Here is a 112468-nt window from a genome sequence, read left to right as displayed (position 1 = left end):
ACCATCGTAGGAGCTGGCGACGCCGGACGCCTCGGTCTCCTCCACGAAGCTCGGGACCAGCGGCTCCTCCGCTTGGGCGGCGGTCGCCAGCAGGCTCGCGATCAGGGCCAGCCGGTTCATGGGCGCGTCCTCAGCGCCACGGCATAGGCACCCACGCACCGCCCCTGCGCGAGCCCCTGCTCGATGGCCGATCGGAAGTGAATGCCCCCGTAGAGCCGCGACATCGCCGCCTCCTCGGCCGCCGCCTCGAAGCTCGGGAAGCTCCGCGCCGGCAGGCCATCGTCCTCGTGCGAGGCATCGGTGAAGGCGAAGTCCTCTCCGAACATCGCGGTCAGCACCACCGCCGCCGCCGCCGACTGCGTGCTGTGGCCTGAGGGGTATTCGGGAAAGGGCGGCGTGATGAGCAGGGGCTCGAAGGTCGGGTCGAGCTGCGCCTTGATGACCGTCACCGGCCGGACGTAGTTGTAGACGAACTTCTCGTGCCAGCAGCCGATGAAGGCGTCGGCCATGGCGACCGAGAGCCTGGCCAGCACCTCCACCCGCCGCTCCGCGTCCGCATCCTGCGCGTCGAGCACCTGCTCGGCGATGGCGATCCAGTGGCCGGGCGGCGTCGAGGTCAGCATCGGGTCATCCGACCAGAACCGCGCGATGGCGCGCTGCTCGTCCGTGAGGCCGCGCCGGGCGTCCAGCACCTCCTCGGCCTCGGCCATGAAGGCGGAGCCGGGCTCCGTGCTGTAGGCGGGCGGCGGGGGCAGGGGACAGGCGGCCCCGTCCGGCATGGCGAAGGTCCGATTGCCGCCCCACCGAGGCAGGAGCGGAAGCTGCTGCTGCACGATCCGGCTGGTCGGCACCCAGAGCCCGTCCCCCTTGGGCAGGTCCCAGGCGAGCGGGAAGCCCATGTTCTCCACCACCGCCCCCCCGTCGCCCTCGGCCCAGGCGAGGACATGACGCGCGACCGCCTCCCCCTGAGCCCGGCTGCGCTCCTCGACCTCCGGTGGCACTCCGTCCGCGACCCCGTCCGCCAGCCGCTCGGCCATGCGGGTCAGCGCCCTCTGCCCGGTCGGTCCGGTGTGGGAGTAGAGATCGGCCATCGCCGTCGAAAGCGCCGCCTGCAGCACCACGCCCTCGTCGTAGGTCGCGCCAGCCTCGCGCGGCGGGAGCGGCTCGAGGCCGTCGAGCTGCCCCGCCAGGGAAACGAGGTCCCCGGACCCTCCCGCGACCGCCTCGTAGGCCGCGACATAGAGATAGGCGAAGGCCCGGCTCGCAACGGGCGGCGAGGTCGTCGGAGTGTGCCGCGTCAGCTCCAGGGCGAGCCGGGTATCGAGCTGGAGCACCTCCTCCGGCGAAGGCCGCGCCTCGGCCGCCGACGCCAGCGCCAGTGCCGCCGCGACGGCGGCCACGCCCCTCATGAACCCCATGAACCCGTTCCTCCCCGGCGCCAATTAAGCCGTGCGGGCGCGTGCGGGGCAAGAGACCTGCGGCTCTGGCCGGGCGCGCGGGACTCCTCTATCCCTGTCCCCGAATCCCGGGAGGCTCGCCATGGACGACACGCCCCACCGCATCGCCTGCCTGGGCGAGGCCATGGTCGAGCTCTCCGGCCTCGACCCTCGGGCAGGGACGCTGGCCTTCGGCGTGGCGGGCGACACGCTCAACACCGCGATCTACCTCAGGCGGGCGCTGGGGCAGGGCGCGCGGGTGGCCTACCTCACGGCGCTGGGCGACGACGCCTTCTCGGACCGCATGATCTCGGCCATGGAGGAGGAGGGTCTCGATACCTCGGCCGTCGCCCGCCTGCCGGGCCGCCTCCCCGGCCTTTACGCGATCAACGTGGACGACCGGGGCGAGCGCACCTTCTCCTACTGGCGCAGCGAATCCGCCGCCCGGTCCATGCTCGGGGAAGGTGGGCTCGACCCCGAATCGCTCGGCGGCTTCGACGTCCTGTTCCTGTCCGGGATCACCCTCGCCATCCTGCCGCCCGAGGCACGGATGAAGCTCATCGGCCAGTGCTCCTGGCTCAAGGCCATGGGCAGGACCATCGCCTTCGACACGAACTACCGCCCCCGCCTCTGGGACAGCGAGGACAGCGCCCGCGCGACCTTCTCGATGATGTGGGACGCGACCACCATCGCGCTCCCCTCGCGCGACGACGAGGCCCGGCTCCACCCCGGCGAATCCGTTCCCGACCTCTTCGAGCGCCTCGCGCGCAAGGGCGTCCGCGAGATCGCCCTCAAGGACGGGTCCGCGGGCCCGCACCTCTGGGCCGAGGGACGGGCGCTCCTCAAGGGCGCCTATCCTCCCGCCGCGAAGGTCGTGGACACCACGGCGGCGGGGGATGGCTTCAACGCGGGCTACCTCGCGGCCCGCCTGCGGGGAGCCCCGGTCGAAGAGGCCGCCCAGGCGGGGCACGCCCTCGCCAGCCGGATCATCGGCGTGCGCGGCGCGATCCTGCCTCGCGGCTGACGACCAGGGCCGCCGACAGGGACGGGGTGGGGCGGCGCGCGGCTGCGAAGCTTGATCCGGAACAACGCTCCGATCCGCTGCGTCGGCGATGATGACCTCCGACTCAGCCCGGAGGTCCCGCATGAGGAAGAGCATCGCCATCCCCGTCGCCGCCGTGGCCCTTACCGGGGCCGCGCTCGCCGCCCTGGCCCTTCGCCCCGGCGGCAACCTCTCCGCCGAGTTCGAGAGGCGCCTCGCCGGACTGGTCCCCGGTCCGGTCGGCGCGCCGCTGACCGAGGCCGACCTGGGGCATCTGCCCGAGCCGGTGCGACGCTACCTGCGCCGCGCGGGCGCCCTGGGGAAGCCGCCTGTCTCCTCGGTCCACACCATGTTCGAGGCCACCCTCTACGGCGCTCCCGGGGCACCGGGCATGACCGGCCCCGCCCATCAGATCGACGTGGTGGACCCGCCTCGCCGTCTCTTCTTCATGACCACGCGGATGCACGGCCTCCCCGTCGCGGTGTTCCACGACTACCGGCCCGAGGAGGCCACCATGCGCGCCCGTGCCGCGCGGCTCATCGACATGGTGGACGTGTCCGGCCCGGACCTCGCGCGGACCGAGACCGTGACCCTGCTCAACGACCTCTGCGTCTTCGCCCCTTCGGCCCTGGTCCGGCCGGAGTTCGGCTGGACGCCGATCGACGCGACCCATGCCGGCGTGACCTTTGCCGCCGGGCCGCACGTCGTCTCGGCGACGCTGGTCTTCGACGCGGAGGGCGACCTCGTCGACTTCGTCTCCGACGACCGGGGCGAGCTCCAGCCCGACGGCGGCCTCAGGGTCCAGCGCTGGACCACGCCGCTCTCGGACTACCGGGAGTTCGACGGCCGTCGAGTGGCCACGCGAGGAGAGGCGATCTGGCATCGGACCGAGGGAGCCTTCACCTACGGCCGCTTCGATGTCCGCAAGGTGACGTTCGACTGACGGGATCAGGATCGCGGCCCCCGGCCGGTGCGTCGCCAGGAACGTCCCGGAGCCGGCCTCGACAGCTTCCTTGCGGAGCGCCTCGACGCCCCGACGTGGATGGCTCGCCTCTCGCGTCAGGCGGCTGGCCACCGCGCCATCTCAGGTTCGGAACACCCGGTAGATCGCCGGGATGACCAGCACGGTCAGCAGCGTCGAGGAGGCGAGGCCGAAGAGGAGCGAGAGGGCGAGCCCCTGGAAGATCGGGTCGGTCAGGATCACGGCGGCGCCGATCATCGCCGCGAGCGCCGTCAGCAGGATCGGCTTGAAGCGGATCGACCCGGCCTCGATCAGGATTTCGGTCAGGGGGCGCTCGACCGTCCTCGCGCAGGGGGGGCGCGGGGATCTCGTGGGGTGGCGGGGCGACGATGGCCATGTCGGGCTCGTCATCCTCGGGGGCGCCGCGGGCGGGAACCTCGCGCGGGGCGTGGCGGACGAAGTCCACCAGCAGGATCGAGTTGCGCACGATGATCCCGGCGAGGGCGATGAAGCCGATCATCGAGGTCGCGGTGAAGGGCGCGTGGAAGAGCCAGTGGCCGCCCAGGATGCCGATGAAGGTGAGAGGGATCGGCGTCAGGATCACCAGCGGCAGCTTGAAGGAGCCGAACTGGGCGACCACGAGGATGTAGATGCCGAGCAGCGCCACCCCGAAGGCCGCGCCCATGTCGCGGAAGGTGACCCATGTCACCTCCCATTCGCCATCCCAGAGGAGGGTCGGGCGGGACTCGTCCTCGGGCTGGCCGTGGAGGGCGATCTCGGGCTTGGGCAGGCCGGTCCAGTCCTGGGCGTCGAGGGCGTCCCGCACGGCCAGCATCCCGTAGAGCGGGGCCTCGAAGGCGCCGGCGAGCTCGGCGGTGACCATCTCGGCGTTGCGGCCGTTGTGGCGGAAGATGGGGAAGCTCGCCGTCTCCTCCCGCGTGCGGATCACGTCGCCGAGTTCGACCACGCCCCGGTCGCCGGGCAGGACGTTGGCGGGGATGGGGGTGGTCAGTGCGGTCTCGTCGAGGACCTTTTCGCCCCGGGGCCGCTCGATCACGATGGGGATGGCCGCGCGGCCGCCGCCCCGGTGCGAGTAGCCGACCGTCGAGGCGCCGTTGAGGATGGAGAGGGTGTCGAGCACGTCCTTCTCCTCGACGTGGAAGAATTCGAGGTCGTCGGTGGAGATGGTCGTGCGCAGGCGTGGGGCGGGGGTGCCGAAGGAGTCGTCCACGTCCACGACGAAGGGGACGGAGCGGACGGCCTCCTCGACGCGGCTCGCGACGGCGCGGCGGGTGTCGGCGTCGGGGCCGTAGATCTCGGCGAGCAGCGTGGCCATGACCGGGGGGCCCGGCGGCGGCTCCACGACCTTGAGCGAGGTGCCGGGCGGCACCGTCAGGGCGGCGAGGCGGCTCCGCAGGTCGAGGGCGATCTCGTGGCTCGGGCGGTCGCGCTCGCCCTTGGGCTTCAAGTTGAGCTGCACGTCGCCGAGCTGCGGCTCGGCGCGGAGGTAGGAGTGGCGGACGAGGCCGTTGAAGTTGAAGGGCGCGGCGGTGCCGGCGTGGGTCTGGACGGAGACGACCTCGGGCATCCCGAACGCCACGCGCGCGACCTCCTGCGCCGCTGCGTCGGTGGCCTCGACCGAGGCGCCCTCGGGGAGGTCGATCATCACGGCGAGCTCGGACTTGTTGTCGAAGGGCAGGAGCTTGACCGTCACGTCCTTGGTCCAGAACAGCGCGAGGGAGCCGACCGTCAGCGCGATGACGCCGAGGAGGAAGGCCCAGCTCGCCGCCTTGGAGGACAGGATCGGGCGGGCGACGGCGGCGTAGGCGCGGCCCAGGGCGCCGCCCGCGTGATGGGGGCTGTGGGCGTGGACGGGGGCGTTGCCCGCGACCTTCAGCATCAGCCAGGGCGTGACGATCACCGCGACGAAGAAGGAGAAGATCATCGCTGCCGAGGCGTTGGCGGGGATCGGGCTCATGTAGGGACCCATCATGCCGGAGACGAAGAGCATCGGCAGGAGCGCCGCGACGACGGTGAGGGTGGCGACGATGGTCGGGTTGCCGACCTCGGCCACGGCGTCCACCGCGGCGTCGCGGCGGGATCGGCCGTCGCCCATGGCCCAGTGGCGGGCGATGTTCTCGATGACGACGATGGCGTCGTCCACGAGGATGCCGATGGAGAAGATCAGCGCGAAGAGGGACACCCGGTTCAGCGTGTAGCCCATGACGTTCGCGGCGAAGAGGGTGAGAAGGATCGTCACCGGGATGACGACCGCGACCACCAGCGCCTCGCGCCGCCCGATGGCGAGCCAGACGAGCGCGATGATCGAGAGCGTCGCGAGGCCGAGGTGGAAGAGGAGCTCGTTCGCCTTCTCGTTCGCGGTCTCGCCGTAGTCGCGGGTGACCTCGACCTCGATGCCCTCGGGGATCAGCGAGCCCTTGAGGCTGTCGACGCGCGCCAGCACCTCCTCGGCGACCGTGACGGCGTTGGAGCCCGCGCGCTTGGCGACGGCGAGCGTCACGGCGGGGACGCGGACCGGCTGGCCGTCCTCGCCCCGCGTCACGGTGGAGGCATAGAGGTCGGCGTTGTCGGTGGCGAAGGCGACGTCGGCCACGTCGCGGACATAGACGGGACGGCCATCGCGGGAGGTCAGGAGCAGGTTGCCGATATCGGCGGGCGTCCGCAGCGTCTCGCCCGCGACGACCTCGATCTGCTGCCCGCCCTCGCGGACGAGGCCGGTGGGGAGCGCAGTGTTGGCCGCCGTCACCTTGCCGGCGAGCTGCTGGAGGGTGACGCCGTAGAGCGCGAGCCGTTCCGGGTCGGGGGCCACGCGGATCGCGTCGCCGGTCTCGCCGACGAGGTAGGTGAGGCCCACGTCCTCGACCTTGGCGACCTCGGCCCGCAGCTCGCGGGCGACGCGGGACAGGTCGGCGGGGGTGACGTGGTCGGCCTCGGCGGGAGTGGGAGAGAGGGTGAGGGCGACGATAGCCACGTCGTCGATGCCGCGCCCGACGATCCGGGGCTCGGGGATGCCGACGGGGATGCGGTCCATGTTGGCACGCACCTTGTCGTGGACGCGCAGCACGGCAGCGTCCGAGGAGGTGCCCACGAGGAAGCGCGCCGTGACCATGACCCGGTCGTCGCGGGTCTGGGAATAGACGTGCTCGACCCCGTCGATGCCCTTGACGATGGTCTCCAGCGGCTCGGTCACGAGCTTCACCGCGTCCTCGGCCCGGAGTCCTGGGGCGGAGACGAGGATGTCCACCATGGGGACCGAGATCTGCGGCTCCTCCTCGCGCGGGAGGGTCATCAGCGCGACGAGGCCCATGGCGAGGGCGGCGAGGAGGAACAGCGGGGTGAGCGCGGAGCCGATGAAGCTCCGCGTCAGGTGGCCTGCAAGCCCGAGCTTCATGGCGTGACCACCTCCTCCCCCGCGGCGAGGCCCGTCAGGACCTCGACCCGGTCGCCGTCGCGCTCGCCCAGCACCACGGTGCGCTGGACCTCGCCCTCGGGGCCCGTCACGGTGACGAAGTCGAGCCCCGACCGGGTGGCGACCGCCTCGGCCGGGATCATCAGCGCCTCGCGCGAGCCCACAGGGACGCGGACGAGGAGGCGGGCGTCAACGAAGTCGGTGGGCAGGCCGTCCACCTCCACGTCGGCCACCACGCGGCCGTTCTCGACCTGCGGGTAGACCTTGGCGAGGCGGCCCTCGACCGAGCCCGGCCCGGTCTCGACCGCCAGCGTCGCGCCTTCCCGAAGGAGCGCGGCGTGGCGCTCGGGGATGGCGAGGCGCAGGAAGAAGCCGCCGCCGCCGAGGGTCGCGACGGTCTCGCCCGCCAGGACCACGGCGCCGCGCGTGACGGGCACGCCCAGGACCCGGCCGTCGAGAGGGGCCAGGACCTCGCCCTCGGCGTCCTGCTCCATGGCGAGCTGCCGCTGCGCCTCGGTGGAGGCGATCTGGTTGCGGGCGACGTCGGCCTGGGTGCGGAGCTGGTCGAGCCGCTGCGTGGTGGCGACGCCCTGGTCGACCAGGGTCTCGCCGCGCGCGAGCTCGGCCTCGGCGTTGTCGAGCTGGGCCTGCAGCGCCTTGAGCTGGGCGTCCAGCGCCGAGATCTGGAAGCCGATCTTGTCGTCGCGGACCACCGCGATGCGCTGCCCTGCCGTGACGGCGTCGCTCTCGGAGACCAGCAGCTCCACGAGGACGCCGCCGAGTCCGGCGCGCGGGCGGGGACGGTGTCGCGGGCCTCGACGCGCCCGTAGACGGCCTTCCACTCGGGCAGGGTCTCGGGCGCGAGGACGAGGGAGTCGGCCCAGGCGGAGGTCGCCGTCGCGGCCGACAGGAGGAAGGCGGGAATGAGGCGCATCGCCGGCCCCCGGGCTCAGGAGGCGCAGCCGGGCTTGACCCCGAGCGCCTTGAAGGCCGACCGGGCCGGGCAGAAGCCGGTGAAGGCCGACTGGACCATGTTCAGCCCGACGAAGACCGTGAGCCAGACGAAGGCCGGATGGACGAAGGCGGTCAGCAGGACCGACAGGAGCACCATGGCTCCGGCGAAGGCGAGGACGCTGAGGTCGAGGGTCATGAGATTCTCCAGTTGCGCAATGCAAGGATCGAAGCCCGTTGCCCTTTGCGGGCGAGGTGGCGTCGACAGGGGCCGCCGGGGGGAATCTGCATCCGTATCGGCCAGTCAGGAGGCAGCCGTCGGAACCTATCGCGACACGGGCAGACCCTGCGCCTTCCAGGCCGAAAGGCCGCCGGCCATGTGGGTATCGTGCCCCAGCCCCAACGACCGGCACAGCGCGACGGCCTGCGCGGAACGACGACCGGCGAGACAGTGGAACACGACAGGCGTCTGCTCGGGAAGCGACGCAGCCGTCGCGTGCAGCCGCGACAATGGATGGTGGAGGGCGCCCGGAATGCGCTCGCGAGCCCATTCCTCGTCCTCGCGCACGTCCACCAAGGTGATCGCGCCGTGCGCAAGGAGGTCACGAACTTCGTTCGGGGTCATGGTCCTGATGACAGCCATGGATCGAAAGCCCAGTACGGAAGTAGTCTCCTTAAATACGTATCCTATAACTATCTAATATATAGTCCTGCCGCGCTTCGCAAGACCTTTCCCCGAGGAATTCAGCCATCGAGCCCGACTGCAGCGCCATCGCGCGAAGCATCATCCCGGTCGAGCACGGTGGGCCGCAGGTCCGCTCGGCCGAGCCCGTGGCCATGCTTGCCTGCAAGGTCCGCTCAAGCCAGGGCACGACGGCCGATGGCACGTGCAAGGACGACCGGCACATCCGCGCCCCCATCCGAGGCGAGCCGAAACCCCAGGCGAAGGCCCGCTGGGGTTCCGCAACCGGATCATGCGCGCAGGAGAGGTCCTGCGCCGTTCGTGGGAGAACCGGGCGGCACCCCCGAGTGTCGTAACCTATCCGGTCTAGCCAATGAGGTGGCGGGGGCCGTTCGGGTCGACGAACATCACGAGCGACGCCCCACCCCCGGCGCCCCCGGCCCGAAGCCCGCGCGGCCGACCGGACCCAAGACCTGCATCCTGCGCCGAGAGTCCAGCTCAGCGGCAGTAGATGTCGTAGAGGACGGAGATGAGCCGCCGTGCCTCCTCCGAGGCCAAGCGGTAGTAGATGGTCTGTCCGTCACGACGCGTCGCCACGAGTCCGAGGTCCCGCAGCCGGGCCAGGTGCTGGGACAGCGCGGACTGCCCGAGACCCACGGCTTCGGCCAGGGCCCCGACGGACATCTCGTTGTCCATGAGGCGGCAGAGCGCCATCAGCCGCTTGGTCTGCCCGAGCGCGGCCAGCAGCCGCGCCGCCTGATCCGCCTTGCCTTCGAGGACCTCGATCTCGGACGCATGGTCGCGACAGAGAGTCGGCATCGCCGGGTCGGTCACGCGTTCCGTCATGGCCTGTGATCCTTTGCAGCCTCGCCGACCCTGTGCCGGCCTCTCGACCTGGGATGCCGTCTCGCTCTCCGCAGTTGGGCCGTCCGGTCACCCCGGAGCACGTCCGACGGCCGCGCGACCGTCGGACCCGCCGGCGCATGGGCCACGAATCCCGAGCCTTGTTGAATGGTCATGCTCCACTCCTGGCGCAAGGGTCCACGATCATCGTCAGGCCAGCAGGGTAGACGCGCGAGAAGCCGGCCAGGACTGGCGTCGCTGCAACCACCAGAAGGCTCCAGCCCCAACCCCCGGCCGCGGAAAGCGCGGCAAGGGCGAATGCGCGCGTCCCGACAATCCCAAGCTCCGACTGGCCAGCCCGCATCCTGCACGACGCTCCTTCGGGTGAAACGCATCCAACTTCGCAGACGTATGTTAGACAATGCTGAAATGCAACGGCGGGTGAGGAACCTGTCCGCGTCGAGCAGGGACCGTCGAGCAGATCGGCGCATCGCCAGCGAGAGGACGTCGGCCGATCCTCGCATCGAGGTTCCTGCGGCCACCGCCTCGCCAGCCTTGGCAAGCCCGAGATCAAGTCCACGGCGCGACACTCGCGAGGCCTCGGGCAGGTCCTGCCTCAAGGCGGGTCCGCAACCTGGCCGCCCGTCCATCCAGAGCGAACTGACGAACACCACCCACGGGCCGCCATGCTCGACGAGATCGAGCAGCGGCTCGCCTCGCCCGGACCACGGCCTGCGCAGCCGATCGGCGAGGCCGTCCTTCGGCGACCCCCCGGCCAGGGACGCCACACGGTCATGGACAGCCAGTCCGCCGCCTGCAAAGAACGTTGCGAACTGCCGACAGCGGCGTGGAGGACGTCTCGATGCCTGACGAAGCCTACGCTGCGCCTCGCAGCTACGAGGAGCTCATCCGGGTCATCCACGACCGCTACGAGGGGATGAGCAAGGCCTACCAGAAGATCGCGCTCTACCTGACGCAGAATCCGAACGACGTCGGCGTCCTGCCGGTCGGCGCCATCGCCGAGCGCTGCGGGATCCATGCGTCCAATCTGGTCCGCTTCGCGCAGGCGCTTGGATTCTCAGGCTTCAAGGAGCTCCAGCAGCTCTTCCGCGTGCGGCTGACCACCGCGGCTCCAGGCTTCGATGCACGCGTGCGCGCCCTCGAATCCGAGCTCGGCGGGCGCGAGGATCGGAGCGAGCTCGGCTTCCTGCGCGACCTGGTCGTGCGGGACATCTCCTCGCTCCAGGACCTCGTCGCCGACATCTCCGCCGAGCAGATCGCACGGGCCGTCACGCTGATGGAGCAGGCGGACACGATCTACCTCCTGGGTCAGCTCCGCTCGGTGCCCGTCGTGGAGCTCTTGCGCTACGTCCTGACCATGCTCGGCAAGCGGACCGTGCTCCTCGACCCCGGCGGAGGGCTTGCGACCCACATGGCGCGCGCGGCGTGCCCCTCGGACCTGCTCCTCGCCGTGTCCTTCCGCTTCTACGCGACTGAGGTGGTGAACGTGGCCGAGGAGGCGGCGGCGCGCGGAGTGCCCATCGTGGCGATCTCCGACAGCACGCTCTCGCCGCTCGCCAAAGGGGCGAGCGTCCTCTTCGCGGTGCCCGAGCACGAATACACCTTCTCGCGCTCGCTGGCCGCGCCCATGTGCCTCGCGCAGGCCCTCGCGGTCGCGCTGGCGGCGCGGCTGCAAGGCGAGGGGAGCCCGCGCATTCCCATCGTCACGACCGCCTGAGGAGGGGGGGAGCCGCGCGCTCCCCCGGCCCGGTCAGCCCGGGAGCGTCATCGGCTCGTCCGGCACGGGCATCCCTCCCGCCACCGCGCCCCAGACCGACTGGTCGAAGTTGACGATCGCCCCGGTCATCAGCCCCGCGTCGTCGGAGACGAGGAAGTTGATCGCCCGCGCCGCCTCCTCCGGGTCCACGAGTCGACCGAAGGGCAGCTTGGCCGCCGCCTTCGCCTCCCAGTCGGGATCGCCGCCCTCGGCCTGCAGGAGCCGCTCGTTGTCCGAGGCCATCCAGCCGACGTTGAGCTGGTTGACGCGGATGCGGTTCGCCATGACCGAGAAGGCGGTGTTGGCGGTCAGGGTCGTCAACGCCCCCTTGGAGGCGCAGTAGGGATTGATGAAGGGCTGCCCGGCCAGCGCCGAGATCGAGCCCACGTTGCAGATGGCGCCCTCCACGCCGTCGCGGATCATCAGCCGGATCGCCTCCTGCATCAGGAAGAACGGCCCGCGCACGTTGGTGGCGAACATCCGGTCAAAGAGCTCCGGCGAGGTGTCGAGGATCGTCCCTCGCTCGGTCGAGGCGCCGGCGTTCACCAGCACGTCGAGCCGCCCGAAGAGCCGGTCCACCTCGGCCACCGCCGAACGACAATCCTCGACCCGGGCGAAGTCCGCCTGGACGAACTGCACGGTCGTTCCGCTGGCCTCGGCGATGGAGCGAGCCGTGGCTTCGCCCTTCTCGGCGTTGCGCCCGGTGATGACCACGCCGGCCGCGCCGGCCTGCGAGAGGCGCCGCGCGACTGCCGCCCCGAGTCCCTGCGTCGCCCCGGTGACCAGGCAGACCTTGCCGTCCATGCGGTTCATTGGGCCACCTCGTAGCCGTCGGCGCTCCTGACGCGCATCCGCTCCCGCTGTCCGATCCGTGCCATCTCGGCCGGCGGGACCTTGTTCGGATCCTTCCCCGCCTCAGGGTTCCCGTCGGGCAGGAGGTCCGGGAACCACCCCCCGCGGACCCGAATGCCGCGGTGGTCGAGGTTGGGCCTCGGCGCCTTCCTGTCCATCGGAAGCCGGTGCCCGGTCTCCATCCCGGTGAATTCCGCCTCCGGGGCCTGCCGCAGGCACTCCTCCAGCGACACGTCGTCCGACAGATCCGCGAGGTCGTGGTTCCACGACGAGATGGGGGCGATGCCGAGCCTGGCCTTCATGCTTTCTTAACCTTTCCTTGCGATGGTGGACCTGCCGGTCAGGTCGGGGCAGCCACCCCGACACGGTCGTCGCGGCGTGGCTGCCTCCGGCTTGGGCCAACCGGGCGGCGTCAGACGCCGACCCGCTGCTTCCTGCGGATGGCGTCCTGCGCGGCGCGGGCCTCCTGCACGGCCGGGCGCTCGGACACCTCGGGGACGCCGACGTCCCAGTCGGCGTCGCCGGGCACCCAGGCATAGGCGTCCGTGCGGATCGAGAGGACCGTCGTCCGGTCGGTGCCCCTGGCCCAGCCGAGCGCCGCCTGCAGGTCGGCGAGGCCCTCGCAGTGCCGCGACTCCGCGCCCATCGCGCGGGCATGGGCCGCGAAGTCCACCGGGAAAGGCTCGACCGCCGTGCGGCAGTCCTTCAGCAGGTTGTTGAATCCCGGCACGCCCTTGAACTGCTGGAGCCGGTTGATGACCGCAAACCCGCCGTTGTCGCAGACGACGATCACGAGCTTATGCCCCGACAGCACGGTCGAGTAGATGTCCGAGTTCATCATCATGTAGGTGCCGTCGCCGATCATCACGATCGGCATCCCGTCGCCCTGCTTGGCGAGCGCGTGGCCCCATCCCGCCGCGATCTCGTAGCCCATCGTGGAGAAGCCGAACTCGAGGTCGAAGGTGTTCGGGTCCTTGACCCGCCAGCCCTTCATAACCTCGCCCGGGATGCCGCCTGCCGCCGTCACCACGGTGTCGCGGGGCGAGGCCCAGCGGTTCACGATCGCGACCACCTGCGCATAGGTCGGCCGCTCGGCGTTGGTCGGCGCCTGATGCCTGTCGAGGAGCGCGTTCCATTCGGCGAAGAGCGACTTGGCCCGCTCCATGTGGGTCGCCGGCGCCGCCCAGTCGCCCAGGGCCGCGTCCAGCTCCTGCACCGTCTCCAGCGCGTCGCCCACCACGGGCAGCGTCGAGTGCTTCATCGCATCCCAGCGCGCGGCGTTGATGCCGATGAACCGCGCCTCGGGCCGGAACGCCGTCCACGACCCCGTGGTGAAGTCCATGAGCCGCGTCCCCACGGCCACTACCACGTCCGCCTCGGCCGCGAGCGCGTTGGCCGAGGTCGAGCCGACGATCCCGATGGGCCCGGCATGGGCCGGGTGGTCATGCGTCAGCGTGCCCTTCCCAGCGATGGTCTCGACCACGGGGATGCCGCGCCGCGCCGCGAACTCCGCCACTGCCTCGCTCGCGCCCGAGTAGCGCACGCCGCCGCCGGCGATGAGGAGGGGCGCCTTCGCCCCCTTCAGCACCTCCACCCCGCGGACCACCGCTCGGCGGTCCGGCCGGGGGCGCGGGATCTCCCACAGGCGCGTCGCGAAGAACTCGGCCGGGTAATCATAGGCTTTCTCCTGCGTGTCCTGGCAGAGGCCGAGGAACGCCGGCCCGCAGTCCGCCGGGTCGAGCATCGTCGCCACCGCCTGCGGCAGGGAGCCGATGATCTGCTCGGGGAGCGCGATGCGATCCCAGTAGCGCGTCACCGCCCGGAACGCGTCGTTCACGGTGGCGGTCGGGTTCCCGTAATGCTCCACCTGCTGCATCACCGGGTCGGGCACGCGGCTGGCGAAGCTGTCCCCGGACAGGAGCAGCACCGGCAGCCGGTTCGCATGGGCCGCCGCCGCTGCCGTCACCATGTTGGTCGCCCCCGGCCCGATGGAGGAGGTCGCGACCATCAGTTGCCGCCGCCGCTGCGCCTTGGCGAAGCCCATCGCCGCAAGAGCCATGGACTGCTCGTTCTGCCCGCGCCAGGTTGGCAGCCGGTCCTGCACGCCCTCCAGCGCCTCCGAGAGGCAGGTGACGTTCCCATGCCCGAAGATGGCGAACACGCCCGCGAACAGAGGCACGCGCCGTCCGTCGACCTCGGTCTCCTGCGCGCAGAGCCAGCGCACCAGCGCCTGCGCCATGGTCAGGCGAACCGTCCGTCCCGTCATCGTGTCCCTCCCAGGTCGAATGCCGGACACAGTATGGAATGCCCATTGACAAGGCAATATATGTCGCAAAACTTGTTGCGCAGCAGGGGAGGGAGCCCGAATGTACCACTCGCTTGGTCTGTTCATCAACGGTGCCTGGTGCGGCGCCTCGGATGGCGGCGCGGCCCCGGTCCTTTCGCCGGTCACGGAGGTTGCCCTGGGCCAGGTGCCCGTCGCGACCCCATCCGATACGGCGACGGCCCTTGACGCGGCCCAGCATGGCCTCGCCGAGTGGCGCCGGATCGGCAACTTCGGCCGTGCCGATGCGCTCCACAGGATCGCCGACGCGATGATCCGCCGCCGCGACGACGCGGCGCGCATGATCTCCTCCGAGACCGGCAAGCCCCTCGCCCAGGCGGAGAGGGAGTGGGGCCTCTCCATCGACCAGTTCCGCTGGTACGCCGAGGAGGCCCGCCGCATCACCGGCCGCCTCGTCGAAAGCCGCGTCCCCGGCGGCCGCTTCGAGGTGACGCGCGAGCCCGTGGGCATCTGCGCCGCCTTCACCGCCTGGAACTTCCCGGCCGCGCTGGTGGCCCGCAAGGTCGCGCCCGCCCTTGCCGCCGGCTGCTCCATCATTGTCCGCCCCTCGTCGCAGACCCCCGGGACGGCGATGCTGATCGTGGACTGCTGCCGGGCCGGGGACCTGCCCGCCGGCGTGGTCCAGCTCCTCAGCGGCCCGACGGAGGCGACCTACGCGCCGCTCATGGCCGACAAGCGGGTCCGCAAGGTCTCGCTCACCGGCTCGACCCGCGTGGGACAGCAGATGATCCGCGACGCCGCCGCGACCGTGAAGAAGGTCTCCATGGAGCTTGGCGGCAACGCGCCGCTGATCGTCTACGACGACGCCGACCTGGAGCTCGCGCTGAACCTGTCGGTGCCGACCAAGTTCGCCAACGCCGGGCAGGTCTGCGTGACTCCAGACCGCTTCTTCGTCCACGAGCGGCTGCACGACGCCTTCGTCGAGGGCTTAATGGCCCGCGCCTCGGCCCTCAAGGTGGGCGACGGGCTCGACTCCGCGACGCAGATGGGCCCGCTCATCTCGCGCAAGCGGCTCGAGGAGATCGAGGGCATCGTCGCCGACGCGGTCAAGCTGGGCGCGACGCTCGCCTCGGGTGGCAAGCGGGCGGCGGGCTTCAACAAAGGCCACTTCTACGAACCCACGGTGCTGACCGAGGTGACCGACGACATGCGCGTCTTCGCCGAGGAGAACTTCGGCCCCATCGCCGCGATCACGCGCTTCGCCGAGGAGGACGAGGTGCTCCACCGCGCCAACGCCTCGGACATGGGCCTCTCGGCCTACGCCTTCACCCGCGACCCGGGGCGGGCGCGCCGGACGGTCGCCGCGCTCAAGGCCGGCATGGTGGGGATCAACAGCTTCGCCATGGCCGCCTCCGAGGCGCCGTTCGGGGGTCGAACTTCTCGGGCATGGGTCGCGAGGGCGGCCCCGAGGGCCTCGACGCCTATCTCGACACCAAGCTCGCGCAGGTGGTGTTCTGATGCTCCCGAACCACGTTCGCGACCTCTGGGCCCAAGGCAGGCCCGTCCTCAACGGCTGGCTCTCGATCGGCAACCCCTTCACGGCCGAGATCATGGCCGCCCAGGGCTACGACAGCGTCACCATCGACGTTCAGCACGGCGCGCTCGACTATGGCGACGTCCTGCCGATGCTCCAGGCCCTGCGCGCGTCAGGAGTGGTGCCGATGACCCGGGCGCCCTGGTGCGAGCCCGGCATCGTCATGAAGCTCCTCGACGCGGGTGCCATGGGGATCATCTGCCCCATGATCAACACCGCCGAGGACGCCGCGCGCTTCGCGAGCACCCTGCGCTACCCCCCGCGCGGCCAGCGCAGCTTCGGCCCCACCCGCGTCGGCGTGGCCCACGGCCTCGCTGCCTACTCCAAGCAGGCCAACGACGTCATTCTCGGCTTCGCGATGATCGAGACAGCCGAGGCCATGCGGAACCTCGACGCCATCGCCGCCACGCCCGGCCTCGACGGCCTCTACATCGGCCCCTCCGACCTGACACTTGGGCTGAGCGACGGCCGCCTGAGCCCAGGCTTCGACCGCGAGGAGCCCGAGATGATCGAGGCGATCCAGCGCATCCTGGCCGCCGCGCACCGCCACGGCATCAGGGCCTGCCTCCACTGCGGCACGCCCGACTACGCCGCGCGGGCGGTCGAATGGGGCTTCGACCTCGTGACCGTCTCGGGCGACTCGCGCCTCCTCGCGGCGGCGGCCGGCGCCTCGGTGGCGCGCTTCCGGGACCTGACGAGCGGGGCAGGGACCGGCGCGACGAGAGATGGGGCCTCGGCCACCGCCAGGGGAGGCTACTGATGCCGCATCTGCTGATCGCCGGGAAGCTGCACCCCGCCGGCCTAGACCTCCTGGCCTCCGCTCCCGGCGTGACCTTCGACTACGTCGAGGAGGTCTCCGAGCCGTCCTACGCCCCGCTGATCGCCAAGGCCGATGGCCTCGTGCTCCGGACCCAACCTCTCTCCTCCGCCACGGTGGCGCGCGCCCCGCGCCTCCGGGTCGTCTCCCGTCATGGCGTGGGCTACGATGCCGTGGACCTCGCCGCCCTCGATGCCCGGGGGATCGCGCTGGCCATCGTGGGCGACGTCAACTCCGTCTCGGTGGCCGAGCACGCCATGATGATGCTCCTGGCCTGTGCGAAGCGCGCCCGCCTCGCAGACCGGGCAGCGCGCGAGCCCAGCCTTTGGAACTGGCGCAACCGGCTGGAGGCCACCGAACTCTCCGGCCGCCGCCTCCTGATCCTGGGCTATGGCCGCATCGGCCGGCACCTCGCGCGCATGGCCCGGGGCTTCGCCATGCGGGTGCGGGCCTTCGATCCGTTCCTGGCGGCGCAGGGCTGGCCCGACGACGGGACCGAACCCGTCGCGACCCTCTCCGAAGGCCTCGCCTGGGCCGATGCGGTGTCGGTCCACGTGCCCAAGGCCGAGCGCCCGCTGGTCGGCGCGGCCGAGCTCGCCCTGCTCCGGCCCGGTGCCATCCTCATCAACACGGCCCGTGGCGGCGTCGTGGACGAAGCGGCGCTGGCCGAGGCTCTTGCCTCCGGCCGGGTCGGCGCCGCCGGGCTCGACGTGCTCGACGCCGAGCCCCCACCCGAGCGCCATCCTCTCTTCGCCTTCGAGCAGGTGATCCTGTCCCCCCACATCGCCGGGCTGACCGCCGACGCCGCCGAGCGCATGGCCGTGGCGTCCGTGCAGAACGCCCTCGATTACCTCGACGGCCGCCTCGACCCGCGCCTTCTCGTCAACAAGGACGCTCTCGCGTGTCATGCACTCCCCACCGCGTCGGGCTGATCGGCTCGGGCTCCATGGGCCAGGCCCACGCCCGCGGCTGAGGCGCGGCCCCGAAGGCCTTCGGCTTGTCCTTCGATGTGCGCCACAGCTTCCTCTGGCCGAGTCTGTCGCGTCGGCCCGCGCGGTTGGCATCGCCGCCGTCGATCTTCGCAACGACTTCCCCGGGCAGAAGTTCATGGCTGGGTCGCCGGCGCAGGAGATTCGAGACCGACCGGACGCTGCGGGCCCGGAGACCGCATCGATCAACGCCCTCTCGGTCGCGGAATGCGAAGCGAGGATCGCAGCCGCCATGGGCGGTGGCGCCTTCCTCGTGCCCGCCTACAGGCTCGACCACGAGCCCGGCTGGGGCGGCATCATCGAGGTCGAGCAGGGCTTCCGCTTGGAGACCGCACGCAAGGTCCCCGTAATGGACAAGGTCGTCCATGGACCCAAGGCAGCGTCTTGTGGAAGGTCGGCACCCTCCGTCTCCGGCGCCGATCCTTGGCCACGCGAGCCGCTGATGCTCACACAGCCGGTCCCCTTGCCACCGTCGGGCTCGACGCTCGCGGCGGAGGACCTGATCGCGGGCGGCAACGGCAAGGGACTCCGGAACCCGAGACACGGCAGGCCGTGGATCGCTCCGACACTCCCGGGACGAGTTCCGCCGGCGAGCCATCGGAAGGCTCACCGGCTCGGGAGAAGGACAGCCGCGCTCCGTCAGATCAGAACGCGCGGGATCTCCTCGTCCCAGTTCCGCGTCCAGACCCGCGTCCCGTTCTCGTGCACCGCCATCTCGCCCCCGATCCTGAACGTTTCCGCGCTGGAAATCATCCGCGTCGTGGTCTCGATTCGGATGCGCCAGCCTTCACGACCCATGTCGTAGGCCTGCGTCAGGACATAGCAGGCCGAGAGCGGGTCGTCCGGGCGCACCGTGAGCTCGCGCCGGAGGCTGTGCGAGAGCGTGGTGTCGATCTCGTCGAAGCGCAGGACGCCCTCGCCGAAGAGCCCACCCTCGCCCTCCGTGACGTAGGTGCATTCGCCGGTGAGGTGGTCGATGCGCGACCATCGGGCGACGCGGCCGGGATCGACCTGCGTCGTGGGCGCGTCGGTCCCGTGCAGGGCCGGCGCGAACGGCTCGATGGCATCCCCGCCCTCGCGGCAGGGCAGGCGCAGCACGCATCCCGCCGTGTCGAGCGTCAGCGTCGCGGCCGAGGGCGCGGGCCAGACGAGGGGCCAGTAGCTCGTCGCGACCGAGAGGCGGACCCGGTGACCCGGCGCGAAGCGGTGGCCGCAGGCGTTCAGCGTGATCCGGACCGTCTCGGCCTGCCCCGGCACCAGGGGCTCGGGCGAGGCATGGCCGTTGCGGTGCGTCAGGTTCAGCACCTGGTAGCTGACGCGCAGGACCTCGCCCGAGGGCAGCACGTCGCAGAGTCGCACGGCCACCTGCGCGACCGGCGCGTCGGACTCGAGCAGAAGCTCCAGCTCGGGCGCGCCGAGGATCTCCAGGGGAACCTCCAGCGGCGCGGTCTCGAAGACCAGCGCGCCGCCGTCGTCGAGGCGCTGGTCGGTCGGCATCTCGCCGGGGCAGCCGGTCGCCATCCACTCGCCCGCCGCCATGCCGTGCCAGAGCGGCGACCGGATCGTCCGCGCACCCGGCGCGGGGTCGGCCTCCGGGCTCAGGACACTGGCGGCGGTGAGGTGAAGCTCCCGGAGCGAGATCCGGGGACTCGGCCAGTCGGGCTCGCCGACCCAGCGCCCGGGCTGGTGGAGGCGGCTGCCGTCCGGGACCACGGCGTCGTTGACATAGGCGCGCAGCATCGGCTCCTCCATCACGCCGGTGTCGAGGCCCTTGAGCCAGTGGTCCCACCAGCGCAACGCCTCCTGCAGGAAGCCGATCGCCGGGCCGGGCACGCCGTCCTGCGGGTAGATGTGCCCCCAGGGGCCGATGATCCCGCGCCGGGGCACCTGGAGGTTCGCCAGCAGGCGCGGCACGGCGTTGGTGTAGGTGTCGGCCCAGCCGCCCACGGCGAGGACCGGGCACCGGATCGCCGACCAGTCCTCCTGCACCGAGCCATGACGCCAGTAGTCGTCGTAGCTCTGGTGCGAGGCCCAGGTCGCGGGGAAGAACGGCAGGGCGTCCAGCCGATCGAGCCATGCCTCGCGCCAGCCCTCGCCGGCGACGGCGGGATCCTGGGGGCGCGCCTGGTAGGCCAGCATGATGCTGCCCCACCAGAGGTTGTCGTTGAGCAGGCACCCACCCATGAAGTGGATGTCGTCGCGGAAGCGGTCGTCGGTGGAATAGACGGTGATGATGGCCTTGAGCGCCGGCGGTCGGCGGGCCGCGACCTGGAGGCTGTTGAAGCCGCCCCAGCTCTTGCCCATCATGCCCACGGACCCCGAGCACCAGGGCTGGGCCGCGATCCAGGCGATCACGTCGAGCGCGTCCTCCTGCTCCTGCGCGAGGTACTCGTCGGCCATCAGTCCCTCGGATTCCCCGCTGCCGCGCATGTCCACGCGGATCGCGGCGTAGCCGTTGGCGGCGAAGAAGCCGTGCATGGGTTCGTCGCGCCCGCGCGTCCCGTCGCGCTTGCGGTAGGGGATGTATTCGAGCACCGCCGGCGCCGGTCGGCCCGCCAGCCCCTCGGGCAGCCAGAGCCGGGCGCTGAGCCGGCAGCCGTCCCGCATCGGGATCCAGACATGCTCGATGACGTCGGGCTGCATGAAGAGTCCTTCCGTAGGCAGGTTCCGTTGGGGTGCGGTTAGCGGACGCGCCGCGCGAGCACGCCGTCGAGCCAGTCGCGGCGAAGCTCGGGGACCGAGTCGAGGAGCGTCCGGGTGTAGGCGGCCCGGGGCGTCTCGAAGAGGGTGGCGGTCGGTCCCTCCTCGACGATCCGGCCCTTCTGCATCACGACGGTTCGGTCGGCCAGGCGGCGCACCACCGACAGGTCGTGCGTGATGAAGAGGTAGGTCATGCCGAGCTCGTCCTGCAGCCGCCGCAGGAGGCGCAGGATGTCCTCGGCGATCAGCGGGTCCAGGGCCGAGGTCACCTCGTCGCAGATCAGGAGGTCGGGCTCGGCCGCCAGCGCCCGAGCGATGCAGACGCGCTGATTCTGCCCGCCCGAGAGCGCGCCCGGCAGGCGGTCCGCGAAGTCCCCGGGCAGGCCGATCAGCGCGAGGAGCCGGGCCACCTCCTCCCGCCGCGCCGCCCCGCGCAGGCCGCGGTAGAAGGCGAGGGGGCGACCGATGGCCTCTCCGACCGTCTGGCGCGGGTTCAGCGCCACGTCGGGAAGCTGGTAGATCATCTGGATCGACTTGAGGCCGGCGAGGTCGCGGTCGCGGTAGCTGCCGGGCAGTGGCCTTCCCCGGAAATCCACCACGCCGCGCGCGGGCGGCAGCAGGCCCGCGACTAAACGGGCGAGGGTGGACTTGCCCGAGCCGGACTCGCCCACCACGGCCAGCGTCTCGCCACGCCGCACCGACAGCGACACGTCCTGCAGCACCAGCGAGCCGCCGTAGCCCGCATCCACGTTCCGCAAATCGAGCACCGTCTCGCCGGCGTCGTGCCGAACGCCGGCGGCGGGGGCGAGGGACTCGCGCCGCTCGGCCACCAGCCGGCGGGTGTAGTCCTCGCGCGGGGACTCGAGCACCTCGGCGGTGGTGCCGCTCTCGACCTCGCGGCCATGGCGCAGCACCATCAGCCGGTCGGCGAGTTGCGCCACCACGGCGAGGTCGTGGGTGATGTATAGCGCGCTCGTGCCGTAGCGGCGGATCGTGTCGCGCAGGAGGGCCAGGACCTCGACCTGGGTGGTCACGTCGAGCGCCGTGGTCGGCTCGTCGAGCACGAGCACGTCGGGCTTGCCGGACATCGCCATGGCCATCATCGCCCGCTGGAGCTGCCCGCCCGAGACCTGGTGCGGGTAGCGCCGGCCGAAACCTTCCGGGTCGGGAAGCTGCAGCGCGCGAAACAGCTCGACCATCCAGTCCCGCGCCTCCGCCGCGGACATGAGCCCGTGCTGGAGCGGCGTCTCGAGGATCTGCCGGTCGAGGCGCATGGCGGGGTCGAAGGCCGCCGCCGCGCTCTGGGCGACATAGGCGATCCGCGCACCGCGCATCGCCTCGCGCACGGGGCGGGAGCTCGCGGTCAGCTCGGTCCCGGCAAGCTCGATCCGGCCCCCGGCGATGCGGCAGCCGCCCCGGCCGTAGCCCATGGCGGCGAGGCCGATCGTGGACTTGCCCGCCCCGGACTCGCCGATCAGGCCCAGGATCTCGCCGCGCGGCAGGTCGAGCGAGATGCCGTCCACCAGCACCGCGCCGTTCGGCGCCACGACCCGGAGGTCCCGGATCGCGAGCACGGAGTCGCGCGGGGCGCTCATCGGTTCTCTCCCTGCACGGTCGTCCGCCCGGCCAGGAGCCAGTCCACCACGAGGTTGACTCCGATGGTCAGGAGCGCGATCGCCGCCGCCGGGAAGAGCGGCGCGTAGAGGCCGTAGAGGATGCCCTGCTGGTTGTCCCGCACCATGCCGCCCCAGTCCGCGAAGGGCGGCTGCACGCCGAGGCCGAGGTAGGACAGGCCCGCGACGAAGAGGAAGGTGAAGCAGAAGCGCAGGCCGAACTCGGCGACCAGGGGCGGCATGGCGTTGGGCAGGATCTCGCGCCCGATCATCCAGCCGAGCCCCTCGCCCCGCAGCCGCGCGACCTCGGCGTATTCCATGGCGTTGATCCCCTGCGCCACGATGCGCGACAGGCGGAACACGCGGGTCGAGTCCAGAAGCCCGATGGTCACGATCAGGACCGGAAGGCTCGACCCGAGCGCCTGGAGCACGACGAGCGCCGAGATCAGGACCGGCACGCTCATCACCGTGTCTACGACGCGGGAGAGGACAGTGTCCACCGCGCGGCCCCGGATCGCGGCCAGGATGCCGAGCGGCACGCCGAGCGAGAAGGACAGCGCCACCGCCGCCAGCGAAACGCCGATGGACATCCGCGCGCCGTAGAGCAGCCGCGAGAGCATGTCGCGCCCGTTCTGATCGAGGCCGAGGAGATGCCCGGCCGAGGGCGGGTCGAAGGGCGCTCCCACGGTCTCCTCCTGCCCGAAGGGGGCAAGCTCGGGCCCGAGCAGGAACATCAGGAGGTTGAGCGCGATCAGCGCCATGCCGATCCAGGCCGTCGGGGGGACGGAGCGCAGCGCGCGCGGGGCCATGGCTCAGGCCTCCTTGGCGCGCGGGTGGCGCAGGCGGGGGTTCAGGGCGATGGCCGCGATGTCGGCCGTCATGTTGAGCAGCACGTAGACCGCCGCGAAGACCATGGCGGCCCCCTGCACCATCGGCAGGTCGCGCTTGGACACCGCGTCCACCATGAAGCGGCCGAGCCCGTTGTAGTTGAAGACCGCCTCGACCAGCACGACGCCCGTGATGAGGTAGGCGATGTTGAAGGCCACGACGTTGACGATGGGCGCGGCCGCGTTCGGCACCGCGTGGCGCAGCACCACCCGGCCGTTCCGCAGCCCCTTGAGATAGGCCATCTCGATGAAGGGCTGGTCCATGACGCCCAGCACCGCCGTCCGCGTCATCCGCATGATCTGGGCCACCGTGACCAGCGTCAGCACGATCATCGGCAGCGTCGTGGCTTGGAGCCAGGCGAGGAAGCCCATCCCCTCGTAGGTGTTGGCGAGGCTCGGCAGCAGCCCGGTCCGCACCGACAGCAGCAGGATCAGCAGGAGCCCCAGGAAGTACTCGGGCAGCGACACCGTCGCCAGCGCGATGACGTTCGCGCCCCGGTCGAAGAGCGAGCCCCGCCGCACGGCCGAGAGGATGCCCAGCGTCACCGCCAGCGGCACCGCGACGACGGCCGCATAGGCCGCGAGCGCCATGGTGTTGCCGAAACGAGGCCAGAGCAGCTCGGCCACCGGCGTGCGGTTGGCCAGCGACTCCCCGAGGTCGCCGTGCAGGAACCCCAGCAGCCATGCGACATAGCGCTGGAGCGCGGGCGCGTTCAGCCCGAGCTCCTCGCGCAGCGCCGCCAGCGATTCCGGGGTGGCGTTCTGGCCGAGGATCGCGGCGGCCACGTCGCCCGGCAGGAGCTCCGTCCCGGCGAAAACCAGGACGGAGACCAGCCAGAGCGTCAGCAGCCCCCAGGCGAGCCGCCCGAGGATCAGCCGCGACATCAGCCTTCGAGCCAGATCTTCTCGGCCATGCGGGCGCCCATGAGGTTGAACATGGGATGCGGCGTGACGCCCTTCACCTGCGTCGAGACCCCGTCGAGGTAGTCCCCGAACATCGGGATCATGGCGCCGCCCTCGTCGTGGAGGATCTCCTGCAGGCGCCAGTAGATCTCCTTCCGGCGCTCGTCGTCCAGCAGCGCGCGCGCCTCCACGAGCAGCCGGTCGAACTCCTCGTTCTTCCAGTGCGTGTCGTTCTGGGCCGAGGTGGATTGGTAGGCGATGGTCAGCATCTGATCGGCCGTCGGTCGTCCGCCCCAGTAGGACATGCAGAACGGCACCTTCATCCAGACGTTGTCCCAGTAGCCGTCGGCAGGCTCGCGCTTGAGCTCCACGTCGATGCCGGCCGGGGCGGCGGCGGTGCGGAAGATCGCCGCCGCGTCCACCGCGCCGGGGAAGGCCGCGTCCGAGGTGGAGAGCGTCACGCTCAGGTTCTCCATCCCGGCCTGCTTGAGGTAGAACTTCGCCTTCTCGGGGTCGTAGACCCGTTGCGGAAGCTCGCTGTTGTAGAAGCGGTCGGTGCTCGGGATCGGGTGGTCGTTGCCGAGCCGGCCGTTGCCCAGCAGCGCCGTCTGGAGGAGCTGCTCTCGGTCGACGGCGTGCTTGATGGCGAGGCGCACGTTGTTGTCGGTGAAGGGCGCCTGCGTGCAGTCCATCAGGAAGGTGAAGTGCTGCCCCCCGGCCGAGCGCACGATCTGCAGGTTCGGGTTGCGGCCCAGAAGGTCCACCGTCTTGAAGTCGAGGCTGTTGATCGCCTGGACCTGCCCCGACATCAGAGCATTGGTCCGCGCCGCGATGTCGTTGATGACGATGACCTCGACCGCGTCCACGTTGGCGCAGCGGGCTTCAGTAGGATTCGTTGCGACGAAGCGCGCGCGGACGCCGGGCTCCATGCTCTCGACCTTGAAGGGGCCGGTGCCGATCGGGTTGGACCAGTCCTCGAAGCCCTCGGGCACGACGAGGAAGTGGTAGTCGGACAGCACATAGGGCAGGTCGGCGTTGCCGCTTTCCAGCGTGATGCGGATCTCGCTGTCCGAGACCTTGGCCACGTCCTTGAAGGCCGCCGCGACGGAGCGGGCGGCCGATCCGGTGTCGCCGCGATGGAGGTTCAGCGAGTAGATGATGTCGTCGGCGGTCAGCGTCTTGCCGTCGTGGAAGGTGACGCCCTGGCGCACCTTGAAGGTCCACTCGGCGGCGCCCTCGGCGGCCTCCCAGCTCTCGAACAGCTCGGGCTGCGCGCGGTTGTCGGAGTCGATCTCCACGAGGCCGTTCATCACCATGTAGGCCTGGTTGACCGGCACCCAGTCGTTGAGCTTGCGGATGTCGAAGTCGTCGGTCGTCGAGCCGCCGCCGATGCCCATCACGAAGACGCCGCCCTTGCGCGGCGTCTCCTGCGCGAGGGCCGGCCGACCCAGGAGACCGGTCAGGCCCAGGGCCGAGGCGCCGGCGATCAGGCTCCGACGATCGAGAACGAGACCCTTATGAAACGTCATTTCCTCCCCCTTCCTCTCCGGGCCGCGACCCGGGCCGACGGGACCGAGCTGCCGGCAACGGCCGTCCGGACCCATGTTCGCCATGAGTTCCTTCCCTCTCGAAGCCGTAACTTTTCATAACGAGGGCCAGCAAATGACTTTTCGTCATGACCTCATGACGCTTTCGCCATCCGCAGGGGGGTGTCACGGCCGATTGCTCGCCAGCATCCAGTCGGCCACGCGGCGGGCGAGCTGGCGCATATGCCGCTCCGGCGGCCGCAGGAGAAAGTAGCCGCCGCGGCCCGTCAGGACATGGGGATGCGCCGGGACGAGGCGACCCGAGTCGAGGTCGTCGCGCACGAGCCAGGTCCAACCCATGGCGACGCCCAGCCCCGCCCGCGCCGACCGGACCGCCATGTCGTAGTCGTTGAGCTTCCAGCGCCGGGCCGCCTCGGGCAGGTGGAGCCCGGCTTCCGACAGCCAGTTCCCCCAGTCGGTCCACTCCTTGAAGGTCTCCTCGATGGCGAAGATCACGGGGCGCGCCTGCTCGGCCAGCGGCGGCAGGGAAGGGGCCATCACCGGCACCATCTCCTCGCGACCGAGCTGGCCGAGGACCTGCTCCGGCGGCGGGTTGAGCAGGAACGCGATGGCGAGGTCGTATTCGTCGCTGCGCATGTGGGTAAAGTTGTCGTCGACGAGGAGCTTCAGCTCCAGGTCCGGGAACTCCGCGCTCAGGCCGCCGAGGCGCGGCACCAGCCACAGCTCCCCCACCGCACGCGAGCAGGCGACCGTGAGCCGCCCCTGGACCCGCCGGCCGAGCGAGCGCTCGCCCAGGTTCGCCAGCACGTCGAGCGCCCGCCCGACCTCCTGCGCGTAGTCCTCGCCGGTGCGCGTCAGCGTCACCCCGGAGGCGAGCCGCTCGAAGAGCTCCGCGCCGACCTCGTCCTCGAGCCGCTTGATCCGTCGGCTCACCCCGCTCTGCGTCAGGCCGAGGACGGCGGCCGCATCCGAGAAGCTGCCGCAGCGCGCGACCGTCTGGAAGGCGATCAGCGTGTTGAGGGGTGGGATCTGGTCGAGTTCCAACGGCGGCTCTCTCCGATGCGGCGTTCCGCTCCCGAGGCTACCGCCTCTTGCGCCGGAGTTCACGGGGCCAACGCCGCCGACGGATAGGGGGCGAGACGGCGTGGACCTGCCCCCGCTTCTCGGAGCGTCGTCCCTCCGGCACCGACCTCAGGAAAGGTGGGACGAGCGAGCCCGATCCGTCGACGCCCGGAGCGGCGGGCGAAGTCGCGGTGCCGGGTGACGCCTCGGCCCGCGACGCAGGATCACGGCGCCGTTCCCATGTCTTGATTTGGTTCCGTCAGGGCCTAATATCGAGGCATGATCACGTCGTTCGAACATAGGACCCCTCGCCGGGAACAGCCGGTCGAAGGATAGCCGCCCTAAGCTGGCCTCATTGCGCCCGGCCAGCTTAGGGGAACCGTGATCGTATCCGAACAGCTCTGACATACTATCGACCCGGTCCTGTCCGCTTGGATCGGATGCGACGGCGCTTGGCATTCCGTTCGCCCGTTCCGCGAAGGTCGCCGACCGGAGGGATCGGGCACGTCCCGGGGCTGCCGATGATCCGTCCTTCGCGTCCTGCCGGCACGCGGCTGACCCCTGGCGCGGCCTGATCCCCGAGGACCGGCCCGGCCAGGGTCGGATCATCCGCGCTTCGCCCACGGGGCACGAACCTCCTCTTTTCCCTTGGAGACCACCGATGATCAGCGGCCATCCGATCACCCTCACGCCTCGCACCTTTGCTCTCCTCGAAGGCCTGCGCCAGCAGCTCGATCCCGGCCAGGACATCCTGCGCGTCATGCTCTCCCGCAAGCTCGAGGCGGCGACGATCGTCTTCGCGCCCGAGATCGATCCGCAGGTGGCGACCCTGAACAGCCGGGTGCGCTTCCGCATCGGCGCCGGATCGGCCGACGAGCGGGTCCTGGTCTGGGGGGCCGACGGCAAGCTCCGCGACGCGACGCTTCCCATCAGCGTGCCGCGCGGCCTGGCGCTGCTGGGGATGCAGGCAGGTCGGAGTGCGGCCATCCCGACGGTCGGTGGCGAGGTCGAGCACGTGGTGCTGGAAGCGGTCCTCGACCAGCCCGAGGCGGCTCGGTCGGCCGGGGCGACGGCACCGATCGTCCAACCCGCATCGAGGGCCTCCGGCGCCGTGGTGACCTCGCTCAGCACCGCCCGGATGCGGCGTGGAGCCATCTTGGACCGAACTGCGTGTGGCGATGATCCCGGCCCCAGCGCCGCCTGACCCCGCACCACCCGGACGGGGGGCGAGCACCATCCGCCGCCACCCGGTCCAGCACGAAAGGAGGACCTTGAACATGTTGCATCGACTGAGGGGAATGGGCATCGCCAGGCGCGAGGCGCTCCTGCCGGCGACGCTCCGGCTTCTGGAGCGCATCCTCGAGGCCCGAACCTACGGCGAGCTCAAGGGCATCGGCGGCGAGGTCCTCGACGGCACCGCGAGCTATGGCGCGTGGCCCGAGAGCAATCTCCCCTTCACGCGCTTCCGGATCGACGAGGCCGATCCCGTCCTCCTGACCTTGGCAGGCATGGAGGCCCCGGGCTTCGAAGTCCTTCGGGGATGTTGCGGCGGCTTCCAGTTCCACTGGAGGAACGACCTGGCGCGGGCCTTCGAGACGGAGATGCCGGTCCTGGGCCGGTTCACGGCGCGACTCCCTCGGGAGCAGACCGTCATGGTCGAGCACTTTGTCCTGCCCATGCTCGTGCGCCATCGGGTGCGCAAGCTCTGGGGTTGGATCCTGCTCGGCCCGGAGGAGGATGCGGCGGCCGACATGGCCTGCCTCCGCCAGGCCTTCACCTTCCAGCGGGCGGAGGACCCGTGCCCGACCCCGACATCCTCCCCCGGCGGCCAGGGGAGGCCCCAGCGCGGGCCGGCAGTGCTGGCATTAGCCACAAGGCGGATCCGGCCCTTCGATCCCGACGAAAGGAGACAGCGACATGCCAGGTAGGCCCGCCGCAATCGAAGCGTATCCACCCCGCCGCCCACACGCGGCCCGACCCCGAGAGGAGACCCCACATGGCGCTCGACGCCCCTAGAACTCCACAAGCCCAGCATCGCGATCCACCCAGGCGGACTACGACAGGCTGCTCCATCTGGGCGTGGCCTCGGCGGGTCCCGAGGCCGAGGCCGCCAACGAGCTGCTCACGGAACTCGTCCGCGCCGAGGTCCTGCCCGAGGACCAGGTCCCGTCCGGCCTCGTGCGCATGGGCTCCACCCTGAGCTTCAGGACCGAGGCGGGGCAGGTGCGGCGGGTGACGCTGGTCTTTCCCCAGGACGCCGACATCGCCCAGGGCAAGGTGTCGGTCCTGACCCCGATCGGAGCGGCCCTCGTCGGCCTCTCCGTCGGACAGTCCATCCCTTGGACGGGCCGCGACGGGCGAGTCCACCGGCTCACGGTCGAGAGTGTCGGCGAGCCCGAAACCAGGCCGGCGGATCGCGGGAGCGCAGCGTCGCAGCCGCGATGACGACGGGGCGCACAGGTTCCGGGGCCCCCTGAGCCGAGGCCCGGGTCGTCCGATCGTTGGCGAGGGCACCACGCGCCTCGCCAGCAGTTCCGTCATCGAGCGTCTGCCAAGATGGCGCAGCGGTGCCCCGGCGACCGCATGGTCGAGCAGGACGAGCGCTCCCTCGCCCAAAATGCTTCTGGCTGGGGCGCGCGGAGTCCCCGTTCGTCCGCCTTGTGCACCGAGATGTGCAGCGGGCCGGGCACGGGAAGCCTCGGCTCCGACTCCGAATGGAGGGAATCCTGCTGATTCAGCAGCTTCTAGGGATTTTGGCTCCGGCGGTAGGGATCGAACCTACGACCAATTGATTAACAGTCAACTGCTCTACCGCTGAGCTACGCCGGAACACGCGGGCCCTATAGCAACCGTGTTTTCCGCCGTCCAGAGGGGAACGGCATCAGACCCGACGGAAGGCGGCGACCCTGGACAAGGCGCCCACCGGCGCCACGACCCCCCGGCGCGACAGGTCGATCAGATGCGCGAGCACGTTGCGCTCCGCCGCCCTCAGCAGACCGACCGCGAGTCCGGCATAAAGCCGCGCCGCGATCTCGCCGACCGTCGCGGGACCGATTCCCAGGGCCTCGACGATCTCCTTCTCCCGCTGGCGCCGGTGCTCGCGCAGGGCGCGCAGACGCTCTGGCCCGTGCTCGACCATGGCGCCGTGTCCCGGCAGGAGCATCCGCGGCCCGAGCCCTATCAGCCTGTCCAGCGAATCGACGTAGTCCCCCATGTCGCCCTCCGGCGGAGACACCAGGCTCGTCGCGAATCCCATGGCATGGTCCCCGGTGAAGAGCCGCCGCCCGTCGTCCAGGCAAAGGTGATTCCCCATGTGCCCCGGCGTGTGCCAGGCGCGCAGCCGCCAGCCGTGGCCGCCGACCTCCTCGCCGTCCCTCAGCAGCCGGTCCGGTCGAAAGCCCCAGTCCACCCCCCGGCCACCGCCGACCGCCTCCGGCACCGGCCGCCAGCCCGCACGCGCGTCGCCGAAGGCCAGCACCGGCGCGCCGGTTCGGACGGAAAGGGCAGGGGCCAGCGCCGAATGGTCCAGATGCGCATGGGTCACGAGGATCGCCACGACCGGACGTCCGTCCAGCGCGGCCAGCACCGCCTCCAGATGACCCGCATCGTCCGGCCCCGGGTCGATCACGGCGACCTCGCTCGTCCCTAGGAGCCAGGTGTTCGTCCCTTCCGCCGTGAGAGGCGAGGGATTCGGCGCGACCACCCGTCCCAGGTCCGGCTCGACGATCTCCACGGCGCACCTCCTCCCGTCCCGACCTAGCGCGCAAGGCTTCCCCGCAAGTCCCGCTCCGGCTAGGTTTCGGCCCATGATCCGCGAATGGCTCCACGACCGAATGCCCCGCTCCTTGGTCGCGCGGGCGGCGCTGATCCTCCTCCTTCCGGTCGTCACTCTCCAGCTCGTCGTCGGCGTCAGCTTCGTCCAACGCTACTACGAGGACGTGACGCGGCAGATGACCCGGTCCCTCCTTCTCGAGCTGCGCTTCGTGCACGAGGCCGCCTCCGCCGCCCCCGACCCCGGCTCGGCCCTGGCCTTCGCGACCGCCGCCGCCGCGCCGCTGGAACTCGACGTCACGCTCCCCGCGCAGGCGCCGCCCGGCGACTCCATCGACCGCTGGGACCTCGCCGGCCGCGCCATGGCCGATACGCTGAGACAGGGCCTGCCGCAGCTCGAAGCTGTCGACCTGAGCGTCTCCAACCGCGTGACGATCTGGCTCGCCACCCCCCAGGGCGACATGGAGGTCGAGTTCTCCCGCCGCCGCGTCGCCGCCCAGAACCCGCACCAGCTCCTCGTCCTGACGGTCGTCCTCGGAGTCCTCATGACCGCGGTCGCCGGCCTCTTCCTGCGCAACCAGCTCCGCCCCATCTTGCGGCTCGCCAAGGCCGCCACCGCCTACGGACGCGGCCGCATCGTGCCCTTCCGCCCCTCCGGCGCCACCGAGGTCCGCGCCGCCGGCACCGCCTTCCTCGACATGCGCCACCGGATCGAGAGGCAGAGCCAGGCCCGGACCGCCATGCTCGCCGGGATCAGCCACGACCTCCGCACGCCGCTCACCCGCCTGCGCCTCGGCCTCTCGCTCCTCGACGAGGACGAGGCGCAGGACCTGATCCGCGACGTGGACGACATGGGCCGCATGGTGGACGCCTTCCTCGCCTTCGCGCGCGGCGATGCCGGCGACGCGCAGGAGGACACGGCCGTCGCCCCGCTCGTCCGGGCCGTGGTCGAGGACTACCGCCGCTCCGGCCAGCCCGTGACCCTGTCGGAGGTGACCGGCGAGGACCCCGGTCCCGTGCCGCTCCGCCCCATGGCGATCCGCCGGGCGCTGGAGAACCTGCTCGGCAACGCCCTCGCGCATGGCACCCGGGCGCAGGTCAGCCTCGCCTTCTCCGGCCGCACGATCCGCCTTTCCGTGGAGGACGACGGCCCCGGCATCCCGCCCGAGCGGCGCGAGGAGGCCATGCGTCCCTTCGCTCGGCTCGACCCCGCGCGCAACCAGGCCAGCCCCAACGTGGGCCTCGGCCTCGCCATCGTGGCCGACATCGCGCGGACCCACGGCGGCAGCCTCCGATTGGGCGAAAGTGTCGCACTCGGCGGACTTCGGGCGGACTTGGTGCTGGCCCGCTAGGGCCGCAGGAATCTTCGTTCCCGCTCAGCGCGTTAACACTTCCTTAACCACCTCCGTGCCACCATCCACCTAGACGATTTCACTTGATTTGTTCGCGTTTTGGTCCCATATCTTGGGTCCGGAACAAGACGGGAACAACAGTTGGATTGCCGCCACCGGGCGGCCATGGCACAAGGGTCCAAAGATGGCAGTGGCAGAACTCCTGACGATGACCGACAAGAAGACGGCCGATAAGCAGAAGGCCCTCGAAAGCGCGCTGCAGCAGATCGAGCGGCAGTTCGGCAAGGGCTCGATCATGAAGCTCGGGGGCGACAACAAGCTGCCCGAGATCGAATCCACCTCGACCGGCTCGCTCGGCCTCGACATCGCCCTCGGCATCGGCGGCTTGCCGAAGGGGCGGATCGTCGAGATCTACGGCCCCGAATCCTCGGGCAAGACGACGCTGACGCTCCACGTCGTCGCCGAGGAGCAGAAGAAGGGCGGCGTCTGCGCCTTCGTGGACGCGGAGCACGCGCTCGACCCGCTCTACGCCAAGAAGCTCGGCGTCAACCTCGACGAGCTCCTGATCTCCCAGCCCGACACCGGCGAGCAGGCGCTCGAGATCGTGGACACCCTGGTCCGCTCCGGCGCGGTCAGCCTCGTCGTGATCGACTCGGTCGCGGCGCTCACGCCGAAGTCCGAGCTTGAGGGCGACATGGGCGACAGCTCTGTCGGCGTCCACGCCCGCCTGATGTCCCAGGCCATGCGCAAGCTCACCGGCTCGATCAGCCGCTCGAACTGCATGGTGATCTTCATCAACCAGATCCGCATGAAGATCGGCGTCATGTTCGGTTCGCCCGAGACGACGACGGGCGGCAACGCGCTCAAGTTCTACGCCTCGGTCCGCATGGACATCCGCCGCATCGGCGCCATCAAGGACCGGGATGAGGTCGTGGGCAACACGACCCGCGTCAAGGTCGTCAAGAACAAGGTCGCGCCTCCCTTCAAGGAGGTCGAGTTCGACATCATGTACGGCGAGGGGATCTCCAAGACCGGCGAGCTCCTCGACCTCGGCGTCAAGGCCGGCGTGGTGGAGAAGTCGGGCTCCTGGTTCTCCTACGGCGACGAACGCATCGGCCAGGGCCGCGAGAACGCGAAGCAGTTCCTCAAGGATCACCCCGAGGTGGCCAACTCGATCGAGGACAAGATCCGCGCCGCCCACGGCCTCGACTTCTCGGTGTCGAGCGAAGGGCACGACGAGGACGGCGACCTCGTGGAGATGTGAGCTTTTTCCCTCGGCTCCTCTGGGGGACAGACGGGACGGGCGGAGCCGCAAGGCTCCGCCCGTTTCCGTTTGGGCCGAGTCCGACTCGTAGGGGGGCTTCAGATCGCCATGCGACGGCTCCATGGACACCGGCCGATCCGTTTCCAAGCGCCGTAGGGTGCGCTTCAGCGCACCACCTGGCCCGTCGACCGGAAGGTGCGCTGAAGTGAACCCGACAGATCTACGAAGACCACCGACCAGAACCCACCCGACGCCACGTCAGGGCAGGGCACGTTAACCTCTCCTTAACAGGACCGCACGATCAGGTAACGAACCGTTAACCGGCATATGAGAGCCTGCGACTCAACCACTGGACCCCGTTAACCACGGGGGCTATTGCACCAAAGCCGCTTACCGGGATTCCGCCCATGACCAGCCTCGCCGACATCCGCTCCACGTTCCTCGACTTCTTCGCCCGCAACGGCCACGAGGTCGTGCCGTCCTCGCCGCTCGTGCCTCGGAACGACCCGACGCTGATGTTCACGAACAGCGGCATGGTCCAGTTCAAGAACGTCTTCACCGGCCTGGAATCGCGCCCCTACAGCCGCGCCACGACCGCGCAGAAATGCGTGCGCGCGGGGGGCAAGCACAACGACCTCGACAACGTGGGCTACACCGCGCGGCACCACACCTTCTTCGAGATGCTCGGCAACTTCTCCTTCGGCGACTACTTCAAGGAGAGCGCGATCCCCTTCGCCTGGGAACTCCTGACCAAGGACTTCGGCATCGACGGCGACCGCCTGCTGGTGACGGTCTACCACACCGACGACCAGGCCGCCGACATCTGGAAGAAGGTCGCAGGCCTTCCCGACGAGCGGATCATCCGCATCCCGACCAACGACAACTTCTGGATGATGGGCCCGACCGGCCCCTGCGGCCCCTGCACCGAGATCTTCTTCGACCACGGTCCCTCGGTCTGGGGCGGCCCGCCCGGGTCGGCCGACCAGGACGGCGACCGCTTCATCGAGATCTGGAACCTCGTGTTCATGCAATACGAGCAGTTCGAGGACGGCTCCCGCACCGACCTGCCGCGCCCCTCGATCGACACCGGCATGGGCCTCGAGCGCATCGGCGCGTTGCTGCAGGGCAAGCACGACAACTACGACACCGACCTGATGCGCGCCCTCATCGAGGCATCGGCCCACGCGACCCACACCGACCCCGACGGCCCCGGCAAGATCCACCACCGCGTGATCGCCGACCACCTGCGGTCCACCTCCTTCCTGATCGCCGACGGCGTGATGCCCTCGAACGAAGGCAGGGGCTACGTCCTCCGCCGCATCATGCGCCGCGCCATGCGCCACGCCGCGATGCTGGGCGCCAGGGACCCGGTGATGCACCGCCTCGTCCCCGCGCTGGTCCAGCAGATGGGCGCGGCCTACCCGGAGCTCACGCGCGGCCAGGCCCTCATCACCGACACCCTGAAGCGCGAGGAGACCCGCTTCCGCGAGACCCTCGACCGTGGCCTGCGGCTCCTGGAGGACGAGGTCGCCGGGCTCCCCGATGGCGCCGAGCTTCCCGGCGAGGCCGCCTTCCGCCTCTACAGCACCTTCGGCTTCCCGCTGGACCTCACGCAGGACGCGCTGCGCGAGCAGGGCAGGGCAGTCGACTTGGCCGGCTTCGACGCCGCCATGGAGGAGGAGAAGGCCCGCGCCCGCGCCTCCTGGGCCGGCTCCGGCGAGGCCAAGGACGCCGCCGTCTGGTTCGAGATCGCCGAGAAGGTCGGTGCCTCCGAGTTCCTGGGCTACGAGACCGAGAAGGCCGAGGGCCAGATCCTCGCCATCGTGGAGGATGGCAAGTCCGTTGAAACGGTCGGTGAGGGCAAGGCGGCCTGGGTCGTCGTGAACCAGACGCCGTTCTACGCCGAATCCGGTGGCCAAGCGGCCGACCAGGGCTGGCTCCGCAAGCTCGCCGACCATGACACCACGGCCCTTGTCTCCGACGTCCAGAAGTTCGCGGACGGCCGCATCATCGCTCACCGCGTGTCTCCTGAACGGGGCTATCTCGCCGTGGGCGACGCCGTGGCGCTCGACGTGGACCATAAGCGCCGCTCCGCCATCCGCGCCAACCATTCCGCGACGCACCTCCTCAACGAGGCGCTCCGCCGCTCCTTGGGCGAGCACGTCGCCCAGCGCGGCAGCCTCAACGCCCCCGACCGGCTGCGCTTCGACTTCTCCCACGGCCAGGCCCTCACGGCCGAGCAGCAGGAGCAGGTCGAGGCCGAGGTGAACGAGTTCATCCGCCAGAACGGCCCCGTCGAGACGCTGCTCATGTCTCCCGACGAGGCCCGCGCCCTCGGCGCCCAAGCCCTCTTCGGCGAGAAGTACGGCGACGAGGTCCGCGTCGTCTCGATGGGCGCGCTGGACAACTCGGGCAAGGGCACCGACGGCCGCACCTACTCCATCGAGCTCTGTGGGGGCATCCATGTCCGCCGCCTGGGCGACGTCGGCGCCTTCGTCCTCCTCTCCGACAGCGCCTCCTCCGCCGGCGTCCGCCGAGTCGAGGCCCTGACCGGACAAGCCGCGCTCGACCATCTCCGCGCCCGCGACAAGGCGCTGCAGGAGGTCGCGGGTCTCCTCAAGGCCCCGCTCGCCGACATCGGCCCCCGCGTGAAGGCTCTCCTTGACGAACGCCGATCCTTGCAGAACGAGGTGGCCCAGCTCCGCCGCGAGCGCGCCCTCGGCGGCCCCTCCCGCGAGGCGCAGCCCGCGCGTGAGATTGGCGGCGTCCCGTTCCGGGCGCAGGTCCTCTCCGGCGTCACCGGAAAGGAGCTTCCTGGCCTGATCGACGGCATGAAGGCCGAGATGGGCTCGGGCGCCGTGCTCCTCATCGCCGAGGATCAAGGCAAGGCCGCCGTCGCAGCAGGCGTCACCCCCGACCTCGCCCAGCGGCTCTCTGCCGTCGACATTCTCCGGGCTGCCGTGGCCGAGCTCGGCGGCAAGGGCGGCGGCGGGCGACCGGACCTCGCGCAGGGCGGGGCGGCCAGCGCCCAGAACGCCGAGGCTGCCATCAAGGCCGCCGAGGCCGTCATCGAAGGAGTCCTCGCATGACCGCCCTCTGGATCGCCCACGTCAAGGTCACGGACCCCGAAGCCTACGGCCGCTACGCGAGGATCGCGTCCGAGGTCATCCCGGCCCATGGCGGCGTCTGGCTCGCCCGCGGTGGTGCCTACGTGCAACTTGAGGGGGCCGAACGCTCCCGGCAGGTCGTGGCCCGCTTCCCGAGCCTTGCCGCCGCCGAGGCCTGCTACCGCTCGCCCGAGTATCAGGCCGCCCTCGATCACGCCCGCGGCGCGGCCGAGCGCGAGCTGGTCCTCGTCGAGGAACTCCCGGCCTGAGCCGTCCGTGCTCTCCGTCGCGGAGCTGACCTCCCGGTTTCCCCGCCCAGGCCTGTTGCGCGCCATCGTTCTTCGTCCGGCCCGGCGGGTCGAACCTCTCTTGCCGGAGAGCGCCGACCTCCTCCCGCACGGCCTCTCCGGCGACCATGCCCCGGAGGGGCTCCGCGCCATCACGCTGATCCAAGCCGAGCATCTGCCCGTCATCGCGGCGCTGAGCGGCTCCGCCGCCACCCCGGCGCGCCTGCGTCGCAACCTCGTCGTCTCGGATCTGAACCTGGCCGCGCTGAAGGGCATACCCCTCCAGATCGGGCCCGACGCGCGCATCGAGATCACCGGTCCATGCCCGCCCTGTTCGCGCATGGAGGAAACCTTGGGAATCGGTGGCTACAATGCGATGCGCGGTCACGGGGGCTGGTACGCCAAGGTGCTCGTCCCGGGGCGTCTTGCTCTGGGGGACGCAGTCGTGCCCATCCTCTCCGATGGCCTGCGCGGCCCAAGCTGAACCCCGAGACCAGCAACCTACCCGTCCTATCTCGTGAGGCGTCAGCACAATCCGCCCGACCTTCGTCGGCTGGCCGGTGTCGCAGCACACATCTTGCGGAACTTGGAACCCATGGGGCTTCTGCGGATTCCCCTCCCATGGCCTGCTCCGGACAAGCTCCCGACGACCTCAAGGCCAAGGCGCTGGCGATCCACCGACGCCTCTGCCGCGAGTACGGCTGCCCCATCGCCTACTTCCATGACCACGATCCGCTAAGCGAACTCGTTTCCGCGCTCCTGTCGCATCGCACCCGCAACGCGGACTCGGGTCGCGCCTTCACCGCTCTTCGGTCGCGCTACCCGACCTGGGAGGCTCTCCGCGACGCGCCGACCGCAGAGGTGGAAACGCTCATCAGAGGCGTGACCTGGCCCGAGCAGAAGGCGCCCCGCATCCAGGCGACGCTTCGGGGCGATCACGGATCGGCATGGCACCCTGACCCTCGATTTCCTCGAAGGGATGCCTGTCCCCGAGGCGCGCGCCTGGCTGGAGGCCATCCCGGGCGTCGGCCCCAAGACCAGCGCGGCCGTCCTGTCCTTCAGCAATTTGCGTCGCGCCGCATTGCCGGTCGACAGTCACCATCACCGGGTGGCGCAGCGCACGGGACTGATCCCGCGCACCATGGACGTGGGTCCGTCCCATGCCGCTCTGGCCGCGCTGCTGCCACCTGAATGGGACGCGCAGCAGGTCTACGACGATCACGAGGCGCTCATGCTGCACGGCCAGCGGTGCTGCTACTTCCGCAATCCCGCCTGTGGTCGGTGCGTGCTTCTGGACCTTTGCGCGACGGGTCAGGCGCTGATGTCGGCGCGAGCCGCCCCAGACGAAGCCCGCACGGCCTCGGCCTCGGACCGTCCGGTCCAGCCCCTCTAGATGCAAACAGGGGCGGCCCCTTCGGAACCGCCCCCTGTGCCTTAGCTGGCCCGCGCCTGCCGCTTGCGCTCGTGCGGGTCGAGGTAGCGCTTCCGTAGTCGGATCGCGGTCGGCGTGACCTCCACCAACTCGTCGTCGTCGATGTAGGCGATGGCCTGCTCCAGGGTCATCAGGATGGGGGGCGTCAGACGAACCGCCTCGTCCGTGCCCGAGGCGCGGATGTTGGTCAGCTTCTTGCCCTTGAGTGGGTTCACCTCGAGGTCGTTGTCCCGCGAATGCTCGCCGATGATCATCCCTTCGTAGACCGGGTCCTGCGGCACCACGAACATCCGGCCCCGCTCCTCAAGGTTCCAGAGCGCGTAGGCCACCGCCGTCCCATTCTCGATGGACACGAGGACCCCTTGGCGGCGGCCCTGGATCTCGCCCTTGTGCGGCGCCCAGCCGTGGAAGATGCGGTTCAGCACGCCCGAGCCGCGCGTGTCGGTCAGGAACTCGCCCTGGTAGCCGATGAGGCCGCGCGACGGGACATGCGCGATGATCCGCGTCTTGCCCGCGCCCGCCGGACGCATCTCGACGAGGTCGCCCTTGCGTGGCCCCGTCAGCTTCTCGACCACGGCGCCGGTGTACTCGTCATCCACGTCGATGGTGACTTCCTCGACGGGCTCCATGCGGACGCCGTCCTCCTCCCGGAAAAGGACCCGCGGGCGCGAGATCGACAGCTCGAACCCCTCGCGGCGCATGTTCTCGATGAGCACGCCCATCTGCAGCTCGCCCCGACCGGACACCTCGAACGCCTCGCCCCCGGGCGTGTCGGCGACCTTGATGGCGACGTTCAGCTCGGCTTCCTTCATGAGTCGCTCGCGGATGACGCGCGATTGGACCTTCTTGCCCTCGCGCCCCGCGAGCGGCGAGTCGTTGATCCCGAAGGTGACCGAGATCGTCGGCGGGTCGATGGGCTGGGCAGGCAGGGGGATGTCGATGCTGAGGTCGCAGATCGTGTCCGCGACCGTGGCCTTGGACATGCCGGCGAGCGTGACGATGTCCCCGGCCTCGGCCGCGTCGATGGCCTGCTGGGTCAGGCCGCGGAAGGCCAGGATCTTGGAGACGCGGAACTGCTCCAGCTTCTCGCCGGTGCGCGACAGCGCCTTCACGGTCTCACCGGCCCGCAGGGTGCCCGATTCGACGCGCCCCGTGAGGATGCGGCCGATGAACGGGTCGGCCGACAGGGTGGTCGCCAGCATCCGGAACGGCTTGTCGCGGTTCTCGATCTGGCGCGGGGCAGGGACGTGCGAGACGATCAGGTCGAACAGCGCGTCGAGGTTCTGGCGCGGCCCGTCCAGCTCCATGTCCGCCCAGCCGGAACGGCCGGAGGCGTAGATATGCGGGAAGTCGAGCTGCTCGTCGTTCGCGCCCAGCGCCGCGAAGAGGTCGAAGCACTCGTCCAGCGCGCGGTCGGCGTCCGCGTCGGGCTTGTCCACCTTGTTGAGCACCACGATGGGCCGCAGGCCGAGCGCGAGCGCCTTGGAGGTCACGAATTTCGTCTGCGGCATCGGGCCTTCAGCCGCGTCCACGAGCAGGCAGACCCCGTCCACCATGTTCAGGATGCGCTCGACCTCGCCGCCGAAGTCGGCGTGTCCGGGCGTGTCCACGATGTTGATGCGGACGCCCTTCCACTCGACCGAGGTGCACTTGGCGAGGATGGTGATCCCGCGTTCCCGCTCGATGTCGTTGGAGTCCATGGCCCGCTCGGCCACCGCCTGGTTGTCGCGGAAGGCGCCGGACTGCTTCAGAAGCTGGTCGACGAGGGTCGTCTTGCCGTGGTCGACGTGGGCGATGATCGCGATGTTGCGGATGTCCATGGAATCTCTCTCGGGCGAAGGCGGCGATGCGTTACGATGCAGGTGCAGAAAAAGCCAGGGGGCGCGATCGTCGCGCCCCCGTTCGGACAGGCATATAGGGGTCTTGGAGCCCGCGCGGAAGAGGATTCGTCGGCGCGCTTTGCCGCAGGGTCAGTAGGCGATGTAGCGGTCCCGCCGGTGGTTGATCGCGATCACAAGGTTCAGGATCACCGCCCCGAGCGCGCTCAGCACCACCGTCTGAAGGTCGAGCCGCAGCAGCGCCACCGCGAAGAGCACCAGATCGAAGCCGAGTTGCGTCCAGCCCGCGCGGAACCCCGTCCGGTCCTGGATCATCAGCGCGACGATCCCGACGCCGCCGAGCGAGGCCCCATGCCGGAACAGCGCCAGGAGCCCCGCGCCCGAGCAGAAGCCGAACAGGATCGCCCCAAAGAGCGGGTCGAGATGCGCGAAGCTGAGCCACCCAGGCATGAGCAGCGACAGACCCGAAAGCAGGGCGACCGATGCAAAGGTCTTGACCGTGAAGGCCGCCCCCATGCGCCGCCAGCCCAGCCAGTAGAAGGGCAGGTTCACCGCGAAGAACACCGCCCCGAAGGGCAGCCCCGTCGCATAGGACAGCAGCACCGAGAGCCCTGCCGTCTGCCCGGTGATGAGCCCCAGATGCGTGAGGATCGCGACCCCGAACGCCGCCATGACGGCCCCGAAGGCGATCCCCTGCGCGTCGTCGAACGCCGTGTGCGCTGCCTTCGAGGGCGCGAGCGTTCGGCCCGCGCCCCCCTCGGCCTCAGCCGGCAAGAGCCTTGTTGAGGTATTCATCGACCTTCTCGAGGTAGCCCATCGTGGTCAGCCACTTCTGGTCCGGCCCCACGAGCAGCGCGAGGTCCTTGGTCATCCAGCCGTCCTCGACCGTGGCGACGGTGACCCGCTCCAGCGTCTCGGCGAAGCGCATCAGTTCGGAATTGTTGTCGAGCTTGGCGCGGTGCTTCAGCCCCCCGGTCCAGGCGTAGATCGACGCGATGGAGTTGGTCGAGGTCTGCTCGCCCTTCTGGTGCTGCCGGTAGTGCCGCGTGACGGTGCCGTGCGCCGCCTCGGCCTCCACGGTCTTGCCGTCGGGCGTCATCAGCACCGAGGTCATCAGGCCCAGCGACCCGAAGCCCTGCGCGACGATGTCCGACTGCACGTCGCCGTCGTAGTTCTTGCAGGCCCAGACATAGCCGCCCGACCATTTCAGCGCCGAGGCCACCATGTCGTCGATCAGCCGGTGCTCGTAGCTCAGGCCCCGCTTCTTGAACTCGCTCGCGAACTCCGCATCGAAGACCTGCTGGAACAGGTCCTTGAAGCGCCCGTCATAGGCCTTGAGGATCGTGTTCTTGGTCGAGAGATACACGGACATGTTCCGCGCGAGCCCGTAGTTGAACGAGGCCTGCGCGAAGTCGAGGATGGACTGGTCGAGGTTGTACATCCCCATGGCCACGCCGGCCGCCGGGGCGTCGAACACGTCCCGCTCGATCACCGCGCCGTCCTCGCCCACGAACTTCATGGTGAGCTTGCCCTTGCCGGGGAACTTGAAGTCCGTCGCCCGGTACTGGTCGCCGAAGGCATGACGGCCGACGATGATCGGCTGCGTCCAGTGCGGCACGAGGCGGGGGACGTTCTTGCAGATGATCGGCTCGCGGAAGATCACGCCGCCCAGGATGTTGCGGATCGTCCCGTTGGGGGACTTCCACATCTGCTTGAGCCCGAACTCCTCCACCCGCGCCTCGTCCGGGGTGATGGTCGCGCACTTCACGCCCACGCCGTACTCCTTGATGGCGTTGGCCGCGTCCACGGTGACCTTGTCCTCGGTCCGGTCCCGCTCCTCGATGCCGAGGTCGTAGTACTTCAGGTCCACGTCGAGATAGGGGAGGATCAGCTTCTTCTTGATGAAGTCCCAGATGATCCGGGTCATCTCGTCGCCGTCGAGCTCGACGACGGGGTTCTCGACTTTGATCTTGGTCATGGGCGCGCCTTCGGGCAGGGGTGGGCTCGGGCGCCCCTGTAGCGCATCCGCGAGGAGGGGGGAAGGGCGGTATGCCGTGGTATGCGGAGCCGAGGCTCTCAGGAGCCGAAGTAGCTCCGCGTCCGTTCCCGTACCCAGTCCCACAACCCCGGCGTCCCCCGGGCCACCTTGACCCCCACCCGGCTCTCCAACTGCTCCGCCGTCACGCCGTAGGTCCGCCACGTCCCCCCGCCGCAGGCGAGGTTCTGCATCACCGGCTGCACGCGGTCGAGGCTCTTGGCGAAGACCGCGTCCGGAGTCTCGGCCGCCTCGAACTCCTCCCAGAGCGCCCGGAACTCGGCCCCGAGGTCGCCCGGCAGTAGCCCGAAGATGCGGTCCGCCGCGGCGCGCTCCTTGGCCACCACCTCGGCCGAGCCATGCGCCTGCCCGTTCGCCGAATGGATGGGCACGTCACCCACGTCGATCTCCACGAGGTCGTGCAGGATCAGCATCCTCACCACCCGGTCGATGCTCACCCCCGGCCCGGCCTGGTCCGCCAGCACCATCGCATAGAGCGCCAGATGCCAGCTATGCTCCCCGGAGTTCTCGGGCCGCGACCCGTCGCAGAGCGTCGTCGCCCGCAGGACCGACTTCAGCCGGTCGGCCTCGTCCAGGAAGGCCATCTGCGCCGCTAGGCGCGCCTCAGCCCCAGTCGCCATCGGGCATCTCGATGTCGGCGTAGGGGTTCACCACAGGCTTCTTCGGCTCGGCCGGCGCGACCTTGGGCTTGGGCATCGCCGCCGCCCGGGCAAGAGCCTCGGCCAGCGATCCCGGCGGGTGCTGGACGGGCGGCACCGGCGCAGGCTCGGCCGGGCGAGGGTCCTCAGAGCTGGGTTCCGACCGCTCGGGCCCGTTCGCGTCCACAGGCGCCACCGTCGGTGCTTCGGCGACAGGGGCCGACGCCGATCCCTCCGACCCCGCAGTCTGCTCGGACCCATCCGCGATGGGGACCACGACTGAGTCGGCGGACGTATCCGGCGTCGGCGCGGTGTCGATGGCGTCCCTCGGCGGCTCCGGAGCGGCAACGACCGGCCGAGCTTCGATGGCGGGCGGGAACTCGACCGGCTTCAGTTGACCGGAAGGAAGCAACTGCTCCTCGTCCGGCCTCCACTCGGATGCCTTCGCGACCAGCGGTTTGGGCATCTCCGCCAAAGGCGGGGGCACAACTGGGGCCGTGACGCTCCCCCCTGCGCTGTCCGGGTGGCCGACCGAGGATGTCGCCGGAGCCACCCTGGGCGCAGGCGTGGGCGGCGGCACCGACGAGCTTGGACTCACCTCCATCGGCGCGCTCGGGGCGGACGCCACCTCGGGCCGTCCGACCGGGGATCGCGGCAGGACCCGCCGCACGGGCGTCCGCGGCACCACCGGGCCCTGCGGAACGCTCGCGGGCGGCGGCTCCACCAACTCCGGCTCAACCGGCCCGCCCACCCCGAAGGACGGAGATGCGGCGGAGGGCGCCGCTCGGGGCGCGACCGGGCGGGGCCGAGCCTCGGCCGCGAGGGCGGGATGGGGAGCGGCGGCCGGACCGGGCCTGGCTTCCGGCGCGATGGACAGCGTCGGCGGCACCCCCTGCGGGACGGGAGCGACGAGCGTTGCGACCGGCTCCGCCTCCGAGCGGGCCGGCGGCGGCATGGCTGCCACCACCTCGTCCCAACTGCTCTTGCCCAGCTTCTCCGCCAGTGCCTTGCGGGCGCGCGCTTCCGCCGTCCTCACCCGGACGGCCGTCAGGAACGCCTCCTGCGTGGTGGGAGAGGACGCCCCGATGACCTTGGAGATCTCGTTCACGAGGTCGTCGTTCCGCAGCTCCTGGGACGCCCTGATGACGTCGCGGGCCAGGGAGTCGGCGATCTCCTCGAGGAGCGAGGGCATCTCAGCGGGTGGTCTCCGTCAGGCGGCGGCGGACGTAGGATTTCACATGGTCGATCATAACGTCCATGTGGGGGTCCTCAAAGAAGTGGCCCGCTCCTTCGATCACCTCGTGGGTGATGGTGATGCCCTTTTGCTCATGGAGCTTGTTGACCAGCGTCAACGTGTCCGGCGGCGGCGCCACCCGGTCGGCCGAGCCGTTGATGACGAGGCCCGACGACGGGCAGGGCGCCAGGAACGAGAAGTCGTACATGTTGGCGGGCGGCGAGACCGAGACGAACCCGGTGATCTCCGGCCGCCGCATCAGGAGCTGCATCCCGATCCAGGCGCCGAAGCTGAACCCGGCGACCCAGCAATGCTTGGCGTTGGTGTTCATCGCCTGCAGGTAGTCGAGCGCCGCCGCCGCGTCCGACAGCTCCCCGATCCCCTGGTCGTATTCGCCCTGGCTGCGCCCGACGCCCCGGAAGTTGAAGCGGAGCACCGTGAATCCAAGCGAGTGGAAGGCGTAGTGAAGGTTGTACACGACGCGGTTGTTCATCGTCCCCCCGAACTGCGGATGGGGGTGGAGCACGATGGCGATGGGGGCGTCGCGGTCCTTCTGCGGGTGGTAACGGCCTTCGAGCCGGCCCTCGGGGCCGGGGAAGATGACTTCGGGCATACACGTCCCCTTAGAGGTCCGGGAGCAATCTTGACGAAAACTCTCGGATACCTTAGAACCATTCTAAACCGGCTCGCCACACGCGGGCCGGAGGATGGGCAGCAGCTAACCATGCCAAAGCCCAGCGTCAACGTCATTGGATCAGGGGCGGGGCATGAAGCTCTCCACCAAGGGGCGCTATGCGATGGTGGCGCTCGCGGACATCGCGATGCAGCCCGAGGGCACGCTGGTGAACCTCAGCGAGATCGCCAAGAGGCAGGACATCTCCTTGCCCTATCTCGAGCAGCTCTTCGTCAAGCTCCGCCGCGTCGGCCTTGTCGATTCGGTGCGCGGGCCCGGCGGAGGTTACCGTCTCGGCCGTCCCGCTTCCGAGATCCGGGTGGCCGACATCCTCGGTGCCGTGGACGAGACGGTGAGCGCGCTGCACAAGGGCGCCGCCGCGCAGGGCGCCGCCTCGGGCACCAAGGCGCAGTCGCTGACGAACCGCCTCTGGGAGGGGCTCTCGGCCCATGTCTATGTCTTCCTTCACCAGACCCGCCTCTCGGACGTGGTGAAGAACCAGCTCGCCCCCTGTCCCGCCGTCCCGCACCTCCTGGAGCTCGTGGACGATTGAGCCGCGCCTACCTCGACCACAACGCGACGACGCCGCTGCGCCTCGAGGCGCGCGAGGCGATGCTCGCGGCCATGGACATCCTGGGCAACCCGTCCTCCGTCCATGCCGAAGGCCGCAAGGCGCGCGCCTTGGTCGAGCGTTCCCGCGAGACGATCCTTGAGGCTTTGGGCGCCGCCCAGTCCGACCTCATCTTCACCTCCGGCGCCACCGAGGCGGCAGCTCTGGCCCTCGCCGGACGCGACCTTCACTCCGCGCCCGTGGAGCACGACGCCGTCCTTGCCTGGACCGACGCGAGCCTCCCCGTGGACGCGGACGGCCGGGTGATGGTGTCGGACCCGACCACCTCCACCCTCCAGCTCGCCAACTCCGAGACCGGGATTCTCCAGGACCTGCCCGAGGGCCTCGCCGTCAGCGACATCACCCAGGGCGTCGGGCGCGTTCCCTACGCCCATGACTGGACCGGCGTGAAGATGGCCGTCCTCTCCGCCCACAAGTTCGGCGGCCCCAAGGGCATCGGCGCCCTGATCGTCCCGCGCGGCCACCACCTCGATTCCCGCGCCAAGGGCGGCGGGCAGGAGATGGGCCGCCGCGCCGGGACCGAGAACGTGGCCGCCATCGCCGGGATGGCCGCCGCGGCGCAAGCCGCCCTGCGGGACCTCGCGAACGGCCTTTGGGACCAAGTGGCGCAGCTTAGAAACATTCTAGAATCGGCTCTTGAGGCCGACGACCCTGACACCATATCAGTCGGGCGCCAAATCCGGCGCCTCCCCAACACGAGCCTGATCCTGACTCCGGGCTGGAAGGGCGAGACGCAGGTGATGGCGATGGACCTCGCCGGGTTCGCCCTGTCGTCGGGATCGGCCTGCTCGTCGGGCAAGGTCCGGGCCAGCCGGACGCTCCGTGCGATGGGCCATGACGAGGGGACGGCCGCCTGCGCGCTTCGCGTGTCGCTCGGCCTCCAGACGACCGAGGACGAGGTGCTCCGCTTCGCGGACGCCTTCATCGCCGCAAGGCGCAAGCAGAGAAGCCGGGCGGCATGACCCGGGACACGATGGAAGGGTTTACCATGGCCGCACTCGACAGCCGCACCGAAGCTCCTGTCATGGAGGTCCGCCCCGACGTCCTCGACGAGCGCGAGAACGCCCTGGAGGTCCGCGAGGGCGTGGACGAGGCGACCGTCGCCGCCGTCGCCTCGCTCGGCGCCTACAAGTACGGCTTCCAGACCGACATCGAGACCGAGTACGCGCCCAAGGGCGTGAACCCCGACATCGTGCGCCTCATCTCCGAGAAGAACAACGAGCCCCAGTGGATGACCGACTGGCGCCTCAAGGCCTTCGAGCGCTGGACTCAAATGGAGGAGGTCGACTGGGCGATGCTCGACCTCCCGGATATCGACTTCCAGGACCAATATTACTACGCGCGCCCCAAGAGCATGGCCATGAAGCCCAAGTCCCTGGACGAGGTCGATCCCAAGCTCCTCGACACCTACAAGAAGCTCGGCATCCCCTTGAAGGAGCAGGAGATCCTCGCGGGCGTGGAGCGTCCCGAGGGCGAGCGCAGGGTCGCCGTCGATGCCGTCTTCGACTCCGTCTCCGTTGGCACCACCTTCAAGGCCGAGCTCGCCAAGGCCGGCGTGATCTTCTGCTCGATCAGCGAGGCGATCCGCGAGCACCCCGAGCTCGTCCGCAAGTATCTGGGCTCGGTCGTCCCGCCCTCCGACAACTTCTACGCCACGCTCAACAGCGCCGTCTTCTCGGACGGCTCCTTCGTCTACATCCCGCCGGGCGTCCGCTGCCCGATGGAGCTGTCGACCTACTTCCGCATCAACGCCGAGAACACCGGCCAGTTCGAGCGCACGCTCATCATCGCCGACAAGGGCAGCTACGTGAGCTACCTCGAAGGCTGCACCGCGCCCAAGCGGGACGTCGCGCAGCTCCACGCCGCCGTGGTGGAGATCATCGCGGAGGAAGACGCCGAGGTGAAGTATTCCACGGTGCAGAACTGGTTCCCCGGCGACGCCGACGGCCGGGGCGGCATCTACAACTTCGTTACCAAGCGCGCCGACTGCCGGGGCGACCGCTCCAAGGTCCAGTGGACGCAGGTCGAGACGGGCTCCGCGATCACCTGGAAGTATCCGTCCTGCATCCTGCGCGGGAACGAGTCCCAGGGCGAGTTCTACTCCATCGCCATCACCAACAACCACCAGCAGGCCGACACCGGGACCAAGATGATCCATCTTGGCAAGAACACCCGCTCGCGCATTGTTTCCAAAGGGATTTCCGCCGGTCAGGCGCAGAACACCTATCGCGGCCTGGTCTCCATGCACCCCAAGGCCACGAACTCGCGCAACTACACGCAGTGCGACTCGCTCCTGATCGGCGACAAGTGCGGCGCCCACACGGTCCCCTACATCGAGGTCCGCAACAACTCCTCGCGCGTGGAGCACGAGGCGACCACCTCCAAGGTGGACGAGGACCAGCTCTTCTACTGCCGCTCGCGCGGCGTGGGCGAGGAGGAGGCCGTGGCGCTCGTGGTCAACGGCTTCTGCAAGGAGGTCCTGCAGGTCCTTCCGATGGAGTTCATGGTCGAGGCGCAGCAACTCGTCGCCATCTCGCTCGAGGGCTCGGTAGGGTGAGCCTGCTCGACGACATCTCCCTGGGCTGGCGGGCGCCGTTCCGCGATCTCTTGACGGGCATAGCCATCGCGCTTCCCCTGACGGGGGTGGTGATCGTCGTGCTGTCGCTGGTCCTGGGGGTGGACGGCGCGACGCTGGTGTTCCTCGCGGGACTGTTCCAGCTCCTCGCCGGCTTCGCCATCGCCGGCCGGGTCACGCGGAGGCGGGGATGAGACCGGACGGGACCCGGAAGGGCGGGGCCAGCCGGCCCATGCCGCGCGGCCCTGGGATTGACGCGGGCGAGGCGAAGGCCTTGGTGCGGCCCGCAACTGAACGGAGTTCGATCTGATGTTCCGCCAGCCCACCCCGCGCCGAGAGCCCGTGCTCCGTGCCGTCGACCCCGTCCAGCGTCAGGGCGAGCCCGCCCTGCGTCGCGAGGAGCCGGCCCTGCGGGACGTGATCGTCACCACGACCCCGGTCATCGAAGGCCGCCCGGTCGCGGCCTATCTCGGCTTTGTCGCGGGCCAATCGCTCATGGAGGCCGGCCTCCTGCGGAGAGCGCCCAAGGGCTTCCGCCGCCTCTTCCGTCGGGGGTCGTCCACCGGCGAGGACAACCTCGCCGAAGCCCGGGAGGAGGCCCTGCAGGCCCTCAAGGCCCAGGCCGGAGGCAGGGGGCCGACGCGGTGCTCGGCCTGCGGCTGGACCATCAGGTGCTGGGCGACCGGCTGATCGTCGTCGCCACCGGCACGGCGGTGCGGCTGGGCTAGGGGTGGCGTTAACGTTTCCTTAGGACGACCGCGCGTTGGCCGAGGGGATCGTTAACCTTTTGGTGCGAATCTAGGAACACGACCGGCCCGAGAGGCCGAAGACATTGGAGACACGGATGTTGGAGATCAGGAACCTGCACGTCGAGCTCGAGGAGGGCGCGAAGCCCATCCTCAAGGGCCTCGACCTGTCCGTCGGCGCGGGCCAGGTGCACGCGATCATGGGGCCGAACGGATCGGGCAAGTCCACCTTGTCCTACGTCCTTTCGGGCCGAGACGGCTACGTCGTGACCGAGGGTTCCGCCCATCTCGGCGACATCGACCTCCTGGCCCTGGAGCCCGAGGAGCGCGCCGCCGCCGGCCTCTTCCTCGCCTTCCAGTATCCGGTGGAGATCCCGGGCGTCGGCAACATGACCTTCCTGCGGACCGCGCTCAACGCCCAGCGCAAGGCGCGCGGCGAGGCCGAGGTCTCGTCCGGCGACTTCCTCAAGCTCGTCCGCCAGAAGGCCGCCTCGCTCAAGATCGACGCCGAGATGCTCAAGCGTCCGGTCAACGTCGGCTTCTCGGGCGGCGAGAAGAAGCGCAACGAGATCCTGCAGATGGCCGTTCTGGAACCGAGGATGTGCATCCTGGACGAGACCGACTCGGGCCTCGACGTGGATGCGATGCGCCTCGTGGCCGACGGCGTGAACGCGCTCCGCGACGAGGGGAGGGCCTTCCTCGTCATCACCCACTACCAGCGCCTTCTAGACCACATCACGCCCGATGTGGTGCACATCATGGCCGATGGCCGCATCATCAAGACCGGCGGCCCCGAGCTCGCCCTCGAGGTCGAGCACAACGGCTACGCCGACATCCTGGCGGAGGCGCAATGAGCCGCCTCGCCCGTCCCAACCTCCGGGCCGAGACGACGGCTTCGCGCCTCGCCGGCCTGACGCTCCCTCAGGGCGGAGCCTGGCTGCGCGCGGCCCGTGGCGGCGCGCTCGCCCGCGTCGAGGCCTTGGGCCTGCCCCAGCGCCGCGACGAGTACTGGCGCTTCACCGACCCGACCACGCTGACCGCCCCGGATCCCACGCCGGCCGCCCCGATGAACGACGACGAAGGCCCCGCCTTCGCCGAGGTCGGCGCGCTCCGCCTCGTCTTCGTCGACGGCCGCTTCGACCCGCAGGCCTCGGATGCCGACGCCGTCGAGGGCTTGGAGATCGAGCGCCTCTCCGACGCCGCGACCCGTGACCTCCACTGGGCGCAGGGCCTCTACGGCACCCTGGAGGCAGAGGGCCAGAAGCCGGTCGCCCGGCCGCTTGCCGCGCTGAACACCGCCTTCGCGGGGGACGGCGTCCTGATCCGCGTCACCGGCGTGGTCGAGCGTCCCGTCCATATCGTCTATCGCCACGACTCGACGACCTCCGATGCGATCCTCCATCACGTCGTGAAGCTCGAGCCCGGCGCCCGCCTGACGCTTCTCGAAAGCGGCCCCGCCGCTGCCCGCTTCAACAAGGTCACGGAGGTCGAGGTCGCCGACGGCGCCACCTTCCACCACGTCCGCACCCAGGGCCGCGACCGGGAGCGCCGCGCCGCGACCCATATCTTCGCCCGGCTGGGCGAGCGGTCCGACTTCCGCTCGTTCACGCTGACGTTCAATGGCGTGCTGACGCGGAACGAGGTGGTCCTGAACCTCACCGGCGACGATGCCATCGCGCACGTCGCGGGCGCGGCGGTCGGCGACGGCGACTTCCACCACGACGACACGGTCTTCGTCACTCACGGCGCCGAATCCTGCGAGAGCCGCCAGGTCTTCAAGAAGGTCCTCCGCAACGGCGCGACCGGCGTCTTCCAGGGCAAGATCCTCGTGAAGCCCGGCGCGCAGAAGACGGATGGCTACCAGCTCTCCCAGGCGCTCCTCCTCGACGAGCGCTCGCAGTTCCTCGCGAAGCCCGAGCTCGAGATCTACGCCGACGACGTGAAGTGCTCGCACGGCTCCACCGCCGGGGCGCTGGACGAGACGGCGATGTTCTACCTCCGCTCGCGCGGGGTGCCCGAGAGGGACGCCAAGGACCTCCTCACGCTCGCCTTCCTCCAGGAGGCCCTGCAGGAGATCGCCGACGAACGCCTTGCCCAGGACCTGTCGCGCCGCCTCGAAGGCTGGCTCTCGCGGCGTCGCTGATGGGGGTCGTCGCCGACATCGGACGCAGCTTCCGCCACGGTCCCCGGGCCGTCGTGCGGGAGCATCTGGCGCAGGGTCCGAACGAGCCGCGCGCGCTGGCCTTCCTGATGATCGGTTGCACCCTGATCTTCGTGGCCCAGTGGCCTCGCCTGATGCGCGAGGCCCAACTCACCGGCGACGACTTCGCGCGCCTCGTGGCCTACGCCCTGCTCGGCTGGCTGACGATATGGCCACTGGTCTTCTATGGCCTCGCGTGGCTGACCCATGCCGTCTCGCGCGCCTTGGGCGGGCAGGGGACCCCCTTCGGCGCCCGGCTCGCGATGTTCTGGTCATGGCTCGCCGCCTCCCCGCTGGGCCTCCTGACCGGCGCGGTCGCCGGGTTCACCGGGGCCTCGGTCGCGACCAACCTCGCCGGCATCCTCTGGGTCGCCGTCTTCGTCGCCTTCTGGTGGCTCGCCCAGCAGGAGGCGTCCAAGGCCCGGGAGGGCGCCCATGCCGCCTGATGCCACGCTCATCGGCCTGATGCGCGACACCGTCACCACCCCGCGCCAGACCGCCGCCCATCTCCTCGGCCTGGGCCTGCCGCGCCGGGTGCTCTTCGAGGCGGCAGGCCTCCTGGCCGTCGTCAACGGCCTCCTGGCCGCGGCGGCCGGCGGGATTGCCATCCCTCTGGAGGACGGATCGGGGGTCCTCATGGTCGGCCCGCTCGTCTGGGCCGCCGTGCTGTTCCTCGGGACGCTCCTCTCCGCCTCGGCGCTCCAGGTGGCCGGCCGCATCCTCGGCGGCGCGGGGACGTTCGAGGGCTCGCTCCTCGTCACCGTCTGGATCAACGCCGTGGCGCTCGCCATCGAGATCGCGACGCTCATGGTGGGCCTGGTCTCGATGTCCCTGGCCCTGGTCCTGTTCGTCCTGGGCCTGATCGCGCTGCTCTGGTCCCTCATCAACTTCGTCCGGGTCCTCCACGGATTCGGAGGCATCCTCCGCAGCTTCCTCGCGATCCTGCTCGCCGGCTTCGGCACGCTGATCGGGGTCTCGTTCCTCCTGACGCTCGCTCTCTCGCTCGGAGCTCCCACCGATGTATGACGTCCACCACATCCGCCAGGACTTCCCGATCCTGTCGCGACGGATCCACGACAAGCCGCTCGTCTACCTCGACAACGGGGCCTCGGCGCAGAAGCCCCGGATCGTGATCGACGCCGTCACGCGCGGCTATGCCGAGGAATACGCCAACGTCCACCGGGGCCTGCACACCCTCTCCTCCGTCGCGACCGAGCGTTACGAGGCGGTGCGCGGCACCGTCGCCCGCTTCCTGAACGCGCCCTCCGAGGAGGAGATCGTCTTCACCTCCGGCACGACCGAGGGGATCAACCTCGTCTCCTACGCCTGGGCCGCGCCCCGCCTCCAGCCCGGGGACGAGATCGTGCTCACGCTGTTGGAGCACCACGCCAACATCGTCCCCTGGCACTTCCTGCGCGAACGGCAGGGCGTCGTCCTGAAATGGGCGGAATGCGACGCCAAGGGCGACCTCGACCCGCAATCCGTGATCGACGCCATCGGTCCCCGGACGAAGCTGATCGCCGTGACGCACCTCTCCAACGTCACCGGCACCGTGGTGGACGTGAAGGCCATCACCGCCGGAGCGCACGAGAAGGGCGTTCCCGTCCTCGTGGACGGCAGCCAGGGCGCCGTGCACATGCCCGTGGACGTGCAGGACATCGGCTGCGACTTCTACGCGATCACCGGCCACAAGCTCTACGGGCCCTCCGGCTCGGGCGCGATCTTCATCAAGCGCGAGCGGATGGAGGAGATGCGCCCCTTCCTCGGCGGAGGCGACATGATCCGCGAAGTGACCCGCGACGAGGTCACCTACGCCGACCCGCCCATGAAGTTCGAGGCGGGCACGCCCGGCATCGTGTCGACGATCGGCCTGGGCGTCGCGCTCGACTACATGATGGGCCTCGGGATGGACAACGTCTCGGCCCACGAGCGGACCCTGCGCGACTACGCCCGCGATCGCGTCGTCGGCCTCAACTGGCTCCAGATCCAGGGCAACAGCGACGGCAAGGCCGCGATCTTCTCCTTCACCATGGAGGGCGCCCACGCCCACGACGTCTCCACGGTCCTCGACCGCCGGGGCATCGCGGTGCGGGCGGGGACCCACTGCGCCATGCCGCTGCTCCAGCAGTTCGGGGTGGGCGCGACCTGCCGCGCCTCCTTCGGCCTCTACAACACGGTGGAGGAGGTCGACGCGCTGGTCTCCGGCCTCGAGCTCTGCCGCGACCTCTTCGGCTGAGGTTTTGCGGTTGCGGCCCGTCCGCCTTTCCCTTATGTCCGCCCCAGGCACCCGTAGCTCAGCTGGATAGAGTGCTGCCCTCCGAAGGCAGAGGTCACAGGTTCGAATCCTGTCGGGTGCGCCACCCCTCCTGAAGCCAGCCGTCGTCGTCCGTTCCCGTGAGGCAACCCTCGAGTGTCCTCCGGGACGCAAGATGGGTCGCCCTTCCAAGGGCTCTTCCAGACCCCGCCTCGGCCGGCGCGGAACCTTCACTCGACTGGCGTCCCCACCTAGCGGCTCATTCGCGCGACCTTCCGCTGGTAGCGCGGGTTCATGCGCTCGTCCCCTTCGGTCGACCCGTCGTGCCAGGTCCCGAACCACTTGTCCAAGGGCACGAAGCCCTCGCCATAGTTCACCACGAAGAACTCGTGATGGAGGTAATGGGCGTAGGCATGGCTGTCGAAGGCGGCCTCCGCGCCCACCTCGATGATGCCCTCATAGGCCGGCCCGGGCGTCGCGGGCGCCAACCGTCTTGATCGGATCCGATCAGATGTTCTCGGCCGCGACGATCACGAAGCGGATCGGCGGATTCGGGACCTCATTCACGAGCAGCCCGATCCGGGCGAGCATCAGGTCCATGGCTCGCCGTGCCTGTTCCTCAGGGGTCTGGTCCAGAACGACCGACATCATGCCGTTCCGCAGCGCCTCGGCGGTCATCGGGGTCAGCTCGTGTTCCACAAAGAAGGCCTCCCGCCCGCGCGGATGCACCCGCAACGCCGCCACGAGCGCTCCGTTGCCTCCACCCCCCGTCGTAGAGTCCTACGAGGTTTGGCCGTTCCCGCATGGAGTCGAGCAGCAGGACCGCGCTCCCCGGTCATGGCCGGAGAGGACCTGCGCGGAACGCAGATCGGGGCGAGGATGCGCCTGCAGGTAGCCCGAGAAGCCCCGGATGCGGTCGCGGTGCATCTGATAGGCGCCGCCATAACAGATCGCCACCACGGTCCCGGCCCTCGGCTGCATCCGCGACAGCAGGAGGCCCGCGACCCGCCCGGCCGCCTCGTTGTCGATCCCCACGCAGTCCGCGACGACGCCGGTGGCGCGCGTCACGATCTGCACGATGGGCAGCCCCCGTGCCTGCATCTGCCCGAGCGCCACCCGGATGGCCGAAACGTCCGGCACGGCGAGGATGAGCCCCGCCCGGCGCAGTCCTGGCTTCGCGATCCGGGCGGCGATGGCGGCGGGATCGTCCTCCGGCACGAAGGTCCGGTGACGGCGACGGAGGGGGTCGAGCATCGCGCCCAGCCGTTCGAACGCGCCGGCAAGGCGGAAGAAGAAGCGGGCCTCCGGTCGCACCAGGGTCACCTCGATCCGCAGGATGACTCGATGCGCCTCCGGCGATCGCCTTGCGTAGTCCAGTTGCCGGGCCGCCGCGAGCACCTTCTCGACCGTCTCCGGCCGGACGCCGCCACGGGCGTTCAGGACCCGCTCGACGGTGGCCGTGCCTACGCCGGCCAGGTGAGCGATGTCGTGGAAGGTGGGTTTGGCGATGGTGCTCCGTCCTGTGGATCGGGCCCGACTGGATCACACAAGGTATGGCCAAGAAACGGGGCAGGGGCCGCTCCCCCCGGGTCGGGTCGGGAACCTTCCGCTTGGTCAGCCGTTCGATCCCGGGACGCCGGGCCCCGACCCGCAGGGTCCGCTGCCCCGCCTCCCCGACCCCCGACGGAAAGGACGCTCCCATGACCAGACTACGCATGACGCCCCTGCTGGCGAGCCTGCTGAGCGCCACTGTGATCGCGCCTGCCGCCTTCGCGCAGACCGCGGCGGAGCTGGCCACGCAGGGTCAGAGCTGCGAGGCCTTGCGGGCGCTCCATACCGAACGTGCGGACATCCTCCGGAAGGAGTGGATCGCGACGACGTCGCAGGCGATCGACGCCGGAAACGATGAGCAGTGCCTCCAGTATTACGAGCAGGCGATGACCGAGATCGGCCAGCTCGGCCAGGACGAGGGTGCCGCCGGCACCGAGGCAGGCGAGACCACCCAGGCCGGCACGACCGGAGCGGCGGCGCAGGCCGGAGCCACGACCGAGACGGCGCAGGGCGCCGGGACGGGCACCGCAGGGGCCGAGGCCACGGGCGACACGACGCAGGCCGAGACCGGGACCTCGCCGACCGCCGACACGACGACGCAGGCCCAGGAGACCCAGCCAGCCGCCAGCACCGAGCCGGCTCAGGCCGAGCCGACCGGGACTCAGGCCGCCCCGGCTGGGGGCGAGACCGCCCAGGCCGAGATCACCGTGACCCAGCCCCAGCCCCAGATCGCCGTCACCGCGCCGCCGCCCGAGGTCACGGTGACGCAAGGCGCCCCGCAGGTCAGCGTGAACCAGGGCACGCCCGACGTCCTCGTCCGCCAGGCCGCGCCCACTGTACGCGTGCAGGTGCCGCCGCCGGTCATCACCATCGACCAGCCGCCGCCCGAGGTCATCATCACCTTCCCCGACCCCGAGGTCGCGGTGACGAATCCCGAGCCGCGCGTCGAGGTCCGCCAAGCCCCGCCCACCGTCACGGTCGAGCAGGCCGAGCCGCAGGTCCAGGTCGAGCAGGCCGACCAGGGTGGCCAGGCGCAGGTCCAGGCCCAGCCTTCGCAGGCCCAAGTCAGCATCCAGCAGGAAGGCGAGGCGCAGATCGAAGTCCAGCGCGGCCAGCCCAACGTCCACTTCGAGGCCGCCGAGCCGAACGTCCAAGTCGAGCAGACAGGCGAGGCCCAAGTCCAGTTCAACCAGACCGGCGAGCCCACGGTCCGCGTCGAGCAGGCAGGCCAGGGGGCTGCGGCGGGCGCTGAGGGGACGACGGCCGCCGGCGCGGAGGGCACGACCGGAACGGAAGGCGGTGCCGCCGACACAGCCGGCTCGACCGACGCCGGCACCGAGGCCGGTGCCGCTCCCGGGACCGAGTCGGGGACCGGAGCCGCAGCCGACGCCGAGCCCGGCACCTCGGGCGCTCCGGGCGCCGAGTCCGGGACCGAAGGCTCGTCCGGGACCGAGGCCGGGACGGATGGCGGCGACCAGGGTGCCGCGAGCCAAGGCGACCAGTGAGGCCCAGGGCCCGAATCCCACCGATCCAGGTTCGGGCTCATCTCAAAACAAAAGGGCGCCTCGAAGGCGCCCTTCTTGCAGTTCCGAGGCCTCGGGACCTCAGCTCCCCCAGGTGCGGACGTCGCCGCAGTCCATATGGACGAAGCTCGAGCTGCTGTAGCGGCCGACGCCGCCCGCCTGGCAGGCCAGCGCCGCGCGGGCGATCTGGTTCACCGAGCGCGAGTCGAGGTGAAGGTCCGCGGCCTGCCCGCGCATGTGGAGGGAGTTCCGCGCGACGCCCGAGGAATGCGCCCGCAGCATGGCGTTCGTCTCAGGGGAGCGATAGCCCGACAGGAGCATGTAGGGCTCCGAGACGTCGAGCAGGTTGTGGGTGGCCGCGATGATGTCGATGGTGCGCGTGTCCATGGCGACGGCCTTGCCGTTGCGCCAGTCACGCATGAACATGCTGATCTCGCGGACGGCCTCGCCGACGTACTCGCCGTCGATCCAGTAGATGGTGTCCATCTTCTCGCCCGTCCGGCCCGAATACATCTGGACCCGCCGCACGTCGCCCGCGCCGCGCAGGAAGCCGGCCGCGCTGGAGAAGGTCGGGGCGGCCGTCACCGCCGTTGCCGCGAACACGCCAAGAATGGCGCGCCGAGAGATGCCCATGGTGCTGGTGTTGGTCATGCTAGCGCCTGTCCCGTCGCTTATGTTATATTATTAAGCCCATGTTTTACGGGCGTTTTTCTTGCTCATCTCGTCCCCAGATGCTCGGCGACTATGGCACGACTCGCGCGGGCCACCAAGGACACTCTCGCACGGCTTTCCTAAGGAAACGTGACCTTCGGCATCTTTTTGCTCACGACTCCGGGAACACGCCGATGTTGCAGGATTGCACAAGCAAGACCGCCGGCATTGCGCGTCGCGTTGCCCCCTGCCATTCGCGACCCCAAAATCCTATCATTCCATCCTGACGGCTGCCCACCCCGTGACCGAGGTTCCCATGCTCCCCACGTCCCGCCGCCGATTCCTTGCCGGCCTCTCCGCCGGAACCCTGGCGGCCATGCTTCCGGGCACGCGCGCCTCGGCCCTGACCGGGATCACCGGCTTCCGCCAGGGCGTCGCCGAAGCGGCGTCCCGTAACGAGGTGCTGGCGGCGTTCTACCGGGGCCGTGGCTTCGACGGCATCTGGGCCGGCAGCGGCGAGCGGGAGGTCGCGCGCCGCAACGCGCTCCTCGCCGCCATGGCCGGATCGCCCACGCACGGACTGGGCCCGCGCCGCCACGACCCGGAGGCCCTGGTCCGTACTCTCCAGGCCGCCCAGAGCCCCTACGACCAGGGCGTCGCGGAGGTGGAGATGAGCGCGGCCTTCCTCCGCCTCGCCCGCGACCTCAACGCCGGGATGCTCGTGCCCTCCGAGGTCAGCCCCCACATCAAGCGCGAGGTCCTCGCGGCCGACCCTCTCACCGTGCTCACCGTCTTCCCGGAGGAGGAGCCGGTCGCCTTCCTGCGCGGCCTCGCCCCCGCGACGCCCGAATACGCCCGCCTGCTCAGCGCCAAGCTCCGCCTCGAGCGGATCGTGGCCGAGGGCGGCTGGGGCGAGGCGGTGCCGGCTGCCAAGCTCGAGCCGGGGCAGGGCGGCGCCTCCGTGGTGGCGCTCCGCGACCGGCTGATCGACATGGGCTGGCTCCGGCCGACCGCGACGGCCACCTACGACGCCGCCGTGACCGACGCCGTGAAGCGCTTCCAGGCCGCCCATGGCCTCTTCGACGATGGCGTCGCGGGCGAGGGGACCCTGGCCGAGATCAACGCCTCCCCGACCGACCGCCTCCGCTCGGTCCTCGTGGCCCTGGAGCGCGAGCGCTGGAACGCCGCGCCGCGCGGCTCCCGCCACGTCTGGGTGAACCTCACCGACTTCACGGCCCAGATCGTGGACGACGACGTGCCGACCTTCGTGACCCGCTCGGTAATCGGCGCCCACGAGGAGGACCGGGAGACGCCCGAGTTCTCCGACCAGATGGAATTCATGGTCGTCAACCCGAGCTGGTTCGTCCCCCGGACCATCGTGGTCAAGGAATACCTGCCGCAGCTCCAGCGCAACCCGAACGCCGCGAGCCAGCTTCGGATCACCGACTCCTCCGGGCGGGCCATCAACCGAGGGGCCGTGAACTTCGGGGCCTACAACGCCCGGAACTTCCCCTTCTCGATGTCGCAGCCGCCCGGCGACCGCAACGCGCTCGGCGTGGTCAAGTTCATGTTCCCCAACCCCTGGAACATCTACCTCCACGACACGCCCTCCAAGGACCTGTTCAACCGCGAGGTCCGCGCCTTCAGCCATGGCTGCATCCGGCTCCAGCAGCCGCGCGACTTCGCCTACCGCCTCCTCGCGCGGCAGACCTCCGACCCGCAGGGCCTCTTCCAGGAGAAGCTCGGCACCGGGGCCGAGACCCGCGTGAACCTCGACCGGCCGATCCCCGTGCACCTCGAGTACCGCACCGCGTTCACCGACGTCCGGGGCGGCCTGCAGTTCCGCCGCGACATCTACGGCCGCGACGCCCGAATCTGGGATGCGCTCGAGGGCGAGGGGGTGGAGGCCGGGCCGCTTCCGGCCTAAACCTCTCCCCCGGACACATCGGGGGAGCGTCATGCTGACCATCGCGCGCATTGCGGAGGCCCTGGGGGCCGAGGCCGAGGGCGACCTCGCCATCGAGGTCCACGGCGCCTCCGAACCCGCGAGCGCCGGGCCCGACGACCTCGCGCTCGCCATCGCGCCCTCCTGGGGCGAAGCTCTCCGCCAGGGCCGCGCGCGCGCCGCCGTCCTCTGGCCCGGCGCCGACTGGCGGGCCCTGGGGCTGCAGGCCGCCGTATTCGCGCCGCGTGGCCGGCTAGCCATGTCGCGCCTGACCCAGCTCCTCGATGTGCCGCCGTTCCCGGCCGGCATCCACCCGTCGGCCGTGCTCGATCCGACCGCTCGGCTCGGCGACGGCGTGGGCATCGGTGCCCTCACGGTCATCGGCGCCGGCGCGGAGATCGGCGCCGGCACCCTGATCGGAGCCCATGTCACCATCGCGGACGGCGCCCGCATCGGCCCCGGCGGCATCATCCACCCCGGCGCGCGCGTCGGCCGACACGTCACCATCGGCGCCCGCGTCATCCTTCAGCCCAACGCCGCGATCGGCGGCGACGGCTTCTCCTTCGTCACCCGCGAGCCCGCCTATGTGGAACGCGTCCGCGAGACGCTCGGCCAAGGTCCCGTCGCGGTTCCCGAGGACCCGACCTGGCACCGCATCCATTCCCTGGGCGGAGTCGAGATCGGCGACGACGTGGAGGTCGGCGCCTGCTCTACCATCGATTCCGGCACGATCCGCCCCACCCGCATCGGCGACGGCACCAAGATCGACAACGGCGTCATCATCGGCCACAACGTCGAGATCGGCCGCCATTGCCTCCTCTGCGGCCGCGTCGGCATCGCGGGCTCCACCAGGGTCGGCGACCGCGTGGTCCTCGCGGGGGGCGTGGGCCTCGCCGACAACATCACGATCGGCGACGATGCGGTCATCACGGCGGGCTCCGGCGTCCTCTCCAACGTGCCGCCGGGCCGCGTGATGATGGGCTACCCCGCCACCCGGATGGACACCCAGATCGAGAGCTACAAGGCGCTCCGCCGCCTGCCGCGAATCCTGCGTGACTTGGCCGCAGGGGTTCCCAAGCCCCGGCGGGGCGAGTAAGTCACGCCCGCAGAACCGGGGACCCCAGCATGACCACCCGAGAGCGCGTCATCGCGATCATCGCCGAGCAGGCGCTCCTCGACCCGTCCGACGTGCGGGAGGACATGACCTTGGCCGATGTCGGCATCGACTCGCTCGGCGTGGTGGAAAGCATCTACGCCATCGAGGAGGCCTTCGACCTCACCGTCCCCTTCAACGCCAACGACCCGCAGGCGAGCGAGTTCGACATCTCCACCGTGGGCAGCATCATCCAGGCGGTCGAGGGGCTCGTGGCCGAGCGCGCGTGATGCGTCGCGTCGTCCTCACCGGGGCAGGCACGATCAACGCCCTCGGCCATGACGTGCCCTCGACGCTCCAGGCGCTGCGCGAGGGCCGCTGCGGCATCGGCCCGCTCCAGTTCCGGGACGTGGAGCGCCTGGCCATCCGCATCGGCGCGCAGATCAAGGACTACGACGAGGCGGCGCACTTCACCCGCCAGCAGCTTGCCCTCCACGACCGCTTCACCCAGTTCGCCCTGATCGCCGCGCGCGAGGCGGTGGCCCGGTCGGGCCTGGCCTTCGACGGCGAGCTCGGCCCCCGCACCGGCGTCATCCTCGGCAACAGCGGCGGCGGCCTGTCCACCATCGACGACAGCTACCGCGCCGTCTTCGAGGAGGGGAAGAACCGCGTCCACCCCTTCACCGTGCCTCGCCTCATGGCCAACGCGGCCTCCAGCGCGGTCAGCATGGCGCATGGCCTGATGGGCCCGTCCTTCACCGTCTCCTCCGCCTGCGCCTCCTCGAACCACGCCATCGGCCTCGCCTTCCAGATGATCCGCTCCGGCATGGCCGACATCATGCTCACCGGCGGCTCCGAGGCGATGCTCTGCTTCGGCGGGATCAAGGCCTGGGAGGGGCTGCGCGTCATGTCCCCCGACGCCTGCCGCCCCTTCAGCGCGACGCGCAACGGCATGGTCGAGGGCGAGGGGGCGGCCGTCTTCGTCCTCGAGGATCGCGACCGCGCCACCGCGCGCGGCGCCGAGATCCTCGCCGAGGTGGCGGGCTTCGGCATGACCGCCGATGCCGGAGACATCGTGATGCCCACCGTGGAGGGGCCGGAACGCGCCATCCGCGCCGCCCTGGCCGACGCGGGTCTGAACCCGGAGGACGTGGACTACATCAACGCCCACGGCACCGGGACCGCCGCCAACGACCGCACCGAATGCGCGGCGGTCGCGCGCGCCCTGGGCCCGCAGGCCGAGCGCGTGCTCATCTCCTCCACCAAGTCCATGCACGGCCATCTGATCGGCGGCACCGGCGCCGTGGAGCTCCTCGCCTGCCTCATGGCCCTGCGGGAGGGCATCGTCGCCCCCACCGTCGGATGGGAGGCCCCCGACCCCGACTGCCCGCTCGATGTCGTGCCGAACGTGGCGCGAGAGGCCCGCGTCGCCGCCTGCCTCTCCAACGCCTTCGCCTTCGGCGGCCTGAACGCGGTCCTCGCGCTCAGGGCCGCGTAGGGGGCGCCGGGCGGATCCCGTCCGCCGGGCGCATCGCGATCACTGGCCCGAGGTGTCCGCCTGCGTCACGTTCGGAACCGTCGCCTTCTCGAACCCCGCCGTGAAGCCCGAGAGCGAGATCGTCAGGTTCACCTGCTGGTCCGGCGCCGCCGCCGGCACGATGGTGAGCTGGGCGGTATTCCCGTTCTTGAACTGCTGGATCTCCTCAGCGGTGAAGCCCACCCGCGCCACGCAGCCCGCGCGGTTGCAGAAGGTGAAGGGGTAGCGCTTGGGCTCGTTCCCGTCGATGCCGAGCGTCAGGTTCTCGGTCAGCAGCGTCTCGAGCGGCGCGACGATGGTCGCCCCGGCCGCCGCCTGTCCGCCCTCGGGCAGGGGGAACATGCTGATCTCGGCCACGTTGTTGCCCTCCCCGTCCTTGAGGAGCTGATAGAGCTGGCAGGGGTCGTTGCCGTCCTCGGTCCTGAGGCAGCGCAGCGACCAGTCGCCCGAGGTGTCGCTGATGTAGGGTTGGCCCACCTGCGGATCGCCCGAGGCGGCGTCGGCGGTCTCGCCCATGCTGAGCCCCGCGTCCGGCGCGGCCGCCTGGCCTTCGGCAGGAGCGGCCTCGGCGGCCGGCGCCTCGGCGGCCGGCTGGTCCGTCGTCGCCTCCTGCGCGGCGAGGGGAAGCGTCCAGGCCAGGAGGGCCAGGACGGGAAGGGGCTTGAGGGAGATTGGCATCGGTCGATCCGTTCCGAAATGTGGCGTCGGCCCGCGCTTATCATGCGGCCGGACGACTGTCAGGGCCCGACGCTCGCCAGGGGCGGGCTTCCGCGCTTCACAAAGGCTTGGCCGAAAAGAGAAAGGGGTGCGCGGTCGCACCCCTTTCCCGTTCTCTCCCTGCCGGACTTGGCCGACTTTCGACGGGGACGTTAGGGCAAGGGCAGCGGGCCGTCAACGGATTTCGCGACCGCCCAAGCCGTTCGACGACAACGGGAAAAAGGGTCGCGCCCGGGGGCGCGACCAGTCCAACAGGGAGGAGAGCCCGGGCGACGGAAGGCACGCCCAAGCCCGACCAGATTCGCACGAAGTGATGAAGATTCGGTTGACGAAACCGAGGATTATGGCGCGTCCGCCATCACTCCGCCTCATTCCGTTCCGCCAGGGGATGCTTCGTCAGCACCAGCTCCCGCAGCCTCTCGTCGAGGACGTGCGTGTAGATCTCGGTCGTCGCGAGGTCGGCGTGCCCCAGCATGGCCTGGATCGACCGAAGGTCCGCCCCGTTCGCCAGCAGGTGCGTGGCGAAGGCGTGCCGGAGCCGGTGCGGCGTCACGCGGTCCAGCGGAATCCCTGCCTGCGCGGCGAGGTCCTTGAGCAGCGCGAAGAACCCCTGCCGGGTCAGGTGCCCCGCGACGCCTCGGGACGGAAACAGGAACCTCGAGGGTTGCGCCCCTTTCGACTTTCCTTCCTCCGCCGCGTCTCGTTCGCCCAGCCACTCGGCCAGCGCCTCACGCGCGGGCGGCGACAGCGGCACCAGCCGCTCCTTCCCGCCCTTGCCCCTGACGAGGATCACCCGCGGGTCCCCCCGCGCCGCCGCCACCGGCAGCGACACGAGCTCGCTCACCCGCATCCCGGTCGCATAGAGGAGCTCCAGCAGGCAGGTGTTCCGCATCCGGTCCCCGGCGCCGGATCGCGCCGCCGCGATCAGCGCTTCGATCTCCGGCACCTCCAGCGTCCCGGGCAGCTTCCGCTCCTTGCCCGGCCCCGACAGCCGCAGCGTCGGGTTGTCCTCCCGGAATCCCTCCTCGTGCGCGAAGCGGAAGAGCTGCCGGATGGCCGAGAGCCGCCGCGCCCGTGTGGCCTTGGACAGGCCCTGCGCCTCGCAGGACAGGAGGTAAGCGTCCACGTCGCCCCGCGACACGTCGGAAAGCTGCACCCCCCTATGCGCGAGCCATCCCGAGAAGTCGTTCAGGTCCCGCCCATAGGCGAGCCGCGTGTTGGCCGCCGCGTCCCGCTCGGCCGCGAGCGAATCGAGGAAGGCCCCGACCCAGGTCGCTCCGCTCACGCCCGCGCGTCCAGCAGTAGGAACTGCAGGGCCGCTCGCCGGGCCACGTCCTCGAGCCCCGCCGCCCGCAGCGTGGCGATGGCCGCCGACACCGCCGCGCGGTCGCCGTCGATGCCCTGCCGGAACCCGTCCATCGCGTTCAGGACCGCTTCGCCCACCCGCTTCCCGGAGAGCTCGGCCTCGAGCTCCGCCGGCACCTCCGTTCCCTGGAACCCGGCCAGCACCGCAGCCGAGGGCGCGTCCGACCCCTCGACGCCGTCCACCTCGCCCAGCGCCACCGCCCGCCAGACCCTCTCCTGCGCCGTCGAGGGCTCGCGCGATCGCGCCGCCGCCTCGTAGGCCGGCGACAGGAGCCCGATCCGGTAGGCCAGCGCCCCCGCATCCCCATCCAGCCCGAGCCCCACCAGCGCCTCCCCGAAGAGCTTGGCGAAGGGCACCTCGAGCCCGACCTCCTGCATCCCGTCCCAGGCCGGCTGCAGCGCCTCGGCCACCTTCGCCCTGTCGCCCGCCTGCACAGCCCGGTCGAGCGCCTGGATCGCCGCCGCGCGGTCCCAGACCCCGCCCGAGGCCGCCGGCTGCCGCGCCGTGTAGACCCCCAGCAGCACGTTCTCCGACACCGCCCCATGCCGCGCGAGCCGCTCGGCCGCCTCGATCTGCGCCCGCCAGGCGACCGTGTCCCGCAGGTCCGCATGGGAGAAGGCGAGCGGCAGCCCCGCCGTGGGCATCAGGTCGCCGACGGCCTCCTTCATCCGGTAGACGAGAGGGGTGGGCCTCTCCGGCGGCAGCAGGCTTTCCTCCGGCTCCGCGAACTCCGGGTCGAGGAACTTCGTCAGCAGCTCCTCGTCCTCCGGCGTGACGTCGCCCAGCGCCCGCGCCGTGTTCAGCGTCAGGGCCGCCGCGTTCCAGTCGCCGTTCCGCGCCGTGCAGAACACCCGCGCCATCAGCGTCGGCGCCAGCGACGGGTGGCTCCTCAGGACCGCGCAGGCCTGGTGCTCCGTCCCCTGCAGCAGCGTCACGTCGAACCACCGCCGGAAGGCCTCCGGTTCGAGCAGGTCCCCCGACTCGAGCAGGGCCCGCGCCGCGTCCAGCGCCCCCATGTCGAGGAGCTTGTCCACCCGCGCGAGGAACAGGTCCGTCCCGTCGCCCCCCTCCGGCGACTCCGCCTGCGCGAGCATCATCGTCACCAGCAGGTCCTGGAGCGCCGGCACCGTTTCCGCCTCTTCCGCACCGATGAGCGCGGCCAGTTCCCCCTCGTCACTTCCCGCCCAGAGGTCCGGCGGCAACCCCGTCACCTCGGCCGGCAGCACGCCCGAGAGCCCGCCGCCCGTCCCGTCGAGGGGCGTGACCGTGATCCCCGGCGCCGCCGCCGACTCGGCCACGGGCGGCTCCCCGGCGGCCACCGAGGACGTGCTCTCCAGGCTCTGCGACAGCCAGTCGATGGCCGACAGCGGCCTGTCCGCGTCCTGAGCCAGGGCAGGGGCCGCGGCGAGGCCCAGGGCGGCAAGAATGGCGAGGCGCATCCCTAGTCGATGTCCAGGTCCACGGGCTGGGTCACGTCCCGCACCGGCGCCTGGAAGTCGCCCGGCATGACGAAGGGGCCGATATAGGCATAGGCCACCAGCGCGATCCCGGCGAGGACGGCCAGGATCAGCAGAACCTTGATGAGTCGCCACATCGCCTGCTCTCGGTCCCTCTCGCGGCCCATCTCACGGGGCGGCCACGGCGACTCATATATGGTCTTTTCGGGGAGTTCACCCCTATAGGGGACAGGAAGCGCAAATCGACGCCGGGGCAGGGCGCCCGGGCGCCACAGGACGGCTGTTGGACAGGATGGGCGGGGGCGGAACGCGAAAGTCATCGGCACGGCCCCGCAAGGTCCGGGCCCCGGCCTCCCGTCCGCCGCGCCTCAGGCGCAGCGTGGTCCTCGTCGGCATGATGGGCTCGGGCAAGACCGCCGTGGGCCGGGCGCTCTCCGCGCGCCTCGGCGTCCCCTTCCTCGACAGCGACGCCGCCATCGAGGAGGCCGCCCAGGCCACCATCGCCGAGATCTTCGCCCGCGACGGCGAGCCCTTCTTCCGCGACCGCGAGGCCGAGGTGATCGCCCGCCTCCTCGCCGGTCCCCCCGCCATCGTCTCCACCGGCGGCGGCGCCTACATGGCCGAGCGCAACCGCCTCGCCATCAGCGAGAAGGGCGTGGCGCTCTGGCTCGACGCCGACCTCGACCTCCTCTGGGACCGCGTCCGCCATAAGGACACGCGCCCGCTCCTGCGCACCCCCGACCCGCGCGGCACCCTCGCGAGCCTCTACGAGAAGCGCGTCCCCATCTACCGGCTGGCCGACCTTTCCGTCCGCGCCGAGCCCGGCTTCTCAATCGAGGAGACCGCCGCCCGCGCGCTCGAGGTGCTCGCCACCCGCCCCGACATCCTGGAGACGCCATGACCGTTCGCGTGGACCTGCCCGGCCGGGCCTACGACATCGAGATCGGCGAGGGGCTCCTGGACCGCGCCGGGACCTTCCTGACGTCCCATCTTCGCCGCCCGAAGGTCGCTGTCGTCACGGACGCCAACGTCGCCGCCCGTCACTGGCCCGCATTCCGGGAATCGCTGACCCGCGACGGCATCGAATCCGAGGTGCTGGTCCTTCCAGCGGGCGAGGGCACCAAGGACTGGACCCACCTCGTCCGGACGGTCGAGTGGCTCCTCGCCCAGAAGGTCGAGCGACGCGACCTCGTGGTCGCCCTCGGCGGAGGCGTCATCGGCGACCTCGTGGGCTTCGCCTCGGCGATCCTCCGGCGCGGCGTCCGCTTCGTGCAGGTGCCCACGACGCTGCTCGCGCAGGTCGACTCCTCGGTCGGCGGCAAGACCGGGATCAACACCGCGCAGGGCAAGAACCTCGTGGGCGCCTTCCATCAGCCCGTCCTCGTTCTAGCCGACACCGCGCTCCTGCGGACCCTCCCGCGTCGCGACTACCTTTCCGGCTACGGCGAGGTGGTGAAATACGGCCTCCTCGGCGACGCCGCCTTCTTCGATTGGCTCGAGACGAGCGCCCCCGCGATCCTCGCTCAGGACCCCGCCGCGCTCGACCGCATCGTCCGCCGCTCCTGCGAGATGAAGGCCGAGATCGTCATGCGCGACGAGACGGAGGAGGGCGACCGCGCGCTCCTCAACCTCGGCCACACCTTCGCCCACGCCCTAGAGGCCGCGACCGGCTACTCCGACCGCCTCCTCCATGGCGAGGCCGTCGCCATCGGCCTTGCCCTCGCCTTCGACCTCTCCGCCCGGCTCGGCCTCACTGCGCAGGAGGACCCCTCCCGCGTCCGCGCCCACCTCCGCGCCATGGGCATGAAGGCGGCGCTGGCCGACATCCCGGGCGACCTTCCCGACGCCGAGGGCCTGCTGGCCCTCATGGCCCAGGACAAGAAGGCCGTCGCCGGCCGCCTCCGCTTCATCCTCGCGCGCGGCATCGGTCGATCCTTCGTGGCCGACGACGTGCCGACCGACGCGGTGATCGAGGTCCTCCGCAACGGCTAGGGCAGGGCGCATGACCCTCCAGAATCGCGTCCTCCCCACGGGCCAGATTGTCGCGATCCCGATCCAGGGCACCTTCATGGGCAACCGCGGCATCCTCCACCGCGGGGACGGGACCCTCGGCCCCGCCCGCTGGAGGCACCCCCACTGGATCTGCTGCGTCCTTTCCTTCAAGGATCGCCACCGCCCGGTGATGACCCCCGGCCACTACACGGAACTCTTCTTCCACGACGAGGCCGTCGCCCTCGCCGCCGGCCACCGCCCCTGCGCCGAGTGCCGGCGCCGGGACCACCTGCTCTTCCTCGAGGCCTGGCGACTCGCCCATGGCGAGCGGCCCAAGGCGGCCGAGATCGACCGCAGGCTCCACGCGACCCGGGTCGAACCGCAGACGCGCTGTCAACGCTGGCACCGATCCCCCTCGCGGCGCTCCCCGACGGGACCTTCATCCGCCACGACGGGACCCCGGCGCTCGTCCACGGCGACCGCCTGCATCCCCTTGGCCCCCTCGGCTACGGCGCTCCCCTGTCGCGCCCCGCGAGCGGCGAGGCCGAGGTCCTCACGCCCGCCCCTCTCGTCGCGGTCCTCCGGGCCGGCTACGCACCCAGGCTGCACCCGTCCCTGACGCCGTAGGGCAGGTGTCCACCTTCCGCCCTCTCGGAACGCTGCATCGTCCCTCCCTCTCGTTCAGGCGCGCGTCAGCCCTCCACGGCCGAGGTCGCTGGACCGCCCGCGTTCGGCCGTCATCAGGTGCCCCCCAGCGCACCGCGCCGCCGACGCCCAACCGGGCCGATTCGCGCTGCAGGAAGGTGCCCCTCACCCGGCGACGCAACACCCCGGCCCGAGCGGTTTGCGAGCTGGATCAGAGCCTTGCCCCCAGGGTGTTGCGTCCCTCACCCCCCACCGAACGCCCGGGTAACGGATCGTTAACCTCCGGGCCGCATCCTGGCCCGCATCAGGAGCGCCGCCCCGCGACGCCCCCCCCTGGCCCGCTCAAGACCTCACAGCAGGAGAGCGCTTGCGTCGGAGGAGGCCTCAAGGGGTGAGCCTCCCCTCGGCAGGGGCTTCGATCGGCCAGCCCCTCGCCAGGACAGACAGGACCGATCATGTCCGGGGCTCCGGTCCTTTGCCATGCGCGAAGGGCGGAGAGAGGCTTCACGGACGAGAGCTCTTTGAAAGGTGGGCGCAGCCCCCCCACCTCCTGGGAGGCCACGGCGTCCAATACTCCGGACCGGCCGCAAAGACCCAGCCGCCGCGTGTCGCGCACACGCCCCTCGCGCCCTGGCCGTGGCACGCCCGGCGCGACCCTCGGGCACGACGGACCGGCGCGGCGCCAACCCCGCGCCCCCGTAACGGCCCGAGACCCCTTTCACATCACGCAAGGGCGCGAATTCAGCGCGCCCGCCCTACGGCCCCACCTCGATCCCGCCGCAACGGAAGGCGACCGCCCCGTCCCGGGTGAACATCGTCCCCTCGCCACCCGCGAGGTCCATCCGCATCCGCCAGAAGGTGATCCCATGGACCTCCAGCGCCAGCGGCATCCCGACCCCGCGCGAGGCCGAAGCCACGAACTCGCTGAGGCCCACCCTCGCGAAGAACTTCCCCTCCGCACCCAGGGCCTCCGACGTCCTCCCCACGACCCCGGCCAGCTCCCCGGGGGCGTTGGACGGATCGCTCAGGCCCCAGCCGCCCTGACGAGCGCAGGCTGCGACTCCGTCCAGGTCCAGCCCCCTCACGCAGTGCAAGGGCGATCCGAGCTCCGACGGCTGCCACAGCTCGACCCGGAAGGCCCGGCCGTCCTCGGCCAGGCAATCGAACTCCACCGGCGCCTCCTGCGCCGAGGCCGCCAGGGGAAGAAGGGCCATGACCACCGCGAACCGGATCATGGCCCCCATCATAGCCCTAGACCGCCGCCGTGACGATGATCTCGACCTTGTAGTCCGGCGTGGCGAGCTTGGCCTCGCCCGTCCACCGCGCCGGAGGATTCTGCCGGTCCACCCAGGCGTCCCAGACCGCGTTCATCTCCGCGAAGGTGGCCATGTCGGCGAGCCAGATCTGCGCCGTCAGCAGCCGCGCCTTGCTCGTCCCGCAGGCCGCGAGCAACCGGTCCACCTCGGCCAGCACCGCGCGGGTCTGGTCCGTCACGCTGGCCCCCGGCGCGCCGACCTGCCCGGCGAGATGGGCGATGCCCCCGTGGATCACGGCCTGGCTCATGCGCGGGCCCGGCTCGATGCGGGTGATGTCGGTCATGCGGAGTCTCCCTTTCTGAGTGCGCGCCGTCCCTAGACCGGGCGCCCTGCAAGCGGAAGGCCCGACGGGCCAGGATCGGGATCCACCCGGCCCATACCGTCTCGTCGCCCTCGGCGGGGCCGACGGAACGGACGCGGAATCCCGACGAGCCACCTCGACCTCGGCCAGTGACGGCTGGATCAACCGTCTGTCGGCGCGACGGGACCGCCGTCCCACGAACATCGCGCCGCAGGAGCCCCCAGGCCCTCAACCTGTCGGCGGCGAGGCCGGCAGGAGGTCACGCCGTGCCTAGCCCGGCCTCCTGATGGCCGTCCGCAAGCCCCTCAGCGGAGCCGTCAGCTTCCATGACAACGATTCCCGGTAAGCCTCGACAGACCTCTCGAGGGCATGCACCCTGTGAGAGAGCTGCGCCGCCTCCTCGCGCGCGAGGCTGAGCTTCGCTTCGAGATCGTTCTGCGACGCCCGGTAGTTGCTCATCTGCAGCGAAAGCTGCCCGACGGACCCAAAGAAGACCTGGAGGAGGTCTCGTATCATCGGAGACGAGGCCGGCGCCGGCAGATCCGGCGCGTCCGTCCTCAGCGGGCTGTCCTCGCCGACGACAAGGACGCCCAGCCCGTGCCCGTGCCCGAACTCGATGTAGGGGAATTCGTCGCGCAGCTCGCGCCAGAACCGCCAGACGCCGAAGTCCATCCGATACTCGTTGACGTCGTGGAAGAGGATGACGCCCCTCCGCGAGAGCTTCCGCTTCCAGGTTTCGTAGTCCCGCCGGACGGCGGACGCCGAATGGAACCCGTCGATGTGCAGGAGGTCGATGGAGCCGTCGTCGAAATTCCCGACGGCCTTCGAGAACTCGGCGCGGATGTAGCCGGCGAAGCCCTGATACTGCTTCAGGTCCTCGGTGAACTCACGGAAGACGGTCGCATCGTGATAGCCCGCATGGGCATCTCCGACCCAGTTGTCGACGGCCACGCACGTCGTCTCCAACTCCAGCGACGCGACCGCCTGGCACGCCGACAGGAAGCTCGCCCCCCTATGGACTCCGAGCTCGACGTAGCAGCGCGGCTTCAGGAGCGCGAACAGGCTGAACAGGAACGGGACGTGCTCGCTCCAGGCGCTCGCGACCGGATGCCTGACGTCCCAGAAGCTGGCCTGGACGGCGGAGACGACCGCCTCCATCGTCAGCCCGGGCGCCGCCTCGTCCGGGAGCTTGGCGAACGCCCTCTCGTCGAAGTTCGCGCGCTGCCTGATGGTCCTGTCGAGGGTGAGCTCCAGATCGCCGACAGGCACGACACCGCTCGTGTCATTCATCGCAACAATTCTCCTTGAGAGCTCGAGACACACGGAGTCGTTCATCGCCTGCGCCAGGCTCATCGGAGCGGCATTCCCAGGCACCCCCTGGCGGTCATCTAAGGGCTTGGGGCTTTCGTCGGCCGGCAGGCCAGCGAACGCGAAGCTGCAGGATTCGAATTCCGATCGCACCCAGTCGCCCGTGCCGGACGGTGAGACCGGCTTCACCTCGCCATAGTCATGGACGATCAGGGGCAGTATGTCCGGCTCGTCCCCCCGAGCGAGCTTTCGCAGGGCCTCGGGATAATGCCAGTGGATGGGGCTGGACGACTCGGCTTGCAGGACCGTCAGCCTGTTGAGGGTGCCGACCAGGGTCTTTCGCCACGCCTGCTCGGGCGAGCGGGCCGGAAAGTGATAGATCTCGCCCACCTCCTTCCCCATCCTGGGGCCTTCGACGCGGTGCGTGACCGAATGGGCCCCGATGGGGACCAGGATGTCCGGGTCCTCGGCGGCCATCCGGCTGATGGCGAGCTTCCCGACCTTCGAGGGGCGAACCTGCCGGAAGCCGAAAGACGAGACACCCTCCGAGGCGGATGGGTCGGGGTAGCAGTTCCTCCAGCGGAAATGCAGGAAGTCCTCGCCATCGGCGGAATCAAGAACGTCGGTGAACTCCTGCTTGTCCCTGAATGGCAGGAATTCATCGGGATCGAGGAAGAAGAGCCAATCGAATCGACCGAGCCTCACCGCCTCGCTCCGGAGCAGGGAGATGACCTGTTCCTTCCTGAACTCGCGTTCGATGTATCGGTAGACCGTCAGGCGATCGCTGCCTCGCTCCCTGTCGAGCAGGACCTCCAGGGTTCCGTCCGTCGATCTGTGATCGGCGACCAGGACCTGATCGAACAGGGAGAGCGCATGGTCCAGCCAAGGCTCGATGATCTGGATTTCGTCCCTGACCATCGCGATGACGGCGGCACGCGCGCCGGCCCCCCCGATGGCCGGACGCGGCCCGAGCGACGAGGCCAGGGTCCGAAGCTCCGGCCGGGACCGATCCCCCGGCGGCCGAATGTTGCGGTTGGAGGCGTTCACCGAGGGCATTCATGCTTCGTCGTCTCATGAGCCGCATCAGTCACGTTCGCAGAGGGATCGAACGCGCGGGTTTCCGGGGAGCGTCTGACATCATCGGGCGCAAGTCGCAAGGTCGCTGCCCGGCGCCGGCCGATTTTCCTGCCCGGCGGCGCCCCTCGACCAGCGGGGCGTACATGCTGGCTCGCGGCCGGAGACGATCTTGCGCGAGGGGCGAGGACGGCGAGTCCTACCCATGCCCGTCCCAAGACGACTTGGCGGGATCGGGAGACGCCGCGCGGCCGTCCGGCCCCCGTTGGTGATCCCCGTTCCTGCCGACGGACAGATCGTCCGCTGGCTCATCCCCTCCGCGACCGCAGAAGGTCGATCAGGCGTCGCAGCGGGCCGGTCATCCGCCAGGTGGTGCTTGTGACCACCTTCTCGAGCTGGAGACGCTGCAGCTCGGCTTCCTGGCGCATCCGATCGAGCGCCGCACCTTGCTTCTCGAGCTCCCGGGTGAGCACGGCGATCTCCCTGAAGCGAATGTCGAGTTGCTCCTTCAGGCCAGCGACCTCGCTCTCCCGCGCTGCCAGGCTCGTTCGGAGATCCGCGCTCGACTCATGCGATTCGTGGATGTCCACGCCCCGTTCCTGCCTATCGGCGCCACGCGTTTCAGATTCGCTGCTGGCCATGCCAAACTCCCACTCGATCGCACGTCTCAGTCGTCCCGATCGTGTGGGCGACCCAGCGACCTCCCGGTTCACGGAGCCCACGCCGCAGATCGACACGGCGACGAGGTCCCTCCTGACACTCGGTCGCCCGCCGTTCAAGCTCGTGGCGGGCGCATCATGAAGCCGGAGCCTGCCCGATCAGTCGGCGCCCAGGACCAGCCGTCCGATCGGATCGAGAGCCCGCCAAGGCCCGTGAGTGCGGACGAACTCGGTCTCGCGACTGTCGTCGAGCTTGGATTGCTCGAAGATGGACGTCGGGCCATGGTCGCCGATCTCGCGCAGGTAGTTCCGGCCGCGCGCAACGGCGATCATCGCCACGCCCTGCTCCTGCGCCGCTTTCGCGAGCCAGAGGTCGATCATCCCGGTCGTCCCGGCCCGTTCGAGGCCGAAGTCGATGGCGGAGGTATGATACGCGACGGTGCCGGTTCCGAGGACATGGACCGGGACGTCCTCGCCGAGCTCCTGTCGGAAGCTCCAGGTTCGCCGCGAGACTCCGTCGTGGTATCTGCCGAAGCCGGGCTGCAGGATGGCGGCATGGACGCCGACGACGGCCCGCCGGTCGTATTGCAGGACCTTGGCGACCATGTAGCGGGCGTAGTTGCGCGGATAGGCGATGTCGTCGTCGACCGTGAGGTGGAACCCGTCCGGAACCTCATGCATGTTCAGGAACTTGCCGTTGTCCCGAAGGTCGCCATGCTCCTGCGAGCGCGTGACGCGGATCTTCTCGTGCCGCAGGAAGCCGGGCACCGACTCGAAGTTGTTCAGATGGATCCGGAACAGGTCCACCTGCGGCACGATCCGCGCCACCACGCGATCCAGGGTGGCAAGGCGCGGCGGGAAGGTCGCCATGGAGGCCGTGATCCGTTCGCCATCCCCGAAGCCGGGGACGGCGATCGCGGGCGCCGGGAAGCTCCGGTTCCTCAGGGGGAACTCCAGGCGGTGATCCACGGGCTGGCGATGCCAGGCCCGGTAGGCTCGCGCGTAGTCCTGGCGTGCCTCGGTCGGCGCGTCGACCCCGACCCTGTCCCCTGCCGCCTGCGGCTCCGGTCGCACCGTGGCCTGGCACAGGGGCAGGGGCAGGTGGCGCCACTGCGCCCCTGTCAGCATGAGCGTCATGCGATCGAGGAATTCGTCGTCGGCCGCGATCCTGACGGAATCGAAGAACCCGACGATGTCGAAGAGCTCCTTCCGGGCCATCATCGTCGTGCAGGCCAGGCTCTGCTCCCGACCACGGCGGAGGGCCGTGATCCCCTTCCGGCTCACGCGCCGGCGATCGACATGGCAGGCCAGCAGCGTACGGAGAGCCGCTCAGGGCCGCGTGCTGCGCCTCCAGCCTGCCGGGCAGCGAGACATCGTCGGAGTCGGACAGGGCTATGAACGGGGCGCGGGCCTCGAACAGCGCCAGGTTCCTGGCCCAGTAGGCCCCGCGGTTCGCATGGAGCCGGATCAACCTCACGCGTCCGTCTCGCTCGGCGATGCCGGTCACGACATCCGCCGTGCGGTCCGTGCTCTTGTCGTCCACGACCAGGACCTCGATGTCCTTCAGGCTCTGGGTCAGCAGGGAACCCAAGGCTGCCGCGACCGTGGCCTCCGAGTTGAAGGCGGTCATCACGACCGTCACCAGGGGACGGCGGGCCACGTCGGCAAAGACAAGGCCAGGACCGGCAAAGGCATCCTGAGGGAGGCATCCCCTCACGATGTCGTAGCCCAGATGCCGCCCGATCGCCTCGAAGTGGAGGACGAGGTTCGTCCCGACGGCGGCGGGAAACTCCAGCTCGTAGTCCTTCCGAGGAAGCTGCGCCGAGGGAGAGCGACCCAGCAGGGTCCCGTACCGCGCGAAGTGGCGAGCCGGCTCGATGCCGCTCAACTCCACGTCCGGGTACTGCCGGCAGTACCATTCCCTGTCGAAGGCGCGCGAGCCACGCGTCGTCGCGATGTCCTCGTCCGTCACTGTCATCTGGCCTGCTTGGCCCTCCTGCGCGCCGGTGGGCTTTGGCCACGGACCCTGCGGCAGGGTTGGATCCAGCGCCGCCCTGGCCCATCCGGTCGGGGCCAGCCAGTACTTGCCGTCGGTCGGCATTGACAAGGGGCTCTCGCTGGCCCCCGTCCCCTGGACCACCGCAAGTGGCTGGCTGTCGGACCGCTCCCCTGAAGAGGCGAGCCGCCGTCAGGACAACTCGGCGAGGGCAGGGCAGGGGGATGGCCTGACCTTGGCGGTCCCGTCGCGACCCCTTCCACCGCCCTCGGACCCGAGGTCATCCGACGGTCGACGTGCAGCAGGCCCAGCCGGACGGACCCATCCTGCAGGGTCACCGATGCCTCGCGGCGGCTGGTCCTCTGGATGCGCTTCGACGTCTGGGAGGGATCATGGAGCGGGTAACGGGAATCGAACCCGTAACTGAAGCTTGGGAAGCTTTCGTGATACCTTTTCACCATACCCGCGGTGATGCGCCCGAGGTAACGATCCCCTCGGGCGCCGTCAAGGACCCGTCAGGCGCCTCCGCCCGCCGTGCTCATGTCGTCCGAGTCGTTCAGGATGAAGGTGATCATCAGGTTCACGCGGTAGTTCGTGATCCTGTTGCCTTCGATGGAGACCTGCTGCTCCTTGATCCAGGCGCCGGTGACGTTGCGCAGGCTGCTCGTGGCGCGCTGGATGCCCTTGTTGATGGCGTCCTCGAAGCTCTGCTGCGAGGTGCTCGAGATCTCGATGACCTTGGCGACGGACATGGCTAACCTCCCCTGTTGCCATGCCCTGCGAGGGTAGCGCGAGGAAGCCCCCGCGCCAGCCCTCAGCCCCGCCGCCGCCGCCGTCCCTCGCCGCCGCCTCCGTTGGCGTTGAAGGACACCTCCGGCAGCGTCGCGATCTCCCGCAGGTTCGGGAACGGGTCGCTCGCGTGCGGGATCGCGTTCGCGGCGACGAAATGCTCCTGGAAGCGCGGCTCGATGGCGGTCTCGACCTTGTGGATATGCTTCACGAGCGCCTCGACCTCGCGACGCGCCGCGACCGAGCAGAGCGCGATCCGCGCGCCCGTCCCGGCGGCGTTCCCCGCGCTTCGCACATGGTCGAGCGGCACGTCCGGGATCATCCCCAGCACCATCGCGTGCTTGGGGCTGATATGCGCGCCGAAGGCCCCCGCGAGCGTCACCCGGTCCACCTTGTCTACGCCCATCTCGTCCATCAGCAGCCGCGCCCCCGCGTAGAGCGCCGACTTGGCGAGCTGGATCGCCCGGATGTCCCCCTGCGTCACGCTGATGCGCGGCCCGTCGTTCGCGGTCCCGTCATGCAGCAGATAGCTGTGGGTCCGCCCGGTCGGCTCGCAGCGCGCGGTCCCCGTCTGCTCCGCCGAGCCGATCAGGCCGCCCGTGTCCAGCAGCCCCGCCATCCGCATCTCGGCCACCGCCTCGATGATCCCGGACCCGCAGATGCCCGTTACGCCCGTCCCCGCGACCGCCTCGGCAAAGCCCGGCTGGTCCGACCAGAGGCTCACCCCGATGACCCGGAAGCGTGGCTCCTTGGTGTTGGGGTCGATCTGCACCCGCTCGATGGCTCCCGGCGCCGCGCGCTGGCCCGAGCTGATCTGCGCCCCCTCGAAGGCCGGCCCCGTGGGCGACGAGCACGCGAGCACCCGCGTCCGGTTGCCCAGCAGGATCTCCGCGTTTGTCCCTACGTCCACGACAAGGGACAGGTCCTCCGACTGGTCCGGCCGCTCGGCCAGCGCCACCGCCGCCGCGTCCGCGCCGACGTGCCCCGCGATCAGCGGCAGCACATAGACCCGTGCCGCCTCGTTGACCTCGGTCAGCCCGAGCTCCTTGGCCTCGAGGTCCAGCGACGACCCCGTCGCCAGCGCGAAGGGCGCTTGCCCGAGTTCCACCGGGTCGATGCCCAGCAACAGGTGGTGCATCACCGGGTTGCAGACGAAGACCATCTCCACGATGTCGCGCGCCGCGATCCCGGCCTCCTCGGCCAGCGACTTCGCCAGCCCGTCGATGGCGCTCCGCACCGCGCGGGTCATCTCCCTGTCCCCACCGGGGTTCATCATCGCGTAGGAGACCCGGCTCATCAGGTCCTCGCCGAAGCGGATCTGCGGGTTCATGACCCCCGCGCTGGCTTTCACCGTCCCGTTCCGCAGGTCCGTCAGGTGCGCCGCGATGGTCGTGGACCCCACGTCGATCGCCAGCCCGTAGATGCGCCCCTCGTGGAAGCCCGGCCAGACGTCCAGCACCCGCGCCGGCCCCTCCGTGCCGCGCCACAGCGCCACCGTCACTTGCCAGTTCCCCTTCCGCAGCGCGGGCTGGAGCTTCGCCAGCACCGACAGCGGCGCCGTCGCCTCCTCGACCTCCCATTGCTCCCGCAGCGCGCGGACCAGGCGGTCGAAGTCGCCCGAGGGCTCGTGCATGTCGGGCTCGGCCACCTCGACGAAGTGGAGGTGGGTCGCCGGGTCCATGACGATCTCGCGGTCGTCGGCGGCCTTGCGGACCACCTGCCGGTGCACCTGGCTCTCGGGCGGCACGTCGATCACGACGTCGCCCTCGACCTTCGCCTGGCATCCGAGCCTGCGTCCCTCGCGCAGCCCCCGGATGCGGTCGTAGCGCTGCTCGACGGCGTTCCAGCCGCTCAGGGCGTCCTCGGTCACGGTCACGCCATGCTTCGGGAACTCCCCGAACTGCGGTGTCACCTGGCACTTCGAGCAGATGCCCCGCCCGCCGCAGACCGAATCGAGGTCCACCCCGAGCTGGCGCGCGGCGGTCAGGACCGGCGTGCCGACGGGGAACCTCCCCCGCTTGCCCGAAGGCGTGAAGATGACGAGCGCTTCTTCGGGCGCGCTCTCGGCGGAGGGCAGGGGCAGAACCTGGGTCACGGGAAGCTCCTTCGGAGGCCGACCTCTTCTACAACGCGCGAAGGGCCGGACATGGACCGCCAGCGGCAGCCCGGGGCCGATTTGCGTCAGCCGCCGTTCCATGACAAGAGGCGCTGATTCCACATCACAGAGGAGTCGGCCCCCATGGAGATTCGCGAAGCCCTCACCTTCGACGATGTGCTCCTGGTGCCAGCGGCATCAAGCGTCCTGCCCTCCACCGCCGACACCCGGACCCGCGCGACGCGCGGGATCGCCATGAACATCCCGCTCCTCTCCTCCGCGATGGACACCGTGACCGAGGCGCGCATGGCCATCGCCATGGCCCAGGCGGGCGGCATCGGCGTCATCCACCGCAACCTCGACGTGGAACTGCAGGCCTCCGAGGTCCGCACGGTGAAGCGCTTCGTCTCGGGCATCGTGGACCATCCGATCACGCTCTCGCCGAACCAGACCCTCGCGGACGCCAAGGCGCTCCAGGCCCGCCACGGCGTCACCGGCTTCCCCGTGGTGGACGACAGGGGCCGCGTCGTCGGCATCGTGACCAACCGCGACATGCGCTTCGCCTCGGACGACCGCACGCCCGTCAGCGTGATGATGACCTCCGACAACCTCGCCATGCTGCAGGAGCCTGCGGATCTGGAGGAGGCGCGCTCCCTGATGCGCGCCCGGCGGATCGAGAAGCTCCTCATCACCGACGGGCAGGGCAAGCTCACCGGCCTCCTGACCCTCAAGGACAGCGAGCAGGCGGTCCTGAACCCGATCGCCTGCAAGGACTCGTTGGGCCGCCTCCGCGTCGCTGCCGCCTCCACCGTGGGCGACGCCGGCTATGAGCGGAGCGCCGCGCTGGTCGAGGCCGGCGTGGACATCGTCGTCATCGACACCGCCCACGGGCATTCGGAGGGCGTCGGCAAGGCCGTGAGCCGCCTCAAGGCCTTGTCGAACGAAGTTCAGGTGATCGCCGGAAACGTCGCCACCGCCGAGGGCACCCGCGCCCTGATCGACTCGGGTGCCGACGCGGTGAAGGTCGGCATCGGCCCCGGCTCCATCTGCACCACCCGCATGGTCGCGGGCGTGGGCGTCCCGCAGCTCACCGCCGTCATGGACGCCGCCTCGGCCGCCGGCGACGTGCCGGTGATCGCGGACGGCGGCATCAAGTATTCCGGCGACTTCGCGAAGGCCATCGCGGCCGGCGCCTCTTGCGCCATGGTCGGCAGCATGATCGCCGGCACCGACGAGAGCCCCGGCGAGGTGATCCTCTACCAAGGCCGCAGCTTCAAATCCTACCGTGGCATGGGCAGCCTCGGCGCCATGGCCCGGGGCAGCGCCGACCGCTATTTCCAGAAGGACGCGGCCTCGGACAAGCTCGTCCCCGAGGGCATCGAGGGGCAGGTGCCCTACAAGGGCTCGGCCCACGCCGTGATCCACCAGCTCGTCGGTGGCCTCCGCGCCGCCATGGGCTACACCGGCTGCGCCACCGTCGAGGAGATGCGCCGCAACTGCAGCTTCGTGAAGATCACGTCGGCCGGCCTGCGCGAGTCCCACGTCCACGACGTCCAGATCACCCGCGAGTCGCCGAACTACCGCGTCGGATGACCCCCGCCGCCCGCCTTGCCGCCGCCGCCGGGATTCTGGACGAGATCCTGTCCGGCGCCCCCGCCGAGCGTGTCCTGACCAACTGGGCCCGCGGCGCGCGCTACGCCGGCAGCAAGGATCGCGCCGCGGTCCGCGACCACGTCTACGACGCCCTCCGCCGCCGCCGTTCGCTGGCTTGGGTCGGCGGAGGCGAGACCGGCCGGGGCCTGATGCTCGGGGCGCTGCGGCTCGCGGGCAACGATCCCGCCACGCTGATGACCGGAGAGGGCCACGCCCTCCCGCCGCCTGCACCAGGGGAGCAGGGCCGGCACCTCGCCGACGCTCCCCTCGGGACCCGCCTCGACATGCCCGACTGGCTCCTCCCTCGCCTGCAGGAGTCGCTCGGCGACGATCTCGAGGCGGCCTGCCGGACGCTGACGCAGCGGGCTCCGGTGACGCTCCGCGCAAACCTGCACAAGGGCACGCGCGAAGAGGCCGCCCGGGCCCTCCTCGCCGAAGGGATCGGGACCGAGGAGGACCCGCATGTGAAGACCGCGCTGCAAGTGGTCGCCGGCGCAACGAAGATCGCCCAGTCCAACGCCTTCCGGAGCGGCGTTGTCGAGCTTCAGGACGCGGCCTCCCAGGCTGCTGTCCTCCGCCTGCCGCTCCGCGACGGCGACCGTGTCCTCGACTACTGCGCAGGCGGGGGCGGCAAGACCTTGACCATGGGCGCGCGGGCCGACCTTGCCCTCTTCGCCCACGACGCGGATCCCCGTCGAATGGCCGACCTTCCGCCCCGCGCGTCCCGCGCGGGTCTCGGTGTCGGCCTGCTGTCCGACCCCGCCGCCCGTGCCCCTTACGATCTCGTCCTCGTGGATGCCCCCTGCTCGGGCAGCGGCACCTGGCGGCGCACGCCCGACGCCAAATGGCGCCTCACGCCGGAGCGCCTCGCCGATCTCTGCACCCTGCAGGACCGCATCCTCGACGCCGCCCAGCCCCTGGTCGCCCCGTCCCGGATGCCTTGCCTACGCCACCTGCTCGATCCTGCGCGAGGAGTGCGACGACCGAGTCGCCGCGTTCATGGCCCGTCATCCCGGCTGGGAGGTCGCGGATCGTCTCAGCCTCCTGCCACGACCTGAGGGCGATGGCTTCTTTCAGGCCATCCTGCGTCGGACGGGCCACCCCCGGGCCTGATCCGGCGTGATGTTGCAATTCGTTAACGTTTTGTTAGCTTTCTTGAGGTCTCCTGCGTGGGCATGCCTCGCGAGGATCCGACTCCGTGTCCCTGACCAGTACCCCTGGCGCCGTTCGCGCCCGCAAGTCCGCCGACCTCGGCCGTCGTGCGCCGGTCTCGAACGTGCCTGAGCCTTCGGCACGGCTGCTTCGGCCGCTGCCGGTGGCGATCCTGGTCGCCTCGGTCGCGACCTTCATGCTCTCTGCCGCTGCGGGCGTGTCTTGGCTGCAGGCCGTCCTGGTGCCCATGGGGTCGCTCCTCCTGGCCGTCTCCTTTCTCCTGGCCGCCTCCGACCTCCTGCACCGGGCCAGGCGCCGCACGGTCCTGCAGGTCGCTGGGAAGCTGATGGGTCGGACCTCCGCCGACTGCTGCCTTGCCGACCCCGGGGGCAAGATCCTGATCCGGAGCCCAGTCCCTCCCGACCCGGAGGAGACCCCGCCGACCGTCGCCACCGCCCTCGCCCCCCTCGTCGCCGATGCCGAGGGCCTGGCATGGCGCCTGCAGGCGGAGGCCTCCGCGTCCGGCCACGCCGAGGCGGAGATCGCGACCCGATGGGGGCGGCAGCGTCTTACCGTCGATCGCCTGGCAGCCGAGACCTTCCTCTGGCAAGGTGAGGGCCTGGGCGATGGCAGGGAGGGCGCCGCCGACCCGCCTGTCCGCGTCTGGGACACGATCGAGGATCTGCCCCTCCCGCTTCTGAAGCTCGCCCCCTCCGGCATCATCCTGGCGGCGAACCGACAGGCCCGCGCGCTCCTGCCCATGCCGCTCCTCGATGGCACCCGCCTGTCGGACCTTCTCGAGGGGCTCGGCCGTCCGGTCGGAGAGTGGATCGCCGACATCGCCGAGGGGCGGCCGGCCTCCGGGCCCCAGTTCCTTCGCGGCACCGGCGGGCATCACGACACGATCCTGCGCGTTGCGCTCAGCCCCGCGGGGCCGGACGGGGGATCGCCATCTCGTCGCGGTGCTCGACGACGTGAGCGAACTCAAGGCCATGGAGGCCCAGTTCGTCCAGAGCCAGAAGATGCATGCCCTGGGCCAGCTCGCCGGAGGGGTCGCCCACGACTTCAACAACCTGCTCACCGCGATCTCGGGCCATTGCGACCTGCTGCTTCTGCGCCACGACCAAGGCGATCCGGACTATCCCGACCTGATCCAGATCAGCCAGAACGTGAACCGTGCGGCGAGCCTCGTGGGCCAGCTCCTCGCCTTCTCGCGCAAGCAGAGCATGATGCCCGAGACGATCGACCTCCGCGTCGCGCTGTCGGACCTCACGCACCTCCTCAACCGCCTCGTGGGCGAGAAGGTGCGCCTCGCGCTCCGACACGACCCGGCCGGTCTCTTCATTCGCGCGGACAAGCGACAGCTCGAACAGGTGGTCATGAATCTGGTGGTCAACGCCCGGGACGCCATGCCCGAAGGGGGCGAGATCCGGATCGAGACGAGCCAGCGCCGCCTCGACGGGCCTCAGGTGCTCGACCGCGCGACCATTCCTCCGGGGCGCTACGTCCTCGTCACCGTGACGGACGAGGGGACCGGCATCCCACCCGACCGCCTCCCCAAGATATTCGAGCCCTTCTACACGACCAAGAAGCCGGGCGAGGGGACGGGCCTGGGGCTCTCGACCGTCTACGGCATCGTCAAGCAGACGGGCGGCTTCATCTTCGCGGAAAGCGAGGTGGGCCGGGGCAGCACCTTCACGCTGTGGCTCCCAGCCCATGACCGGCCGCGCGCCCGCCCGGTGCCCGCGACGCCCGCGCCGCCGGTCACCCGAGTGGCGGCGGGCGTGGTTCTCCTCGTCGAGGACGAGGCGCCAGTCCGAGCCTTCGCGGTCCGCGCGCTGCGGCTGCGCGGCTACACCGTGCTCGAGGCCGACAGCGCCGAAGCCGCCCTGGCCCTTCTCGCCGACCGCGCCCTCGCGGTGGACCTGATCCTGACCGACGTGATCTTGCCCGACATGGATGGACCGACCTGGGTGCGGAAGGCGCTGGAGGATCGTCCCGGCATCAAGGTGGTCTTCGTCTCGGGCTACGCCGAGGAGGCCTTCACCGAGCAGAAGGCCCTTATCCCGGGCTCGGTCTTCCTGCCCAAGCCCTTCTCTCTCGTCGAGCTCACGTCGGTGGTGGAGCGTCAACTCGCCGGCGAGGGAAGCGCGACGCCCCAGCCCGCTTGAGGGAGATTCTCAGGCCGACGGCTGCGCGGCCTGGACAAGGCGCGCGATATGCGACGCGCAGCCGACCAGCGCCGCGTTGTCGTCCTCCACGACGCCGACACCGAAGGCCTCCATGAAGCCCGAGAAGCGGCCCTTGTCGCGGAACGCCTCGACGAAGCCGAAGTCGAGCAGATAGGGTGCGAAGGCCCGCGCGAGCCCGCCGACCAGCCAGACGCCGCCGAAGGGCAGGGTGGTGAGCGCCAGGTCGCCCGCGACAGCGCCCAGCATCCGCACGAAGATGCGCCCCGCCCGGACCGCTCGGCTGTCTCCGCCCTGGGACATCGCCGCCATGATCTCGGCCGAGGTCATTCGCGTCGGGTCGCTCTCTTCCTGGCCCAGCCAGTCGTGGACCTGGACGATGCCGCGTCCCGACAGCACCTCCTCGACGGAGCCGAAGCCGTACGCGGCCCCGACGAAGCGGGCCAGGCGGAGGTCCGCCTCGGACCGGACGGGCAGGGTGACGTGCCCGGCCTCGGCGGGTGGGACGAGGCGACCGGTCCCGGTCTCGAAGACCTGAGCGACGTTGAAGCCGGTGCCGACGTTCACGACGAGCTTGGTGGCATCGCGCCCGGCTTCCGCGAACGGGAGGATGGTGCTGGTCTTGGACAGGTCGAGGAAACCGAGGGCGTGGCCCTGCGCCTGCAGGTCGTTCAGGATCGCTGTCACCTTGGCGCCGGTAGCCTGGGCGAGTGTGGTGGTGTCGATGGTCCAGTCACGGTTGGTCAGGGTTCCGCGACCGTCCTTCACCGGACCCGCCACATCGACGCAGGCGCCCACGACCTGGACGTCGCCCGACTCGGACAGGAAGCGCCTCAAAGCCGCCTCGAGGCTGGGCTGCTCCGCGTTCGCATACCGCCGAATGGTGTCCGCCATCACTTCGGTCCCGTGCGCCAGCGCGACCCGGGTGTTGGTCCCGCCGATGTCGGCCACCAGCGTCAGCGTTTCGGCGGAAGGGGGCATGGCGGACCTCGCAGGAACCTGTCCAGCGCTGATAGGCCCCTGGCCCCCCCACATCAAGGGAGGCGCCACGGGGCTGGACGGGACTCGCCCCCTCTGCCATCACCGGCCCGGCTGCACGAACGGGGAGGGTCCTGAGATGACACGTACGCCCGATTACCTGCCCGGGGTCTCCCCCCTGGCCCTGGACCCGGATTGGTGGCGCGGCGCGGTGATCTACCAGATCTATCCGCGGAGCTACCAGGACTCGAACGGGGACGGGATCGGCGATCTTGCAGGCATCGCGCAACGCCTTCCGCACATCGCCCGGCTCGGCGCCGACGCGATCTGGGTCAGCCCGTTCTTCACCTCGCCCATGAAGGACTTCGGCTACGACGTGTCCGACTACTGCGACGTCGACCCGATGTTCGGGACGTTGGCCGACTTCGACCGCGTGGTAGCCGTCGCGCACGAGCTCGGCCTGAGGGTGATGATCGACCTTGTCCTCTCGCACACCTCCGACCGCCATCCTTGGTTCGTGGAAAGCAAGGCCTCGCGCGACAACGCCCGTGCCGACTGGTATGTCTGGGCCGAGCCCAAGCCCGACGGCACGCCGCCCAACAATTGGCTCTCCGTCTTCGGCGGGTCCGCCTGGGCCTGGCATCCAGGGCGCGAGCAGTATTTCCTCCACAACTTCCTGACCTCGCAGCCCGACCTGAACCTGCACGAGCCGGCCGTGCAGGACGCGCTTCTCGACGTGGTGCGATTCTGGCTTCGGCGCGGGGTCGATGGGTTCCGTCTCGACACCATCAACTTCTACTTTGCCGACAAGTATTTGCGCGACAATCCTTCGCTGCCGAAGGAGCTTCGGAACGACTCGATCGCGCCCTCGGTGAATCCCTACAACCACCAACTCCACCTGTTCTCCAAGAACCAGCCCGAGAACCTCGACTTCCTGCGCCGCTTCCGGGCCGAGCTGGTGCCGTACGGCGCTGCGGCCGTGGGCGAGGTGGGAGACGCCCAACGGGGCCTGGAGATCATGGCCGAATACACCTCGGGCGGCGATAAGGTTCAGATGTGCTACCCGTTCGAGTTGCTGCAGCCGACCCGCGCCACGGCGCCGGTCCTTGCCGGCACATTCGAGCGGCTCTCCCGCGCGGCGCCGGATGCCTGGCCTTGCTGGTCCTACTCGAACCACGACACCGTCCGGCACGTCACGAGGTGGCGTCTTTCCGACGCTGCCGCAAGGGCATATGCGACGCTCCTCATGTGCCTGCGCGGCTCCGTCTGCCTTTACCAGGGCGAGGAGCTGGGCCTGCCCGAGGCCGAGGTCGCCTACGAGGACCTGCAAGACCCCTACGGGATCGCCTTCTGGCCCGAGTTCAAGGGCCGTGACGGGGCGCGGACTCCCATGGCGTGGGAAAACTCCAACCAGAACGGTGGCTTCTCGAGTGTCAGGCCGTGGCTTCCCGTCTCGCCTGCGCACCTTTCCATGGCGGTCGGAGCGCAGGACGACGAGGAGAGCTCGATGCTCGGGCACTACCGTCGAGCGCTGGCCTTCCGGCGCCGCCATCCCGCGCTCCGCACCGGCGCCCAGTCGCCGATGATGGCGGCCGACGACGTGGTGGAGTTCGTGCGGATCGGTGGAGGAGAGCAGGTCTTCGTCGCCGCCAACCTCGGCGATGGTACCGCGCGGGCCGTCCTGCCGCCGGGTGAATGGCGAGTGGCCGGGCAAGGCCTCGGCGTCGACGTGCCCGAGGGCGCCACCGAGGTCGCGCTGGGTCCTTGGCAGCTCTGCCTGATGGTGAAGTCGGAGATCGCCTAGAGAGCGTCCTCCAGCGCGCCGTCCGCGCTCATCTGCGCGTAGAGCAGACCTTCGCGCAGCCCGCGATCCGCCACCGACAGCCGGTCGGTCGGCCAGAGCCGCATCAGCGCCTGCAGGATCGCCGAGCCCGACATGATGAGCTCGTGCCGATCCTTGCCGATGCGCGGATCGGCGCGCCGCCCCTCGGGCCCGAGCGCCAGATACTCCTTCACCACGGCGTCGATCTGGTCCGAGGTCATGCGCAGCCCGTCCACCTTGGCGCGGTCATAGCGCCGGAGACCCAGGTGGGAGGCGGCGACCGTGGTCACCGTGCCGGAGGTTCCGATGATCTGGAATCCTTCCCGCGCCTGCATCGTCGCGGATGGGGCGAAGCCCGCGAGGTTCTCCTCGAAGTACCAACTCATCAGCGCGTAGCGGGCGGAGTCGTCCTCCACGTCCTCGAACTGGTCGCGCAGCGTGGCGACGCCCAAGGGGACGCTGATCCAGTCCACGACCTTGGCGACCGGAAAGGGCCCGGGACTTTGCCGGAAGCCTGCGTGGAGCCGCATGATGGCCCGGGGCCGCTCGCGCTTCGGCACGGCCGTGAGGTCGATCCATACGAGCTCGGTCGAACCGCCGCCGATGTCCACGACGAGGAGTTGCTCGGTTCGCGTGGACACGAGCGGCGCGCAGGAGATGACGGCGAGCCGCGCCTCCTCCTCCGGCTGGATGATCTCGAGCGCGAGGCCCGTCTCGCGCCGGACCTGCTGGAGGAACTGCGCGCCGTTCCGCGCCCGCCGGCAGGCCTCCGTCGCCACGAGGCGCATCCGCCTCACGTCGTGCCGCAGGAGCTTCTGCTTGCAGATCCGAATCGCGCCGATGGTCCGCGACATGGCGGCACGGGACAACCGTCCCGAGGCCTCCAGCCCTTGGCCGAGCTGGACGGACTTCGAGAAGCTGTCGACCACATGGAACCCCGAGCCCTTCGGCTGGGCGATCAGCATGCGGCAGCTATTGGTCCCCAGGTCCAGCGCCGCATAGAGCGTCGCCGGGTCCGGGGGTTGGGGCGCGGGCGATTCGACCGCGATCGGGAACGCGCCCGCGCTCTCGGGACGCCTGGGCGCCATGGTCGCGCCCTCCAATCTGAACTTGCCTTCAATGTAGCCATGCCACCCCCGGCCGCGCAAGCGTCGCGGTCGCGCGATGCACGGGACATGTCGAAAACCGGCATTGCGGGTGTCGCAACTTGCCCTAGAAGCGGGGCCACGAGCTAGCTGAGGACCCCATGCCCGACGTGACCATCGTCTACTGGCGCGACATTCCGGCCCAGGTCATCGTCGGCCCGGGTCGCAGGGGGTCGAAGGTCCAGCTCTCCGAGCGGTTCGAGCAGGCCATCGACCGCGCCGCGATGAAGGCCGGCGCCCGCGAGACCGACACCTATCTGGCGGAATGGCGGAAGTCCGCGCCCTATCCCGTGGAGGGTGAGCCCGCCGAGGTGGCCAAGGGCGAGGCCCAGCGGCTCGAAACGGAATACGACACCGCGCGCCTGAAGGCGCTCATCGACAACCACGGCCGGGCGTGAAGCCCCTGCGCCTGACGGAGGCTCTCATGTCGCTCCTGCCCTTCCTGCGCCGCAAGCCCGAGGCGCCCACCACGCCCAGCGAGGCGACCTCCCGCTTCCTGAGCGGCTGGTCCATCGAGGTGATGCCCCGCACCGCCGAGAAGGTGGAGGACTTCCGCGCGATCCTGCCGCCCGGCACCCGCGTCTACATCGCCCATATCGACGGCACCGCCATCGAGGACATGGTCGCCACCGCCAAGCGGATCGCCGGGCAAGGCTTCGAGGTCATGCCGCACTTCCCGGCCCGCTCGATCGCCGATCGCGCCATGCTCGCCGACTGGATCGCCCGCTACAAGGGCGAGGCTGGCGTGAAGGAGGGCCTGATCCTCGCCGGTGGCCGTGCCGACCCGGCCGGGGAGTTCACCTCCTCCATGGAGCTCATCGAGACTGGCCTGTTCGACGGGTTCACGCGGCTGCACTTCGCCGGCCACCCGGAGGGGAACAAGGACATCGACCCCGATGGCTCCGACCGCATGGTGATGGAGGCGATGCGCTGGAAGCAGGCCTTCGCCGCCCGTACCGATGCCAAGGTCGCCCTCGCCACGCAGTTCAGCTTCGACGCCAAGCCGGTGATCGCCTGGGTGGACCGCCTCCAGGCCGAGGGGATCGACCTGCCGGTGCACATCGGCATCGCCGGCCCGGCGAAGCTCCAGACGCTCATCAAGTTCGCCATCGCCTGCGGCGTCGGCCCCTCGCTCCAGGTCCTGCAGAAGCGGGCGCTGGACGTGACCAAGCTCCTCCTGCCCTACGAGCCCGACGACGTGGTGGACCAGCTCGCCGCCCATAAGGCCGAGAACCCCGCCTTCGGGATCGAGCAGGTCCACATCTTCCCCCTGGGTGGCATCTCGACCGCCGCCACCTGGGCCAACACCCGGACGGGCCAGACGCCCGCCCTCGCAGCCAACGGATAATACATGACCCGCACCATCGTCGAATCGCAGACGAAAACCGCGATCATCGGCTTCGACCAGCCCTTCTGCGTGATCGGCGAGCGGATCAACCCCACGGGGCGCAAGAAGCTTGCCGCCGAGCTCGAGGCTGGCGACTTCTCGACCGTCGAGTCGGATGCTCTCGCCCAGGTCGCGGCCGGGGCGACCATGCTCGATGTGAACGCGGGGGTGGTCTACAATTCCAACCCCAACCCGAACGAGACCGAGCCGCCGCTCATGACCAGGATGATCGAGCTGGTGCAGGCCCTCGTGGACGTGCCGCTCTGCATCGACTCCTCGGTCCCGGCGGCGCTCGAGGCCGGGCTCAAGGTCTGCAAGGGGCGTCCGCTCCTGAACTCCGTGACCGGCGAGGAGGAGCGGCTCGAGTTCGTGCTGCCGCTCGTCAAGAAGTACAACGTGCCGGTGGTGGCGATCTCGAACGACGACACCGGCATCAGCGAGGACCCGGAGGTCCGCTTCGAGGTCGCCCGCAAGATCGTGCAGCGCGCGGCCGACCATGGCATCCCGGCGCATGACATCGTGGTGGACCCGCTGGTGATGCCGGTGGGCGCCATGGCGACGGCCGGTCTTCAGGTCTTCGCGCTCGTCCGCAAGCTGCGCGAGGAGCTGGGCGTCAACACGACCTGCGGGGCGTCCAACATCTCCTTCGGGCTGCCGAACCGGCACGGGATCAACAACGCCTTCCTGCCCATGGCCATCGGTGCCGGGATGACCAGCGCGATCATGAACCCGGTCGCGCTGCCCATCACGCAGAAGGCCATCGCCGAGAAGAAGGCCGAGGTCGCCGCCGCCGGGATCGTGCTGCCCGAGGGCATGGACGACGAGACCTTCGTGACCCTCTTCGGCCTTGGCTCCACCAAGTCGCGTCCGGGCAAGGAGATGGAGGCGATCCGCGCCGCCAACTTCCTGACCAACAACGACCCTTCGGGCGGCGAATGGATCCGGTTCAACCGGCCTCCGCAGGCCGAAGGCGAAGGACGCCAGCGCCGCGTGGGTGGACGGCGGCGCGCCTGAGGCTGGGGCCGGCATCGGGCGTCCTTGCCAAGCAGGGGCGTCGTTCCGGCGGACGATGAGCTTCGATTCGTGAAAGGGCATGATGGATCCTGGGCTGTTGGAATCAGCCTAGGGTCTGCCAGTTAACGATCGGTTACCTATGCGAACGGTGGGGAGGGGCGACGCAACACCCCCACCGACTGTGCTATGGGCCGCGTCGCCGAGTGATTCGGGTTCCCTTCCGCCTGAGCGTGACCCATATAGCCAGCCTGGAGGCATGGGGCGCAGCATGGGCAAGACACCCGCCAAGGGCACATCGGGACGCGGCCAGCGCGACCTCACGGTCAAGGTCAAGACGGCCAAGGGGCGGAAGCTCTCCTCGAAGCTCTGGCTCGAGCGACAGCTCAACGATCCCTATGTGAAGCGCGCCAAGGCCGAGGGCTATCGCGGCCGCGCGGCCTACAAGCTCCTGGAGCTCGACGACAAGTTCCATTTCCTGAAGCCTGGCGTCCGCGTCGTGGACCTTGGGAGCGCGCCCGGGGGTTGGGCGCAGGTGGCCGTGCCGCGCGTGAACGCCCTGGGCGAGAAGGCCGGCAAGGCGCAGGGCAGGGTGCTCGGACTCGACCTGCAGGAGGTCGATCCGGTGCCGGGCGCAGAGATCCACCAGCTCGACTTCCTGAGCGACGGTGCGGACGACAAGGTGAAAGAGTGGCTTGGCGGACAGGCCGACGTGGTGATGTCCGACATGGCCGCCGCTGCGTCGGGCCACAAGCAGACCGATCACCTCCGCATCATCGCCCTCTGCGAAGCCGCTGCCGAGCTCGCATTCGACGTCCTCGCCCCGGGCGGCACCTTCGTGGCCAAGGTCCTGGCCGGGGCGCCGAGGGGAGCTGCAGAAGCGCCTGAAGCTGGCCTTCGCCAAGGTCGAGAACGTGAAGCCCCCAGCGAGCCGGTCCGATTCCTCCGAGAAGTTCGTGGTCGCGACCGGCTTCCGGGGACGTCCTGCAGAGGCGTGACCCCTTGCGCGAATCCAGGGTCATGGCGACAGTCCGCTGGCCATGACCCACATCCTCGCCATCGACCAAGGCACGACCTCCTCGCGCGCGCTCCTCTTCGACCGGGACCTGCGTCCCGTCCGAATCGCGCAGGAGGAATTCCCGCAGCTCTTCCCCGCCTCCGGCTGGGTGGAGCACGACCCGGAGGCGATCTGGGCCACGACCCTCGCCACCGCGAAGAAGGCGCTCGACGGACTGGCGCCGGGCGAGATCGCGGCGCTCGGCATCACCAACCAGCGCGAGACGACGCTGGTCTGGGACCGCGACACCGGTCGGCCTATCCATAACGCCATCGTCTGGCAGGACCGTCGCACGGCATCGTTCTGCGAGACGCTGGCCCATGAGGGTTGGGGAGAAGCGGTCGCGGATCGAACGGGTCTATTGCTCGACCCCTACTTCTCGGGGACGAAGCTCGCCTGGCTCCTCGACAACATGGAGGGCGCGCGCGAGGCGGCCGAGGCGGGGCAGCTCCTCTTCGGGACGGTGGATTCGTTCCTGATCTGGCGTCTCACCGAGGGGCGGGTCCATGCCACCGACGCGACCAACGCGGCGCGGACGATGCTATACGACATCCGCCGGGGGGTCTGGGATGAGGAGATCTGCGCCCGGCTCTGCGTTCCGATGTCGATGCTCCCCGAGGTGCGCGACTGCGCGGGGGACTTCGGGACGACGGCGCTCCTCGGCGGCCGCCTCGCGGTCCGAGGCGTGGCAGGCGACCAGCAAGCGGCCACCCTGGGGCAAGCCTGCTTCCAGCCCGGCATGATGAAGAGCACCTACGGAACGGGCTGCTTCGCGCTCCTGAACACCGGGACGGACTTCGTGCGGTCGCGGAACCGGCTTCTGACCACCATCGCCTACCGGCTCGACGGCGAGGTGACCTATGCGCTCGAGGGGTCGATCTTCGTCGCGGGCGCCGTGGTCCAGTGGCTGCGCGACGGTCTCCACCTGATCGGCAAGGCGGCCGAGACGCAGGGCCTTGCCGAGGCTGCCGACGCCGCTCAGGACGTCGTCCTCGTGCCCGCCTTCACTGGGCTGGGGGCCCCCTATTGGGATGCGGAGGCCCGGGGAGCCATGTTCGGCCTGACCCGCGCGACCGGCCCCGCCGAGATGGCCCGCGCCGCGCTGGAATCTGTCGCCTTCCAGACCCGCGACCTTTACGAGGCGATGCGTCGCGACTGGCCGGGCGCGCAGGAGGCCGTGCTGCGGGTGGACGGCGGCATGACGGCCTCGGACTGGACGATGCAGCGCATCGCGGACCTCCTGGCGGCGCCCGTGGACCGACCCCGGGTGCGGGAGACGACGGCCCTCGGGGCGGCGTGGCTTGCCGGGGTCGCTTCCGGCGTGGCGCCGGGGCCTGCCGGCTTTGCCGAAACCTGGGCCCTGGAGCGGCGCTTCACGCCGGAGATGGACGCGGGAGAGCGGCGTCGCCGACTGGGGCTGTGGGACGACGCCGTGCGTCGCACGCTGAGCCGTCCCGCCAGCACTTGAGGTCGGGACAGGTTGCCGGACGTGGTGGGGCCATGCCGTTGCCGACGTCGAAGGGGGCCGCGCCTGCCGCCCCCTGGCGAGCTCGCGTCGTCAGGCCGCCACGAGGATCATCTGCCAGGAGTGGGGTGGCAGGGTCACGACGACCGTCCCATCCTCGATCCCGGCGCCTTCGCCCGCGCGGGGCTTCACCCGATCCGGCTGCTCCATCGTGTTGGTCGCGCGCAGGTCCGAGTTGGTCATCACCTGGTGTTCTAGGATCCGGGGAGCCGGGCCGAAGCCCTGAAGCGCGATCCGCGTCGTCATCGACTCGGCCGGGTGCCGGTTGACCGCGAAGAAGGTGACGGTGCCCGCCTCCTCGTCGCGCACCCCGGCGATGTCGAGATAGGGCACGTCGTCCGCGATCTCGCCCGCATCGTAGAGCGGCGAGTCGACCGCGAGCTGCAGCGCCGTTCCCCGGCCGTGGACCGAGGTCAGGTAGAATGGCCAGTAGGTCGATTGCCGCCACGCCGGGCCGCCCGGCTCGGTCATGATCGGCGCGATGACGTTCACGAGCTGGGCGATGCAGGCGATCCGCACCACGTCCGACCGGCGGATGAAGGTGTTGAGCGTCAGGCCGACCTGCAGCGCGTCCTCGAAGTTGTAGATGTCCTCGAGGAGGCGCGGCTCGTGCGGCCAGCCCTGCATCCCCTGGAGGATCGCCTTGTCCTGCTCGTGGCTATGATACCACACGTTCCACTCGTCGAAGCTGATGGTCACGTCGCGCTTCGAGCGCTTGTTGGCCTTCACGAGCCGGATGACGGAATGGATCGTCTCGATGTACCGGTCGAGCTTCTCGCTCAGGGCCAGGTAGTTGGCCGTGTTGTTCGCCTTGTTGTGCGAGTACATGTGGAGCGAGACGTGGTCCACGGCCTCGTAGGTGTGCTCGAGGACGATGCGCTCCCATTCCGGATAGGTCGGCATGTCGGCGTTGGAGGAGCCGCAGACCACGAGCTCCAGCTTCTTGTCGAAGGCCCGCAGCGCCTTGGCGGTCTCGTGGGCGAGGCGGCCGTATTCGTGGGCGGTCTTCTGACCGATCTGCCAGGGGCCGTCCATCTCGTTGCCGAGACACCAGAGGCGGCAGTTCCAGGGGTCCGCGCGGCCGTTCGACTTGCGCAGGTCGCCCCAGTAGGAGCCGAGCGGGCCGTTCACGTATTCGACGAAGTTGCGCGCCTCCTCCAGCCCGCGCGAGCCGAGGTTGACGGCCAGCATGGGCTCGGTCCCCACGCGCTCGCACCAGTCCATGAACTCGTGGATGCCGACCTGATTTGACTCGGAGGTGTGCCAGGCGAGGTCGAGGCGGGTGGGGCGCTTGTCGCGCGGGCCGATCCCGTCCTCCCAGTTGTAGGCGGAGACGAAGTTGCCCCCCGGGTAGCGGACATGAGGGACCATGAGCGGACGGACGAGGTCGATCACGTCCTGGCGGAAGCCGTCCTTGTCGGCCGTCGGGTGCCCGGGCTCGTAGATTCCAGTGTAGATCGCGCGGCCCAGATGCTCGAGGAACGCCGAGTAGAGCCGGTCGTCGATCCTGGCGATCGTGTAATCCCGATGCGCGGTGACCCGGGCCTCCAGGCCCTGCCGTTCGTTGCCGTGCTGCGTGCTGGTGCCCATGGCCCTGACGTCCATGACGATCCTCCCTCGGCGGCGCGCTTATGGGGCGCGTCAATATCACGATCCTGGATACCTATCAGGAACGTGGATAGCCCCGTCAAGGCGAAATCCAGTCTAGCGCTGGGCGGTGAGCCTCAGCACGATATCCTGGTCGTAATTGCCGAAGCCGCGTCCGAAGATGTTCAGGCCCCCCGGATGCCGCGCGTCCTCGCGCACCGCCACGGTCAGCCGGATCGAGCGATGCTCGGAGAGGTTGAGGTCCTTTATCGTCACGGACGAGATCTTGACCCCGTCCACGAAGGACCCTTCGGTCGTGACCCGGAACCCCTTGAGCTTGCCGTATTGGCTGCCCTTCAGCTTCCACCAGTCGGGCGTGTAGACGCCGCGCTTGTCCCCGAAGTCGCCGGGCGAGGTCCAGGTTCCGACCTCGACGTGGTTGATCGAGACGGTGATGTCCGACGGCCAGTCGGCCGAGGTGCCCGGCACCTCCGAGGACAGCTCCATCGAGACCTCCAGCGCCGCCACGTCGCCTCCGAGGAGCCTGGCGTTGTTGGGGAACTGGTATTCCACGTAGCCGCGCGTGAACCATATCAGCGCCGCGCCCATGCGCCCCGGGTCGAGGAAGGTGTCGGGCACGTCGAGGAGCCCGATGATCCCCTGCGGGGAGCAGAGCCCGCATGGCGCCGTGACTTGGCAGCTCGTGTAGAGGCCGAGCGGCATGGAGGTCTCGATGGTGCCCGAATCGGTCGCATGGGGCTCGTCCTTGAAGGTCACGAGGACCTCGTCGAATAGGCTGTGGCAGACCTTCTGGTTTCCCTTCCGGGCGCGCTGGGTCTCGGTCCGGATCAGGCCTGCGTCCTCCAGCACTTGCACGTTCGCCGAGACGCTGGACTGCGGCAGACCGAGCGCCGCCGCGATCTCGTTGACGTTGAGCGGACCCTTCCGCCGCAGGAGCCGCAGGGCCCTGACCCGAGCCGGTGAGGCCAGGGCACGGAGGACGTCGATCCCATCCTCCGGGTCCACGATCAGGAAGTTGCGATCCATCGGCTCGCCTGGCCACCTCGATGCTCGCCCGATGTGTATCAGAACTGCTGATACGCACAAGCAAAGAACCGCAAATCGGGCCTCGGAGCGGCTTTCCGATGAACTCCTGCCCCTTCAAGCCTGGCGAAAGCGATCGGCTGATCTCCCTGCGCACAGCCCGGACCACAGGGAGAGCATCTGATCCGATTACGATTTCTTGGCCACCCTGCCGGATGGTTCGATTGGATGGGCTGGCTATCCCGATTTCGGATACGTATCCACGAGCATGTTGACAGGCGCGGCTCGCGCTTCTTAGGCTCCATCCGAGGCGGAGCGGTCCGGGGCGTGGAACGGCATGGTTCCCCGCGCGGAACGGCCCAGCCGGGATGATGTCCGGTCCGCAGGCGCCAGCGGATGCGGATCGCATGGAAGGCGCGAGGGCCGTGAGAGCCCGTGGGAGGATTCGATGTTCGCAAGGGCCTTTTTCGCGGCGCTGATGTCGTCCGCGTTCATGGTGAGCGCGGCGCAGGCGCAGGAGGTCATCGAGTGGTGGGACTTCCTGGGCGGCGGCGACGGCGTCCGCATGAAGGAGCTCATCAACCGCTTCAACGAGGAGCATCAGGGCCAGATCCAGATCGAGGCCACCACCCTCGAATGGGGCACGCCCTTCTACACCAAGGTCCAGACCTCGGCCGCCGTGGGCGAGGGGCCGGACGTGATGACCTATCACCTCTCGCGCCTGCCTCTGGGCGTCGAGACCGGGACGCTGTCGCCCATCACCGAGGAGGACCTCGCCAACGCCGGGCTCGCGACCTCGGACTACCAGCCGGCCAACATCGACGCGGCCTCGGTGGACGGGCAGCTCTATGCGGTGCCCTTCGACATCCACTCCATCGTCCTCTACTACAACAAGGACGCGCTGCAGAAGGCGGGCCTCCTGGGCGAGGACGGGCTGCCCACCGGGCTTGACGGGGCCGACAACTTCGCCGCCGCTCTCAAGAAGCTGCAGGAGGCGGGCTACCAGCAGCCGCTGTCGATCCACGACGCCGCCGGCGACTCGATGTGGCGGATCTTCTATTCGCTGCTGAACCAGCAGGATGGCAAGTTCCTCGACGACAATGGCGAGTTCCTGTCGGGCGACAACCTCGACAAGGCCGTCGCGGCCACGAGCCTGATGGCCTCCTGGGTCGCGGACGGCTACGCGCCGCCGAACACCGAATACGCCGCGTCGATCGCCCGCTTCACCGGCGGTGAGGCCGCGCTGCACATCAACGGCGTCTGGGAAGTGCCCACGATGACCGACCTTGCCACCAAGGGCGAGCTCTTCGACTGGGGCGCGATCCAGCTCCCGACCTTCTTCGACCACCCGGCCACCTGGGCCGACTCCCACGCCTTCGCGATCCCGAACAACCAGGGCAACGAGATGACGCCCGAGCATCGCAAGGCCGTCATGGAAGTGATCGGCTGGATGGCCAAGAACTCCACGTTCTGGGGTTCCGCCGGGCACCTGCCCGCCTACAACCCGGCCCGCGAGGACCCGGAGTTCCAGGCGATGCAGCCCAATGCGACCTACGCCTCGCTGGCCGAGACGGCGGCCTTCGACCCGCGCTCGCCGCTCGCCGGGGTGGCCTCGCCGGTCTATGATGCGGCCGGGAACTACCTGATGCCCGCCGTCAACGGCGAGCTGGAGCCGCAGGACGCCATGGAGCAGATGCGCGACGACCTTCAGGGCCAGGCGTACTGAGATCCTGACCACCAGGGACCGGCCGGTCTGGCCGGTCCCAGCCCCGGCACTCCCGAGGATCGACCGATGCTGCGCACCCGACGCTCCGAAATCCTCACGGCGTTCGTCCTCCTTGCCCCATTCATCGTGATCTACGGCCTGCTGTTCGTCTGGCCGACGATCCAGATGGTGATGCTCACCTTCACCAAGGCGCCGCTGATCGGCGCGGGTGACTGGGTGGGCCTCAAGAACTACGAGAGGCTGTGGGGCGACCGGCTGTTCTGGACGGCGACCTGGAACACGCTCTACTTCGTGCTCCTGACGGTGATCCCCTCGACGCTCCTGGGCCTGCTGATCGCGCTGGGCGTGAACCGGCTCAAGGGCTGGGCGCAGAGCCTCGTCCTCGCGGCCTTCTTCATCCCTTACATCCTGCCCGTCTCGGTCGTGTACCGGATGTGGGGCTGGATGCTCGACAGCGAGTTCGGCATCCTCCAGCATCCGATCGCCGCCGTGTGGGGCGAGAACGTCCCGATCTTCCGCACGATCCCGCTGTTCATCCCGGCCGTGGCCTTCATCACCGTCTGGTGGCTCATCGGCTTCAACATCCTCCTGTTCATCGCGGGACTTCGCAACATCTCCTCCGAGATCTACGAGGCGGCCGAGCTCGATGGCGCGACGCGGTGGCAAACCTTCCGGCGGATCACCTGGCCGCTGATCTGGCCCATCACGGTGCTCGTGGCGACGATCCAGCTCATCCTGCAGCTCAAGATCTTCGACCAGATCTACCTCTTCGCGCAGGGCGGGCGGGTGGACGCGACGCTGTCGCTGGTCGGGCTGATCTACCGCTCCGCCTTCCAGAAGAACCAGGGTGGCTACGGGGCGACGGTGGCGCTGGTGCTCTTCATGCTCATCGTCGTGATCTCGGTCCTTCAATTCCAGCTTCTCCGGGCGAGGGGGCAGCGATGACGGCCACCATTCCGATGACGGCGGCGCGCGCGACGCGAATGCGGCGGCTGAACCTCGCCGGCGGCATCCTCACGGTGCTGACGGTGCTCGGCGCGATCTTCTGGGCCTTCCCGCTCTACTGGAGCATCGTGACCTCGCTGAAGTTCGAGCAGGACGTGGTGCGCCCCGGGGTGCATCTGGTGCCGGAGCGCTGGACGCTCGACGCCTATACCTTCGTCCTGCTCAACACGCAGATCGGGCGCTGGTACCTCAACTCGCTCATGACCTCGGCGGCTGTGACGATCATCGTGGTGATGATGAGCGCGGGGCGGGCTACGCGATCTCGCAGCTCAACTTCCCCGGCCGGCGGCTGATGTGGTGGATCATCCTGGCCTCGTTCATGGTGCCGATCCCGGCGCTGGTCGTGAACCACTTCGTGCTGATGTCGCAGTTCGGGCTTCTCAACAGCCTGACCGGGGTGGTGCTGCCGCAGCTCATCGCGCCGGTGACGGTCATCATCTACAAGCAGTTCTTCGACAGCGTCCCCCGCGACTTCCGCGAGGCGGCCGTGATGGATGGGGCGACCGAGTTCCAGCTTCTCTGGCGGCTCTACCTGCCGATGAACTGGGGGATCACCACGGCGCTGGCGATCATCACCTTCATCGGGGCGTGGAACTACTTCCTCTGGCCGTTCCTCGCGATCACCTCGCAGGACAAGATGAACATCACGGTGGGCATCACGCAGGTGAACGACGCTTTCGGGGTCCGCTACGCGCGGCTGCTGTCGCCGGCGATCCTCGCGGCGCTGCCCGTCACCATCGTCTACCTCCTCTTCCAGCGGCGCGTGACGCAGGCGATCATGCTCACCGCCGGCATCAAGGGATAAGCGTCCATGTCCTCCGTCGAGCTCCACGGCATCACCAAGCGCTTCGGCAACCTGGAGGTCATCAAGAACCTCGACCTGAGCATCGGGGATGGGTCCTTCACGGCGCTCCTCGGGCCGTCGGGCTGCGGCAAGTCCACGCTGCTGCGCATGATCGCGGGGCTGGAGCAGGTCAGCGAGGGGCAGGTCCTGATCGGCGGGCGCGACGTGACGCTGGCGCCCCCCGGCCGAGCGGCGGGTGGCGATGGTGTTCCAGAGCTACGCGCTCTATCCGCACCTGACGGTGGAGCAGAACATCACCTTCAGCCTCTCGCTCGCCCACGCGCCCAAGGCGGTGCAGAAGAGCCAGGCCCAGCGGGTCGCGAAGATGCTGCAGCTCGAGCACCTGCTGGACCGGCGGCCCGCGCAGCTCTCGGGTGGGCAGCGGCAGCGGGTGGCCATCGGTCGGGCGCTGGTGCGCGACCCGGAGGTGTTCCTCTTCGACGAGCCGCTGTCCAACCTCGACGCGCTCCTGCGGGTGCAGATGCGGCTGGAGCTCGCCAAGCTCCACCAGGATCTGCGGACGACGATGATCTACGTCACCCACGATCAGGTGGAGGCGATGACCCTGGCCGACCGGATCGTGGTGCTGGACCGGGGGCGGATCGCGCAAGTCGGATCGCCGCTGGAGCTCTACAACGCGCCGGCCAACCGCTTCGTCGCGGGTTTCATCGGCAGCCCGGCCATGAACTTCCTGCCGGTGACGGTGGCGCGAGAGGGAGCGGGGCAGGTGGCCCGGCTTTCCAGCGGGGGGCAGGTCGCCTTGCCGGCCCGGGCGCTGCGCGGGGGCGGCGGGGAGGCCGAGCTCGGCATCCGGCCGGAGCATCTGCGCTTGTCCGACCCCGGCGAGGCGGACCTGTCGGGCACCGTCTCCGTGGTCGAGAACCTGGGCAACACGGCTTATGTCTACCTCGAGACCGCGGCCGGCACTCTGGTCGTGGAGGGCGATCCGGCGGTGCGGGTCGATCCCGGCATGAACGTCGGCGTCCGCTTCGACCCGAGCCGAGTCCATGTCTTCGACCGTGAGGGGGAGGCCCTCCCCCTGGCCGCCTGACGCTGCCGCGCCGACCCCGCCCGGCGCGCCGGAACATTTGCCCAAGCGGCCGGTTTCGCACGCATCATGCGTGACGATATCGAGGATCTCGCCCGTTCGGTCCTGGAGCGACGGGCCATTCTGTTCGTCGGAGCGGGCGTTTCCATGGTCGTCGGCCTGCCGTCCTGGCAGGAGCTGATCGACCATATGATGGACGAGCTCGGCCTCGAGATCGAGGGCGAGCAGGGGCGGGCGCTCGGGCATCCGATCCTGGCCGAGTATTACCGCCTCCGGCACGGCAGCATCGGCCCGCTTCGGAGCTGGATGGACCGGGAGTGGAAGGTGTCGGAGGAGCGGGTGCGGGATTCCCGCATCCATCAGCTCATCGTGGAGCTGGACTTCCCGATGATCTACACGACCAACTACGACCGCAACCTCGAGGTCGCCTACGAGCTCGCCCAGCGGCCCTTCGCCAAGATCGCGAACGCCCGCGACCTGACCTTCGTGAAGCTCGACGACACGCAGATCGTCAAGTTCCACGGGGATTTCGACGACGACGACAGCCTGGTGCTGACCGAGTCCGACTACTTCTCGCGCCTCAGCTTCGACAGCCCGCTGGACGTGAAGTTCCGCGCCGACGCGATGAGCCGGACGCTGCTCTTCATCGGCTACTCGATGCAGGACCTGAACATCCGGCTGCTGCTCCACCGGATCTGGGAGACCTGGACGCGCTCCGCCTATGAGCGGAGCCGGCCGCCGAGCTACGTCTTCCTGCCGCGGGCAGGGCCGGCGCAGGAGGCCGTCCTCAACCGCTGGGGCATCACGGTCCTGACCTCGCGGATCGCCGACCCGGAGGGCGCGCTGACCGACTTCCTCGAACGCCTGGCGGCGCGGGTCGGGGAACTCCGGTCGGAGCAGGCCGGCGAGCGGATCGGGACGGGGGCGCGGAAGGCGCGGTCTCAGGGATAGAAGAGGACGGTCGAGTCCATCGGCACGCGGGCATAGAGATCCACGATCTGGTCGTTGATGAGGCGGACGCAGCCGTTCGACACCGCGGCGCCGATCGTCTCGGGCTTGTTGGTGCCGTGGATGCGCATGAAGGTGTCGCCCCTCTCGGGCGTGAAGAGGTAGAGCGCGCGGGCGCCCAGCGGGTTGTCCGGACCGCCCGGCATCCCGTCCTCGGCATAGGGGCCGTAGAGGTCCGGCTGGCGCTCGACCATGCCGGGGGTGGGCGTCCAGGCGGGCCATTCCTTCTTGGCGCCGATGTAATAGGTCCCGGGCTCGTAGAGGCCGGCGGCGGCGATGCCGACCGGGTAGCGGATGGCGGTCTGGTCCGGCAGCGTCCAGTAGAGCGCGAACTCGTAGGGGACGACGTGGATCTGGTAGGGCGCGAGTCCCGGCTGGATGGGCACGATCTGCGGCGCCCAGCCGGGCGGGAGGGCCGAGACGGTCTGCTGCGCGGAGGCACGGGTGGAGGCGGCGCCGAGGGCGGCGAGGCCCGTGGCCAGCAGGTGACGACGCGACAGCATGATGGCTCCCCTTCCTCCGGTCCGCTCGTGCGGGACTAACGGCGAACGGAGCTTGCGGGTCCATTCCAGTAGCGATGTTCGTGCGGTGGAGGCCTGCCGGGCGGGCGGCGAGGCGGGTCGTCGGGCCGAGGTCCATGCGTCGTCTCCCTTTGGCTGGCGTGGCGGCTGGGGGAGCAGATTCGCAGGAATGGATTAACGATCCGTGGCAGTAACGAACGGCGCGAATTTTGTCGCGCAACGCCCTGGCGGACACAGGCCAGCCGATTCGGCGCAGGGGCGCGACTTGACCCCGGCGGCGCACCTCTGAAGAGTGCCGGCCGACGCGGGAGAGGAGACCGGGGATGGGTTCGGAGATGCAGGTCGTGCCGGCGCGGCGCGGGCGGGCCGTGCGGCTGAAGGCGGGTCAGGCGATCCGCATCGTCAACACGCATGGGAGCCAGGTGGTGGACACCTGGGCCTTCAACGCCGACGACATGGGCGAGTTCATGTCGATGGAGCACCTGCACGCGACGCTGGGCTCGGTGTTCCCGGTGACGGGCGGGGCGCTGGTGACGAACCGGCGGCGGCCGATCCTGGTGCTGGAGGAGGACAGCTCGCCCGGGCGCCACGACACGGTGATCGCGGCCTGCGACGTGCACCGCTACGCGCTGCTCGGCTGCCAGGGGTATCACGACAACTGCACGGACAACCTCCACGCCGCGCTCGGGATGCTGGGGCTCAGGTCGGGGGAGACGCCGGCGCCGCTGAACCTGTGGATGAACATCCCGATCGGCGCGGAAGGACGGATCGAATGGGGCGAGCCGCTGAGCAAGCCGGGCGACCATGTGGTGCTGCGGGCCGCGATGGACTGCATCGTGGCGATGTCCACCTGCCCGCAGGACATGATCCCGATCAACGGCGCGAACTGCACGCCGACCGAGGTGCATTACGAGGTGCTCGGCTGACCCCGTGACCCGGGGCCGCAGGCGGAGGACCCTTGGCGCGGGCGCCGCTTGGTGCTTCCGTCAGGCCGGGCGCGGTCGGCATGGAGGGGGCACGCCATGATCCTGGCGATGATCGTTTCGGCCGTGATGGTCGTGATAACGGTCATGATGTTCTACGAGGCCCTCCGCCTCACCTCGAACCACCTGTCGGACCTGCCGATCCCGCCTCGAGCGCGGATCATCGTCGTGGTGCTTGCCGCCTTCGGCGGGCACACGGCGGCGGTCTGGATCTACGCAGGGGCCTACTGGCTCCTGGCGATCTGGGGTCAGGTCCCGAGCTTCGCGGGCGTGCCCGTGGAGGGCTTCCCCGACTGTCTCTACTTCTCGGTCGTGTCCTACACGTCGCTGGGCTTCGGCGACCAGGTGCCGCTGGGGCCGGCGCGGCTCATCGCGGGGGTGGAGGCGCTGAACGGGCTGCTGCTGATCGGCTGGTCGGCGTCCTTCACCTACCTCGCCATGGAGCGCTACTGGCCGCTGCACGGTGAGGACTGGCGCCGCGACCGACCGGCCGGCGAGGCCGAGCCCGAGGGGGATCGGTCCAAGGACGCGGCCTGAGGGCGCTCAGGCGGGCTGGATCGCAAGGGCGAGGTCGGTGGCGACCGAGGCCTCGATCCGGAGGGCGCCGCCTTGAGCCTGGGCCTCGGACGTGGCCTGCCGGCGGCCCTCGCGGGTGTTCCAGGCGACGACGCGGTAGCGGCCGTCCCGCATCGCCGGCAGATCGACGGTGACAGGGAGGGCCTGGGCGTCGGGGCTGAGCTGACCGGAGGGCCTCGCGACGGAGTCGGTGCGGAGGAGCCAGACGACGGCCTGCCGTCCGTCGGCGCAGGAGAAGGCGCGGACTGCGGGGGTGGAGGTGCGGACCTCCTCGTTGAGGTTGCGGCGGCGGAACCGGGGCCAGTCGATGAGCGGCAGGAAGCCCGCCAGCGCCGACTGGGCGCGGCGCATCCCGGGAGTCAGGGTGTGCGGCTTGCGGTTGGGCCAGCGCATCCCGCCGCCGGCCGCGCCCGAGGCGAGGTGCGCCCATTGGATGTGGCGGAAGTATTCGTCGTCGAAAGGCTCGGGCAGGGTCTTCTTGAAGTCCTTGAAGGTGTGGATGGGCCCGTGCTCGCTGTCGAGGTAGGGCCGGTCGGGCGGAGCGTGGCCCAGGGCCTCGCGGACGAGGCGGCCCACGGTGATGGCCGGGTCCACCGTGTTGCGAGGATGGTCGATGGTGCCCTCGGCGTAGAGGTGGGTGCTCGCGAAGTCGAGGAGGGGGTGGCGGAAGATGGTGTCCGCGACCTGCGGGTGCGTGTCGAGGATCGGACCGAAGAGCGAGATCGTCTGCGGGTGGGCGCGGCCGTGGAGGCGGAGCTCCAGGGCGCGGACGTGCTCGCTCAGTTCCGTGGCGACCGGGGCGAAGCGCGACACGTCGTTGCCCATGTGGGCGGGGTGCATCTCGTTCCAGAGGTCCCAGGCGAAGAGGGCGCCGCTGCCCCCCCAGCGGGTGGCCATGAAGGTGAGGCGGGCCTTGGCGGCCTCGATCATGGCGCGGTCGGTGAGCCACTGGGAGGGCTTGGCGCAGGGGCCGCCGTTGGCCTTGTTGTAGGGGTGGTGGCGCCAGTGGAGGAACATCCAGAAGGTGTCGAAGGGAGTGAGGAGCAGGCGCAGGCCGTGCCGCTCGCAGAGGGCGAAGAGGTCGTCCCAGAGCTGCACCATGGCAGGGACGAAGCGGCCGGCGGGGCGTTCGAGGTAGCGGTGGCGAACCTGGGAATACTCGATCATGACGCGCAGGCAGGTGACGCCGTGCGAGGCGAGCCAGGCGAGGTGCGCGTCCACGGACAGAAGGTCCTTGCGGCGGAAGAGTCCTTCGAGCTCGGGCCAGGTGATGGCGTCGTTCTGGCCGATGGGGGTCCAGGGGGCGCCGTCCTCGGTGACGAAGTAGGGCGCGCCGGAGGCGACCTGGACCCAGGGGAGGGAGGAGGCCGTGGGCGTGCCGAAGGACGCGGCCAGGGCCGTCAGGTCGTTCGCCATGGGCGTGGTTCTCCGGGCAGGGGCTCGACCGATCCAGCTACTTGGCTGGATCGGTCCGGAGTTCAAGCGGGCCGTGGGGTAAGGCTCAGGGGGCCAGCGCGAGGTCGAGGAGGCCGTCCCAGAGGGCGGTCGCCACGGGGTCGGCGTCGAATGGGTCGCGCATCAGTCGGAAGGTCGAGATGACGAGCTTGCCCTTGCCCAGGCGCTTCTCGATCACGAAGGCGGCGGGGCGGTGGACCCAGCCCACGACGGTGCCGGCCTGGACGCGGCCCCGGAATTCCCACGACCGCTGGTGCGTGAGGACCTGATGGGGGATCACCCGGGCGAAGCTCAGGTCGAGGAGGGGGCCGCCGGGGATGTGGCGGAAGGCGCCGTCGCGCCGGAGCCAGGGGAAGTTGCCCACCCAGTCGCCGCGCCAGATGGAGTTGTGCCGGTTCTGGAGCGAGTAGCCGGGGAAGCTGAAGTAGGATTCGGACCGCGTTCCGCCGGGGGCGTCCTCGATCTGGAGCGTCATGGGCCCGTCGCGGGGGGAGGTGTCGTCGCGGAGGCGGCGCTGGCCCTGCTCGACGATCTGGAGGTAGCGGGCGCCGGCGTGGATGGCCTCGATCCGGGGACCGTCGAGGACGTCGGTGATGAAGAGCTCGGCGTCCTCGGCCTCGGTCTCCTCGTGGCCGAGGACGAGGAGTCGCTCGCCGACGAGGGGACGGTCGGTGCGGAAGCGGATGCGGCGCTCCGGGGTGGGGCGCTCGGGATAGAGGGCGACGGCTTCGCCGTTCTGGGCGATGCGTCGGCCGTCGGGGGCGAGGACGGCGAACTCGATGCTCGCCAGCTCGGATTGCGGGAGCTTGGGCGCGCGGAGGGTGAGGTTGGCGCCGACGACGGCCATGGGACCGGCCTCGGGGAGGGCGACGGTGCCACCGTCCTCGCCCAGCGTCCATTCGAGGCGGGCGCCTTCGGGGAGGGTCTCGCCGCCGGTCGCGACCTTGAGGTCGAGGGCGATGTCCTGGCCGGCGCGGGCGGCGTGGTGGCGGAGGTTGGGGGCGACCACCACGTCCGTGTTCACATGGGCGAGGGCCTGGGCGAAGACGCGGGGGTTCCGCGCCATGTCCATGAGGCCGTTCCCCTCCCAGTGGACGTCGGTGAACTCGGTGATGACGTAGCCGGCGATGGGGGAATGGGAGCGGATGTCCTCGATCTCGAACTTGAGGTTCATGAACTGGTGCCACTGCACCTTCTCGATGAACTGCGTGAAGGTGCCGAAGACCTGCTCGAGGCCGAGCTCGTGGAAGCGCTGCTCGATTCCCATGGGGAGGGCCACGCCGACGGCCCAGGTAGCGCCGTAGGGCATCCACCAGGGGTCCTTGCCGTCCGTCCGGAGGTTCGCCGGGTCGGGGAGGCCCCAGACGCCGAACTCGGAGAGGATCAGGGGCTCGTCGCCGCGCCACTGGGCCTCGGGTTGGGGGGAGAAGGTCCAGCTCGCGGCGCCGGCGAACTCGCGGGAGAGGGCCTCCCACTCCTCGCGGCGGTCGAGGGCGGTGCGGTAGTAGTGGAAGTCGTTGATGTCGGTCTTGACGTGGTAGTTCGGGAAGCAGGCCGAGTTGTCCACGACGAGGCGCAGGGGGTCCTCGGCCTTGAGCCAGTCGAAGAGCTCCACGATCCAGGCGCGCTGGTCCGCGACCTCGCGCAGGCGGGTGCCCCAGTCCTCGTTGACGAGGGTCCAGATCACGATGGAGGGATGGTTGCGGTCGCGGGCGAGGATGCCTTCCATCGTCGTCCTCAGGCGCTGGGCGCTTTCGGGCGTGAAGGTCTCGATGTTGGGGATCTCGGTCCAGATCAGGAGGCCGAGGCGGTCCGCGACCTCGTAGTAGCGCGGGTCGGGGACCTTGATGTGGCAGCGCAGGCAGTTGAGGCCCATGGCCTTGGCCTTGCGGGCCTGGTCCTCCAGCAGCTCCAGCGAGGGGGGCGTGCCGAAGCCGTCGGGGTAGTAGTCCTGGTCGAGCGCACCACGCAGGTAGAGGGGCTGGCCGTTGAGGTGCAGGACGCCATCCTTGGCCTCGATGCGGCGGAAGCCGAAGGTCTCGGAGCGTGTGTCGAGGTCGCCGCCGTCGCCGCGCAGGGTGGCGCGGAGGGTGTAGAGGGCGGGGGTCTCGGGCGACCAGGGCTGGAACTCGGGTAGCGTGACCGCATGAGCGAGGGTGGCGTCGGAGACGTGGAGCGTCTCGGTGTGGACGAGGTGGCCGTCGGGGGCGGCGATCTCCAGGGCGATCATGCCGGTGCAGGGTCGGGCGAGGGTCAGGCGGAGTTCGAGGCGGCCCTCGGGCCAGTGCGGGTCGAGGCGGATCGAGGCGACGTGGTCGGGGGGCTCCGGGCCTTCAGGTGGACGGACTGCCAGATGCCGCCTTGGGGGCCATACCAGCTCTGCTTGCCATGGGGGATCTCGGCGAAGTCAGATTCAGCGTGGTGGGCGTCGGGGAGGTAGGCCTCGACTTCGAGGAGGTTGTCCTCTTCGAGGAGGTCGGCGGGGAGGACGACCTCGAAGGGGAGATAGCCGCCTTCGTGGCGCGCAACCTCCTGGCCGTTGACGCGGACGGTGGCGGTGTCGCTGACGGCGCCGAAGTGGAGGGCAAGCTCGCGGTCGCGCCAGTCGGCGGGGATGCTGAAGTGACGGCGATAGGTCGCGCGGCCGAAGCTCCAGGCGAGGTCGGGGAAGCTCTGCCAGGGGGAGGGGACCTGCGTCTCGCGCCAGGCGGAGTCGCTCTCGTGCCGGAAGTCCCAGGTGCCGTCGAGGGACTGGGTCTGGCGTTCGGCGGTGGCGAGATTGGGCGAGGCGTCCATGGCGGGTCCTTGGAGGTTCGAGCGGTTGGTGCGGACGTTATCGAACGGATTCGGTTAAGCAATCGTAACCGCTGCGTTCGGTGCCTTAACCCGATCCTAACGGATCGTCAGGACGGGGTTGCGAATCAGGGCTTCGGGGGCTCGGGCGGGCTCGCGTCCGAGAAGGCGATGAGGCGCGCGAGGTCGGGCGGGCCGGAAGTGAAGGTCTCGCCGGTGTCTAGGGCGGTGACGTGGACCTCGGCAGGGCTGAAGAAGCGGCTGTCGATTCGGGCGAAGTCGCCATAAGCGGCCTCCCAGACTTCGGCGAAGCTCCGGCCCCAGTCGGGGGCGGTGCGGCTGGGGAGGCGGCGGGCGAGGGCGCGGGCGCGGCTCGGAGCGCCGGTCACGAAGAGATGGGCGCGGCCGGCGTAGATGATGGCGTCGTTCGCGCGGCCCATCGCGGCTCGGGTGTCGGGGTGGGGCGGGCACACGGGGGCGGTGGCGATGGCCTCGGTCAGGTCGGCGAGGGGGAAGTCGAGGAGGCGCGCCTTCTGGACGGCGCATTCCACCACGCGGGCGGCGATCTGGACCATGCCGGCGGGGCAGCCGGTGGGGGCGTGGAGGAGGGTCAGGGCGGAGCGCGGGAGGCGGCAGGCCTCGGCGGCGGCCCGGGCCGTCCCGTCAGTGGGCGGGGCGTCGCCTTCGAGGACGAGGACGGCGCGGGTGGCGTGCTCGTCGTGGGGGAGGTCGTCGAAGAGCGGCTCCTTGCGGGCGAGGGCGCGGGCGGGGCCGGAGACCATGAGGGGAGCGTCGCCCGCGCCGGGGAGGTGCCAGCCGGCGTATTGGCTGCCGAGGCAGGCGAGCCAGGGCTGCGAGGTGCGGACGAGGACGCTCCAGGGCAGGGGCGCGAGGCCGGAAGGGACGAGCGAGACCGAGGCGAGGCCCGCCATGCTGATGCGGGCGAGGTGGAGGCCGGCCTCGGTGCTGCCGGGGTGGCGGTGGCCGCAGTCGATCAGGGTCTCGCCGCCGGGGCCGTGGCTCACGCCGATGCGGAGGGCGGGCGCCTCGGCGATCAGTGCGTCGGCGAGGACGGCGGCGCGGGCGTTGAGGGACAGCGTCATGGGAAGGGCAAGCGCGGTGGCGGGGGAAGGTTCCCGGCGACGTTTGCCGGCGAGGGCCCCGGTGCTAGCCTCGGGGGGCGGTCGTGGCGTGGGGCGGGCAGGAGAGGTCCGGAGATGACTCGGATGGGGGCGTCCCTGATCGCGGCCCTGGCGCTGCTGGGCTGGGCGGTCGCGGCGCAGGAGGGGCCGGGACGGACCACTTCCAGCCCGCTTCCGATGGTGGCGGAGGGACGGGCGGTCGAGAGCTGCGCCGACCCGACGGCGATCGAGGCGGAGGGCGGGTGGACGATGCTCTGCACCTCGGACCCGCTCTGGGCGGGGGACCGGTATCGGCTGCTGCCGATGTTCCGGTCGGAGGACCTCGTGCATTGGAGCCATGCCGGCGACGCCTTCGACCGGGACGAGGGGACGGCGGTGGGGGAGCCGCCGGGCTGGGCCTCGCGGCGGGCGATGCTCTGGGCGCCGGAGATCGAGGAGATCGGAGGGCGGTTCTACCTGTTCTTCGGGGTGACGGATGTGAGGACCGGCGGGGAGCCGGCCTGCGATTCGGACGGGGCCATCGGCTATGCGGTGGGGGAGACCTCGGTCGGGCCCTGGGTGGTGGCGGAGGCTCCGCTGATCGCGCCGAGGCGGGCCGGGCCGGGCTGCGACTTCCTTTGGACCTACGACCCGGAGGTGGTCGCGACGCCGGAGGGGCGGCGGTTCATCTACTACGGGAGCTACTACGGCGGGATCGAGGCGCGGGAGCTGACGGTCTTGCCGGATGGGTCGCTCTGGGCCGACCCGGGCACGGCAGTGCCTGTCGCGGTGGCGGGGCGCTACGAAGGGGCCGAGGTGGTCGAGAGGGACGGGGCGTGGTGGCTGTTCGTCTCGTCGTCCAACTGCTGCAACGGGCCGCAGACGGGATACGCGGTCTTCGCGGGGCGGGCGGATGGGCCGCTCGGGCCGTTCCGGGACAGGGACGAAGCGTCGTTCCTCGATGCGCGGGCGGGTGGGACGCCGGTGATCGTGCAGAACGGGAACGGCTGGGTGGGGCCGGGGCACGACACGGTGCTGCAGGACCGGGCGGGGCAGTGGTGGACGATCTACCACGCGGTCGAAGAGGCGCGGCCCTGGTTCGGAGAGGAGGTGGGGTTCACGCGGCGGCCGGCGCTTCTCGACCGGCTGGACTGGGTGGACGGGTGGCCGGTGGTGGTCGGTGGGCCTTCGGAGGGGGAGAGGGCAGCGCCGGCGCTCGAGGCGGGCAAGGGAAGCGGCCGACGTGCCGGCAGTCGCGGCGGCGGAGGTCGGGGCGCCGCTGCCCGAGTTCTCGGACGAGTTCGACGGGACGATGAGCCCCCGGTGGCAGCTGGGTGCGAGAAGCGCCGGAGGCCGGGGTCTCCGAGGGCGTCCTCCGGCTCGGGACGACGGACACGGACCTCTACGAGGACAGCCACGACGCGCCGGTGCTGCTGGAGGGGGCGCCGGAGGGGGACTTCGTGGTGGAGGCGAAGGTGGCGCTGGACGTGCCGGAGGGGTGCTGCTTCGATTACGTGCAGGCGGGAGTCGTGCTCTACGGGGACGATGACGATTACCTGAAGCTGGTGGTGCTGTCGGCCGGGGCGACGCGGCAGACGGAGTTCGGGCGCGAGATGGGGGCGGTGCCGGAGGGGTGGCCGCGCTACGGCAGCTCGGTCGTGGGGCCGCCGGGGGAGGAGTGGACCTGGCTGCGGCTGGAGGTGCGGCGCGGCGAGGATGGGGAGAAGGTCACGGCGCTCACCAGCCGGGACGGGGTGGACTGGGCGCGAGGGGCGACATGGACGCATCGCCTGGGCGGGGGGATGCGGATCGGGCTCGTCGCCATGGGCGGTCCGGGCGGATTTCCCGCCCAGTTCGACCATCTGCGCGTCCATCGGCCCGGGGCCTGACCGACCTCAGAGCAGGGCGAGCTCCTGCACGTCGTGCCAGCCTTCCCAGATCATGCTGAGGGCGACGTAGAGGATGATGAGGAGCCCGACATAGGCGATCCAGTGAAAGCGGCCGATCAGGCGAGCGATGAAGCTGGCCGCGACGCCCATGAGCGCGATGGAGAGCGCGAGGCCGATGATGAGCACCACCTGGTTCTCGCCCGCCGCGCCCGCCACGGCGAGGACGTTGTCGAGCGACATGGAGACGTCCGCCACGACGATCTGCCAGGCCGCCTGGGCGAAGGTCTTGCGCGCGATGTTGCCGGCCACGCGGCCGTCCGCATCGAGGTCCATGCCGGCGAGGGCCTCCTCGGCGGCGAGCTCCTCGATCTCGTGGCCGGCGCGGAGCTCGCGCCACATCTTCCAGCAGACCCAGAGGAGGAGGACGCCCCCGACCACCAGGAGGCCCGCCACCTGCAGGAGATTCTCGGCCAGCACGGCGAAGATGATCCGGAGGACGGTGGCGGCGATGATGCCGACGGCGATGACCCGGCCCCGGTCCTGCGCGGGGAGGCCGGCGGCGGCGAGGCCGATGACGATGGCGTTGTCGCCAGACAGCACCACGTTGATGAGGACGATCTCGATCAGGGCGACCAGGCTGTCGTAGGTGAAGAAGTCCATGGCGTCCCTTTCCGCGACCTCGGGCGAGGCGGGTGCATCACAGTTCGAGGCCAACCACAAGGGAGCGGCCGTTCCCGGCGGAGCTAGGGCGCTCGGGTCCCGGCGCCATTGCGGCGCGCGGGCCGGGCGGGCATGACGGGACGGCCAATGGAAAAGGGAGAGTCGTCATGGAGATGGTGACACGGGAGTTCGGGCGCGCGGGCTGGCGCGTGGCGGCGGTGGGCTTCGGCGCCTGGGCCATCGGCGGCACCTGGGGCGAGGTGAGCGAGCAGGACGCCCGCGCCGCCGTCCACGCCGCGCTGGACGAGGGGGTGAACTTCCTCGACACGGCGGACGTGTATGGGGACGGCCGGTCCGAGACGATCATCCGCGAGGTTCTGAAGGAGCGTGGGGGCGAGCGGCAGCTGGTGGCGACCAAGGCGGGACGGCGGCTGAACCCGCACGTGGCCGAGGGCTACACCAAGGCGAACCTGAGCGGGTTCGTGGAGCGGAGCCTCAGGAACCTCGGGGTCGAGGCGCTGGACCTCGTGCAGCTCCACTGCCCGCCGACGGAGGTGTTCTACCGGCCCGAGGTGTTCGGGGCGCTGGACGACCTCAAGGCCGAGGGGAAGATCCGGCACTACGGCGTCTCGGTCGAGAAGGTCGAGGAGGGGCTGAAGGCGCTGGAGTATCCCGGCGTCGTGTCGGTGCAGATCATCTACAATATGTTCCGCCAGCGGCCGGAGGAGTTGTTCTTCCCGCAGGCCAAGGCGAAGGGCGTCGGCGTGATCGCGCGGGTGCCGCTCGCCTCGGGGCTGCTGACAGGGAAGATGTCGCGGGAGTCGACCTTCGCGGCGGACGACCATCGGGCGTTCAACCGCGAGGGGCAGGCCTTCGACAAGGGCGAGACCTTCTCGGGCGTGCCCTATGACGTGGCCCTGGATGCGGTGGAGGCGCTGAGGGCGGTGCTGCCCTCGGACGTGCCGATGGCGCAGGTGGCGCTGCGCTGGATCCTCATGGAGGAGGCCGTGTCGGTGGTGATCCCGGGCGCGAAGAACCCGGATCAGGCGCGGTCCAACGCGGCGGCGGGACGGCTTGCGCCGCTCGACGAGGGCGTCATGGAGGCGGTGCGCGACATCTACCGGACGCGGATCGCGCCGCACGTCCACCAGCTCTGGTAAGTCAGGCCTGAGCGCGGACGCCTTCGTCCACGTCCGGCTCCTCCTCGGCCTCGATGCCCTGGTCGAGCCTCCGCTCGACCTCGGCCATCTCGGCGGCGTCGTCGGGGCCCGTCCCGAAGCGGGCAGCCACGTCGGGCGCGTAGCGGAGGAGGTCCGTCTTGAGCTTGAGGAGCGAGAGGTCCTTGGTCTTGCCCTCCAGCATCACGTCGAAGTCCAGCCCCTCGGCCATCCGCATGAAGGTCGCGAACTCGAAGGGGTTGGTGAAGTCGGCGTGGCCGGTCCAGATCGGCGGCACGAGGACGGTCTTGATCCGCGAGGTGGGCTTGAGGGGGGCGCCAAGGAGCTGACCCTTCAGCTCCTTCCCGGCGGCGAGCGCCTCGCGGTCCTTGTCGGTGACCTTCTTCTTCAGCTCGCGCATCTCCGTCCGGGGAGAGGAGAAGTGGATCTTGGGGCGGACGCCGTCGGGCCAGGTCTGGACGAAGCGTTCCAGCATCGGGCGGAGGTCCAGCCCTTCGGGGTTCAGGCACCAGAAGTGCTGGTAGTCGAATACGCAGCGCACGCCGCACTGCTCGTGGACCCAGAGGACATCGGCAGCGGAGAAGCGGATGTCGTCGTTCTCCAGCACGAGGCGGCGGCGGACGTGCTCGGGGCACTGGGCGTAGCCCTCGACCCAGCGGGCGCGGCTGGCCTTGGTGTCGCCGTAGACGCCGCCGACGTGCGTGACGAGGACGGCCTCGGGGCCGAGGCCCATGCGGTCCAGCATCTCGGCCTGGGAGGAGAGGTCCCAGATGCTCTTCCGGGTCAGCTCCGGGTCGGGGCTGTTGAGGAGGACGTATTGGGACGGGTGAAAGCTCAGGCGGATGTCGAGGTCGCGGGCCTTCCTGCCGAAGGCGGCGAGCTCGGCGTCGGACTCGGCCACCATGGCGTGGAACTGCGGCATGTCGGGATGGGTCGCGTAGGGCGCAATGTCCGAGGACATGCGATACATATCAATCTCGACCTGCACGAGGTAGTCGAGGATCGCGTCGAGATACTCGAGCGAGGTCCTGAGGTGCGGGCCCTTGCGCCAGCCCCGGGTGTCGTTGCTCTTGAGGTCGGGGCGGCCCATGACCTTGACGGGAAAGCCGAGCCGGAGGGGGCGGGTCATGGGGGCACCTGTTCGTCGGGAAAGCCGAGGCCGGCGATGAACGCGTTCCAGTCGGTGGGGCGGAGCGCGCCGCCGGTCGCCTGCGCGTGGCCGGAGCCGTATTCCGCGCCCGCGCCCGAGGGGCGGTGGTTGGCCAGGAAGCGGATGAGGTCCGTGCCGGTCGCGGTGCGCGCGGCGAAGTGGACCCAGCCCTCGCGGTAGCCGGTGTTGGCGGCGAGGACGACCTTGTCCTTGAGTCGCCCGCGCCACTGCTGGGCGATCAGCGGGTGGATCTGGCAGGGTGAGGCGAAGCGGATCAGGGCGATGTCGCCGCGGACCTTGGGGGCGACCCGCTTTGCGGAGTCGAGGGCCGCCGCGACTTCGGCCTTGGCCTCGTGGAGGAGGGCAGTCTCGGGGTGGCCGCCCTTGAGCAGGTCCTTGGGGGAGTCGCATCGGAGGAGGAGCGCCAGGGCCGGGGTGGGATCGGCCTGGGCCGTCCGGCGCGGCGCGTTGACGAGCGACACGGCATCCCGCAGCGCGGTCTTGCCGTAGCGGGCCTGCGCCTCGGACAGCTCGGGGAAGCCGGCGCCCTCGGCCATGTCGCCGATCAGGCCGAGGGCGGCGAGCCAGAGAAGGTCGCCGGCCTCGCCGAGCGCTTGTGCGCACCAGTAGGCGAGGAGGGCGGAGGTGGGCTCGGGCGTCCAGCCATGGCCGGAGATGACGGTGGCTGCGCCGGGAGCGCCGGTGGGGACGTGGTGGTCGATCAGCACTGTGGGCGTGCCGGGGAGGACATCCCCTTCGCGCACGCCGAGGTCGGCGACGAGGAGGCCTCCGGGCCGACGTTCCTTCATCTCGGCGCGGAGGGCAGGGGACCAGGGGTTCTCGCCCTTGCCGGTGATCCGGACCTCCGTGGGCCGGTCCGCGCGGTCGAGCGCTCTCTTCAGGATGGCGACCGCGGAGAGGCCGTCCGCGTCGAAATGGCCGAGGATGAGGGCCGACCGCGCAGGGTCGAAGCGGTCCAGCGCCGCCCGGAAGGCGGGGGCCACGTCTGCGGGGTCCTGCGGGCGCGCGTCGAGCATGGACCGTCAACGAGCGAGCGGACCGTCCGGTTCACGGGGTGATGACGGGCCCGGCCTGTCCCGGCTTTGCCCTTCTGCCGGAGTTGCCCATCCTCGCTCCTCGACGCGGGCCGCCTACCCTCTGGGCGCCTTTCGCGGGTGCCGTTAGGTCAGGCGAGAGGGCGCACAAAAAGCTCTTGCGCCTCCCCGAATCTATGTCTAGAAGCCCACTCCACGGTTCGACGGTGACGACGCGGCGACGCGGGGGTGGCGGCGGACTGGACCATGGTGGCGGCGGGCTTCGGGATGTGCTCAGGAAGATGGGCGCTCCTGGAGGAATTGCTGTCCGGCGTGGGTGCTCTTTGACATTTTGATGCATTGAAGGGATATGCGGGCGGTTCTGGTTTGGTCGGTCTGATCGACGGAACGGAGCTTTGCATATCGGGACCTCTAGGCTTCGGCCGATGATGGGGTTTGTCAGCTTCACTGTTTTGGTGGGACT

97 protein-coding genes, 3 tRNA genes and 7 pseudogenes (1 of these 107 cut by a window edge) are annotated in these 112468 nt (G+C 70.1%); 54 read left to right on the top strand and 53 right to left on the bottom strand.

Going from position 1 to position 112468, the window contains the following annotated elements; translation table 11 throughout:
• Window positions 1-120: the 5' end (the start) of a CRTAC1 family protein gene (locus tag RUMESO_RS00520; RefSeq protein WP_037277176.1), read on the bottom strand. 1461 nt of this gene lie to the left of the window's left edge; 120 of the gene's 1581 nt are visible here — the first part of the coding sequence; it begins with the start codon at window positions 118-120; the stop codon falls past the left edge of the window.
• Window positions 117-1418, bottom strand: a complete 1302-nt coding sequence (locus tag RUMESO_RS00515) for a vanadium-dependent haloperoxidase (RefSeq protein WP_037277174.1) — start codon at window positions 1416-1418, stop codon at window positions 117-119. Before RUMESO_RS00515 ends, RUMESO_RS00520 begins: the two co-directional genes overlap by 4 nt.
• Window positions 1419-1539: 121 nt before the next feature.
• Between RUMESO_RS00515 and RUMESO_RS00510 the strand changes: the two genes are divergently transcribed.
• Window positions 1540-2460: a sugar kinase gene (locus RUMESO_RS00510; RefSeq protein WP_037277171.1), complete on the top strand. Its 921-nt coding sequence runs from the start codon at window positions 1540-1542 to the stop codon at window positions 2458-2460.
• A gap of 121 nt (window positions 2461-2581) precedes the next feature.
• A complete protein-coding gene (locus RUMESO_RS00505) occupies window positions 2582-3421 on the top strand; it encodes a DUF6544 family protein (RefSeq protein ID WP_051520876.1) in 840 nt (279 codons plus the stop codon).
• Here RUMESO_RS00505 and RUMESO_RS00500 read toward each other — a convergent pair.
• From RUMESO_RS00500 to RUMESO_RS00475, 5 genes are all read right to left on the bottom strand, one after another.
• Complete coding sequence (locus tag RUMESO_RS00500; RefSeq protein WP_082483283.1) at window positions 3378-6851, bottom strand: efflux RND transporter permease subunit; 3474 nt, start codon at window positions 6849-6851, stop codon at window positions 3378-3380. The genes RUMESO_RS00505 and RUMESO_RS00500 overlap by 44 nt on opposite strands.
• Window positions 6848-7636: an efflux RND transporter periplasmic adaptor subunit gene (locus RUMESO_RS00495; RefSeq protein ID WP_245639098.1), complete on the bottom strand. Its 789-nt coding sequence runs from the start codon at window positions 7634-7636 to the stop codon at window positions 6848-6850. The genes RUMESO_RS00500 and RUMESO_RS00495 overlap by 4 nt, the downstream gene beginning before the upstream one ends.
• A 182-nt stretch (window positions 7637-7818) precedes the next feature.
• Window positions 7819-8019 (bottom strand): YgaP family membrane protein, encoded by a 201-nt coding sequence (locus RUMESO_RS00490; protein ID WP_037277169.1) that lies wholly within the window; start codon window positions 8017-8019, stop codon window positions 7819-7821.
• A gap of 126 nt (window positions 8020-8145) precedes the next feature.
• The gene (locus RUMESO_RS00485) at window positions 8146-8463 is read right to left on the bottom strand and encodes a rhodanese-like domain-containing protein (protein ID WP_037277168.1); all 318 of its coding nucleotides are present in this window, start codon (window positions 8461-8463) and stop codon (window positions 8146-8148) included.
• A 537-nt stretch (window positions 8464-9000) separates the two neighbouring features.
• Window positions 9001-9348, bottom strand: a complete 348-nt coding sequence (locus RUMESO_RS00475) for an ArsR/SmtB family transcription factor (protein WP_082483282.1) — start codon at window positions 9346-9348, stop codon at window positions 9001-9003.
• An 859-nt stretch (window positions 9349-10207) separates the two neighbouring features.
• On the opposite strand from RUMESO_RS00475, the gene RUMESO_RS00470 reads away from it, so the two are divergent.
• A complete protein-coding gene (locus RUMESO_RS00470) occupies window positions 10208-11083 on the top strand; it encodes a MurR/RpiR family transcriptional regulator (protein ID WP_037277164.1) in 876 nt (291 codons plus the stop codon).
• A gap of 33 nt (window positions 11084-11116) precedes the next feature.
• On the opposite strand, the gene RUMESO_RS00465 is transcribed toward RUMESO_RS00470, so the two are convergent.
• From RUMESO_RS00465 to iolD, 3 genes are all read right to left on the bottom strand, one after another.
• Window positions 11117-11935 (bottom strand): SDR family oxidoreductase, encoded by an 819-nt coding sequence (locus RUMESO_RS00465; RefSeq protein WP_037277163.1) that lies wholly within the window; start codon window positions 11933-11935, stop codon window positions 11117-11119.
• Window positions 11932-12276: a hypothetical protein gene (locus RUMESO_RS00460; protein WP_037277161.1), complete on the bottom strand. Its 345-nt coding sequence runs from the start codon at window positions 12274-12276 to the stop codon at window positions 11932-11934. The genes RUMESO_RS00465 and RUMESO_RS00460 overlap by 4 nt, the downstream gene beginning before the upstream one ends.
• A 110-nt stretch (window positions 12277-12386) precedes the next feature.
• Window positions 12387-14240, bottom strand: a complete 1854-nt coding sequence (gene iolD / locus RUMESO_RS00455; RefSeq protein WP_037277160.1) for a 3D-(3,5/4)-trihydroxycyclohexane-1,2-dione acylhydrolase (decyclizing) — start codon at window positions 14238-14240, stop codon at window positions 12387-12389.
• Between the two features lie 100 nt (window positions 14241-14340).
• On the opposite strand from iolD, the pseudogene RUMESO_RS23700 reads away from it, so the two are divergent.
• From RUMESO_RS23700 to RUMESO_RS00440, 3 genes and pseudogenes are all read left to right on the top strand, one after another.
• Window positions 14341-15633: pseudogene (locus RUMESO_RS23700) on the top strand (NAD-dependent succinate-semialdehyde dehydrogenase); the annotation flags it as partial.
• A 142-nt stretch (window positions 15634-15775) separates the two neighbouring features.
• Window positions 15776-16612 carry an HpcH/HpaI aldolase family protein gene (locus tag RUMESO_RS00445; protein WP_037277158.1) on the top strand — a complete coding sequence of 279 codons (837 nt, stop codon included), beginning with the start codon at window positions 15776-15778 and terminating at the stop codon, window positions 16610-16612.
• Window positions 16612-17601 carry an NAD(P)-dependent oxidoreductase gene (locus RUMESO_RS00440; RefSeq protein WP_037277157.1) on the top strand — a complete coding sequence of 330 codons (990 nt, stop codon included), beginning with the start codon at window positions 16612-16614 and terminating at the stop codon, window positions 17599-17601. The genes RUMESO_RS00445 and RUMESO_RS00440 overlap by 1 nt, the downstream gene beginning before the upstream one ends.
• A gap of 696 nt (window positions 17602-18297) precedes the next feature.
• Here the strand turns inward: RUMESO_RS00440 and RUMESO_RS00435 are convergent.
• From RUMESO_RS00435 to RUMESO_RS00410, 6 genes are all read right to left on the bottom strand, one after another.
• Complete coding sequence (locus RUMESO_RS00435) at window positions 18298-20301, bottom strand: CocE/NonD family hydrolase (RefSeq protein ID WP_037277156.1); 2004 nt, start codon at window positions 20299-20301, stop codon at window positions 18298-18300.
• Between the two features lie 38 nt (window positions 20302-20339).
• Window positions 20340-21953, bottom strand: coding sequence for an ABC transporter ATP-binding protein (locus RUMESO_RS00430; protein WP_037277154.1), 1614 nt, complete (start codon window positions 21951-21953; stop codon window positions 20340-20342).
• Window positions 21950-22780 carry an ABC transporter permease gene (locus RUMESO_RS00425; protein ID WP_037277152.1) on the bottom strand — a complete coding sequence of 277 codons (831 nt, stop codon included), beginning with the start codon at window positions 22778-22780 and terminating at the stop codon, window positions 21950-21952. Before RUMESO_RS00425 ends, RUMESO_RS00430 begins: the two co-directional genes overlap by 4 nt.
• 3 nt (window positions 22781-22783) lie before the next feature.
• Window positions 22784-23743 carry an ABC transporter permease gene (locus RUMESO_RS00420; protein ID WP_037277150.1) on the bottom strand — a complete coding sequence of 320 codons (960 nt, stop codon included), beginning with the start codon at window positions 23741-23743 and terminating at the stop codon, window positions 22784-22786.
• Window positions 23743-25290 carry an ABC transporter substrate-binding protein gene (locus tag RUMESO_RS00415; RefSeq protein WP_037277148.1) on the bottom strand — a complete coding sequence of 516 codons (1548 nt, stop codon included), beginning with the start codon at window positions 25288-25290 and terminating at the stop codon, window positions 23743-23745. The genes RUMESO_RS00420 and RUMESO_RS00415 overlap by 1 nt, the downstream gene beginning before the upstream one ends.
• 183 nt (window positions 25291-25473) lie before the next feature.
• Window positions 25474-26352 carry a LysR family transcriptional regulator gene (locus RUMESO_RS00410; protein WP_051520875.1) on the bottom strand — a complete coding sequence of 293 codons (879 nt, stop codon included), beginning with the start codon at window positions 26350-26352 and terminating at the stop codon, window positions 25474-25476.
• Window positions 26353-27031: 679 nt separating this feature from the next.
• Here RUMESO_RS00410 and RUMESO_RS00405 point away from each other — a divergent pair.
• From RUMESO_RS00405 to rnk, 3 genes and pseudogenes are all read left to right on the top strand, one after another.
• On the top strand, window positions 27032-27574 hold the full coding sequence (locus RUMESO_RS00405; RefSeq protein WP_051520874.1) for a GreA/GreB family elongation factor: 543 nt from the start codon (window positions 27032-27034) through the stop codon (window positions 27572-27574).
• 73 nt (window positions 27575-27647) lie between these two features.
• Window positions 27648-28298, top strand: coding sequence for a hypothetical protein (locus RUMESO_RS00400; protein ID WP_156362567.1), 651 nt, complete (start codon window positions 27648-27650; stop codon window positions 28296-28298).
• A gap of 124 nt (window positions 28299-28422) precedes the next feature.
• Window positions 28423-28815 (top strand): annotated as a pseudogene (gene rnk / locus RUMESO_RS00395) (nucleoside diphosphate kinase regulator); the annotation flags it as partial.
• 309 nt (window positions 28816-29124) lie between these two features.
• On the opposite strand, the gene RUMESO_RS00390 reads toward rnk, so the two are convergent.
• Together RUMESO_RS00390 and RUMESO_RS00385 are read right to left on the bottom strand one after the other, a co-directional pair.
• A tRNA-Asn gene (locus RUMESO_RS00390) sits at window positions 29125-29199 on the bottom strand.
• 52 nt (window positions 29200-29251) lie between these two features.
• The gene (locus RUMESO_RS00385) at window positions 29252-30103 is read right to left on the bottom strand and encodes an MBL fold metallo-hydrolase (RefSeq protein WP_037277144.1); all 852 of its coding nucleotides are present in this window, start codon (window positions 30101-30103) and stop codon (window positions 29252-29254) included.
• Window positions 30104-30176: 73 nt separating this feature from the next.
• Between RUMESO_RS00385 and RUMESO_RS00380 the strand changes: the two genes are divergently transcribed.
• The 6 genes from RUMESO_RS00380 to RUMESO_RS25995 all read left to right on the top strand — a co-directional run bounded on the left by RUMESO_RS00380 (window position 30177) and on the right by RUMESO_RS25995 (window position 37544).
• A complete protein-coding gene (locus tag RUMESO_RS00380) occupies window positions 30177-31493 on the top strand; it encodes an ATP-binding protein (protein WP_037277143.1) in 1317 nt (438 codons plus the stop codon).
• Between the two features lie 184 nt (window positions 31494-31677).
• Window positions 31678-32757, top strand: coding sequence for a recombinase RecA (recA, locus tag RUMESO_RS00375; RefSeq protein WP_037277142.1), 1080 nt, complete (start codon window positions 31678-31680; stop codon window positions 32755-32757).
• Between the two features lie 407 nt (window positions 32758-33164).
• On the top strand, window positions 33165-35846 hold the full coding sequence (gene alaS / locus RUMESO_RS00370; RefSeq protein WP_037277140.1) for an alanine--tRNA ligase: 2682 nt from the start codon (window positions 33165-33167) through the stop codon (window positions 35844-35846).
• Entirely contained in the window at window positions 35843-36133 is a 291-nt protein-coding gene (locus RUMESO_RS00365; protein WP_037277139.1) for a DUF1330 domain-containing protein, read from the top strand. The genes alaS and RUMESO_RS00365 overlap by 4 nt, the downstream gene beginning before the upstream one ends.
• A gap of 100 nt (window positions 36134-36233) precedes the next feature.
• Window positions 36234-36635: an MOSC domain-containing protein gene (locus RUMESO_RS00360; RefSeq protein WP_245639097.1), complete on the top strand. Its 402-nt coding sequence runs from the start codon at window positions 36234-36236 to the stop codon at window positions 36633-36635.
• A 495-nt stretch (window positions 36636-37130) separates the two neighbouring features.
• Entirely contained in the window at window positions 37131-37544 is a 414-nt protein-coding gene (locus RUMESO_RS25995; RefSeq protein WP_211262739.1) for an endonuclease III domain-containing protein, read from the top strand.
• A gap of 41 nt (window positions 37545-37585) precedes the next feature.
• On the opposite strand, the gene typA is transcribed toward RUMESO_RS25995, so the two are convergent.
• The 6 genes from typA to RUMESO_RS00325 all read right to left on the bottom strand — a co-directional run bounded on the left by typA (window position 37586) and on the right by RUMESO_RS00325 (window position 43962).
• A complete protein-coding gene (typA, locus tag RUMESO_RS00350; RefSeq protein WP_037277137.1) occupies window positions 37586-39403 on the bottom strand; it encodes a translational GTPase TypA in 1818 nt (605 codons plus the stop codon).
• A 150-nt stretch (window positions 39404-39553) separates the two neighbouring features.
• Window positions 39554-40195 carry a YitT family protein gene (locus tag RUMESO_RS00345; protein WP_037277136.1) on the bottom strand — a complete coding sequence of 214 codons (642 nt, stop codon included), beginning with the start codon at window positions 40193-40195 and terminating at the stop codon, window positions 39554-39556.
• Entirely contained in the window at window positions 40185-41399 is a 1215-nt protein-coding gene (locus tag RUMESO_RS00340; RefSeq protein ID WP_037277135.1) for an NADP-dependent isocitrate dehydrogenase, read from the bottom strand. Before RUMESO_RS00340 ends, RUMESO_RS00345 begins: the two co-directional genes overlap by 11 nt.
• Before the next feature lie 98 nt (window positions 41400-41497).
• The gene (locus RUMESO_RS00335) at window positions 41498-42097 is read right to left on the bottom strand and encodes an HD domain-containing protein (protein WP_037277134.1); all 600 of its coding nucleotides are present in this window, start codon (window positions 42095-42097) and stop codon (window positions 41498-41500) included.
• A complete protein-coding gene (locus tag RUMESO_RS00330) occupies window positions 42081-43307 on the bottom strand; it encodes a hypothetical protein (RefSeq protein ID WP_037277133.1) in 1227 nt (408 codons plus the stop codon). The genes RUMESO_RS00335 and RUMESO_RS00330 overlap by 17 nt, the downstream gene beginning before the upstream one ends.
• A 1-nt stretch (window position 43308) precedes the next feature.
• On the bottom strand, window positions 43309-43962 hold the full coding sequence (locus tag RUMESO_RS00325; protein WP_037277132.1) for an alpha/beta hydrolase: 654 nt from the start codon (window positions 43960-43962) through the stop codon (window positions 43309-43311).
• Between the two features lie 154 nt (window positions 43963-44116).
• On the opposite strand from RUMESO_RS00325, the gene iscR reads away from it, so the two are divergent.
• The 11 genes from iscR (at window position 44117) to RUMESO_RS00270 (ending at window position 52534) form a co-directional block, all read left to right on the top strand.
• A complete protein-coding gene (gene iscR / locus RUMESO_RS00320; RefSeq protein ID WP_037277131.1) occupies window positions 44117-44575 on the top strand; it encodes a Fe-S cluster assembly transcriptional regulator IscR in 459 nt (152 codons plus the stop codon).
• The gene (locus RUMESO_RS00315; protein ID WP_037277130.1) at window positions 44572-45615 is read left to right on the top strand and encodes a cysteine desulfurase family protein; all 1044 of its coding nucleotides are present in this window, start codon (window positions 44572-44574) and stop codon (window positions 45613-45615) included. Before iscR ends, RUMESO_RS00315 begins: the two co-directional genes overlap by 4 nt.
• A 62-nt stretch (window positions 45616-45677) precedes the next feature.
• Window positions 45678-47210 carry a Fe-S cluster assembly protein SufB gene (gene sufB / locus RUMESO_RS00310; RefSeq protein ID WP_051520894.1) on the top strand — a complete coding sequence of 511 codons (1533 nt, stop codon included), beginning with the start codon at window positions 45678-45680 and terminating at the stop codon, window positions 47208-47210.
• The gene (locus RUMESO_RS00305) at window positions 47207-47422 is read left to right on the top strand and encodes a hypothetical protein (protein ID WP_037277129.1); all 216 of its coding nucleotides are present in this window, start codon (window positions 47207-47209) and stop codon (window positions 47420-47422) included. Before sufB ends, RUMESO_RS00305 begins: the two co-directional genes overlap by 4 nt.
• A 115-nt stretch (window positions 47423-47537) precedes the next feature.
• Window positions 47538-47918 carry a heavy metal-binding domain-containing protein gene (locus RUMESO_RS00300; RefSeq protein WP_051520872.1) on the top strand — a complete coding sequence of 127 codons (381 nt, stop codon included), beginning with the start codon at window positions 47538-47540 and terminating at the stop codon, window positions 47916-47918.
• A gap of 154 nt (window positions 47919-48072) precedes the next feature.
• Window positions 48073-48828, top strand: coding sequence for a Fe-S cluster assembly ATPase SufC (gene sufC / locus RUMESO_RS00295; RefSeq protein ID WP_037277128.1), 756 nt, complete (start codon window positions 48073-48075; stop codon window positions 48826-48828).
• Window positions 48825-50117, top strand: coding sequence for a Fe-S cluster assembly protein SufD (gene sufD / locus RUMESO_RS00290; protein ID WP_037277127.1), 1293 nt, complete (start codon window positions 48825-48827; stop codon window positions 50115-50117). Before sufC ends, sufD begins: the two co-directional genes overlap by 4 nt.
• A complete protein-coding gene (locus RUMESO_RS00285; protein WP_037277125.1) occupies window positions 50117-50620 on the top strand; it encodes a hypothetical protein in 504 nt (167 codons plus the stop codon). Before sufD ends, RUMESO_RS00285 begins: the two co-directional genes overlap by 1 nt.
• Window positions 50610-51200, top strand: coding sequence for a hypothetical protein (locus RUMESO_RS00280; protein WP_037277123.1), 591 nt, complete (start codon window positions 50610-50612; stop codon window positions 51198-51200). The genes RUMESO_RS00285 and RUMESO_RS00280 overlap by 11 nt, the downstream gene beginning before the upstream one ends.
• Entirely contained in the window at window positions 51193-52410 is a 1218-nt protein-coding gene (locus RUMESO_RS00275) for a cysteine desulfurase (protein ID WP_037277121.1), read from the top strand. Before RUMESO_RS00280 ends, RUMESO_RS00275 begins: the two co-directional genes overlap by 8 nt.
• 47 nt (window positions 52411-52457) lie before the next feature.
• Window positions 52458-52534, top strand: a tRNA-Arg gene (locus RUMESO_RS00270).
• A 145-nt stretch (window positions 52535-52679) separates the two neighbouring features.
• Here RUMESO_RS00270 and RUMESO_RS00265 read toward each other — a convergent pair.
• From RUMESO_RS00265 to RUMESO_RS00260, 3 genes are read right to left on the bottom strand one after another with little or no spacing between them, the layout of a single operon-like run.
• Window positions 52680-52916 (bottom strand): hypothetical protein, encoded by a 237-nt coding sequence (locus tag RUMESO_RS00265; protein WP_037277120.1) that lies wholly within the window; start codon window positions 52914-52916, stop codon window positions 52680-52682.
• A gap of 19 nt (window positions 52917-52935) precedes the next feature.
• Entirely contained in the window at window positions 52936-53172 is a 237-nt protein-coding gene (locus RUMESO_RS25990; RefSeq protein WP_211262738.1) for a type 1 periplasmic-binding domain-containing protein, read from the bottom strand.
• Between the two features lie 36 nt (window positions 53173-53208).
• Window positions 53209-53913, bottom strand: coding sequence for a LacI family DNA-binding transcriptional regulator (locus RUMESO_RS00260; protein WP_281177513.1), 705 nt, complete (start codon window positions 53911-53913; stop codon window positions 53209-53211).
• Window positions 53914-54128: 215 nt separating this feature from the next.
• Here RUMESO_RS00260 and RUMESO_RS00255 point away from each other — a divergent pair, with 215 nt between their 5' ends.
• Entirely contained in the window at window positions 54129-55484 is a 1356-nt protein-coding gene (locus RUMESO_RS00255; RefSeq protein WP_156362565.1) for a hypothetical protein, read from the top strand.
• Window positions 55485-55583: 99 nt separating this feature from the next.
• Here RUMESO_RS00255 and mepK read toward each other — a convergent pair whose 3' ends face one another.
• A complete protein-coding gene (mepK, locus tag RUMESO_RS00250) occupies window positions 55584-56153 on the bottom strand; it encodes a peptidoglycan L,D-endopeptidase MepK (RefSeq protein WP_037277116.1) in 570 nt (189 codons plus the stop codon).
• A 316-nt stretch (window positions 56154-56469) separates the two neighbouring features.
• On the opposite strand from mepK, the gene RUMESO_RS00245 reads away from it, so the two are divergent.
• The 4 genes from RUMESO_RS00245 to RUMESO_RS00230 are packed head-to-tail and all read left to right on the top strand — an operon-like array spanning window position 56470 to window position 60689.
• Window positions 56470-58080 (top strand): L,D-transpeptidase family protein, encoded by a 1611-nt coding sequence (locus tag RUMESO_RS00245; protein WP_037277114.1) that lies wholly within the window; start codon window positions 56470-56472, stop codon window positions 58078-58080.
• 31 nt (window positions 58081-58111) lie between these two features.
• Window positions 58112-59194, top strand: a complete 1083-nt coding sequence (locus RUMESO_RS00240; RefSeq protein WP_037277112.1) for a UDP-3-O-(3-hydroxymyristoyl)glucosamine N-acyltransferase — start codon at window positions 58112-58114, stop codon at window positions 59192-59194.
• Between the two features lie 29 nt (window positions 59195-59223).
• Window positions 59224-59481 (top strand): acyl carrier protein, encoded by a 258-nt coding sequence (locus RUMESO_RS00235; RefSeq protein ID WP_037277110.1) that lies wholly within the window; start codon window positions 59224-59226, stop codon window positions 59479-59481.
• Window positions 59481-60689, top strand: coding sequence for a beta-ketoacyl-[acyl-carrier-protein] synthase family protein (locus tag RUMESO_RS00230; RefSeq protein ID WP_037277109.1), 1209 nt, complete (start codon window positions 59481-59483; stop codon window positions 60687-60689). The genes RUMESO_RS00235 and RUMESO_RS00230 overlap by 1 nt, the downstream gene beginning before the upstream one ends.
• A 39-nt stretch (window positions 60690-60728) precedes the next feature.
• Here RUMESO_RS00230 and RUMESO_RS00225 read toward each other — a convergent pair whose 3' ends face one another.
• The 4 genes from RUMESO_RS00225 to RUMESO_RS25555 all read right to left on the bottom strand — a co-directional run bounded on the left by RUMESO_RS00225 (window position 60729) and on the right by RUMESO_RS25555 (window position 64405).
• Complete coding sequence (locus RUMESO_RS00225) at window positions 60729-61406, bottom strand: invasion associated locus B family protein (RefSeq protein WP_156362563.1); 678 nt, start codon at window positions 61404-61406, stop codon at window positions 60729-60731.
• Window positions 61407-61803: 397 nt separating this feature from the next.
• Window positions 61804-62730, bottom strand: a complete 927-nt coding sequence (locus RUMESO_RS00220; RefSeq protein WP_037277108.1) for a site-specific tyrosine recombinase XerD — start codon at window positions 62728-62730, stop codon at window positions 61804-61806.
• The gene (locus tag RUMESO_RS00215; protein ID WP_037277105.1) at window positions 62727-64250 is read right to left on the bottom strand and encodes a hypothetical protein; all 1524 of its coding nucleotides are present in this window, start codon (window positions 64248-64250) and stop codon (window positions 62727-62729) included. Before RUMESO_RS00215 ends, RUMESO_RS00220 begins: the two co-directional genes overlap by 4 nt.
• A gap of 2 nt (window positions 64251-64252) precedes the next feature.
• Window positions 64253-64405, bottom strand: a complete 153-nt coding sequence (locus RUMESO_RS25555) for a hypothetical protein (RefSeq protein ID WP_169791108.1) — start codon at window positions 64403-64405, stop codon at window positions 64253-64255.
• A gap of 155 nt (window positions 64406-64560) precedes the next feature.
• On the opposite strand from RUMESO_RS25555, the gene RUMESO_RS00210 reads away from it, so the two are divergent.
• Genes RUMESO_RS00210 through RUMESO_RS00200 form a run of 3 tightly spaced genes read left to right on the top strand, consistent with a single transcriptional unit; the run spans window position 64561 to window position 66879 of the window.
• Entirely contained in the window at window positions 64561-65169 is a 609-nt protein-coding gene (locus RUMESO_RS00210) for a shikimate kinase (RefSeq protein ID WP_082483279.1), read from the top strand.
• The gene (aroB, locus tag RUMESO_RS00205) at window positions 65166-66260 is read left to right on the top strand and encodes a 3-dehydroquinate synthase (protein ID WP_037277101.1); all 1095 of its coding nucleotides are present in this window, start codon (window positions 65166-65168) and stop codon (window positions 66258-66260) included. The genes RUMESO_RS00210 and aroB overlap by 4 nt, the downstream gene beginning before the upstream one ends.
• A gap of 10 nt (window positions 66261-66270) precedes the next feature.
• Entirely contained in the window at window positions 66271-66879 is a 609-nt protein-coding gene (locus RUMESO_RS00200; protein WP_245639095.1) for a hypothetical protein, read from the top strand.
• A 781-nt stretch (window positions 66880-67660) separates the two neighbouring features.
• On the opposite strand, the gene RUMESO_RS00195 is transcribed toward RUMESO_RS00200, so the two are convergent.
• The 9 genes and pseudogenes from RUMESO_RS00195 to RUMESO_RS00160 form a co-directional block, all read right to left on the bottom strand.
• Window positions 67661-68140, bottom strand: coding sequence for a hypothetical protein (locus RUMESO_RS00195; protein ID WP_156362561.1), 480 nt, complete (start codon window positions 68138-68140; stop codon window positions 67661-67663).
• A gap of 16 nt (window positions 68141-68156) precedes the next feature.
• A complete protein-coding gene (locus RUMESO_RS00190) occupies window positions 68157-68504 on the bottom strand; it encodes a RidA family protein (RefSeq protein ID WP_037277097.1) in 348 nt (115 codons plus the stop codon).
• Between the two features lie 288 nt (window positions 68505-68792).
• Window positions 68793-70886 carry a class I SAM-dependent methyltransferase gene (locus tag RUMESO_RS00185; RefSeq protein ID WP_051520871.1) on the bottom strand — a complete coding sequence of 698 codons (2094 nt, stop codon included), beginning with the start codon at window positions 70884-70886 and terminating at the stop codon, window positions 68793-68795.
• Between the two features lie 326 nt (window positions 70887-71212).
• The gene (locus tag RUMESO_RS00180; protein ID WP_156362559.1) at window positions 71213-71545 is read right to left on the bottom strand and encodes a hypothetical protein; all 333 of its coding nucleotides are present in this window, start codon (window positions 71543-71545) and stop codon (window positions 71213-71215) included.
• A gap of 177 nt (window positions 71546-71722) precedes the next feature.
• The gene (locus RUMESO_RS26695) at window positions 71723-72847 is read right to left on the bottom strand and encodes a hypothetical protein (protein ID WP_037277095.1); all 1125 of its coding nucleotides are present in this window, start codon (window positions 72845-72847) and stop codon (window positions 71723-71725) included.
• A 43-nt stretch (window positions 72848-72890) separates the two neighbouring features.
• Window positions 72891-73541 (bottom strand): annotated as a pseudogene (locus RUMESO_RS28770) (glycosyltransferase family 2 protein); the annotation flags it as partial.
• A gap of 411 nt (window positions 73542-73952) precedes the next feature.
• A tRNA-Gly gene (locus RUMESO_RS00170) sits at window positions 73953-74026 on the bottom strand.
• Between the two features lie 48 nt (window positions 74027-74074).
• The gene (locus tag RUMESO_RS00165; RefSeq protein WP_037277092.1) at window positions 74075-74311 is read right to left on the bottom strand and encodes a dodecin family protein; all 237 of its coding nucleotides are present in this window, start codon (window positions 74309-74311) and stop codon (window positions 74075-74077) included.
• Between the two features lie 62 nt (window positions 74312-74373).
• Window positions 74374-76443, bottom strand: coding sequence for an ASKHA domain-containing protein (locus tag RUMESO_RS00160; protein ID WP_245639094.1), 2070 nt, complete (start codon window positions 76441-76443; stop codon window positions 74374-74376).
• 144 nt (window positions 76444-76587) lie between these two features.
• Here RUMESO_RS00160 and guaB point away from each other — a divergent pair, with 144 nt between their 5' ends.
• The 3 genes and pseudogenes from guaB to RUMESO_RS23690 all read left to right on the top strand — a co-directional run bounded on the left by guaB (window position 76588) and on the right by RUMESO_RS23690 (window position 81419).
• On the top strand, window positions 76588-78036 hold the full coding sequence (guaB, locus tag RUMESO_RS00155) for an IMP dehydrogenase (RefSeq protein ID WP_037277091.1): 1449 nt from the start codon (window positions 76588-76590) through the stop codon (window positions 78034-78036).
• A pseudogene (locus RUMESO_RS00150) lies at window positions 78033-79209 on the top strand (RsmB/NOP family class I SAM-dependent RNA methyltransferase). Before guaB ends, RUMESO_RS00150 begins: the two are co-directional and overlap by 4 nt.
• 433 nt (window positions 79210-79642) lie before the next feature.
• Window positions 79643-81419 (top strand): annotated as a pseudogene (locus RUMESO_RS23690) (ATP-binding protein).
• A gap of 9 nt (window positions 81420-81428) precedes the next feature.
• On the opposite strand, the gene RUMESO_RS00135 reads toward RUMESO_RS23690, so the two are convergent.
• Window positions 81429-82418, bottom strand: coding sequence for a glucokinase (locus tag RUMESO_RS00135; RefSeq protein ID WP_037277089.1), 990 nt, complete (start codon window positions 82416-82418; stop codon window positions 81429-81431).
• A gap of 136 nt (window positions 82419-82554) precedes the next feature.
• On the opposite strand from RUMESO_RS00135, the gene RUMESO_RS00130 reads away from it, so the two are divergent.
• On the top strand, window positions 82555-84219 hold the full coding sequence (locus tag RUMESO_RS00130; protein WP_051520868.1) for an alpha-amylase family glycosyl hydrolase: 1665 nt from the start codon (window positions 82555-82557) through the stop codon (window positions 84217-84219).
• On the opposite strand, the gene RUMESO_RS00125 is transcribed toward RUMESO_RS00130, so the two are convergent.
• Entirely contained in the window at window positions 84216-85325 is a 1110-nt protein-coding gene (locus tag RUMESO_RS00125; protein WP_037277087.1) for a Ppx/GppA phosphatase family protein, read from the bottom strand. The two genes, RUMESO_RS00130 and RUMESO_RS00125, sit on opposite strands and share 4 nt — an antisense overlap.
• A gap of 158 nt (window positions 85326-85483) precedes the next feature.
• Between RUMESO_RS00125 and RUMESO_RS00120 the strand changes: the two genes are divergently transcribed.
• The 5 genes and pseudogenes from RUMESO_RS00120 to glpK all read left to right on the top strand — a co-directional run bounded on the left by RUMESO_RS00120 (window position 85484) and on the right by glpK (window position 90305).
• Window positions 85484-85780, top strand: a complete 297-nt coding sequence (locus RUMESO_RS00120) for a virulence factor (protein ID WP_037277085.1) — start codon at window positions 85484-85486, stop codon at window positions 85778-85780.
• A 26-nt stretch (window positions 85781-85806) separates the two neighbouring features.
• Window positions 85807-86730 carry a methylenetetrahydrofolate reductase gene (locus tag RUMESO_RS00115; RefSeq protein WP_037277083.1) on the top strand — a complete coding sequence of 308 codons (924 nt, stop codon included), beginning with the start codon at window positions 85807-85809 and terminating at the stop codon, window positions 86728-86730.
• A gap of 3 nt (window positions 86731-86733) precedes the next feature.
• Window positions 86734-87783, top strand: a complete 1050-nt coding sequence (locus tag RUMESO_RS00110) for a methyltetrahydrofolate cobalamin methyltransferase (protein ID WP_037277077.1) — start codon at window positions 86734-86736, stop codon at window positions 87781-87783.
• Window positions 87784-88051: 268 nt separating this feature from the next.
• Window positions 88052-88778 (top strand): annotated as a pseudogene (locus RUMESO_RS23685) (RlmE family RNA methyltransferase).
• A 42-nt stretch (window positions 88779-88820) separates the two neighbouring features.
• Window positions 88821-90305 (top strand): glycerol kinase GlpK, encoded by a 1485-nt coding sequence (glpK, locus tag RUMESO_RS00100; protein WP_037277072.1) that lies wholly within the window; start codon window positions 88821-88823, stop codon window positions 90303-90305.
• 90 nt (window positions 90306-90395) lie between these two features.
• Here glpK and arfA read toward each other — a convergent pair whose 3' ends face one another.
• Together arfA and RUMESO_RS00090 are read right to left on the bottom strand one after the other, a co-directional pair.
• Window positions 90396-91967, bottom strand: a complete 1572-nt coding sequence (gene arfA / locus RUMESO_RS00095) for an arabinosylfuranosidase ArfA (protein ID WP_245639093.1) — start codon at window positions 91965-91967, stop codon at window positions 90396-90398.
• Window positions 91968-92066: 99 nt separating this feature from the next.
• A complete protein-coding gene (locus tag RUMESO_RS00090; RefSeq protein ID WP_037277069.1) occupies window positions 92067-92996 on the bottom strand; it encodes an ArsR/SmtB family transcription factor in 930 nt (309 codons plus the stop codon).
• A 445-nt stretch (window positions 92997-93441) separates the two neighbouring features.
• Here RUMESO_RS00090 and RUMESO_RS00085 point away from each other — a divergent pair, with 445 nt between their 5' ends.
• The 6 genes and pseudogenes from RUMESO_RS00085 to RUMESO_RS00065 all read left to right on the top strand — a co-directional run bounded on the left by RUMESO_RS00085 (window position 93442) and on the right by RUMESO_RS00065 (window position 98567).
• Entirely contained in the window at window positions 93442-94719 is a 1278-nt protein-coding gene (locus RUMESO_RS00085; protein WP_037277067.1) for an extracellular solute-binding protein, read from the top strand.
• A gap of 66 nt (window positions 94720-94785) precedes the next feature.
• Entirely contained in the window at window positions 94786-95664 is an 879-nt protein-coding gene (locus tag RUMESO_RS00080) for a carbohydrate ABC transporter permease (RefSeq protein ID WP_037277064.1), read from the top strand.
• Complete coding sequence (locus RUMESO_RS26690) at window positions 95661-96017, top strand: ABC transporter permease family protein (RefSeq protein ID WP_245639092.1); 357 nt, start codon at window positions 95661-95663, stop codon at window positions 96015-96017. The genes RUMESO_RS00080 and RUMESO_RS26690 overlap by 4 nt, the downstream gene beginning before the upstream one ends.
• Window positions 96017-96529: a carbohydrate ABC transporter permease gene (locus RUMESO_RS26685; RefSeq protein WP_245639091.1), complete on the top strand. Its 513-nt coding sequence runs from the start codon at window positions 96017-96019 to the stop codon at window positions 96527-96529. The genes RUMESO_RS26690 and RUMESO_RS26685 overlap by 1 nt, the downstream gene beginning before the upstream one ends.
• A 6-nt stretch (window positions 96530-96535) precedes the next feature.
• Window positions 96536-97619 (top strand): annotated as a pseudogene (locus tag RUMESO_RS00070) (ABC transporter ATP-binding protein).
• Window positions 97620-97685: 66 nt separating this feature from the next.
• The gene (locus tag RUMESO_RS00065; protein WP_051520867.1) at window positions 97686-98567 is read left to right on the top strand and encodes an SIR2 family NAD-dependent protein deacylase; all 882 of its coding nucleotides are present in this window, start codon (window positions 97686-97688) and stop codon (window positions 98565-98567) included.
• On the opposite strand, the gene RUMESO_RS00060 is transcribed toward RUMESO_RS00065, so the two are convergent.
• Window positions 98558-99127: a L,D-transpeptidase gene (locus RUMESO_RS00060; protein WP_037277062.1), complete on the bottom strand. Its 570-nt coding sequence runs from the start codon at window positions 99125-99127 to the stop codon at window positions 98558-98560. The genes RUMESO_RS00065 and RUMESO_RS00060 overlap by 10 nt on opposite strands.
• A gap of 341 nt (window positions 99128-99468) precedes the next feature.
• Here RUMESO_RS00060 and RUMESO_RS00055 point away from each other — a divergent pair, with 341 nt between their 5' ends.
• Together RUMESO_RS00055 and RUMESO_RS00050 are read left to right on the top strand one after the other, a co-directional pair.
• On the top strand, window positions 99469-100071 hold the full coding sequence (locus RUMESO_RS00055; protein ID WP_037277059.1) for a DUF1989 domain-containing protein: 603 nt from the start codon (window positions 99469-99471) through the stop codon (window positions 100069-100071).
• A gap of 96 nt (window positions 100072-100167) precedes the next feature.
• Window positions 100168-100665: a potassium channel family protein gene (locus RUMESO_RS00050; RefSeq protein WP_037277056.1), complete on the top strand. Its 498-nt coding sequence runs from the start codon at window positions 100168-100170 to the stop codon at window positions 100663-100665.
• Between the two features lie 6 nt (window positions 100666-100671).
• Here RUMESO_RS00050 and RUMESO_RS00045 read toward each other — a convergent pair whose 3' ends face one another.
• From RUMESO_RS00045 to mch, 4 genes are all read right to left on the bottom strand, one after another.
• On the bottom strand, window positions 100672-102120 hold the full coding sequence (locus RUMESO_RS00045; protein ID WP_211262736.1) for a glycoside hydrolase 5 family protein: 1449 nt from the start codon (window positions 102118-102120) through the stop codon (window positions 100672-100674).
• Between the two features lie 85 nt (window positions 102121-102205).
• Window positions 102206-104416 carry a glycoside hydrolase family 2 TIM barrel-domain containing protein gene (locus tag RUMESO_RS00040; RefSeq protein ID WP_342670711.1) on the bottom strand — a complete coding sequence of 737 codons (2211 nt, stop codon included), beginning with the start codon at window positions 104414-104416 and terminating at the stop codon, window positions 102206-102208.
• Entirely contained in the window at window positions 104413-104955 is a 543-nt protein-coding gene (locus tag RUMESO_RS25985; protein ID WP_211262734.1) for a sugar-binding domain-containing protein, read from the bottom strand. The genes RUMESO_RS00040 and RUMESO_RS25985 overlap by 4 nt, the downstream gene beginning before the upstream one ends.
• A gap of 125 nt (window positions 104956-105080) precedes the next feature.
• A complete protein-coding gene (gene mch, locus RUMESO_RS00035) occupies window positions 105081-106055 on the bottom strand; it encodes a methenyltetrahydromethanopterin cyclohydrolase (protein WP_037277054.1) in 975 nt (324 codons plus the stop codon).
• A 114-nt stretch (window positions 106056-106169) separates the two neighbouring features.
• On the opposite strand from mch, the gene RUMESO_RS00030 reads away from it, so the two are divergent.
• Together RUMESO_RS00030 and RUMESO_RS25550 are read left to right on the top strand one after the other, a co-directional pair.
• Window positions 106170-107633, top strand: a complete 1464-nt coding sequence (locus tag RUMESO_RS00030; protein WP_051520866.1) for a family 43 glycosylhydrolase — start codon at window positions 106170-106172, stop codon at window positions 107631-107633.
• Complete coding sequence (locus tag RUMESO_RS25550; RefSeq protein WP_037277048.1) at window positions 107603-107962, top strand: DUF1349 domain-containing protein; 360 nt, start codon at window positions 107603-107605, stop codon at window positions 107960-107962. Before RUMESO_RS00030 ends, RUMESO_RS25550 begins: the two co-directional genes overlap by 31 nt.
• 6 nt (window positions 107963-107968) lie before the next feature.
• On the opposite strand, the gene RUMESO_RS00020 is transcribed toward RUMESO_RS25550, so the two are convergent.
• Entirely contained in the window at window positions 107969-108622 is a 654-nt protein-coding gene (locus RUMESO_RS00020) for a YjbE family putative metal transport protein (protein ID WP_037277046.1), read from the bottom strand.
• A gap of 167 nt (window positions 108623-108789) precedes the next feature.
• Here RUMESO_RS00020 and RUMESO_RS00015 point away from each other — a divergent pair, with 167 nt between their 5' ends.
• Window positions 108790-109782 (top strand): aldo/keto reductase, encoded by a 993-nt coding sequence (locus RUMESO_RS00015; protein ID WP_211262733.1) that lies wholly within the window; start codon window positions 108790-108792, stop codon window positions 109780-109782.
• A gap of 1 nt (window position 109783) precedes the next feature.
• On the opposite strand, the gene uvsE is transcribed toward RUMESO_RS00015, so the two are convergent.
• Window positions 109784-110929 (bottom strand): UV DNA damage repair endonuclease UvsE, encoded by a 1146-nt coding sequence (gene uvsE / locus RUMESO_RS00010; protein WP_037277044.1) that lies wholly within the window; start codon window positions 110927-110929, stop codon window positions 109784-109786.
• Window positions 110926-111987, bottom strand: a complete 1062-nt coding sequence (locus RUMESO_RS00005) for a DHH family phosphoesterase (RefSeq protein WP_051520865.1) — start codon at window positions 111985-111987, stop codon at window positions 110926-110928. Before RUMESO_RS00005 ends, uvsE begins: the two co-directional genes overlap by 4 nt.
• Between the last annotated feature and the right edge of the window lie 481 nt (window positions 111988-112468).

The organism is Rubellimicrobium mesophilum DSM 19309, assembly GCF_000600335.2.
In the GTDB taxonomy this organism is placed as follows: domain Bacteria; phylum Pseudomonadota; class Alphaproteobacteria; order Rhodobacterales; family Rhodobacteraceae; genus Rubellimicrobium; species Rubellimicrobium mesophilum.
Note: the sequence above shows the minus strand (reverse complement) of the source record. Positions and strands in the feature narration are given on the sequence as shown.

Coding starts and splice junctions, on each gene's coding strand:
- RUMESO_RS00515 (WP_037277174.1), bottom strand. CDS start 1,418: ATGGGGTTCATGAGGGGCGTGGCCGCCGTCGCGGCGGCACTGGCGCTG.
- RUMESO_RS00510 (WP_037277171.1), top strand. CDS start 1,540: ATGGACGACACGCCCCACCGCATCGCCTGCCTGGGCGAGGCCATGGTC.
- RUMESO_RS00505 (WP_051520876.1), top strand. CDS start 2,582: ATGAGGAAGAGCATCGCCATCCCCGTCGCCGCCGTGGCCCTTACCGGG.
- RUMESO_RS00500 (WP_082483283.1), bottom strand. CDS start 6,851: ATGAAGCTCGGGCTTGCAGGCCACCTGACGCGGAGCTTCATCGGCTCC.
- RUMESO_RS00490 (WP_037277169.1), bottom strand. CDS start 8,019: ATGACCCTCGACCTCAGCGTCCTCGCCTTCGCCGGAGCCATGGTGCTC.
- RUMESO_RS00485 (WP_037277168.1), bottom strand. CDS start 8,463: ATGGCTGTCATCAGGACCATGACCCCGAACGAAGTTCGTGACCTCCTT.
- RUMESO_RS00475 (WP_082483282.1), bottom strand. CDS start 9,348: ATGACGGAACGCGTGACCGACCCGGCGATGCCGACTCTCTGTCGCGAC.
- RUMESO_RS00470 (WP_037277164.1), top strand. CDS start 10,208: ATGCCTGACGAAGCCTACGCTGCGCCTCGCAGCTACGAGGAGCTCATC.
- RUMESO_RS00465 (WP_037277163.1), bottom strand. CDS start 11,935: ATGAACCGCATGGACGGCAAGGTCTGCCTGGTCACCGGGGCGACGCAG.
- RUMESO_RS00460 (WP_037277161.1), bottom strand. CDS start 12,276: ATGAAGGCCAGGCTCGGCATCGCCCCCATCTCGTCGTGGAACCACGAC.
- iolD (WP_037277160.1), bottom strand. CDS start 14,240: ATGACGGGACGGACGGTTCGCCTGACCATGGCGCAGGCGCTGGTGCGC.
- RUMESO_RS00445 (WP_037277158.1), top strand. CDS start 15,776: ATGCTCCCGAACCACGTTCGCGACCTCTGGGCCCAAGGCAGGCCCGTC.
- RUMESO_RS00440 (WP_037277157.1), top strand. CDS start 16,612: ATGCCGCATCTGCTGATCGCCGGGAAGCTGCACCCCGCCGGCCTAGAC.
- RUMESO_RS00435 (WP_037277156.1), bottom strand. CDS start 20,301: ATGCAGCCCGACGTCATCGAGCATGTCTGGATCCCGATGCGGGACGGC.
- RUMESO_RS00430 (WP_037277154.1), bottom strand. CDS start 21,953: ATGAGCGCCCCGCGCGACTCCGTGCTCGCGATCCGGGACCTCCGGGTC.
- RUMESO_RS00425 (WP_037277152.1), bottom strand. CDS start 22,780: ATGGCCCCGCGCGCGCTGCGCTCCGTCCCCCCGACGGCCTGGATCGGC.
- RUMESO_RS00420 (WP_037277150.1), bottom strand. CDS start 23,743: ATGTCGCGGCTGATCCTCGGGCGGCTCGCCTGGGGGCTGCTGACGCTC.
- RUMESO_RS00415 (WP_037277148.1), bottom strand. CDS start 25,290: ATGACGTTTCATAAGGGTCTCGTTCTCGATCGTCGGAGCCTGATCGCC.
- RUMESO_RS00405 (WP_051520874.1), top strand. CDS start 27,032: ATGATCAGCGGCCATCCGATCACCCTCACGCCTCGCACCTTTGCTCTC.
- RUMESO_RS00400 (WP_156362567.1), top strand. CDS start 27,648: ATGTTGCATCGACTGAGGGGAATGGGCATCGCCAGGCGCGAGGCGCTC.
- RUMESO_RS00380 (WP_037277143.1), top strand. CDS start 30,177: ATGATCCGCGAATGGCTCCACGACCGAATGCCCCGCTCCTTGGTCGCG.
- recA (WP_037277142.1), top strand. CDS start 31,678: ATGGCAGTGGCAGAACTCCTGACGATGACCGACAAGAAGACGGCCGAT.
- alaS (WP_037277140.1), top strand. CDS start 33,165: ATGACCAGCCTCGCCGACATCCGCTCCACGTTCCTCGACTTCTTCGCC.
- RUMESO_RS00365 (WP_037277139.1), top strand. CDS start 35,843: ATGACCGCCCTCTGGATCGCCCACGTCAAGGTCACGGACCCCGAAGCC.
- RUMESO_RS25995 (WP_211262739.1), top strand. CDS start 37,131: ATGCCTGTCCCCGAGGCGCGCGCCTGGCTGGAGGCCATCCCGGGCGTC.
- typA (WP_037277137.1), bottom strand. CDS start 39,403: ATGGACATCCGCAACATCGCGATCATCGCCCACGTCGACCACGGCAAG.
- RUMESO_RS00340 (WP_037277135.1), bottom strand. CDS start 41,399: ATGACCAAGATCAAAGTCGAGAACCCCGTCGTCGAGCTCGACGGCGAC.
- RUMESO_RS00335 (WP_037277134.1), bottom strand. CDS start 42,097: ATGGCGACTGGGGCTGAGGCGCGCCTAGCGGCGCAGATGGCCTTCCTG.
- RUMESO_RS00330 (WP_037277133.1), bottom strand. CDS start 43,307: ATGCCCTCGCTCCTCGAGGAGATCGCCGACTCCCTGGCCCGCGACGTC.
- RUMESO_RS00325 (WP_037277132.1), bottom strand. CDS start 43,962: ATGCCCGAAGTCATCTTCCCCGGCCCCGAGGGCCGGCTCGAAGGCCGT.
- iscR (WP_037277131.1), top strand. CDS start 44,117: ATGAAGCTCTCCACCAAGGGGCGCTATGCGATGGTGGCGCTCGCGGAC.
- sufB (WP_051520894.1), top strand. CDS start 45,678: ATGGAGGTCCGCCCCGACGTCCTCGACGAGCGCGAGAACGCCCTGGAG.
- RUMESO_RS00300 (WP_051520872.1), top strand. CDS start 47,538: ATGTTCCGCCAGCCCACCCCGCGCCGAGAGCCCGTGCTCCGTGCCGTC.
- sufC (WP_037277128.1), top strand. CDS start 48,073: ATGTTGGAGATCAGGAACCTGCACGTCGAGCTCGAGGAGGGCGCGAAG.
- sufD (WP_037277127.1), top strand. CDS start 48,825: ATGAGCCGCCTCGCCCGTCCCAACCTCCGGGCCGAGACGACGGCTTCG.
- RUMESO_RS00285 (WP_037277125.1), top strand. CDS start 50,117: ATGGGGGTCGTCGCCGACATCGGACGCAGCTTCCGCCACGGTCCCCGG.
- RUMESO_RS00280 (WP_037277123.1), top strand. CDS start 50,610: ATGCCGCCTGATGCCACGCTCATCGGCCTGATGCGCGACACCGTCACC.
- RUMESO_RS00275 (WP_037277121.1), top strand. CDS start 51,193: ATGTATGACGTCCACCACATCCGCCAGGACTTCCCGATCCTGTCGCGA.
- RUMESO_RS00255 (WP_156362565.1), top strand. CDS start 54,129: ATGACCAGACTACGCATGACGCCCCTGCTGGCGAGCCTGCTGAGCGCC.
- mepK (WP_037277116.1), bottom strand. CDS start 56,153: ATGACCAACACCAGCACCATGGGCATCTCTCGGCGCGCCATTCTTGGC.
- RUMESO_RS00245 (WP_037277114.1), top strand. CDS start 56,470: ATGCTCCCCACGTCCCGCCGCCGATTCCTTGCCGGCCTCTCCGCCGGA.
- RUMESO_RS00240 (WP_037277112.1), top strand. CDS start 58,112: ATGCTGACCATCGCGCGCATTGCGGAGGCCCTGGGGGCCGAGGCCGAG.
- RUMESO_RS00235 (WP_037277110.1), top strand. CDS start 59,224: ATGACCACCCGAGAGCGCGTCATCGCGATCATCGCCGAGCAGGCGCTC.
- RUMESO_RS00230 (WP_037277109.1), top strand. CDS start 59,481: ATGCGTCGCGTCGTCCTCACCGGGGCAGGCACGATCAACGCCCTCGGC.
- RUMESO_RS00225 (WP_156362563.1), bottom strand. CDS start 61,406: ATGCCAATCTCCCTCAAGCCCCTTCCCGTCCTGGCCCTCCTGGCCTGG.
- RUMESO_RS00215 (WP_037277105.1), bottom strand. CDS start 64,250: ATGCGCCTCGCCATTCTTGCCGCCCTGGGCCTCGCCGCGGCCCCTGCC.
- RUMESO_RS25555 (WP_169791108.1), bottom strand. CDS start 64,405: ATGTGGCGACTCATCAAGGTTCTGCTGATCCTGGCCGTCCTCGCCGGG.
- RUMESO_RS00210 (WP_082483279.1), top strand. CDS start 64,561: ATGGGCGGGGGCGGAACGCGAAAGTCATCGGCACGGCCCCGCAAGGTC.
- aroB (WP_037277101.1), top strand. CDS start 65,166: ATGACCGTTCGCGTGGACCTGCCCGGCCGGGCCTACGACATCGAGATC.
- RUMESO_RS00200 (WP_245639095.1), top strand. CDS start 66,271: ATGACCCTCCAGAATCGCGTCCTCCCCACGGGCCAGATTGTCGCGATC.
- RUMESO_RS00195 (WP_156362561.1), bottom strand. CDS start 68,140: ATGATCCGGTTCGCGGTGGTCATGGCCCTTCTTCCCCTGGCGGCCTCG.
- RUMESO_RS00190 (WP_037277097.1), bottom strand. CDS start 68,504: ATGACCGACATCACCCGCATCGAGCCGGGCCCGCGCATGAGCCAGGCC.
- RUMESO_RS00185 (WP_051520871.1), bottom strand. CDS start 70,886: ATGCCCTCGGTGAACGCCTCCAACCGCAACATTCGGCCGCCGGGGGAT.
- RUMESO_RS00180 (WP_156362559.1), bottom strand. CDS start 71,545: ATGGCCAGCAGCGAATCTGAAACGCGTGGCGCCGATAGGCAGGAACGG.
- RUMESO_RS00165 (WP_037277092.1), bottom strand. CDS start 74,311: ATGTCCGTCGCCAAGGTCATCGAGATCTCGAGCACCTCGCAGCAGAGC.
- guaB (WP_037277091.1), top strand. CDS start 76,588: ATGGAGATTCGCGAAGCCCTCACCTTCGACGATGTGCTCCTGGTGCCA.
- RUMESO_RS00135 (WP_037277089.1), bottom strand. CDS start 82,418: ATGCCCCCTTCCGCCGAAACGCTGACGCTGGTGGCCGACATCGGCGGG.
- RUMESO_RS00130 (WP_051520868.1), top strand. CDS start 82,555: ATGACACGTACGCCCGATTACCTGCCCGGGGTCTCCCCCCTGGCCCTG.
- RUMESO_RS00125 (WP_037277087.1), bottom strand. CDS start 85,325: ATGGCGCCCAGGCGTCCCGAGAGCGCGGGCGCGTTCCCGATCGCGGTC.
- RUMESO_RS00120 (WP_037277085.1), top strand. CDS start 85,484: ATGCCCGACGTGACCATCGTCTACTGGCGCGACATTCCGGCCCAGGTC.
- RUMESO_RS00115 (WP_037277083.1), top strand. CDS start 85,807: ATGTCGCTCCTGCCCTTCCTGCGCCGCAAGCCCGAGGCGCCCACCACG.
- RUMESO_RS00110 (WP_037277077.1), top strand. CDS start 86,734: ATGACCCGCACCATCGTCGAATCGCAGACGAAAACCGCGATCATCGGC.
- glpK (WP_037277072.1), top strand. CDS start 88,821: ATGACCCACATCCTCGCCATCGACCAAGGCACGACCTCCTCGCGCGCG.
- arfA (WP_245639093.1), bottom strand. CDS start 91,967: ATGGACGTCAGGGCCATGGGCACCAGCACGCAGCACGGCAACGAACGG.
- RUMESO_RS00090 (WP_037277069.1), bottom strand. CDS start 92,996: ATGGATCGCAACTTCCTGATCGTGGACCCGGAGGATGGGATCGACGTC.
- RUMESO_RS00085 (WP_037277067.1), top strand. CDS start 93,442: ATGTTCGCAAGGGCCTTTTTCGCGGCGCTGATGTCGTCCGCGTTCATG.
- RUMESO_RS00080 (WP_037277064.1), top strand. CDS start 94,786: ATGCTGCGCACCCGACGCTCCGAAATCCTCACGGCGTTCGTCCTCCTT.
- RUMESO_RS26690 (WP_245639092.1), top strand. CDS start 95,661: ATGACGGCCACCATTCCGATGACGGCGGCGCGCGCGACGCGAATGCGG.
- RUMESO_RS26685 (WP_245639091.1), top strand. CDS start 96,017: ATGTGGTGGATCATCCTGGCCTCGTTCATGGTGCCGATCCCGGCGCTG.
- RUMESO_RS00065 (WP_051520867.1), top strand. CDS start 97,686: ATGCGTGACGATATCGAGGATCTCGCCCGTTCGGTCCTGGAGCGACGG.
- RUMESO_RS00060 (WP_037277062.1), bottom strand. CDS start 99,127: ATGCTGTCGCGTCGTCACCTGCTGGCCACGGGCCTCGCCGCCCTCGGC.
- RUMESO_RS00055 (WP_037277059.1), top strand. CDS start 99,469: ATGGGTTCGGAGATGCAGGTCGTGCCGGCGCGGCGCGGGCGGGCCGTG.
- RUMESO_RS00050 (WP_037277056.1), top strand. CDS start 100,168: ATGATCCTGGCGATGATCGTTTCGGCCGTGATGGTCGTGATAACGGTC.
- RUMESO_RS00045 (WP_211262736.1), bottom strand. CDS start 102,120: ATGGCGAACGACCTGACGGCCCTGGCCGCGTCCTTCGGCACGCCCACG.
- RUMESO_RS25985 (WP_211262734.1), bottom strand. CDS start 104,955: ATGGACGCCTCGCCCAATCTCGCCACCGCCGAACGCCAGACCCAGTCC.
- mch (WP_037277054.1), bottom strand. CDS start 106,055: ATGACGCTGTCCCTCAACGCCCGCGCCGCCGTCCTCGCCGACGCACTG.
- RUMESO_RS00030 (WP_051520866.1), top strand. CDS start 106,170: ATGACTCGGATGGGGGCGTCCCTGATCGCGGCCCTGGCGCTGCTGGGC.
- RUMESO_RS00020 (WP_037277046.1), bottom strand. CDS start 108,622: ATGGACTTCTTCACCTACGACAGCCTGGTCGCCCTGATCGAGATCGTC.
- RUMESO_RS00015 (WP_211262733.1), top strand. CDS start 108,790: ATGGAGATGGTGACACGGGAGTTCGGGCGCGCGGGCTGGCGCGTGGCG.
- uvsE (WP_037277044.1), bottom strand. CDS start 110,929: ATGACCCGCCCCCTCCGGCTCGGCTTTCCCGTCAAGGTCATGGGCCGC.
- RUMESO_RS00005 (WP_051520865.1), bottom strand. CDS start 111,987: ATGCTCGACGCGCGCCCGCAGGACCCCGCAGACGTGGCCCCCGCCTTC.